Source organism: Nocardia sp. NPDC056611, from assembly GCF_042792755.1.
In the GTDB taxonomy this organism is placed as follows: domain Bacteria; phylum Actinomycetota; class Actinomycetes; order Mycobacteriales; family Mycobacteriaceae; genus Nocardia.
Genome location: NZ_JBHTVV010000002.1, coordinates 1,465,043 through 1,580,385, shown reverse-complemented (window position 1 = coordinate 1,580,385; position 115,343 = coordinate 1,465,043). Strand labels below are relative to the sequence as shown.

Annotated in this window: 84 protein-coding genes and 2 tRNA genes (1 of these 86 cut by a window edge); 41 read left to right on the top strand and 45 right to left on the bottom strand. The window is 68.3% G+C overall.

The window, feature by feature from the left end; translation table 11 throughout:
• The 3 genes from ACFRAQ_RS15950 to ACFRAQ_RS15940 all read left to right on the top strand — a co-directional run.
• Positions 1 to 23,605, top strand: partial view of a non-ribosomal peptide synthase/polyketide synthase gene (locus ACFRAQ_RS15950; protein WP_379099870.1) — the 3' portion only. 842 nt of this gene lie to the left of the window's left edge; the window shows 23,605 of its 24,447 coding nt (coding positions 843–24,447); its start codon lies beyond the left edge, outside the window; it ends in the stop codon at positions 23,603 to 23,605.
• 68 nt (positions 23,606 to 23,673) lie between these two features.
• On the top strand, positions 23,674 to 24,387 hold the full coding sequence (locus tag ACFRAQ_RS15945) for an FkbM family methyltransferase (protein ID WP_379099867.1): 714 nt from the start codon (positions 23,674 to 23,676) through the stop codon (positions 24,385 to 24,387).
• Between the two features lie 190 nt (positions 24,388 to 24,577).
• Positions 24,578 to 25,240, top strand: a complete 663-nt coding sequence (locus ACFRAQ_RS15940) for an IS5 family transposase (RefSeq protein ID WP_379099864.1) — start codon at positions 24,578 to 24,580, stop codon at positions 25,238 to 25,240.
• Positions 25,241 to 25,350: 110 nt separating this feature from the next.
• Here the strand turns inward: ACFRAQ_RS15940 and ACFRAQ_RS15935 are convergent, their stop codons facing one another.
• From ACFRAQ_RS15935 to ACFRAQ_RS15920, 4 genes are all read right to left on the bottom strand, one after another.
• Positions 25,351 to 27,447, bottom strand: coding sequence for an acyltransferase family protein (locus ACFRAQ_RS15935; protein ID WP_379099861.1), 2,097 nt, complete (start codon positions 27,445 to 27,447; stop codon positions 25,351 to 25,353).
• 306 nt (positions 27,448 to 27,753) lie between these two features.
• Positions 27,754 to 28,932 carry a cation:proton antiporter gene (locus ACFRAQ_RS15930; protein ID WP_379099857.1) on the bottom strand — a complete coding sequence of 393 codons (1,179 nt, stop codon included), beginning with the start codon at positions 28,930 to 28,932 and terminating at the stop codon, positions 27,754 to 27,756.
• A 6-nt stretch (positions 28,933 to 28,938) separates the two neighbouring features.
• Positions 28,939 to 29,421, bottom strand: a complete 483-nt coding sequence (locus ACFRAQ_RS15925) for a cation:proton antiporter regulatory subunit (RefSeq protein WP_379099854.1) — start codon at positions 29,419 to 29,421, stop codon at positions 28,939 to 28,941.
• A 168-nt stretch (positions 29,422 to 29,589) separates the two neighbouring features.
• Complete coding sequence (locus ACFRAQ_RS15920) at positions 29,590 to 30,375, bottom strand: FkbM family methyltransferase (protein WP_379099851.1); 786 nt, start codon at positions 30,373 to 30,375, stop codon at positions 29,590 to 29,592.
• A gap of 825 nt (positions 30,376 to 31,200) precedes the next feature.
• On the opposite strand from ACFRAQ_RS15920, the gene ACFRAQ_RS15915 reads away from it, so the two are divergent.
• The gene (locus ACFRAQ_RS15915) at positions 31,201 to 31,611 is read left to right on the top strand and encodes a hypothetical protein (RefSeq protein ID WP_379099848.1); all 411 of its coding nucleotides are present in this window, start codon (positions 31,201 to 31,203) and stop codon (positions 31,609 to 31,611) included.
• A gap of 1,326 nt (positions 31,612 to 32,937) precedes the next feature.
• On the opposite strand, the gene ACFRAQ_RS15910 is transcribed toward ACFRAQ_RS15915, so the two are convergent.
• The 3 genes from ACFRAQ_RS15910 to ACFRAQ_RS15900 form a co-directional block, all read right to left on the bottom strand.
• Positions 32,938 to 33,945: a pentapeptide repeat-containing protein gene (locus ACFRAQ_RS15910; RefSeq protein ID WP_379099845.1), complete on the bottom strand. Its 1,008-nt coding sequence runs from the start codon at positions 33,943 to 33,945 to the stop codon at positions 32,938 to 32,940.
• Between the two features lie 128 nt (positions 33,946 to 34,073).
• A complete protein-coding gene (locus tag ACFRAQ_RS15905) occupies positions 34,074 to 35,147 on the bottom strand; it encodes a dihydrodipicolinate reductase (RefSeq protein WP_379099842.1) in 1,074 nt (357 codons plus the stop codon).
• A 14-nt stretch (positions 35,148 to 35,161) separates the two neighbouring features.
• Positions 35,162 to 35,980, bottom strand: a complete 819-nt coding sequence (locus tag ACFRAQ_RS15900) for an SDR family oxidoreductase (RefSeq protein WP_379099839.1) — start codon at positions 35,978 to 35,980, stop codon at positions 35,162 to 35,164.
• A gap of 94 nt (positions 35,981 to 36,074) precedes the next feature.
• Between ACFRAQ_RS15900 and ACFRAQ_RS15895 the strand changes: the two genes are divergently transcribed.
• The 5 genes from ACFRAQ_RS15895 to ACFRAQ_RS15875 all read left to right on the top strand — a co-directional run bounded on the left by ACFRAQ_RS15895 (position 36,075) and on the right by ACFRAQ_RS15875 (position 41,592).
• Complete coding sequence (locus ACFRAQ_RS15895) at positions 36,075 to 36,653, top strand: TetR/AcrR family transcriptional regulator (RefSeq protein WP_379099836.1); 579 nt, start codon at positions 36,075 to 36,077, stop codon at positions 36,651 to 36,653.
• A 306-nt stretch (positions 36,654 to 36,959) separates the two neighbouring features.
• Positions 36,960 to 38,336, top strand: a complete 1,377-nt coding sequence (locus ACFRAQ_RS15890; protein WP_379099833.1) for an SPFH domain-containing protein — start codon at positions 36,960 to 36,962, stop codon at positions 38,334 to 38,336.
• An 86-nt stretch (positions 38,337 to 38,422) separates the two neighbouring features.
• Positions 38,423 to 40,228 carry a fatty acid--CoA ligase FadD11 gene (gene fadD11, locus ACFRAQ_RS15885; RefSeq protein ID WP_379099830.1) on the top strand — a complete coding sequence of 602 codons (1,806 nt, stop codon included), beginning with the start codon at positions 38,423 to 38,425 and terminating at the stop codon, positions 40,226 to 40,228.
• Positions 40,229 to 40,319: 91 nt separating this feature from the next.
• A complete protein-coding gene (locus ACFRAQ_RS15880) occupies positions 40,320 to 40,916 on the top strand; it encodes a TetR/AcrR family transcriptional regulator (RefSeq protein WP_379099827.1) in 597 nt (198 codons plus the stop codon).
• A 22-nt stretch (positions 40,917 to 40,938) separates the two neighbouring features.
• Complete coding sequence (locus ACFRAQ_RS15875; protein ID WP_379099824.1) at positions 40,939 to 41,592, top strand: enoyl-CoA hydratase-related protein; 654 nt, start codon at positions 40,939 to 40,941, stop codon at positions 41,590 to 41,592.
• Positions 41,593 to 41,599: 7 nt separating this feature from the next.
• Here the strand turns inward: ACFRAQ_RS15875 and ACFRAQ_RS15870 are convergent, their stop codons facing one another.
• From ACFRAQ_RS15870 to ACFRAQ_RS15825, 10 genes are all read right to left on the bottom strand, one after another.
• Positions 41,600 to 41,770, bottom strand: coding sequence for a hypothetical protein (locus ACFRAQ_RS15870; RefSeq protein ID WP_379099821.1), 171 nt, complete (start codon positions 41,768 to 41,770; stop codon positions 41,600 to 41,602).
• Positions 41,771 to 41,917: 147 nt separating this feature from the next.
• Positions 41,918 to 44,992, bottom strand: a complete 3,075-nt coding sequence (locus ACFRAQ_RS15865; RefSeq protein ID WP_379099817.1) for a crotonase/enoyl-CoA hydratase family protein — start codon at positions 44,990 to 44,992, stop codon at positions 41,918 to 41,920.
• A gap of 201 nt (positions 44,993 to 45,193) precedes the next feature.
• Positions 45,194 to 45,865: a sterol desaturase family protein gene (locus tag ACFRAQ_RS15860; protein WP_379099814.1), complete on the bottom strand. Its 672-nt coding sequence runs from the start codon at positions 45,863 to 45,865 to the stop codon at positions 45,194 to 45,196.
• A gap of 20 nt (positions 45,866 to 45,885) precedes the next feature.
• On the bottom strand, positions 45,886 to 46,620 hold the full coding sequence (locus ACFRAQ_RS15855) for a FadR/GntR family transcriptional regulator (RefSeq protein ID WP_379099811.1): 735 nt from the start codon (positions 46,618 to 46,620) through the stop codon (positions 45,886 to 45,888).
• Positions 46,621 to 46,705: 85 nt separating this feature from the next.
• The gene (locus ACFRAQ_RS15850) at positions 46,706 to 47,593 is read right to left on the bottom strand and encodes a GNAT family N-acetyltransferase (protein WP_379099809.1); all 888 of its coding nucleotides are present in this window, start codon (positions 47,591 to 47,593) and stop codon (positions 46,706 to 46,708) included.
• Between the two features lie 150 nt (positions 47,594 to 47,743).
• Positions 47,744 to 48,982: a cysteine--1-D-myo-inosityl 2-amino-2-deoxy-alpha-D-glucopyranoside ligase gene (mshC, locus tag ACFRAQ_RS15845; RefSeq protein ID WP_379099807.1), complete on the bottom strand. Its 1,239-nt coding sequence runs from the start codon at positions 48,980 to 48,982 to the stop codon at positions 47,744 to 47,746.
• 167 nt (positions 48,983 to 49,149) lie between these two features.
• Positions 49,150 to 49,947 (bottom strand): SCO1664 family protein, encoded by a 798-nt coding sequence (locus tag ACFRAQ_RS15840; RefSeq protein ID WP_379099804.1) that lies wholly within the window; start codon positions 49,945 to 49,947, stop codon positions 49,150 to 49,152.
• 4 nt (positions 49,948 to 49,951) lie between these two features.
• A complete protein-coding gene (locus ACFRAQ_RS15835) occupies positions 49,952 to 50,557 on the bottom strand; it encodes a DUF3090 domain-containing protein (protein WP_357098508.1) in 606 nt (201 codons plus the stop codon).
• Positions 50,558 to 50,577: 20 nt separating this feature from the next.
• The gene (locus tag ACFRAQ_RS15830; RefSeq protein WP_379099800.1) at positions 50,578 to 51,318 is read right to left on the bottom strand and encodes a histidine phosphatase family protein; all 741 of its coding nucleotides are present in this window, start codon (positions 51,316 to 51,318) and stop codon (positions 50,578 to 50,580) included.
• Positions 51,319 to 51,334: 16 nt separating this feature from the next.
• The gene (locus tag ACFRAQ_RS15825) at positions 51,335 to 52,285 is read right to left on the bottom strand and encodes an undecaprenyl-diphosphate phosphatase (protein WP_379099797.1); all 951 of its coding nucleotides are present in this window, start codon (positions 52,283 to 52,285) and stop codon (positions 51,335 to 51,337) included.
• A 263-nt stretch (positions 52,286 to 52,548) separates the two neighbouring features.
• Here ACFRAQ_RS15825 and ACFRAQ_RS15820 point away from each other — a divergent pair, with 263 nt between their 5' ends.
• From ACFRAQ_RS15820 to ACFRAQ_RS15805, 4 genes are read left to right on the top strand one after another with little or no spacing between them, the layout of a single operon-like run.
• Positions 52,549 to 53,508 (top strand): aldo/keto reductase, encoded by a 960-nt coding sequence (locus tag ACFRAQ_RS15820; RefSeq protein ID WP_379100282.1) that lies wholly within the window; start codon positions 52,549 to 52,551, stop codon positions 53,506 to 53,508.
• Positions 53,509 to 53,528: 20 nt separating this feature from the next.
• A complete protein-coding gene (locus tag ACFRAQ_RS15815; protein WP_379099794.1) occupies positions 53,529 to 54,563 on the top strand; it encodes a hemin ABC transporter substrate-binding protein in 1,035 nt (344 codons plus the stop codon).
• Positions 54,560 to 55,699 (top strand): FecCD family ABC transporter permease, encoded by a 1,140-nt coding sequence (locus ACFRAQ_RS15810; RefSeq protein WP_379099791.1) that lies wholly within the window; start codon positions 54,560 to 54,562, stop codon positions 55,697 to 55,699. The genes ACFRAQ_RS15815 and ACFRAQ_RS15810 overlap by 4 nt, the downstream gene beginning before the upstream one ends.
• On the top strand, positions 55,696 to 56,538 hold the full coding sequence (locus ACFRAQ_RS15805) for a heme ABC transporter ATP-binding protein (RefSeq protein ID WP_379099789.1): 843 nt from the start codon (positions 55,696 to 55,698) through the stop codon (positions 56,536 to 56,538). The genes ACFRAQ_RS15810 and ACFRAQ_RS15805 overlap by 4 nt, the downstream gene beginning before the upstream one ends.
• 16 nt (positions 56,539 to 56,554) lie before the next feature.
• Here the strand turns inward: ACFRAQ_RS15805 and ACFRAQ_RS15800 are convergent, their stop codons facing one another.
• The 4 genes from ACFRAQ_RS15800 to ACFRAQ_RS15785 all read right to left on the bottom strand — a co-directional run bounded on the left by ACFRAQ_RS15800 (position 56,555) and on the right by ACFRAQ_RS15785 (position 59,998).
• Complete coding sequence (locus tag ACFRAQ_RS15800; RefSeq protein WP_379099786.1) at positions 56,555 to 56,905, bottom strand: YrdB family protein; 351 nt, start codon at positions 56,903 to 56,905, stop codon at positions 56,555 to 56,557.
• Complete coding sequence (locus ACFRAQ_RS15795) at positions 56,902 to 59,052, bottom strand: MMPL family transporter (protein WP_379099783.1); 2,151 nt, start codon at positions 59,050 to 59,052, stop codon at positions 56,902 to 56,904. The genes ACFRAQ_RS15800 and ACFRAQ_RS15795 overlap by 4 nt, the downstream gene beginning before the upstream one ends.
• Positions 59,004 to 59,540 carry a hypothetical protein gene (locus ACFRAQ_RS15790; RefSeq protein WP_379099780.1) on the bottom strand — a complete coding sequence of 179 codons (537 nt, stop codon included), beginning with the start codon at positions 59,538 to 59,540 and terminating at the stop codon, positions 59,004 to 59,006. Before ACFRAQ_RS15790 ends, ACFRAQ_RS15795 begins: the two co-directional genes overlap by 49 nt.
• 101 nt (positions 59,541 to 59,641) lie before the next feature.
• Positions 59,642 to 59,998 carry a hypothetical protein gene (locus tag ACFRAQ_RS15785; RefSeq protein WP_379099777.1) on the bottom strand — a complete coding sequence of 119 codons (357 nt, stop codon included), beginning with the start codon at positions 59,996 to 59,998 and terminating at the stop codon, positions 59,642 to 59,644.
• Between the two features lie 217 nt (positions 59,999 to 60,215).
• On the opposite strand from ACFRAQ_RS15785, the gene ACFRAQ_RS15780 reads away from it, so the two are divergent.
• Genes ACFRAQ_RS15780 through ACFRAQ_RS15770 form a run of 3 tightly spaced genes read left to right on the top strand, consistent with a single transcriptional unit; the run spans position 60,216 to position 62,587 of the window.
• Complete coding sequence (locus tag ACFRAQ_RS15780; protein ID WP_379099774.1) at positions 60,216 to 61,223, top strand: hypothetical protein; 1,008 nt, start codon at positions 60,216 to 60,218, stop codon at positions 61,221 to 61,223.
• Positions 61,223 to 61,489 carry a DUF5703 family protein gene (locus tag ACFRAQ_RS15775; RefSeq protein WP_213555396.1) on the top strand — a complete coding sequence of 89 codons (267 nt, stop codon included), beginning with the start codon at positions 61,223 to 61,225 and terminating at the stop codon, positions 61,487 to 61,489. The genes ACFRAQ_RS15780 and ACFRAQ_RS15775 overlap by 1 nt, the downstream gene beginning before the upstream one ends.
• An 18-nt stretch (positions 61,490 to 61,507) precedes the next feature.
• Positions 61,508 to 62,587 carry a quinone-dependent dihydroorotate dehydrogenase gene (locus ACFRAQ_RS15770; protein ID WP_379100280.1) on the top strand — a complete coding sequence of 360 codons (1,080 nt, stop codon included), beginning with the start codon at positions 61,508 to 61,510 and terminating at the stop codon, positions 62,585 to 62,587.
• Between the two features lie 62 nt (positions 62,588 to 62,649).
• Here the strand turns inward: ACFRAQ_RS15770 and ACFRAQ_RS15765 are convergent, their stop codons facing one another.
• The 3 genes from ACFRAQ_RS15765 to ACFRAQ_RS15755 form a co-directional block, all read right to left on the bottom strand.
• Positions 62,650 to 63,054: a hypothetical protein gene (locus ACFRAQ_RS15765; protein WP_379099770.1), complete on the bottom strand. Its 405-nt coding sequence runs from the start codon at positions 63,052 to 63,054 to the stop codon at positions 62,650 to 62,652.
• A gap of 143 nt (positions 63,055 to 63,197) precedes the next feature.
• Positions 63,198 to 63,485 carry a hypothetical protein gene (locus ACFRAQ_RS15760; RefSeq protein ID WP_379099767.1) on the bottom strand — a complete coding sequence of 96 codons (288 nt, stop codon included), beginning with the start codon at positions 63,483 to 63,485 and terminating at the stop codon, positions 63,198 to 63,200.
• Entirely contained in the window at positions 63,482 to 63,772 is a 291-nt protein-coding gene (locus tag ACFRAQ_RS15755; protein ID WP_379099764.1) for a hypothetical protein, read from the bottom strand. Before ACFRAQ_RS15755 ends, ACFRAQ_RS15760 begins: the two co-directional genes overlap by 4 nt.
• 337 nt (positions 63,773 to 64,109) lie before the next feature.
• On the opposite strand from ACFRAQ_RS15755, the gene ACFRAQ_RS15750 reads away from it, so the two are divergent.
• Positions 64,110 to 65,606 (top strand): carbohydrate kinase family protein, encoded by a 1,497-nt coding sequence (locus ACFRAQ_RS15750; protein ID WP_379099761.1) that lies wholly within the window; start codon positions 64,110 to 64,112, stop codon positions 65,604 to 65,606.
• Here the strand turns inward: ACFRAQ_RS15750 and ACFRAQ_RS15745 are convergent.
• Positions 65,603 to 66,256, bottom strand: coding sequence for a GTP cyclohydrolase (locus ACFRAQ_RS15745; protein ID WP_379099758.1), 654 nt, complete (start codon positions 66,254 to 66,256; stop codon positions 65,603 to 65,605). The genes ACFRAQ_RS15750 and ACFRAQ_RS15745 overlap by 4 nt on opposite strands.
• A gap of 277 nt (positions 66,257 to 66,533) precedes the next feature.
• Between ACFRAQ_RS15745 and ACFRAQ_RS15740 the strand changes: the two genes are divergently transcribed.
• On the top strand, positions 66,534 to 67,406 hold the full coding sequence (locus tag ACFRAQ_RS15740) for a GTP cyclohydrolase II (protein WP_379099756.1): 873 nt from the start codon (positions 66,534 to 66,536) through the stop codon (positions 67,404 to 67,406).
• Between the two features lie 214 nt (positions 67,407 to 67,620).
• On the top strand, positions 67,621 to 69,450 hold the full coding sequence (locus tag ACFRAQ_RS15735; RefSeq protein WP_379099753.1) for an AMP-dependent synthetase/ligase: 1,830 nt from the start codon (positions 67,621 to 67,623) through the stop codon (positions 69,448 to 69,450).
• 106 nt (positions 69,451 to 69,556) lie between these two features.
• Here the strand turns inward: ACFRAQ_RS15735 and ACFRAQ_RS15730 are convergent, their stop codons facing one another.
• Complete coding sequence (locus tag ACFRAQ_RS15730; RefSeq protein ID WP_379099750.1) at positions 69,557 to 70,858, bottom strand: hypothetical protein; 1,302 nt, start codon at positions 70,856 to 70,858, stop codon at positions 69,557 to 69,559.
• A 131-nt stretch (positions 70,859 to 70,989) separates the two neighbouring features.
• On the opposite strand from ACFRAQ_RS15730, the gene ACFRAQ_RS15725 reads away from it, so the two are divergent.
• Positions 70,990 to 71,541, top strand: coding sequence for a TetR/AcrR family transcriptional regulator (locus ACFRAQ_RS15725; protein ID WP_379099747.1), 552 nt, complete (start codon positions 70,990 to 70,992; stop codon positions 71,539 to 71,541).
• A 152-nt stretch (positions 71,542 to 71,693) separates the two neighbouring features.
• On the opposite strand, the gene ACFRAQ_RS15720 is transcribed toward ACFRAQ_RS15725, so the two are convergent.
• The 3 genes from ACFRAQ_RS15720 to ACFRAQ_RS15710 form a co-directional block, all read right to left on the bottom strand.
• Positions 71,694 to 72,230, bottom strand: a complete 537-nt coding sequence (locus tag ACFRAQ_RS15720; protein ID WP_379099744.1) for a YbhB/YbcL family Raf kinase inhibitor-like protein — start codon at positions 72,228 to 72,230, stop codon at positions 71,694 to 71,696.
• 19 nt (positions 72,231 to 72,249) lie between these two features.
• Positions 72,250 to 73,599 carry a M20/M25/M40 family metallo-hydrolase gene (locus ACFRAQ_RS15715; RefSeq protein WP_379099741.1) on the bottom strand — a complete coding sequence of 450 codons (1,350 nt, stop codon included), beginning with the start codon at positions 73,597 to 73,599 and terminating at the stop codon, positions 72,250 to 72,252.
• Positions 73,600 to 73,718: 119 nt separating this feature from the next.
• Positions 73,719 to 74,936 (bottom strand): hypothetical protein, encoded by a 1,218-nt coding sequence (locus ACFRAQ_RS15710; RefSeq protein ID WP_379099738.1) that lies wholly within the window; start codon positions 74,934 to 74,936, stop codon positions 73,719 to 73,721.
• A gap of 180 nt (positions 74,937 to 75,116) precedes the next feature.
• Here ACFRAQ_RS15710 and ACFRAQ_RS15705 point away from each other — a divergent pair, with 180 nt between their 5' ends.
• A complete protein-coding gene (locus tag ACFRAQ_RS15705; RefSeq protein ID WP_379099735.1) occupies positions 75,117 to 76,199 on the top strand; it encodes a phospholipid scramblase-related protein in 1,083 nt (360 codons plus the stop codon).
• A 41-nt stretch (positions 76,200 to 76,240) separates the two neighbouring features.
• Here the strand turns inward: ACFRAQ_RS15705 and ACFRAQ_RS15700 are convergent, their stop codons facing one another.
• Positions 76,241 to 77,596 carry a zinc ribbon domain-containing protein gene (locus ACFRAQ_RS15700; RefSeq protein ID WP_379099732.1) on the bottom strand — a complete coding sequence of 452 codons (1,356 nt, stop codon included), beginning with the start codon at positions 77,594 to 77,596 and terminating at the stop codon, positions 76,241 to 76,243.
• A gap of 325 nt (positions 77,597 to 77,921) precedes the next feature.
• Here ACFRAQ_RS15700 and ACFRAQ_RS15695 point away from each other — a divergent pair, with 325 nt between their 5' ends.
• Together ACFRAQ_RS15695 and ACFRAQ_RS15690 are read left to right on the top strand one after the other, a co-directional pair.
• A complete protein-coding gene (locus ACFRAQ_RS15695) occupies positions 77,922 to 79,376 on the top strand; it encodes an FAD-dependent oxidoreductase (protein ID WP_379099731.1) in 1,455 nt (484 codons plus the stop codon).
• Positions 79,377 to 79,599: 223 nt separating this feature from the next.
• Positions 79,600 to 80,490: an NAD(P)-dependent oxidoreductase gene (locus ACFRAQ_RS15690; protein ID WP_379099729.1), complete on the top strand. Its 891-nt coding sequence runs from the start codon at positions 79,600 to 79,602 to the stop codon at positions 80,488 to 80,490.
• 45 nt (positions 80,491 to 80,535) lie between these two features.
• Here the strand turns inward: ACFRAQ_RS15690 and ACFRAQ_RS15685 are convergent, their stop codons facing one another.
• Entirely contained in the window at positions 80,536 to 81,612 is a 1,077-nt protein-coding gene (locus ACFRAQ_RS15685; protein ID WP_379099727.1) for a hypothetical protein, read from the bottom strand.
• Between the two features lie 5 nt (positions 81,613 to 81,617).
• Complete coding sequence (locus ACFRAQ_RS15680; protein WP_379099724.1) at positions 81,618 to 81,839, bottom strand: hypothetical protein; 222 nt, start codon at positions 81,837 to 81,839, stop codon at positions 81,618 to 81,620.
• Between the two features lie 302 nt (positions 81,840 to 82,141).
• Between ACFRAQ_RS15680 and ACFRAQ_RS15675 the strand changes: the two genes are divergently transcribed.
• Positions 82,142 to 83,272 (top strand): glycosyltransferase, encoded by a 1,131-nt coding sequence (locus ACFRAQ_RS15675; protein ID WP_379099722.1) that lies wholly within the window; start codon positions 82,142 to 82,144, stop codon positions 83,270 to 83,272.
• A 119-nt stretch (positions 83,273 to 83,391) separates the two neighbouring features.
• On the opposite strand, the gene ACFRAQ_RS15670 is transcribed toward ACFRAQ_RS15675, so the two are convergent.
• Positions 83,392 to 84,561, bottom strand: coding sequence for a hypothetical protein (locus ACFRAQ_RS15670; protein ID WP_379099719.1), 1,170 nt, complete (start codon positions 84,559 to 84,561; stop codon positions 83,392 to 83,394).
• 183 nt (positions 84,562 to 84,744) lie between these two features.
• On the opposite strand from ACFRAQ_RS15670, the gene ACFRAQ_RS15665 reads away from it, so the two are divergent.
• A complete protein-coding gene (locus ACFRAQ_RS15665) occupies positions 84,745 to 85,749 on the top strand; it encodes a zinc-binding dehydrogenase (protein ID WP_379099717.1) in 1,005 nt (334 codons plus the stop codon).
• Between the two features lie 132 nt (positions 85,750 to 85,881).
• Positions 85,882 to 86,877 (top strand): RNA polymerase subunit sigma-70, encoded by a 996-nt coding sequence (locus ACFRAQ_RS15660; RefSeq protein WP_379099715.1) that lies wholly within the window; start codon positions 85,882 to 85,884, stop codon positions 86,875 to 86,877.
• A 10-nt stretch (positions 86,878 to 86,887) separates the two neighbouring features.
• Here the strand turns inward: ACFRAQ_RS15660 and ACFRAQ_RS15655 are convergent, their stop codons facing one another.
• The gene (locus ACFRAQ_RS15655) at positions 86,888 to 87,862 is read right to left on the bottom strand and encodes an alpha/beta hydrolase (protein ID WP_379099712.1); all 975 of its coding nucleotides are present in this window, start codon (positions 87,860 to 87,862) and stop codon (positions 86,888 to 86,890) included.
• 165 nt (positions 87,863 to 88,027) lie between these two features.
• Positions 88,028 to 89,257, bottom strand: a complete 1,230-nt coding sequence (locus ACFRAQ_RS15650) for a lipase family protein (RefSeq protein ID WP_379099710.1) — start codon at positions 89,255 to 89,257, stop codon at positions 88,028 to 88,030.
• Between the two features lie 414 nt (positions 89,258 to 89,671).
• Here ACFRAQ_RS15650 and ACFRAQ_RS15645 point away from each other — a divergent pair, with 414 nt between their 5' ends.
• From ACFRAQ_RS15645 to ACFRAQ_RS15635, 3 genes are all read left to right on the top strand, one after another.
• Positions 89,672 to 89,809: a hypothetical protein gene (locus tag ACFRAQ_RS15645; RefSeq protein ID WP_379099708.1), complete on the top strand. Its 138-nt coding sequence runs from the start codon at positions 89,672 to 89,674 to the stop codon at positions 89,807 to 89,809.
• A 434-nt stretch (positions 89,810 to 90,243) separates the two neighbouring features.
• Positions 90,244 to 91,485: a glycosyltransferase family 4 protein gene (locus tag ACFRAQ_RS15640; protein ID WP_379099706.1), complete on the top strand. Its 1,242-nt coding sequence runs from the start codon at positions 90,244 to 90,246 to the stop codon at positions 91,483 to 91,485.
• Positions 91,482 to 93,581, top strand: a complete 2,100-nt coding sequence (locus ACFRAQ_RS15635) for a glycogen debranching N-terminal domain-containing protein (RefSeq protein ID WP_379099703.1) — start codon at positions 91,482 to 91,484, stop codon at positions 93,579 to 93,581. Before ACFRAQ_RS15640 ends, ACFRAQ_RS15635 begins: the two co-directional genes overlap by 4 nt.
• A 58-nt stretch (positions 93,582 to 93,639) precedes the next feature.
• Here the strand turns inward: ACFRAQ_RS15635 and ACFRAQ_RS15630 are convergent.
• Positions 93,640 to 93,724: transfer RNA gene (locus ACFRAQ_RS15630), tRNA-Leu, on the bottom strand.
• A gap of 139 nt (positions 93,725 to 93,863) precedes the next feature.
• Complete coding sequence (gene mihF / locus ACFRAQ_RS15625; protein WP_357081650.1) at positions 93,864 to 94,178, bottom strand: integration host factor, actinobacterial type; 315 nt, start codon at positions 94,176 to 94,178, stop codon at positions 93,864 to 93,866.
• A 274-nt stretch (positions 94,179 to 94,452) separates the two neighbouring features.
• On the opposite strand from mihF, the gene ACFRAQ_RS15620 reads away from it, so the two are divergent.
• From ACFRAQ_RS15620 to ACFRAQ_RS15610, 3 genes are all read left to right on the top strand, one after another.
• Positions 94,453 to 95,280, top strand: coding sequence for a tetratricopeptide repeat protein (locus ACFRAQ_RS15620; RefSeq protein WP_379099700.1), 828 nt, complete (start codon positions 94,453 to 94,455; stop codon positions 95,278 to 95,280).
• A 150-nt stretch (positions 95,281 to 95,430) separates the two neighbouring features.
• Entirely contained in the window at positions 95,431 to 95,739 is a 309-nt protein-coding gene (locus ACFRAQ_RS15615) for a hypothetical protein (RefSeq protein ID WP_379099697.1), read from the top strand.
• A gap of 94 nt (positions 95,740 to 95,833) precedes the next feature.
• Positions 95,834 to 95,921: transfer RNA gene (locus tag ACFRAQ_RS15610), tRNA-Leu, on the top strand.
• 159 nt (positions 95,922 to 96,080) lie between these two features.
• Here the strand turns inward: ACFRAQ_RS15610 and ACFRAQ_RS15605 are convergent.
• Positions 96,081 to 96,746: a DUF6891 domain-containing protein gene (locus ACFRAQ_RS15605; protein WP_379099694.1), complete on the bottom strand. Its 666-nt coding sequence runs from the start codon at positions 96,744 to 96,746 to the stop codon at positions 96,081 to 96,083.
• Between the two features lie 266 nt (positions 96,747 to 97,012).
• Here ACFRAQ_RS15605 and ACFRAQ_RS15600 point away from each other — a divergent pair, with 266 nt between their 5' ends.
• Entirely contained in the window at positions 97,013 to 97,423 is a 411-nt protein-coding gene (locus tag ACFRAQ_RS15600) for a hypothetical protein (RefSeq protein WP_379099691.1), read from the top strand.
• A 175-nt stretch (positions 97,424 to 97,598) separates the two neighbouring features.
• On the opposite strand, the gene ACFRAQ_RS15595 is transcribed toward ACFRAQ_RS15600, so the two are convergent.
• The gene (locus ACFRAQ_RS15595) at positions 97,599 to 97,844 is read right to left on the bottom strand and encodes a hypothetical protein (RefSeq protein WP_379099688.1); all 246 of its coding nucleotides are present in this window, start codon (positions 97,842 to 97,844) and stop codon (positions 97,599 to 97,601) included.
• 741 nt (positions 97,845 to 98,585) lie between these two features.
• Here ACFRAQ_RS15595 and ACFRAQ_RS15590 point away from each other — a divergent pair.
• Genes ACFRAQ_RS15590 through ACFRAQ_RS15575 form a run of 4 tightly spaced genes read left to right on the top strand, consistent with a single transcriptional unit; the run spans position 98,586 to position 103,609 of the window.
• Positions 98,586 to 99,635 (top strand): DUF2235 domain-containing protein, encoded by a 1,050-nt coding sequence (locus ACFRAQ_RS15590; protein WP_379099685.1) that lies wholly within the window; start codon positions 98,586 to 98,588, stop codon positions 99,633 to 99,635.
• A complete protein-coding gene (locus tag ACFRAQ_RS15585) occupies positions 99,614 to 101,494 on the top strand; it encodes a hypothetical protein (RefSeq protein WP_379099682.1) in 1,881 nt (626 codons plus the stop codon). The genes ACFRAQ_RS15590 and ACFRAQ_RS15585 overlap by 22 nt, the downstream gene beginning before the upstream one ends.
• A gap of 7 nt (positions 101,495 to 101,501) precedes the next feature.
• Positions 101,502 to 102,773 carry a hypothetical protein gene (locus tag ACFRAQ_RS15580; protein ID WP_379099680.1) on the top strand — a complete coding sequence of 424 codons (1,272 nt, stop codon included), beginning with the start codon at positions 101,502 to 101,504 and terminating at the stop codon, positions 102,771 to 102,773.
• Between the two features lie 5 nt (positions 102,774 to 102,778).
• Positions 102,779 to 103,609 carry a M12 family metallopeptidase gene (locus ACFRAQ_RS15575; protein WP_379099677.1) on the top strand — a complete coding sequence of 277 codons (831 nt, stop codon included), beginning with the start codon at positions 102,779 to 102,781 and terminating at the stop codon, positions 103,607 to 103,609.
• A gap of 79 nt (positions 103,610 to 103,688) precedes the next feature.
• On the opposite strand, the gene ACFRAQ_RS15570 is transcribed toward ACFRAQ_RS15575, so the two are convergent.
• The 4 genes from ACFRAQ_RS15570 to ACFRAQ_RS15555 are packed head-to-tail and all read right to left on the bottom strand — an operon-like array spanning position 103,689 to position 107,979.
• Positions 103,689 to 104,135, bottom strand: a complete 447-nt coding sequence (locus ACFRAQ_RS15570) for an SRPBCC family protein (RefSeq protein ID WP_379099674.1) — start codon at positions 104,133 to 104,135, stop codon at positions 103,689 to 103,691.
• Positions 104,136 to 104,169: 34 nt separating this feature from the next.
• A complete protein-coding gene (locus tag ACFRAQ_RS15565) occupies positions 104,170 to 107,013 on the bottom strand; it encodes a BTAD domain-containing putative transcriptional regulator (RefSeq protein ID WP_379099671.1) in 2,844 nt (947 codons plus the stop codon).
• Between the two features lie 32 nt (positions 107,014 to 107,045).
• A complete protein-coding gene (locus tag ACFRAQ_RS15560; RefSeq protein ID WP_379099668.1) occupies positions 107,046 to 107,402 on the bottom strand; it encodes a DUF1330 domain-containing protein in 357 nt (118 codons plus the stop codon).
• Between the two features lie 22 nt (positions 107,403 to 107,424).
• Positions 107,425 to 107,979 (bottom strand): TetR family transcriptional regulator, encoded by a 555-nt coding sequence (locus tag ACFRAQ_RS15555; protein WP_379099665.1) that lies wholly within the window; start codon positions 107,977 to 107,979, stop codon positions 107,425 to 107,427.
• A 68-nt stretch (positions 107,980 to 108,047) separates the two neighbouring features.
• Here ACFRAQ_RS15555 and ACFRAQ_RS15550 point away from each other — a divergent pair, with 68 nt between their 5' ends.
• From ACFRAQ_RS15550 to ACFRAQ_RS15535, 4 genes are read left to right on the top strand one after another with little or no spacing between them, the layout of a single operon-like run.
• Positions 108,048 to 108,986: a haloalkane dehalogenase gene (locus tag ACFRAQ_RS15550; RefSeq protein WP_379099662.1), complete on the top strand. Its 939-nt coding sequence runs from the start codon at positions 108,048 to 108,050 to the stop codon at positions 108,984 to 108,986.
• Positions 108,983 to 110,629, top strand: a complete 1,647-nt coding sequence (locus tag ACFRAQ_RS15545) for a sulfatase-like hydrolase/transferase (RefSeq protein WP_379099660.1) — start codon at positions 108,983 to 108,985, stop codon at positions 110,627 to 110,629. The genes ACFRAQ_RS15550 and ACFRAQ_RS15545 overlap by 4 nt, the downstream gene beginning before the upstream one ends.
• Positions 110,619 to 112,100, top strand: a complete 1,482-nt coding sequence (locus ACFRAQ_RS15540; protein ID WP_379099657.1) for a hypothetical protein — start codon at positions 110,619 to 110,621, stop codon at positions 112,098 to 112,100. The genes ACFRAQ_RS15545 and ACFRAQ_RS15540 overlap by 11 nt, the downstream gene beginning before the upstream one ends.
• A gap of 55 nt (positions 112,101 to 112,155) precedes the next feature.
• On the top strand, positions 112,156 to 113,451 hold the full coding sequence (locus ACFRAQ_RS15535; RefSeq protein WP_379099654.1) for a glycosyltransferase 87 family protein: 1,296 nt from the start codon (positions 112,156 to 112,158) through the stop codon (positions 113,449 to 113,451).
• Here the strand turns inward: ACFRAQ_RS15535 and ACFRAQ_RS15530 are convergent.
• Together ACFRAQ_RS15530 and ACFRAQ_RS15525 are read right to left on the bottom strand one after the other, a co-directional pair.
• Positions 113,439 to 114,173: a glutamine amidotransferase gene (locus ACFRAQ_RS15530; RefSeq protein WP_379099651.1), complete on the bottom strand. Its 735-nt coding sequence runs from the start codon at positions 114,171 to 114,173 to the stop codon at positions 113,439 to 113,441. The two genes, ACFRAQ_RS15535 and ACFRAQ_RS15530, sit on opposite strands and share 13 nt — an antisense overlap.
• A 131-nt stretch (positions 114,174 to 114,304) precedes the next feature.
• Positions 114,305 to 115,288 carry a polyprenyl synthetase family protein gene (locus ACFRAQ_RS15525; protein ID WP_379099648.1) on the bottom strand — a complete coding sequence of 328 codons (984 nt, stop codon included), beginning with the start codon at positions 115,286 to 115,288 and terminating at the stop codon, positions 114,305 to 114,307.
• Between the last annotated feature and the right edge of the window lie 55 nt (positions 115,289 to 115,343).

The window sequence follows — 115,343 nt, the reverse complement described above, 5'->3', positions numbered from 1 at the left end:
GCCGGTGAGCGGGCGCGTGACGAAGGGCTTGCGCAATGCTGCCGCGATGTTGGCGAACATGGTGCCGATCCGATTCACGATGGATAGAACGACCACCGTGGAGGAACTGGTCCGTGCATCGGTGTCCGAACTCGTCTCCGCGATGCGGCATCAGCTCTACCGGTTCGAGGACCTGCGCCGCGATTCGAATGCACTGGATGCGTCTGCGAACTCGTTCGGTCCGATCGTCAATATCCTCTTCTTCGACTCCGAAATTCGTCTCGGGTCTGCTGTCGGCCGCTATCGCGCGCTGACCTCGGGCACATTGGACGATCTCCAGCTGAATCTCTACCGTTCCGGGGTCGACGCGCCACTGTTGATCGAACTGCACGGCAACGCGAATCTCTATGGCCAGGATGAACTCTATGCGCACGCCCACCGATTCATCGCCTTCCTGCAACGACTGATCGAAGCGCCCGTCGACACAGCCCTGATCGCTGTTCCGCTCGTTGACCGTGCTGAAGAGGCGCAGATCGCCGGGGAGCTGGCCGGCCGCGACGGGGCAACGAGTACGGCAACGCTCGTGGATTTGCTGACGCGACAGGCCGATGCGACTCCATCGGCAGTTGCCGTCACATCGGAGGGGGGCCCCCTCCCCTATCGGGAGCTGGACGAGCGTTCCAATCGGTTCGCACGCACCCTAATCGCGCTCGGAGCGGGCCCGGACTCGCTGGTGGCGATCGCGATGCCACGGGATGCCGATCTCATCATCGTCACGCTGGCCGTGCTGAAGTCAGGCGCCGGATACCTGCCGCTGGATATCGCGCATCCGGCCGATCGGCTGGAATACGTGCTGAACGACGCCGATCCGATCGCCGTAGTCACGACCGGCGACATGCGCGAGCTTGTGCCCGGAGACCCGGGCCGCGTGGTGCTGTTCGACGAGGTCGCCGGCGACGAGGCTGCGACACCTGTCACCGACGCCGACCGGACCAGCCCGCTGCGCCCCGACAACATCGCCTACGTCATCTACACCTCGGGGTCGACCGGTCGGCCCAAGGGCGTGGCCATTGCCCATCGCGCCGTGGCGACGTACCTGGTGAACGCGTGCGCCGAGATCGGCGTGCAGCCCGGCGACGTGTGGATGTTGTTCCACTCCTTCGCGTTCGACTACTCGGTGTGGGAGATCTTCGGCGCGTTGGCCAGTGGTGGCTGCCTGGTAGTCGTGGACACCCCCACCACCCGGTCACCAGACGATGTCGTGCGCTTGGCGGCACGCGAGAAGGTGACCGTCTTCAACCAGACACCGTTCGCGTTCCAGCAGTTCGGTGCCGCGTACCGGCGGTACATAGATGCGGGTGAGCCTGACGGTGAGCTTTCGCTGCGACTGGTCATACTCTCGGGCGAACGACTCGATCCGGCTGTGCTGGCGGACTGGTATGAGCACAACCCGGAGCTCCCGGTGCTGGCGAACAGCTACGGCATCACCGAAACCACGGTGTTCGTGACCTATTTCGGCATGACACGGAGCATCGCGACGGCGGACGCCCCGAGTACGATCGGTCCGGCACTGCCTGGTCTGCGCACCTATGTTCTCGATGAACAATTGCGGCCGACGCCGTTGGGCGCCTGGGGCGAGATCTACGTTGCCGGAACGCAACTCGCCCGCGGTTATCTCAACCGCTCATCGCTGACTTCCGCCCGATTTGTTGCCAGCCCGTTCGGCCGACCAGGCGAGCGGCTCTATCGTAGCGGCGATGTGGCACGCTGGAATCACGAGGGTGAGCTGGAATACCGTGGCCGTGCCGATCAGCAGGTGCAACTGCGTGGGTTTCGCATAGAGTTGGATGAAATTCGCACCGCTTTGTCGACCCATAGCGCGGTCTCAGCAGCGGTTGTCATCGTCCATCGCCCTGGCACGGCGGCGGCCAAGGTCGTGGCCTATGTCGTGCCGACCGGTGAAGATGCCTGTACAGCCGACATTCTCCGCACGTATGTCGCGACGCTACTGCCGGAGTACATGGTGCCGGCCGTCGTCGTGGTGGTGCCCGAGCTGCCGCTGACGGTGAACGGCAAGGTGGACTATCGGGCGCTGCCGGAGCCGATCTTCGATTCGTCCGCAGCCTATGTGGCGCCGAGTTCGGCGGTCGAGGAGGCGATCGCGGCCATCTTCGCCGAGGTGCTGGACCTCGAGCGAATAGGCGTGCTGGACCACTTCTTCGAACTGGGCGGCAATTCGCTCACCGCGACCAATGCCGCCGCGAGAATCGCCGAGCTGACCGGATCCGCTGTGTCGGTCCGCGATCTGTTCAGCAAGCCGACCGTCGCCGAACTCGCCGCGTATATCGACATCGAACACCACCACAGAGCGCTCGTGCTGCGCGCGGAACCGCGCGTCGAGCCGATTCCGTTGTCGCCGGCGCAGAATCGGATGTGGCTGATCAATCAGGCCGACCCGGCCTCCACGGCATACAACATTCCGCTGGTGGTGCAGCTGACCGGACGACTCGATGTCACTGCGTTGCGCCTGGCTCTGATGGATGTGATCGATCGGCACGAATCCCTGCGGACCGTCTATCCGGACACGAAAGGGGAAGGGAGGCAAGTTGTTCTGGCACCCGGGCACGGTGTCGGCCTGATACCGGAGACGATCGATTGCGCCGACATCGCGCATCGCATCGGTGAGCTGACTTCGACCGGTTTCGACGTCCGAACAAGTCCACCGATCCGAGTCGCGCTGCTCGAGTCCAGCGAACGGCGTCGGCACGTGCTGGTCGTGGTTCTGCACCATATTTGCTGTGACGGTTCGTCGCTTCCACCGCTCGCGGTCGATATCGCGACGGCCTATGAAGCAAGGTCGCAGGGAAGAACCCCGGACTGGCAGCCCCTGACCGTGCAATACGCCGATTACAGCATCTGGCGCCACGAGATGCTCGGCGACGAGGACGATCCCGAGTCGTTGGCGGCACGCCAGTTGCGTTACTGGGTGACACAACTGGCGGGAATGCCGCCGTTGCTAGAGCTGCCCGCGGACCGTCCGCGTCCTGCTCGCCAATCCATGCGCGGCGACATCGCCGAGAGCGTGATCCCAGCCGAAACCTTTGCTGCGATCCAGTATCTGGCCCGCACGTCCGGCGTCACCACCTTCATGGTCATCCATGCCGCGCTGGCGGTGCTGCTGGCCCGGCTGTCGGGCTCGGGGGATATCACCATCGGGACACCGGTCGCGGGCCGAGGGGAGCGTGCGCTGGAACCGCTCGTCGGCATGTTCGTCAATACGGTGCCGCTACGTACCGAAGTGCGTTCCGATGAATCGCTCCTCGAGTTTCTGTGGCGGGTCAAGGACATCGATGTCGACGCGTTTGCCAACAGCGACCTTCCGTACGAACGGATTGTCGATGAAATAGATCCCAGGCGATCGGTCGCGCACGCACCGCTGTGCCAGGTGTACCTCGTTTTCGAGAACATGGACCGTCCACGGCTGGAGCTGCCCGAACTCACGGTCGAGATCCTGGATCCGGGGCCGCAACCGGCGAAGGTGGACGTTATCGTCACCGTCGCCGAAAACGCTTCTGCGGGAGGCGATGTCTCCCTCCGGATCAACTACGCCACAGATCTGTTCGATCGGGAGACGGTCGAGGAATGGGCCGTGCGGCTGAATCGGGTCCTCGATGCGGTGGTGTCGAGTCCCGACCTGCCGGTGGGTCGCGTGAATGTGCTGTCGGGGAGCGAGCAGGCCGGGTTGGTGCCCGCGTCGGGGGGCCGTGCCGTGGCGCCGCGGGTCTTGGCGGAGTTGTTGTCGGTCGCGGATCCCGATGCGGTGGCTGTGGTTTCGGGTGGGCACACGATGTCGTACGGTGAGCTCGATGAGCAGTCGAATCGTGTTGCCCGGCAATTGATCGCATGCGGTGTCGGCCCGGGCGACCAGGTCGCGTTGGCGATGGCCCGGTCGGTGGAGTTCGTGGTCGGGATGTGGGCGGTGACCAAGGCGGGCGCGGCGTTCGTGCCGGTGGATCCGCGCAATCCGGTCGACCGCGTCGCCCTCATGGTGGCCGATGCCGACGTGCGGGTGGGTCTCACCGTCGAGGTGTCACAGGACCTGCTGCCGGACTGGGTTCAGCGGCTGGTGCTCGATGCACCTGACGCACAGGCGCACATCGCGGCTCGGTCCTCGGCCGTGGTGACGGATGCAGACCGGCTGCGGTCCTGCCGTGTCTCGGACGTGGCCTATGTGCTCTACACCTCGGGGTCGACGGGGGCACCGAAGGGTGTCGCGGTCACGCACTCGGGACTGGCGAATTTCGCTGCCGAGCAGCGGCATCGCTATCGGGTCGACAGTTCGTCGCGGGTGTTGCAGTTGGCAGCACCGGGTTTCGACGCGGTTGTGCTGGAGTTGCTGATGGCTCATGCGAGCGGCGCGGCGTTGGTGGTATCGCCTCCCGAGGTGTTCGCGGGCCGTGAGTTGGCGGAATTGATCGGGAAGCAGCGGGTATCGCATGCCTTCCTGACCCCGAGTGTCCTGGCGACAATGTCGCCGGCCGGTCTGGATTCGCTGCGGGTGCTGGTCGCCGGTGGGGAGGCGGTGTCGGCGGAGACGGTCGCGGTATGGGCGCCGGGCCGACAGCTGTTCAACGGTTACGGACCCACCGAGACCACGATCATGGTGGCGATCAGCGACCCGCTGTGCGCCGGGGACCGCGTCACCCTCGGCGGCCCGATTCGTGGCGTCGAGGCCGTGGTACTGGACGCGGGCCTGCAGCCGGTGCCTGTCGGAGTATCGGGACAGCTGTATGTCTCCGGAGTGCAGCTGGCCCGCGGATACCTGAAGCGACCGGCCGCGACAGCCACCACCTTCGTGGCCGATCCGTACGGTCCCCCGGGCACCCGGATGTACCGCACCGGTGATCTGGTCCGGTGGACATCCGAGGAAACCCTCGAATATCTCGGTCGCGCCGACTTCCAGGTCAAGATCCGGGGACAGCGCATCGAACTCGGCGAGATCGAGGCCGTTCTCGCCGCGCACCCCGCCGTGGCAGCAGCGGTGACGGTGGGTGCGGCGACCGCCGGCGGGTCGCGACTGGTGGCCTACGTCGTGTCGGCCAACGGCGCCGTCGACACCGCGGATCTGCTCGGTTACGCCGAGCGGCGCCTGCCGTCCCACATGGTCCCGGACACGGTGATGGTGCTCGACACGCTGCCGTTGTCGGCAGTGGGCAAGATCGACCGTCTGGCGTTGCCCGAGCCGGTTTTCGCCACCGGCACAACCGAATACGTCGCACCGCGCGACGCGGCCGAGCAGCTGGTCGCCGATGTGTGTGCCGCCGTGCTGGGAATCGAACGGGTCGGTGTGTTCGACAGCTTCTTCGATCTGGGCGGCAACTCGCTGTCCGCGACCAGGGCGGCAGCGCAGCTGAGCGCCGCGTTCGACACCGATGTCTCGTTGCGCACGCTCTTCGAAGCGCCGACCGTCGCCGCGCTGGCGGAGAGCATTCGGACCAGCGACGCGGCCGGACGGGAACCGCTGGGCCCGCAAGAGCGCCCGGACCGGATCCCGCTCTCGCCCGCGCAGACGCGCATGTGGTTCCTCAATCAGTTCGATACCGCCTCGCCGATGTACAACGTTCCGATGGTCGTCCACATGTCGGGCAACCTCGACGTCGCCGCCATGCACGCGGCGATCGCCGATGTGATCGACCGGCACGAATCTCTGCGAACCATCTACCCGGACAGCGACAGTGGACCGCATCAGGTGATTGTGCCGGTGGCGACGGCACGGCCTTCGTTGGAGCCGGTGCCGGTTCCGGAAAGCGAGGTCGAGGCGCGCATCGGCGCGGAGGTGACCGCCGGGTTCGATGTCACCTCCGAGGTTCCGTTTCGGATGACCCTGCTGCGCAGTGCACCCGACGAGCACACTCTGATTCTCGTCGTCCACCACATCAGCTTCGACGGGTCGTCGCTGGCGCCGCTGGCCACAGACCTCGCGACCGCCTACCAGGCCCGCGTCGGACACCAGTGCCCGCAGTGGACGCCGTTGCCCGTGCAATACGCGGATTACGCTGTGTGGCAACAACACCTACTCGGTTCCGAAAATGACCCGAACAGCCTGACCGCCGCCCAGCTCGAGTATTGGCGCGCGACCCTCGCCGACCTGCCCGAGGTACTCGACCTGCCGGCCGATCGTCCACGACCGGCCAGACAGTCGTTCCGGGGTGCGGCCATATCGACGGTGGTTCCCGCAGACCTCCATCGTGATGTGATCGCGTTGGCCCGGCGACTCGACGCGACGGTCTTCATGGTGATGCATGCGGCGTACGCCACGCTGCTGGCGAGGCTTTCGGGAACCGGCGACATCGCGGTGGGCACACCGATCGCCGGCCGCGGCGAGCCCGGACTGGACAATCTGATCGGAATGTTCGTCAATACACTGGTATTGCGGACCCGCATCGACCCTGGCTCGTCGTTTCTGAACATTCTCGATCAGGTCCGGTCCGCCGATCTGGGCGCATTCGAGACCGCCGACATTCCGTTCGAACGGCTTGTCGAGGTGCTGAATCCGCCTCGCTCGACCGCACATTCGCCCTTGACTCAGGTTGGATTCTCGTTCCAGAACATCGAGATCCCGACCGTGGAGTTCGCGGACCTGACGGTTTCGGCCCGGATGGTCGATCCGAGCGTGGCCAAGTACGACCTGCATCTGAACCTTGTCGACTCACCGGCGTCGGATGGCGACCCGGGCGACATGGCGGTCGAATTCAGTTATGCGACAGATCTTTTCGACGAGGCGACGGTCGCCGCGATGTTCGACCGCTACCTGCAGTTGCTGCAGGCGATCGTGGCCGAGCCCACCTGTGTCGTGGGCGATATCGAGCTGCTGACCGCGAACGAGGCGCGCGAGCTGGCGGCGTGGTCGAGCGGTGAGTTGACGAGTCCCCCGTCCGAGACGATCGCGTCCCTGTTCGCCGCGCAGGCTGCCGCGAACCCGAACAGGATCGCGGTTGTCGACGCCGAGGGTGGCGGCCGGCTCGGTTACGGGGAATTCGCTGCGCGGGTGAATTCGCTGGCCCGGGTGCTGATCGGACGCGGAGTCGGCCCGGGAACCGTCGTCGCTGTCGCGATGCGCCGCTGTGTCGATCTGCTGACCACGCTGTACGCAATTCATGCGGCCGGCGCGGCCTACCTGCCGCTGGATCCGGATCATCCAGTCGACCGGGTGCGTGCGGTCGTCACCGACGCGAGACCGAGTGCCGTCATCACCCGGCCGGTCGACCGGGCGAATGTGCCCGAAAACGTACCGGTGTGGGCATTCGAGCAGCTCGATGGCGAGCGCGCGGATACGTCGACGCTGACAGACGCCGATCGGCCCCGGGCGCTGCGCCCGGATGATCTGGCGTATGTCATCTACACCTCCGGCTCGACCGGCGTGCCCAAGGGGGTGGCCGTACCGCATGCCGCGGTGGTCAACCAACTTCGCTGGCTGCGGGATCACTACGGGCTCGGGGCCGAGGACATCATGCTGTTGCGGACGCCGACCACATTCGATCTCTCGGTCTGGGAGCTGTTTTCCGCACTCACCTGCGGCGCGTCGGTGGTTGTCGCTGGTCGCGACGCGCACCTCGACCCCGGAACCGCAGCCGGGCTGCTCGCCGAACACCGCATTACGACCGTGGACTTCGTGCCGTCCTCGCTGTCGGCATTCCTCGATGCGGCCGGCGCGCGGAAGTTCCCTGATCTGCGGCGGGTGCTGTGCATCGGTGAGGCACTGCCGGCCGAGACCGTCCGTCGCTTCCGGCAACTCAGCCCAGCGCGCATCGACAACCTGTACGGGCCGACGGAGGCGGCGGTGAGCGTCACCGCTCACCGCATCGACGCGCTCGACGACGTCACCGTGCCTATCGGCATCCCCGAGGCGAATGTGGTTGTGCGCGTGCTCGATTCGCGACTGCGTCAGGTTCCTGTCGGGGTGACCGGAGAGCTGTACCTGGGTGGAATCCAGCCGGCTCGCGGCTATCACGAACGCCCTGGCCTGACGGCAGCGAACTTCATCGCCGACCCCTTCGGCAGCACAAGCGGTGCCCGGCTGTACCGCACGGGTGACCTGGTTCGCTGGGGCTCGGATGGCAACCTGCGTTATGTCGGCCGTGCCGACACCCAGGTGAAGGTGCGTGGTCTCCGCATCGAACTCGGTGACATCGAAGCCGCGTTGGTCGCGCACGAGCAGGTTGCCGCGGCCGTCGTGCAGATGCGCACCGAGCGCGGCGAACAGCGCCTGGTCGCGTACCTGGTTGCCGCGGAGGCACTGGACCTCCGGCAGGTCCGGGCGTTCCTGCTGCAGCGGCTGCCGGCATACATGGTGCCGTCCTCGATGGTCCGAATCGATGCTGTCCCGCTCACCGTCAATGGCAAGGTCGACTACCGGGCATTGCCGGCACCGGATGTGAGAGGCTACGAAGCGGGATACCGTGCGCCGCAAGGCCTCATCGAGCAGACCGTCGCCGGGGTAGTCGGCGAACTGCTCGACGTTCCAGAGGTCGGCGCGGACGACAACTTCTTCGACCTCGGCGGAAACTCGCTTCTCGCAACGCGTGCGCTGAGCCGGATAGGCGACATCGCAGGCGTCACCGTGCCGGTGCGGGCGATCTTCGAAGCACCCACTGTCGCAGAGCTGTCCGAACGAATCGGGCAGCTGCGCGCGGTGCCGAACCTGCCCGCGCCAACTCGCACCCCGCGCCCGGATCGTATCCCGCTGTCACTGGCACAGGCCCGGATGTGGTTCCTCAACCAGTTCGATCCGAGTTCGCCCGGATATGTTGTGCCGCTGGCGATGCGGCTCGACGGTAGCGTCGATCTCGATGCGCTCGCAGCGGCGGTCGGTGACGTCATCGAGCGGCACGAGAGTCTGCGCACCATGTATCCAGCGGTCGACGGCACGCCGACGCAGGTCGCGCTCGACGCGGCCGACGTCGTCGGAAACTGGGATCTCGGGCCGCAACCGGTCGGTGAGCACGAGTTGCCGGCCCGATTGACCGAGTTCTTCGGCACCGGATTCGATGTGTCGAAGGGCGTGCCGCTGCGCGTTGCCCTGTATCGACTGTCCGACGAGACCTGGGTGATCGCGCTGGCAGTCCACCACATCAGTTGCGACGGTTCGTCGGTTGCACCGCTGGCCGCCGACATCGTCACCGCCTACCGTGCACGGTCCGGCGGCAATCCGCCGGACTGGGCGCCGCTGTCCGTACAGTTCGCTGATTACGCCCTCTGGCAGCGCGAGGTGCTCGGCTCGGCGGAGGACCCGAACTCGTACCTGGCCCACGACCTCGCCTACTGGAGAGCACAACTCGCGGGTATCCCCGATGTGATCGAAGTGCCGACCGACCGGCCACGGCCGCTCGTGCAGACACAACGCGGCGCGGTCGTCCACGCCACGATCCCGAGCGAGCTGCACGCCCGGTTGGAGGCGCTGGCGCGGCGCGCCGGGGCGACGACATTCATGGTCGTGCACACCGCGTTGGCGGTGTTGCTGTCGAGACTTTCCGGCAGTGACGACATCACCATCGGTGTGCCACATGCCGGCCGCGGCCATCGATCGCTGGACAACCTGATCGGGATGTTCGTCAACACCCTGGTGATGCGCAGCCGGTGCAGGCGGGATCAATCGTTCACCAGTCTGCTGAACCAGGTGCGGCGCACGGCCACCGAGGCTTTCGACCATGCCACCGTCCCGTTCGAGCAGTTGGTGGAGGCACTGAACCCAGCGCGATCGACGTCGCATACGCCGTTGTTCCAGGTCATGCTCGCCTATCAGAACATGGCACAGGCGCGGGTCGAATTTCCGGGTCTCACCGTGGAGAGCCTCGATCCGGAGGACAGCGCCGCGATCTACGACCTGCTGCTGATGATCACGGAGGGACACGGCGCTCACCGTGAGCCGACCGGCATGACGTTGCGGCTGACGTATGCCACTGACCTTTTCGACGATGACTCAGCGCTGCGCTTCGCGGAACAATTCGTGCGTGTGCTCGACGCCGCCGCGACCGATGCCGACGCGGCGGTCGGCGGTATCGAGTTGCTCGATGCCGCGGAGCGCCACCTGGTGCTGCGGCGATGGAACGACACCGCCGGCCCCGCGGCGACCGGCCGGACGCTGGTCGACGCTGTCGACGAACAGGTCGCCCGAACCCCGGATGCTCCGGCGATCTGTCTTCCGGGCGGCATCAGGATGACCTACCGGGAGTTCGACACCCGCGTCAATCGCCTGGCCCGATGGCTCATCGCCCGTGGCGCCGGGCCGGAAGTTGTTGTCGCGGTGGGCATCCGGCGATCGATCGACCTCATTACCGCGCTGTACGCGGTAGTCAAGGCGGGCGCCGCGTTCCTGCCGATCGATCCGGATCATCCGACCGCCCGCATCGCTGATGTGCTGAACGCGGCGCAGCCGCTGCTGGTACTCACCACCTCAGCGGATGGCGACGCACTGCCGAGTGGGTTCGAGATCTCGTGCATCGATCGAGTCGACGTGGCCGGTCTTCCGGATGTCCCGATCACCGACGCCGAGCGTCGTACGCCGCTGCGGCCGGACAATGTCGCCTACATCCTGTTCACCTCCGGCTCCACGGGAGTCCCCAAGGGCGTCGCGCTGACCCACGCCGCGACCGTGAGCCAATTGGCATGGGCACAGCGGCAATGGCCGCACGACGCGTCCGACACCGTCCTGCACAAGACCCCGATCACCTTCGACATCGCCGTATGGGAGCTGTTCTGGCCGTTGCAGACCGGTGCGCAGATCGTGGTCGCCGAACCCGATGGACATCGCGATCCCGGATACATCGCAACCATCATTGCGAACCATCAGGTCAGCACCGTGCACTTCGTGCCATCGATGCTCGAGGTTCTCGTCGAAACAACCGCGGGTACCCCACTGCCGTCGATCCGACGGGTCTTCGTCGCCGGTGAGGCGCTGGCGCAGCGCATCGTCGACGCCGCCTCGCGGGTATTCGCGCATGCCGAGGTGGTGAACTGGTACGGCCCGGCCGAGGCGGAAGTCGTGACGGCTGCGCGTTGCCTGCCGGGGATAGCGAACCGTTCGATGGCCCCCCTCGGTACACCGGTGGCCGGCATGCGGGTCTACGTCCTGGACCCATGGCTGCGACCGGTGCCGATCGGTGTCGTCGGCGACCTCTACGTCTCGGGTGTCCAGCTGGCGCGCGGTTACCACGCCCGTCCCGACCTCACCTGCGGCGCCTTTGTCGCGCACCCCTTCGGCAGGCCCGGTGAGCGACTGTACCGCACCGGCGACCTCGTCCGATGGGTGAAAACCGGCGAGCTGGAATACCTGGGCCGCAGCGATCTCCAGGTCAAGGTCCGCGGCCAGCGGGTCGAGCCGGGTGACGTCGAAGCGGCGCTGTCCGCGCTCCCGGACGTCGCACGCGCTGTGGCCGTAGCCACGACGGATCGAATCGTCGCATACGTGACACTCGCTCCCGGTGCGCGCACCGATGGGCGCTCGATTCGCGACCGGCTCACCCACGCATTGCCGGCCTACCTGATTCCGGCCGCCGTTCAAGTCCTCGACGCGATCCCGTCGACACCGAACGGCAAGCTCGACCGAGCTGCCTTGCCGCAGCCGGTGTTCGACGACGCCGAGGAATTCGTGCCACCCCGCACCGAACGCGAAGCGGCCCTTGCGGCAATCGTCGCGGAGATCACCGATCGCGATCGGGTGACCGTGACGGCCAACCTCTTCGAGATCGGGGTCAACTCACTCTCGGCCGCCCGCATCGCAGCCCGGGCCACCGCGGAGCTCGGCATCGAGGTCGGCATTCGCGACATCTTCACCGAACCGACGATTGCCGGATTGGCCGAGCGCCTGCGCACGAGAGCCGGACACGCGGCGGTTCCGCTCACCGCCAGGCCGCGCCCGGCAGCGGTCCCGTTGGCGGCGGCACAACGGCGGATGTGGTTCCTCAATCAATTCGACACCGCCTCGGCGGCATACAACATCTGCTTTGCGGCCCGGCTGACAGGCCGGCTGGATCTCGAGGCGCTACAGGCGGCGCTACTCGACGTCGTGGAGCGGCACGAGCCACTGCGCACGGTGTATCCCGCCGTCGACGGCGAACCGTGCCAGGTAGTGCGTCAGGTCGCGGCCGCGGCCGCGGAGCTGACGCTGGATCCGGAGTCTGTCGCCGACGAGGCGGAGCTGGCCGACCGGATCCGGCAGGTCGTCGAAACAGGTTTCGATGTCGTGGATTCGGTGCCGGTGCGAGCACGGGTGTACCGCACAGGGAACGACGAGCATGTGATCGTGCTCGTGGTCCATCACATCGCGGCCGACGGTTCCTCGATGGCACCGCTGGGCCGCGATATCTTCGCCGCCTACGCCGCGCGTGTGAACGGCGAAGCACCGCAGTGGGAACCGCTCGAGGTCCAGTACGCGGACTACGCGCTGTGGCAGGCCGAAACGCTCGGTGCCGAGGGCGATCCGGAGTCGCCGATCGCGCGGCAGATCGCACATTGGAGCGAGGTCCTCGACGATGCTCCGGAGCTGCTGGACCTGCCGACGGACCGACCCCGGCCCGCCACCATGTCGATGGCCGGCGGCAGTGTTCGCTTCGCGCTCTCGGCGCGGCTGCACGACGAGATAGCGCGGCTGTCCCAACGCGAGGGTGTCACGGTGTTCGTCGTGCTGCATGCCGCACTGGCGATCCTGTTGGCGCGCACCGCGCACAGCGCGGACATCTCGATCGGTTCTCCGGTTGCCGGCCGAGGCAGCCGGGAACTGGACGATATGGTCGGCATGTTCGTCAACACCGTCGTGCTGCGCACGCGAGTCCGGGACGATCTGTCGTTCCGCGAACTCCTGGCCGAAGTACGCGACGTCGACCTGGAAGCGCTCGCTCACGCCGATGTGCCCTACGAGCGGCTCGTCGACATCCTCGACCGTGCCCGATCCACCGCGTACACACCGCTCTATCAAGTGATGTTCGGTCTGCAGAACATGCGTGCGGCCCGGTTCGAGCTCCCCGGCGTGGATGTCGAACTGCTCGACCCCGGTATCGCGCAGGCGAAAACCGATATCACCGTGCTGATGACCGAACGTGGCGACGGCGGTCGGCCGGCCGGAATCGACGGCGAGATCATCTACGCCACAGACCTTTTCGTGGCGTCCACGGCCGAATCGCTCGCGGCGCGATTCCTCCGGGTCCTGGAGTCGGTCGTGTCCGACCCGGCCCGGACGGTGGGCGGCATCGATCTGCTCGACACATCGGAGGCCGAGCGACTGGTCCCGGCGCGAGGTGGCGAGAGCCCGGCGCCGTGTCTGCTGCCCGATCTACTCGCCGCGGCGGTGGCAGCGGATCCGACCGCGACCGCCGTGATCGGCGAAACCGAAACCCTCACCTACGCCGAACTCGACCGCCGGTCCAATCAGCTCAGCGCACACCTGCTCGCCCGAGGAGCCGGGCCGGGCACGCTCACCGCACTGGCCGTGCCGCGTTCGGTCGACTACCACGTCGCCATGTGGGCGATCGCGAAGACCGGCGCCACGTTCGTACCGGTGGATCTGCGCTATCCCGCGGAGCGGATCGCGCACATGGTGAACGATTCCGGTGTCACCGCGGGGATCACGGTCGCGTCCGCGCGCGCGTCGCTTCCCGACGATGTCCGATGGCTGGTGCTCGACGAACCGGAAGCAGCCGCCGAGATCGCCGCGCAGACCGGCCGGGCCATCACGGATGCGGCTCGTGGCCGGGCCGTACGGATTCGGGAGGCCGCGTATGTGATCTACACGTCGGGGTCGACCGGAACACCGAAGGGTGTGGTGGTCAGCCACGAGGGGTTGGCAGGCTTCGCGGCCGAGCAGCGGGTCCGCTATCGGGTGGACGCCACATCGCGTGTCCTGCAAGTGGCGGCGCCTGCCTTCGACGCGGTGCTGCTCGAGGCGTTCATGGCGTGCGCGGCCGGCGCTTGCCTGGTCGTGTCGCCACCGGAGGTTTTCGGCGGCCCTGATCTGGCCGCACTGATCCGCACACATCAGGTGACCCACGCGTTCCTGACACCCAGTGTGCTGGCGACGATGTCGCCCGAGGACTTCGCATCGGTGCGGGAACTGGCGGTCGGCGGCGAGATGGTGTCCGCGGACCTGATCGCCACCTGGGCGCCGGGGCGGCAATTGCACAACATCTACGGTCCGACCGAGACGACGATCGTGGTCACGATCAGCGATCCGGTCCAGCCGTCCGACCCGATCACTATCGGTGGTCCGATCCGCGGCGTCGAGGCGGTGGTGCTGGACGCCCGGCTGCGTCCGATGCCCATCGGTGTGCCCGGGGAGTTGTACTTTTCCGGCGGTGCCTTGGCGCGTGGCTACCTGAACCGCCGCGCTACGACCGCCGGTGCGTTCGTGGCGAACCCCTACGGTGCGCCGGGATCGAGGATGTATCGCACCGGCGACATCGTCCGCTGGACCGCGAGTGGTGTGCTGGAGTACATCGGCCGCGTCGACTTCCAGGTCAAGATTCGTGGCCAGCGCATCGAACTCGGGGAGATCGATGCTGTGCTGCAGGCACACCCGCAGGTTGCCACCGCCGTCACCGTGAGCCGCTCGGGACCCGGCGGGCAGCCCGTGCTCGCCGCGTACGTCGTGGCCGAGCCCGCGGCGGCGGTTGAACCCGATGCCGTGCTCGACCACCTCGCTGCGGTGCTGCCCGCCCACATGGTGCCGTCGACGATCACCGTGCTCGACCACATGCCGCTCGCCTCGACGGGCAAGGTGGATCGAAAACTGTTGCCCGAACCAGTTTTCGATACCGGCGGCGACAAGGACGTGGTCGCGGCAAACGAGTTGGAGCGCACGATCGCCGCCGCTTTCGTGGATGTGCTCGGCGTCGCGTCGGTTGGTGTGACGACCTCGTTCTTCACGCTCGGCGGTGACTCCATCATGTCGATCCAGCTGGTCTCGCGGCTGAAGACGGCGGGTGTGGTCGTGACCGCGCGGGATGTCTTCGAGCACAAGACCGTTCGCGGGCTGGCGCAGGTGGCCGTGGCTGCGGACCGGGTGTTCCTCGCGGAGCTGCCGGGCGGTGGCGTGGGAGACATTCCCTTCACGCCGATCGTGTCCTGGTTCGTCGACCGGGTCGGGACAGCCGATCGGTTCGCACAGTCGATGCTGGTTCGTCTGCCGCGGGACGCGCGCGTCGACGAGGTGATCGCGACCGTGCGGGCAGTGCTCGAACAGCACGACATGTTGCGGTCGCGGATGCGCGAACAGTGCATGGATGCGCTACCCGCTCACGCCGCCGATGCGACCGGCGCGGTATTCGTGCGAACCTTCCGGGCGCACGAGGCGCCGGGTAGCGACGGTTTCACGGCTGTGGTGGAAGCGGCGCTGACCGAGGCGTCGGATCGTCTCGATCCCGCGGCGGGCCGGATGATGCAGGTCGCGTGCCTGCTTCCGGAATCGGGCGTCGAGGCCGATGCCCGGGCCCTCATCGTGATTCACCACCTGGCTGTCGACGGGGTGTCGTGGCGAATCCTGCTGCCCGACTTCGTCACCGCGTGGCAGCAGATCGGGCAGGGACGCACGGTCGAGTTGCCGGCACAGGGTACGTCGATGCGGCGATGGGCACACGCGCTGACCGCTGCCGCAGCCGGCCGGGGCAGCGAGTTCGAGCTGTGGCAGCGGATGAGTACCGCCGCCGATCCGCTGCTCGGGACGGCGGAATTCGATCCCGCCGTCGATACCCACGCGACGGTGCGGTACCTGACAGCGTCCATTCCGGCCGCGGTGACCTCGGCATTGCTGGACTCGATACCGACGGCCGTGCGCGGCAACGTCGACGACGCGTTGCTGGCCGGGCTGACCGTGGCCCTGACCCGTTGGCGCGCACGGCGCGGCCTTCCGCACCCGGGCATGAAAGTCCTGCTGGAAGGACACGGCCGTGAGGAGCAGATCGCCCCGGGAGCGGACGTGTCACGCACCGTCGGCTGGTTCACCAGCGCGTACCCCGTGGCCCTCGACCTGAGCGGAATCGACGACGCGGACCTGCGTTCGGCAGTGAAGTCCGTCAAGGACCAGCTGCGCGAGATACCCGACAAGGGCATCGGATACGGCTTGCTGCGCTATCTGAACACCGACACCACCGACGTGCTCGCGAAGGCGCCCCAGCCGCAGATCAGTTTCAACAATCTCGGCCGGGCCGGTGTGGATCTCACCGCCCTGTCGGATCTCGCGTGGGTCCCGACCGATGAGCAGTTCGACCGCCGATCCGCCTTCGATCCGGATATGCCCGCCGCAGCGGTGATCACGATCGACGTCGATATCGTGGACACCGACACCGGACCTGAACTGTCCGCGCATGTCGGCTACGCGTCCCGGCTGCTCGAGCACGACGATGTGGCCGAACTCGTCGCCGGATGGGTCGACGCCGTCACCGAGATCGCCACCCTCGCTCGCGCCGACGAGCGGTGGGGATTGTCCCGGGCCGACGTTCCGCTGGTCGACGTCACGCAGCTCGATCTGAACGGATTGGCAGACCGGTACGGTCCACTGAGCGACGTATGGTCATTGGCGCCGCTGCAGGAGGGTCTGCTGTTCCACGCCGAACTCGCGGCGGGCGAACTCGACGTGTACACCGCGCAGTCGGTCCTGACCCTTGCGGGCACGGTCGACGAGAACCGGCTCGAATGTGCTGTACGAGCGCTGCTCGAACGCTATCCCAACCTGCGGGCCGCCTTCACCCGGACCGTCGATGGCGTTCCGGCGCAGGTCGTTCCGGCAAGCACCACCGTGCCCTGGCGCAGGGTCGATCTCTCCGGCGACACCAGCGCAGTAGCGGCGCTGATCGAAGCCGAGCGGGCCGTCGTTTTCGATCCCGCCGACCCGCCGCTGCTGCGGTTCCTGCTGATCACCCTTGGACAGAACGAGTTCCGGCTGGTGCTGACGGCGCACCATCTGCTCCTGGACGGCTGGTCGCTGCCGCTGCTGTGGCGCGAGCTCATCGGTTTGTATGCTGTTGCCGCCCAGCCGGAGTCACTTCCGCCAGCGGCCTCGTATCGGCAGTACCTGGAATGGCTGGACCGACGCGATCGCGACGCAAGTATCGAGGTGTGGCGGGACGCGCTCCGGGATATCGGTGAACCGACGCTGGTCGCCGATCCACGCGCGCCGGCGACGGCGGACATTCCGATCGATGTGCCGATCGTTGTAGATCGTTCCGCTACAGCGGAATTGGTGACATTCGCGCGGGCGCGGGGCGTGACGATGGCGACGATCGTGCAGTTCGCCTGGGCCGTGGTGCTGGGCAACCTGCTCGGTGTCGAACGCGTGGCGTTCGGCAGCACAGTATCCGGCCGCCCCGCCGAATTGCCCGATGTCGAGTCGATGATCGGCCTGTTCATCAATACGATTCCGGTCGTCGCCGAGGTGCGGCGAGATCTGACCATCGAGGATGCGCTGCGTCGACTGCAAGCGGACAACACCCGTCTGCTCGACCACCACTACCTCGAACTGTCGCAGGTCATGGCGGCCACCGGTAACAGCCAATTGTTCGATACCCTGGTCGTCTTCGAGTCGTATCCGGTCGACAGCAGTGGCCTGGGCGATGTGGACATCGACGGAATGCGAGTGGTCTCGGCGGACGGCCGCGACGCGGCGCATTACCCCATCACCGTGCAAGCGCACCAAACCGACGAGTTGCACGTCCGAGTCCGCTACCAACGAGCCCGCGTCGACGAGGTGATGGCGGCCGGTCTCGCCGGCCGTCTGGAAACCGTGCTACGGACGCTGGCCGGCGATCCGGATACGGTGCTCGGTGCGATCGATCTGCTGACCGAGGACGAGCGGAGCACGCTGGTGCCCGCATCGGGCGGAGGGGCCGTGGCACCCAGCCTGATGCCGGAATTGCTGGTAGCGGGCGTGACGGTGAATCCCGAAGCGGCAGCGATAGTGTCCGGTCAGGACACGTTGTCCTACGCGGAGCTGGATGCCCGGTCCAACCAGCTGGCTCGGCAGTTGATCGCATGGGGCACAGGACCGGGTGATCGCGTCGCGCTGGCGATGCCGCGGTCGGTCGAATTCGTGATCGGCCTGTGGGCGGTGACCAAAGCGGGCGCGGCGTTCGTGCCCGTTGATACCCGGAATCCGGCCGAGCGCATCGCGCTCATGGTGGCGGATGCCGGCATTCAGCTGGCGGTCACGGTCGAAGAGACGCGAGATCTGTTGCCCGGCACGGTATTCCCGTTGGTACTGGACGATGCGGACATCGAGCGGTCGGTCATCGCGCAATCGCCCGCCCGCGTCACAGCTGGAGAACTCGTGCGGATGCCGCACATCCAGGATGTGGCATACGTTCTCTACACCTCGGGTTCGACCGGAATGCCGAAGGGTGTCGCCGTCACCCATGAGGGGCTCGCGAATTTCGCTGCCGCGCAGTGGGATCGGTTCGGTGTCGACACCGGATCGCGAGTGCTGCAGGTCGCTGCTCCCGGCTTCGATGCCATGGTCCTCGAGGTGCTGCTGGCTCACACCAGCGGTGCTGTCCTGGTGGCTGTGCCCCCAGCAGTGTTCGCTGGGCACGAGTTGATGGAACTGGTTCGCGCACAGCAGATCTCGCATGCCTTCCTCACTCCCAGCGTGTTGGCGACGATGTCGCCGGCCGGGATGGATTCGCTGCGGGTGCTGGTGGCGGGGGGCGAGGCGGTAACGCCGGAAACGGTCGAAATATGGGCGCCGGGCCGAACTCTGCTGAACGGTTACGGCCCGACCGAAACGACGATTCTCGCCGCCATCAGCGCTGCGCTGCACCCGGGTGACGCGGTGACCATCGGCGGGCCGATCCGTGGTGTCGAGGCTGTCGTGCTCGATGCGTGGTTGCGGCCGGTGCCCGTCGGGGTGGTGGGAGAGTTGTACCTCGCGGGGGTGCAATTGGCGCGTGGCTATGCGGGCCGAGCCTCGGCCACCGCGGGCGCGTTCGTGGCGAATCCGATCGGTGCGGCAGGTTCGCGCATGTACCGCACCGGCGACCTGGTTCGCTGGACATCGGAGCACACTCTGGAATATCTCGGACGCCGCGATTTCCAGGTCAAGATCCGTGGCCAGCGCATCGAACTCGGTGAAATCGAAACTGTTCTGGCCGGGTATCCCGGGATCTCCCAAGCGGTAGTTCTGCAGCGGAAGGATCACCGCGGCATCGACCGACTCGTCGGCTATCTCGTCACTGACGAGGAGCTGGATCCGGATGATGTTCGTGCCGCTACGCGGCTGCGGCTGCCCGCGCACATGGTGCCCGAGGCGTTCGCGGTGCTGTCCGAACTTCCTCTCACCGCGACTGGCAAACTCGACCGCTCGAAGCTTCCCACTCCGGAATTCGCGGTCGGCCGAGAACGGGTCGCTCCCCGCACCGACGCCGAACGACGTGTCGCCGCCGTGTTCGAGAACGTGCTGGGCGTCAACGGTGCCGGGGCGACGGACAGCTTCTTCGACCTGGGCGGCGATTCGCTGTCGGCCACTCGGGTGGCTGCACAGTTGAGTACGGCGGCAGGAGTGCGACTGGGGGTCCGCGACCTGTTCCAGGCGCCGGTGGTAGCCGAACTCGCCGCTCGGCTGGCGACTCTCGACCGCGACTCCCGGGTGCCGTTGACGGCGCGCCCCCGGCCTGCGCAGGTACTGCTGTCACCGGCGCAGCAGCGAATGTGGTTCCTCAATCAGTTCGACACCGCCGTCGGCAGGTACAACATCCCGCTGGTGATCCGGCTGCGCGGAGAACTCGACATCGATGCGCTCCGGCACGCGTGTGAACTGGTCGTCGAACGGCACGAATCGCTGCGTACGAAGTTCCCGATGGTCCATGGCCGGCCCTGTCAGGTTGCCGTCGCTGTCGATGAGGTCGTACCCGCGCTGATTCCGGTTCAGGTCGGCGAACATCAGGTGATGGATCGCGTGATCGCCGTGGTGTCGGCGGGTTTCGATGTGACGCAAGCGCCCCCGTTGCGGATGGAATTGCTCGCTGTCGACGACCAGGACCACGTTCTGGTCATCTGTGTGCACCATATCTGCACGGATGGCCAGTCGATCATCCCGCTTGCGCGGGATGTGGCGATGGCGTACGAGGCGAGCAGCCATGGGAAAGAGCCCACGTGGCCGGTACTTCCGGTCCAGTACGTCGACTATGCGCTGTGGCAGCACGAGATGCTCGGGTCGGCGGACGACCCGGACTCGGTCATCTCCCAGCAGTTGCGATTCTGGAAGGACACCCTTGCCGGGCTGCCCGAGCTGCTCGAGCTGCCGACCGACTTTCCACGGCCGCCGGTCGCGTCGATGGATGGGTGCGCGATCGAGTTCGAACTTTCCGCGGATCTGCACGAGCGAATCGCCGGCCTGGCACGCGAGGCGAACGCGACGGTCTTCATGGTCCTGCAGGCCGCGCTGGCCGTGCTGCTGTCGAGGCTGGCCGGCGTCGACGATATCGCGATCGGCGCCCCGATAGCCGGACGTGGCGAGCGTGACCTCGACGATCTGATCGGTATGTTCGTCAATACCCTTGTGCTGCGGTCACGGGTGTCGATGCGGCAGCCGTTCGCCGAACTGCTCGCCTCGACCCGTGAGACGGATCTGGCGGCGTTCGCGCATGCGGATGTGCCTTTCGAACAAGTCGTGGAAGCGCTGAATCCGCCCCGGTCGACCGCGCATCTTCCGCTGTATCAGGTAACGCTCGATGTCCAGAACCTGGGCAAGGCCGCATTGGAGCTGCCGGAGCTCGGTATCGAGCTGATGGAAAACGGTTTCGAACAGGCGCAGGCCGACCTGAATGTGAAGTTGGCCGAGCGATCAGGTCAGGGCGGCCGTCCAGACGGCATGGTGGGACGACTCACCTTCGCTACCGATCTCTTCGTGAACGAGACGATGACTCGGTTCGCGCACGCTTACATCCGGATTCTGGAGTACGTCACCGCGAATGCCGCGGTGCCTGTCGGCGATATCGACATCGTCGATCCGATGCAGCGGCGCGAATTGCTGGACGCGGCAGGGGAAGACGGCGCCGTGGTCGCAGATGTCACACTCGCAGACTTGTTCGCTGCCCGAGCCCTGGACCAACCGGATGCCGTCGCGGTCACCGATGGCGTCTCGCAGCTGACCTACGCGGAACTGGATCATCGGTCCGCCCAGGTCGCGGCCCGGCTGATCGAACAGGGTGTGGAGCCGGAATCGCTTGTGGCCGTCGCATTGCCGCGTTCGGTCGAACTGGTCGTGGGCCTGCTCGCAGTGATTCGGGCAGGCGCCGGGTATCTGCCACTCGACGTGGCGTATCCGTACGACCGATTGCGGTTCGTGCTCGATGACGCGCGTCCAGCGGTGGTGCTGACCTCCGTCGAAACGGCTACGGCCCTGCCTGAGTACGCGGCACCGATGGTGCTGGTCGAGGATTGTGCGGACGCAGCGGACACCGCCGACGCGGCGATGCCGAAGTTGCGGCGGGACAATGTCGCGTACGTGATCTACACCTCCGGATCGACGGGCCGTCCCAAGGGAGTGCCGATCAGTCACCGCGAAGCGGTCACGTTGTTCACCAGCACGGCCGAACGTTTCGATATCGGCCCAGACGACGTGTGGACGCTGTTCCATTCGTACGCCTTCGATTTCGCGGTATGGGAAATGTGGGGTGCGCTGCTGTCCGGTGGCAGGCTGGTTGTGGTCGACTACGACACATCCAGGTCGCCGAAGGAGTTCGTCGATCTCGTGGCGCGCGAGCGTGTGACGGTATTGAGCCAGACCCCGTCGGCGTTTTACGGATTCGCCGAAGCAGAGCGCGTATATCGCGAATCTGGTTACACCGCAGGTCAACTCGCTCTGCGTTACGTCGTATTCGGTGGCGAACCGCTGGATGTATCCCGCTTGACCAATTGGTTCGCGGATCACGATCGAAAATCACCGTGCTTGGTCAACATGTACGGGATCACCGAGACGACGGTGCACGTCACGTTCCGCACGATCGAGGGCATGGAGGTGGCCGGGATCGGATCACCGCTGCCAGGGTTGCGGGTGTATGTGCTCGACGACCGGTTGCGACCGGTGCCGATCGGCGTCGCCGGGGAGATCTATGTGGCCGGCGGGCAACTGTCGCGAGGCTACCTGCGCGCCCCGGCTTTGACCGCAGGACGATTCGTCGCGGATCCCTTCGACTCGCATGGTTCGCGGTTGTATCGATCCGGAGATCTCGGCCGGTGGAGCAAGTCCGCGCGCGGGCTCGAATTGACCTACACCGGTCGAGCGGATGCGCAGGTACAGCTGCGCGGTTACCGCATCGAACTGGGTGAGGTGGAATCCGCATTGCTCCGGCATCCGCATGTGGTACGCGCCGCCGCCGCGGTGCATCGCCATGTGCACGGCGTCGATCAGCTGATCGGCTACGTGGTGGGGGCCGACGGCCAGCAGATCGATCCGGGCGAGGTCCGGGAGGCTGCCGCCCGTGTACTGACCACGTACATGGTCCCCTCGGCGGTAATGGTGCTGCCAGGTCTGCCATTGACGGTCAATGGCAAACTCGATCGAAAGGCTCTGCCCGCTCCCGATTTCGATGCATCGGTGACCGAGTTCGTCACGCCGCGAACTCATTCCGAGAAGTTGATCGCCGACGTCTACGCACAGGTCCTGGGCCTGGAGCGGGTCGGGGTGTCGGATGGGTTCTTCGATCTGGGAGGCAATTCGCTGCTGGCCACGATGGCGGTGGCCGAGTTGAGCGCTCGTGGCGTGACGATCGCCTTGCCCTGGATGTTCGACGATGCGACACCGAAAGCGTTGGCGCGCAGGGCCGACGAAGCCGCGGGCGGCTCCGGTCTGGAGGTGTTGCTTCCGCTTCGTGCGAGCGGATCGAAGCCTGCGATATTCGCCGTACACCCCGCCGGCGGATTGGCGTGGTTCTACGGCGGCTTGGTCGAGCATGTGGACAAGGAACGACCGGTGTACGGCCTGCAGGATCCACATGTGGTCGCGGGCGAACCAGGCGCGAAATCGGTGGATGAGTTGGCAGAGCGGTATGCGGCCGAGATTCGCGGAGTGCAGCCGCACGGTCCGTATCACTTGCTCGGATGGTCGCTGGGTGGGCAAATCGCGCACGCGATCGCGGTCAGGTTGCAGCGCGACGGTGAACTCGTCGGCACCCTGACCCTGTTGGATTCCGCACCAGATATGTCCGCTGATTCGATGATCGCCGCGGGGGACGAGTCCGCACCAGGACACCTGATGGCGGACCTCCTCGGCGGCTGGCGGGAATTGTTCGACCTCGGCGATGTGGTACAGGCGCACAGCCATGAGCAAGCATGGGCGGTCATCCGCAGCCAAGTGGTCGGAACCGGGCTGTTCACCGCCGAACAGACGGATCGGGTGATGGAGAGTTTCGCTACCGCGAGTGACCTGGCAGCCGGTTACCGGCCCGCAGTTTTCGACGGAGATCTCCTCTTCTTCACTGCCGGCAAAGACCGCACGGAAGAGGACGCTCTCGTGCAGGCGTGGCGCCCGTACGTGAACGGCAAGATACACAACACGGTTGTCGACGCACGTCACCTCGAGTTCAGTCATTCGCACGCAATGGCCGTTGTCGGCTCGGTCCTGGAAAGGTTCGTGAACCTATGTTGACTAATCCTCAGCAGTTTCGACTCGACGATGACAGAACCGTGACCTGCACGAGTCCGGCCGAGGCGCGCATGTTGTGGCGCGAGACGATGGCGGCGGACGGCCTCTACCAGCACGCCGCTGCCCGCCTGCGGCCCGAGGAGATCGTCTTGGACATCGGCGCGAACATCGGACTCGCCACGATGATGTTCGCGGAGAAGTGCCCCGGAATCGGGGTCATCGCCGCCGAGCCGGTACCGATGATCTTTCACTGCCTCCAGCGCAACATGGCCGCTCATGTGCCGCACGGGGTGTCGTTGCAGGTTGCGGTCGGTGCCGTGCCCAGGACTTTGCCGTTCACCTGGTACCCGCAGGCGTCGGCCAATTCCAGTCTGTATGCCGACCGCGAACGAGACGATGAAAACACCAGGATATTTCTGCGCAACAGCGGCCTGGACGATGAATCAATCGGATACATCACTGCCGGGCTGCACGATGGCGAGCAGATCGACGTGGACGTGACCACGGTGTCGGCGGTGCTGGCCGAACACGCCCCCGACGCTCAGATCGGGCTGCTCAAAGTGGATGTGGAGCGGGCAGAATTGGACGTCTTGCGCGGCATTTCCGAAACGGATTGGCCCCGTATTCGTGCCGTCGTGGCCGAGGTACACGACACCGACGGCCGTTTGGCCCAGTTTTGCGAGTTGCTGAGCCGGCACGGACTGTCCCCGCACAACAGGCAAGACCCCTCCTTGGCCGGGACCGAACTGCACGAGGTCTACGCCGCCCGGCCCGCGGACTACTGACTCGATACAGACGCCGCCCGGCCGCGACCCGCTCGGCGACAAGGACGAGGTGGTGGACTGCGCGAGCTGGTCGCCGCCGAATCGGTACTGCGGGACCGTGAACCGGTCAGTGGTCGTCGTAGTGTCCGTCGTCCACGGGGACCAGTCGGTGCCGCCCGAGCCCCTCGCCGCCGGTGTACGGCGCGAACCCGTGGGCTGGGTCGTGTCTCCCAATGGGGTGAATCGATCGGCCCCATTGCTGGGGCCGATCGTGCATCATGGCCGCTGTGGCGACCGCGATCAGGCAGACGGTATGGAAACGCCACCGCCGCTATGCCGCCGACGGCACCTGGGATCGGGTACTGACTGCACTGCTGGCATCGGGCGGTCCCGAGGCGCGCTGACGACCAAGATTCATCTGGCCACCGATGGTGCCGGTCGCGGTCTGGCGGTGCTGCTGACGCCCGGTCAAACCAACGACTCCCCGCTGCTGCCACAGTTGCTGGATGCGGCGGTGGTGCCGCGGCTGGACGGCGGACCGCCACGCCGGAACCCGCAGGTTGCGATCGCCGACCGCGCCTACTCGGCTGCGTCGAATCGAACCCTGCTGCGGCGCAAGCAGATCCAGACCGTGATTCCGGAACACTCCGATCAGGTCGCTAACCGCAAACGCAAGGGCCGTGCTGGCGGCCGGGCACCGAACTTCGACCCTCAGCTCTACAAGCGGCGCAACGTCATCGAACGAGCTTTCAACAAGGCCAAGCACTGGCGAGCGGTCGCGACTCGCTACGACAAGCTCGCGACCACCTACCGTGCCGGATTCGTCCTGGCCATCGTCGTCGAATGGCTCAAATCATTGGGAGACAAGACCTAGGGGTTGAGCGCGCCCGGGCCTTCTTTGGGCCGCTCCCCTAGGCTCACGGGATCCTCTCAATACGTCACCGTGACGTATTGAGGTGGGCTGGCTGGGTGGTGGAAGGCCGGTCACCACCATCCCAGGATCGGCTGGAGTTCTCGGCCGAGCGCGGGGGCCAGAGACCTGGAATAGCTGGCGGTGAAGTGATGCTCGTCGTGGTAGATGAGGATGTTGCCCTCGACCACGGGGCAGATATCAGGTTCGCAGACAGCATCGGTGAGGTCGATCGGGAATACGTTGGGGTAGGCCGCCGCGGGCTCGAGAGCCGGGTCGACCGGATTGAGGGCATAGTCGCGTTTCATGCCGCAGCTGAGCCGGTCGCCACCTTTGCTCAAACAGTCGATCCCGCTGTAGCGAATACCATTGCGCCGCAACCACGGGGTGTCGCGGACGGCGATGACATTGAGATTGCGGGCGGACAGTTGGGTCCACACATCCAGGTAGTCCTGGGGCGTTTCGTCACCACCGTCGTCCACGGGCCGGGTGCCAGTGGTGAACACCCAGTCCGGGCGGTCGGCACCGAGACGGTCGATCACCTCACGGGACCAGTCTCGGCAGTCCGGATTGGGCTGGCCTTTGTACATGGGGTCCGCGGCGACGGTGAGCGGACAGCCCATCTTCAAGTAGACGACAATCCGGAAATCGTTCTCGGCGGCGAGAATCTGCAGAGCGGGCAGCCAGTGCTCGGCGTGTGAACTACCCACCACCGCCAGCGTGCGCTCCGCGGTGGTGTCTCCGTAGGTGCAAGTCACGACGTCGCGGGTGTTCCAGTCGGCGATACAGCCATCGAGGGTGGGCGGCGGCAATTCCGAGGGCGCTTCCAACACGGTGGGCCGCATCTTCGCGAGTGGTGCGGAGGCGCCGCTGACCAATGCCTCAGCGCCGGGGTAGATCGCAGGATCCAAGGCGAATGCGCTGACGGCCGATGTGGATTGGGTGCGTATGACGAAATGCCAGGCCGAGGTCACGCCGATCACTGATGCGCCGAGCACCGCGATCATCGACCATGCGGCCCGCCGATATCCGGTGGACAGGGCCGGGGGCCGTGTCCCCGAACGCAGCGGCTGCTCGATCCATCGGTGGGTCATCCAGGCGAGTACGAGCGAAGCGCCGATGATCAACACACCGTCGGTGAATCCCGCCCGCGGCCGGCCGGTTTCGACGAGAAGGAAGATCAGGAGCGGCCAATGCCACAGATACAGCGCGTAGGCCAGTTCTCCCAGCCGAACCGCCGGCGAAGTGCCGAGCAGCCTGTTGGGCAGGGGTCGCGACGCGGGATCGGTGTTGGCGCCGCTGGCGATCAACGCGATGGTCGCTCCGACCGGAAGCAAGGCGGCCGGGCCCGGGAACAGATCGGCGCCGTCGAGGACCACTCCACACGCCAGCACCCCGGCCACACCGGCTATCGCCAGTAGCCACCGCACCGGCCGCGGCGGCGAGATCATCGGGGCCACGATCACGCACGTCGCACCGGCCAGCAGCTCCCACAATCGCGCGAAACTGTCGTAGTAGTTCCAGCCCTGATGCGTGGCCGCACCGTGCGCGGCATAGGCGAAAGATGCCACGCCAACAGAGCTGATGACAGTCAGCAGCACGGGGCGCAGCAAACGGGCGGTGCTCGCGCGACGGGACAGCACCCAGGCGATGCCGGCCACGATGGTGATGGCGAGTAGGTAGTACTGGCCTTGCACCGACATCGACCACAAATGTTGCAGTGGACTCACGCTCGGGTCTGCGGCCAGGTAGTTCGACCACGACAGCGCCAACTGCCAATTCTGGTAGTAGAACATCGAAGCCGTCGTCTGGGTGGCGATGTCGGACCACCGCGTGTACGGGATGATGTAGAACGCCGCGACAACCACCGCGGCCAGCACCGCGACCATTGCCGGGACCAGTCGCGCGAGCGTACGTCGCACCATGGCGACCATGTCGACCGATCCGGTCGACTCGGCTCGGCGTATCAGCATCCCGGTGAAGAAGAAGCCCGACAGCGTCAGGAAGACATCGACGCCGCCGGACACGCGGCCCATCCAGATGTGGAACATCACGACCAGCGCGACAGCCAGTCCGCGTAATCCGTCCAGGTCCAGCCGGTACTGCGAGCCCACCGTTCGACGTGGCGCATCCTGGTTCTCCTCGCGGCGTACGCGAGTCGACAACCTCATCGGCTACCTCTGACAGCGAAGGTCCTGCAGTGCGCCGAGGGCGTCGGCTGATGCAGGGCGGGCGGAAAGTGGACAGCGGACTGTTTACCACGATCGGTAGCAGTGCAAACGAACGCACCCGTCACTCACACCACACTCACAGCTCCCGCCTCGGGCGTATTCCGGCGAACGGGTGGACCGTGCCACCAGGTCGCGGCGACGGGTGGGCCGAGCTCACTACTCCCCCGTGGGCTGAGCTCGACCCACTCTCACGCGCGCGGATCTGCGGGAAACACTCCAGCGGTGATCGCCGGTGCGAGCCCGTTGTCAGGCCGCGCGTACCCGTAGCCGATCGACGCTACGCAGAATCGGTTCGAGCCCGCGGGCGGCGACCGGACCGAGAATGGCCATCAACAGCACATAGGTCGTCGCCAGTGCCGCGAACTCCGGTGGTGCGGCGCCCGCGGCCACGGCGAGACCAGCGATGACGATGGAGAATTCACCGTGGGCCACGAGCGCGGATCCAGCGCGAGCACGTCCGTAGCGGGAAGCCCCGGCCCGCCCGGCAGCCCACCAGCCGGTGGCGATCTTGGTGGACGCCGTGACCACCGCCAGCAGCACTGCCCAGCCCAGCACCGGCGGAATGCTCGCCGGATCGGTACTCAGCCCGAACAGCACGAAGAACAACGCCGCGAACAGGTCCCGGATCGGTTCCAGGAGTTTGGTGGCGTTGTGGGCGGTGGAATCGGAGATGGCGATGCCGAGCAGGAACGCACCGACCGCCGCCGAAACCTGCAACGCGGAGGCGAATCCCGCGACCAGCAGCGCCGAGCCCAGCAACTTGAGCAGGAAGATCTCCCGATCACTGCTGTCGACGATCAGCGACACGTAGCGGCCGAAGCGCAAGGCTACGACGAGCACCAGGGTGACCGCGGCCAGCGCGATGCCGACCGTCTGCAATCCGGCCACGAAGCCCACCCCCGCCAGGACCGCGGTCAGCACCGGTAGGTAGCCGGCCATGACGAGGTCCTCGAACACGAGAATCGAAAGGATGGTGGGGGTTTCGCGGTTCCCGACTCGACCCAGGTCGTTGAGCACCTTCGCCACGATGCCCGAGGAGGAAATGTAGGTGACTCCGGCCATGGCGATGGCGCCGGTGACGCCCCAGCCCAGCAGCAACGCCACCGCGACGCCGGGGGTGACGTTGAGCACGATGTCGACCAGTCCCGCCGCCCACGAACTGCGCAGTCCGGTCACCAGTTCGGAGGCGGTGTACTCGAGACCGAGCAGCAACAACAGCAGGATGACACCGATCTCGCTGGCGAGTTCGATGAATTCGTCGACATGATGAAGTTCGATGAGACCGCCGGTGCCGAACACCAGACCGCCCACCAGGTAGAGCGGGATCGGCGACATACCGATCCGGCCGGCCAGGCGGCCCAGCAGGCCGAGTCCGAAGAAGACGGCACCGAGTTGAATCAGGGACAGGGCTGTTTGGTGTGCCATCAGTCCTCAGCCGTCCGTCAGGATCCGGCCGGCCGCGGTGAGTCCGTCGACCGTGCCGACCACCACGAGCATGTCTCCGGCGGTCAGCACGAAATCGGGGCCGGGAGAGGGCAGTACGTGCCCAGCGCGCATGACAGCGACGATGGACGTCGTCGTGCGAGTCCGCATCTGGGTATCACCGAGTAGACGTCCGTCATACGGGGATCCGGCACGTAAGGGCAGCTGCCGGGACGCCAGACCTGTCAATTCCCGATGTTCGTCGTCGAGCTGGGCCATCAGCTGCGGTGCCCCCAGGAGGTTGGCGAGCACCGCGGCCTCGGGGCCGCTCATCGGAATCTGTTCCGAGGCATCGGGATTGCCGATGCGGCCGATGAGCAGATCGATGGATCCGTCCTTGTGGTCGATCACGCCGACGCGGCGACGCGATCCGGACAGCCCGAACTCCTTCCGTATGCCGATGCCGGGCAAGGGAGTCACTTCAATATTCACAAATCGAACATAACGGACATCTACTCATCGGGTTCGGGGACCTCAGCACCCTTCCGCCGTCCCGATCGACAGTGGTCTGGACTCGTCGATGCTCAGGAAGATCCCTTGCAGAGCAAAGGGTTCCGAGTATGCGCGGCCAACGGCAGACCCGGACAGCTCGTCACTGCGTCACCAGATTGGTGGCCGAAAGGCGAAGACCTCGTAGAGCTCCGTTCCGCGCAGGAACGCGTCCTGACGCACCTCCGTAGCCAAACCCTGGGAGCGCAACAGCGCACAGAACTGTGCCAGGCGATCGCCACAGTCGTGGACTTCGGCGACGACGGTTCGCATCCGAGCCCAGTCCGATTCGGCTATGCCGCGGACGACATCCAGTTCCGCTCGCTCGACATCGATTTTGACCAAACCGATTTCGCCTGCCGGCGCCTGATCCGCCAGCAATGCCGACACGGTAGTAACCTCCACGTCGATCTGTTCCCCGTCCTGCAGGTCGTTGGTGACGAGAGCGATCGCCTTCTGATCGAGGCCGCAATTCTGCAGAAAGATCGTCGTCGACTGGTTCTCACACTGACGGTCCGCGTACAGGCTGTAGTTCGCTGACGCCCGTGGGTACCAGGTGAACTGTGCGGTGCCCTTCGCTGCGCCTACGCCGATTTCGAGCGCGATGCCGTCGGGAACGTGCGCAACCATGTTGCGGCGCAAGCACTCGAATGTCAGTGGAGCGGGCTCGACGGCGATGACGCGCACGCCGGGACAGGTATCGGCGAAGGCTATTGCGCTGAGACCGATGTTCGCGCCGATATCGAGCACGATGTCGTCCGGGTGCAGTTGGGCGGCCGCCCGTCGGTAGTACCCCTGCGTCGACATCTCGTCCCAGAGCATCCGGGCCTCGGCGGGGCTCGTGCAGGTCACCGATCTGCCGTCCGCGAGAGTGAGTCGTTTGAGGGAAGTCAGCATCGTCAAGCACCTTTCCGGAACAGGGCCGAGCGCGGCCGGCATCGTGGGGCGTATCAATTCGGGTGACGCGTATCGACGACGGTGCGGCAGATATAGCCGCTTGCGAAAACTATTGAGCCCATGGAAGAGTCGGTCGCCGCCCACCGCAGCGAGTTACCCGGCGGTCGCCACCCCGACCCCGGACCTTCGTCGTATCGAAGCTCGATGAGCCCGCTCGAACGGTGCCGCGCCGGGACCGCCTTCGGTCCCGTGCGCGATGGCACGTATCGGATCCACCGCCCCGATACACCGAACCACAACCAGATTTCGAATCGCCGGAACCCCGCAGCCCGGCGTCGACGGTCGTCGTACACCTAGCGGGTCACTCTAGCCCTCACGACGACTCGCGTCCTGTATTTACCGGAAAGGGTCGCATTAAATCTGAGCAAGTATGTCCGTTTGGTCTGGAATTCAGTCGCTCTGAACGGCACCGCCAGGCGGCCTGTGGCGCCGCAACAGCCTTGTTAGCGAACACTTTGCCACCGAATCGGTCTTGCTTCACTGTCGAGAGGATGTCGCGCTGACGCTCCGTGGATTCGCATCTGAGGCGGTGCGAACAGTGTCTGTGTGTCCCGCGAGATTTAGAGGATCCAGATCATGTCAAATTGCGAGACAGTTGCCACACGCTATGCCTATCATCTATCGGCGGCTGCTGGCCCGCCGCGTCGTGCCGCTGTACCGATCGAGTGTCTCGAGACTCTGCGGGCGCCTGTGAAGCCGGCGGCAGCCGCGCGAGGAGCCTCACGAGAATTCCGAGAAACATGTGAGCAGATTTGGGACGGATTGATGACTTCACCGGAAGTGGCCGAGCACCTCGCAACCCTGGTATCCGCCACAGGGATGGACGTGGAGTTGGGCGGAGTTGTCCGTATTCTCTCGTCGGCCCCTGCTGGTCGGACGACGACGCTGTCCGGCGACGAGCGCGAACAGCTTCTGATGGAGTGCCTCGAGAGTCTGACTCGGAGCACTCCCGCCGCTGTCGTGTTGCGCGGCGCCACAACAGCGTTCGTCGCGATTCCCTCGAGGCGACCGTTCCGCCTGATCGGCCGCCGGGCGACGAACGACGTCGGCGGGTCCTTGCCGGCGTTCGCCGCGCACGCCCGTCAGTTGATCAAGGTCAAAGTCGGCGCTCTGGGCGAGGTCACCGCCCGCCTGGTCAACCCTGGCAAGCCGAACAGGTCGAAACTGTCGCACTGACGTAGCACTCGGTCAGCGCCTGCCTGCGCCCCGGGCCGCAGGACCAATTCCATCGCCGTGCAGGGGATTTCACCCCGTCGCCCCGGGCGTGAACCGCACCGAGCCTCCGGGGGCCTCGTCGTTGACTGCTGCTTCAGGCAGTATCACTTGCGATGAGGCCTTCGCGGTGATCGAGAGATGTCGCGACCTGCCTGCGAGACCAGGTGCCGGGACAACGAACGCACCGACATTCGGCAGGGGTTCCCTGCCGAACGGAGTACTTTCGGCGGCCTACCGCGGAGAATGAAGACCTTCTCGAGTTCGGCGAAGGGCCGGTCGCCTCTTGCTCGGAGCTTGCCTTGGTGATCTCACGCAGTGCGTCATTCTCAGAATTGTCGATACCACTGCCCGGTCGTGATGATCTCTCTTCCCTCCAGGATCCGATCGCGGCCAACGGGACGCCAATACCGATCGGTCCCCACTCGCTGGGCACCACTACCACGAATGTGGCTATTTTGTAGCAATAGGATCGAAGCGCTGACCCTGCGTCGTATGCGATGCCAGCCCTCGGGTTCAACTGCGGAAATATCGCCTCATAGCGTCCATTTTGCCCGTTATGGGCCGGTCATTAAATGGACAAATCGGAATTTCCTTCGGTTAATGTTTAAAAATGAGGTCTCTAGAGGTAATCTGGCGAATGATCCGCAATCCCTCAATGCGGATCCCCGATTGAGGACGTGCCCACCCACGCCCCCAATGTTGCGCGGTGGTGCCGCCCGAGTCCAGTGGCACCACCGTCCGGGTTTCCGCCCGTGCGATACGAAGCGAACAGGAAGAGGAAATGGTCGATACGCCATCGATGGCGCCGTCCTACGCGGGCGCCGCCCGACAAGCCCTGCGTCGCCATCCACGAGTTTTATTTCGGCAAGTTCCCTTCCGTCACTCTTCCGAAACATCGAATCGCGAGTCGAGGAAGACAACACGATGACGTCGGGCAGCGTGACGTTCGGCAATGTTCAGGTCGTATGGAGCAGCGAGAGGTCTCTCTTCATAGCCTTCAGTGCGGACTTCCCGGGGCTGTACGCCAAAGACCGGTGGTCCGCCGTGCGTGCTCGCCGGCTCATGGAAGAGCGTGTACGAAGTCTTTTGATCGCCAACGAGCTGTGAGGTTCGAATGGCAACACGCAAAGTAATTGTTCCCTCGGCGGAGGTCAGTGGTTGGCGACTGCGGAACTTGTCGTCCTTTTTATTGTCATGTGGACGATCCTGTCATTCATTATCGGGTGGGCCTTGATGGGGCGCCGGCGCTGACTTCGACCCGAGGAGGAAAAGCGCAAGTCAGCGGAATCAGCACTGTTGGCTGTACTGGAAATTGGGCGCGGGGTCACTGGGCGGGGGTTTGTACCCCTCGGGCCACACCGTCTTGTCGTCGTAGGTCAGATGGTCGGTGCTCAGGAGCTGGTGGAGATCGGCATCCGCAAGGTTCGCTCCTTCCAGATGAGCGTAACCGAGGTCCGCCATGAAGAAATTGGCGCGCGAGAGGTTCGCGCCCCGCAACGACGTCGCGTGCAGATCTGCGTGCGCCAAGTCCGCACCTCTGCCGTCCAACGCCGATAGGTTCACACGGTCCAACCTCGAGTAGGACAGATTCGCAAATTCGAGGTTGGCGCCGGACAGATCTGCACCCTCCAGGTTTGCGAAGTCCACTCGCGCGCCCTGCAAGTTGGCGCCATCCAGTGTGGTCGCGCAGAGCTTGGACCATGTCAACCACGCATGCATGAAGACCGTATGGCTGAAACGCTTGCCGGACAGATCGATCATGACCAGGCAGGTCTTCCGGAGATCGAGCTGGTGGTCCCGGAACGGCGTGTACGTGTGACTGATGGCCGCTGCGGCGGCCCACAGGTCTGCCGGTGCCGGCTCCGCAACCGGAGAAGTGTCTACCGGCAGCTCGACATCCGGGCAATTGGTCAATTCTCGCGACCGCAGAAACGCGCCGAGTACCTCGACCACCGTTTGCGAGTCGGCCGCGGAATCTCGGGCAATGCGCTCCAACGCGTAGACCCCGCCTACTCGTACAGTCTGCTGGTCGGAACCCAGATGCTCGACGGACTTACCGAAACGATCAGTGACTTGCACTTGCTGAGACAGACCGTACTGGTGCCGCGTCTCGCGCAGATTCAGACCCGTGAAGACCAGGGCCCCGACCGCCGCCGACGCGGTGGTGATGGCTGCCAATGCGGTCCACAAGTCCTTGTTGGCCCAGCCGCGTACAGCACCCGCCGCAGTCCGCAGCGGCCGCTGTCCTCCCGGTGCTTTCGGTGCTTCTGACGACGTCGGCTCACTCGAGGTCACCACGGCATCATGACGCTGGACCTGAGCTAGCGAAGGGCACCACGCCGTATGTGACCAGCATCGACGCATTGTGCTGCGGCTGGGGCGAAGTGAGAGATCTCGCCCTGGCCGCAGCAGTTCTCGTCAGTTCAGCGGATGGTGCCGAAGCCGGGGATCAGTGGGAGGTCCAGGGGGGTGACCCAGCCCGGCGGGAGGGCGTTGACGGCGGGGACGGCGTTGAGGGCGCGCATGCCGGTGGACAGGCAGCCCGCTACCGCGGGGGTGCGGCCGGAGCCGTCGGTGAAGCGGAACGAGGTTTCCTGGGCGATCGAGGGGCTGCCGAAGATGTCGACGCGGTAGACATCGTCCTTGGTGCCGGCGGGCCAGTCGGGGGCGGCGTCGAGGCCGATGCGGTTGACGTGTTCGAGGGTGATGACCTCGCGGCCGTGGTAGACGCCGTTGATGGTGAAGCGGATGGCGGCGACGGTGCCTGCTTTGACGCCGCCCTTGGCGGAGGGACGGTCGGTCGGGGTGACCCACTTGTCCCAGGTGGTGGTGATGGCATCGAGTTCGATGCCCGCGGCCGCGGCGATCATGGGAACGGTTGCGCCCCACGCCATGATGAGCATGTCGGGGTGTTCGAGCAGGGCCTTGAATTCGGGCGGGTGGCCGATGCCCATCTCGAATTCGTAGTCGCCCTCGTAATCGGTGTAGTCGAGCAGTTCGGAGGCGCGCACCGACTGCACCTCGCCGCACAGGCCCATGAGGGTCAGCGGGAACAGGTCATTGGCGAAGCCGGGGTCGATGCCGGTGGTGAAGCATGACGCTCCCCCGGCCTGGCAGGCTTCGGTGATCGGGTCGCGCCACACGGCGGGCAGCTGCTTCATCTGCGGCCACACCCACGGGGTCATGGCGGTCGAGCAGACGTCGATGCCGGCGCGCAGGAACGCGCCGATGACGCGCATGTTCTCCTCGGCGAAGGCGGCGGTGGGCCCGTAGTGGACGACGGCGTCGGGGCGCAGCGCGATGAGTTCGTCGACCGAATCGGTGGCCAGGACACCGGTTTTCGCGGCCCCGCACAGGTCTCCGGCGTCGCGGCCGACCTTGTCGGGATTGCTGACGCCGACGCCGACGAGCTCGAAGGCGGGGTGGCGCACGATTTCGGCCAGCACCATGGAGCCGACGACGCCGGTCCCCCACAGCACGATGCGTTTGGTGGTCATGGTGACTCCTGGATTCATCGGTGGAATTCGCCGCAGTCGACGGTGAGCATCTGGCCGGTGACGGCGGTGGCGAGGTCGCTGGCCAGGAACAGGGCCGCGCGGGCGACCTCTTCGGGTCCGGCGAGGCGGCCCAGGTCGGTGGGCGCGGCCTTCTGCCGGTAGATGTCGTCGTGGGTGACCCCGGATTGGCTTGCCAGCCAGTCGAAGTAGGCCTTGTTGATGTCCTCGTACACATACGAGGGGGCGACGGAGTTGACGCGGATGCCGCGCGGTCCCAGTTCGGTGGCCAGCGAGGAGGCCAGGTGGGCGAGCGCGCCCTTGGACAGTTTGTAGCCGGAGTATTCGGGCTGCGAGCTGTAGGACACGCACGAGTTGAGCATGATGATCGACCCCCGGGACGCGGCGAGCGCGTCGGCGAACAGGGCCGAGAGTCGCAGCGGCGCGAACACATTGGTCTCGTTGGCGTCGCGCAGCGCTTCCACGTCGATCTGGGTGATCGGGTACATGGGCGGGATGGCGAAGGCGTTGTTGATCAGGCAGTCGACGCGGCCGGCCGCGGCGACCGCGCGTTCGGCGAGTGTGCGGCGCTGATCTTCCTCGGTGATGTCGGCGCGCACGACGTGGGCGGTGGCGCCGAGGGCACGGGCTTCGTCGGCGTATTCGTGCAGGCGTTTCTCGGTGCGTCCGGCCAGCACGAGGGTGGCGCCCATGTGGGCGGCTTCGATGGCCAGGGAGTGGCCCAGTCCGGGGCCGACGCCGGAGATGACGATGACCTTGCCGGCCAGCAGCGGTACCGGGCGATAGGTGTCGGGGATGTGCGGGGCGGCTGACACGACTCCTCCTCGAGTCCTCAGCCGTTACAGAGCGTAACGACTTAGTTGTGACAGACTGTAACGACTCGTGCCCGCAGCGACAAGGACGAAATCCGTGACCACACGCCACCGGCTCGGCCCGCACCGCGATCCGGCGGTGGACACCGCGGTCCTCGACGCCGCCCGCGCCCTGGTCGTCGAACAGGGTTACGCCGCAACCTCGATCGACGCCATCGCCGCCCGCGCCGGAGTGTCCCGACCGGCCATCTACCGCCGCTGGCCGTCCAAAGCGCACCTGATCGCGCAGGCGGTGTTCCCCGACGTCGGGTCCGCGGTGGTGGCGCCGGATCTGCTCGGGGAGATCCGCAAGGTCATCCGCGGCACCATCCAGCTGTTCGGGTCCGCCGAAACCCGCGCCGCCATGCCCGGTCTCATGGCCGAGATGCGGGAGGACTCCGGGCTCTACGAGAAGCTGTCGGCCCGCCTGGACTCCCCCACCCGCGACGAACTCGGCGACTACCTGCCCGGGCAGGACACCCGCCCGGGACTGGACCCGAACACGGTGCTCGACACCATCGCCGGAGCGGCCCTGTTCGCCATGTGCATCCGCGATATCGACGATCTCGACGGCTTCGCCGCCTCCCTCGAGGACCTACTCCTCTACGGCATCCTCGGTCGCCCCGCCGCCGGCTAGCCCCGGGGGGCGTGTTCAGGTCTCGGCGGGCCCGACGCCCGGACTGAGGTGAGCGCATCGAACAGCGGCCGGAATTCGACGACCACTCTCGGCGACCCGTGCCTTTCCGTCTCGGACAGTTCGATCATGTGGCCGGTTGGCGGTGCGGACCGGGATTCACCGGTGTGCATCCCGCGCCGGCGCGATCACGCCCACCCCGGCGACTCGGATCCTGCGCCACTCCCCCACGCCCGGACGTCGATCGCTGGCGGTTCGCGGCGCGAATATCGGTGGGCCGAACGGTCTTTCGCCGGTAGCCTGCCCGCCATGGCGGCGAAGAACAACAGCTATCTCGATCAGGTCGTGGCACAACAGGCCGAACTGGAGGAGGACCTGCGGCCCGCGTTCGCGCGGTCCGCGCCCGCACCCGCGGCGATGCCGATCCCGCCGGGCGCCCCGAGTCCGCGTGGCGCGCTGGCCAAACGGGCCGGGCGCGTGGGGTCGGCGCGGGAGAACACCCCGCAGGGTCCGGTGGAGGTGCGGGTCAGCGGCTGGTGGCGGTGGCGCACGGTGCTGGTGCCGCCCAACGCGTTCGTCGTGCACACCCGTCGCGGCGCGGCCGAACCCCTGCACATCGGTCTCGGTGTGTCGTTCCGGTTCGATCCCGCCAAGGACTCCTACCTGGTGGTGCCCGGCGCGATCCAGACCATCCTGATCAACGCCTACTGCATCTGCAGCGAACTGCAGGGCGTGCTGGTGCAGGGGTACGTGCAGTGGATCATCGACGATTTCGCCACCGCGTACCGCAAACTCGACTTCTCCGATCCGGAGGATCCGATGCGGCTGGTCAACGTGCAGCTGCGCGAACAGGCCGAGGCAGCGATCAAGGACAAGGTGTCCACGATGGCGGTGCGTGACGTGCTGTCGGACAAGCAGCCCATCATCGAGGAACTCACCGCACGACTGCGCACCGTCGCCGAGGGCGCGGGCGACGGTGCGCGCGGGCTGGGCCTGTCGATCGTGACCGTGCAGATCAAGGAGGCCGTCGTCTCCTCGAACACGTTGTGGGAGAACCTGCAGAAGCCCTACCGCAGCGAACAGAACCGGGTCGCGCGCCTGGCCGAACTCGACGCCCAGGAGGCGGTGTCGGTGCGTGAGGCCGCCGCCGGGCGCGCCGCCGAGCAGCGGCGCATCGAGAACGAACGGGAGCTGGCCGAACTGCGCGCCCGCAACGATGCCGCGTCCTTCGACCGCGAATCCGCTGAACGGCTGCGTCGCACCGAACGCGAGCACGAGGTGAACCGGGAGGTCGCCGACTTGGCTCAGCAGCAGGCGCTGCACACGCTGCGTCTGGAACGTGAGCAGCACGCCGAGAAGCTCGACAACGCCCGCCGCCAGGCCGAGCGGGTCGCGCTGCGTCAGGAAGCCGATCTGGCGTTGGCGCAGGCCAAAACTCGGGTCGCGCACGAGGCGGCGCTGCTGGAGTTGGATCGGCAGCGGGTCGGTGTCGACATTGCCAACAGCCGCAATGCCGCCACCATGCAGGCGGAGTTGATCGAGGCCCTGCCCGCGATCGTGGACAACCTGCCCACGCCGACGGAGTTGCGGACGGTGCAGATCGGCGGCGACACCACGGGATTGGCGAGCGTGGTGGCGCAGTTGTCGGACATCATCACCGCCATCCGCAAAACCGGACAATCCTGACGCGTCGGGTGTCGTCATTCGGGCCCGCCACGCCCCCGCGCCGTCATACCGTCTGAGAAGGCTTCGATGGTGGGAGTGGATCGAGAATGGTGATGAGCGAACCGAATACGACACCCGCAGTGTTCCAGGCGACCGCCGCGATCGACCCCGACGCGATCGCGGTCCGCTCGATCGGCGGCGCCGTGACCCTCACCTGGCGCGACTACGCCGCCCAGGTCCGCGAGATCGCCGCGGGCCTGGCCGCGCTGGGCGTGGGCCGCGGGGACACGGTGGCGTTCATGATGGCCAACCGCGTCGAGTTCTACCCCCTCGAGGTCGGCGCCCAGCACACCGGCGCCACCTCGTTCTCGGTGTACAACACCCTGTCCGCCGAGCAACTGCACTACGTGTTCAGCAACGCCGGCAACCGGGTCGTGGTGTGCGAAGCGCAGTACGTGGACCGGATCCGCGCGTGCGGGGTGTCCATGCAGACCATCGTGTGCGTGGACACCCCCGCGCCCGGCACGTTGAGCGTCGCGCAGCTCAAACAGCTGGGGCGCAGCGACTTCGACTTCGACGCCACCTGGCAGGCGGTGACCGGCGAGGACATCGTCACCCTCTGCTACACCTCCGGAACCACCGGCAACCCGAAAGGCGTGGAGATCTCCCACGCCAGTCTGGCGTTCGAATGCCGCGCCTACGCCTCGGTCATGCCGGTCGAGTTCGGCGACCGCATCACCTCGTTCCTGCCGACCGCGCACATGGCCGACCGCGTCACCGGCCTGTACCTGCACGAGTACTTCGGCACCCAGATCACCGTCGTCCCCGACCGCACCCAGCTCGGCGCCGCGCTCGCCGACGTGCACCCCACCATCTGGGGGGCGGTGCCGCGGGTGTGGGAGAAACTCAAAGCGGCCGTGGAGTATTCGGTCGCCGCCGAAACCGATCCCACCCGTCGGGCGGCGCTGGTGTGGGCGCTGGAGGTCGCCGCGCGCAAGGCCGCGGCCCAACTGGCCGGGCAGCCGCTCACTGACGGGCTGGCACAGGAATGGGCGCGCGCCGACGCGGCCGTGCTGGGGGCGTTGCGCGCGAAACTGGGCCTGGATCAACTCAAATGGGCGCTCTCGGGAGCCGCGCCGATCCCGGCGGAAACCCTCGGCTTCTTCTTCGGGCTCGGCATTCCGATCTCGGAAGTGTGGGGCATGTCGGAGTTGACCTGCATCGTCAGCGTCGCCCCGCCCGGGCAGGCGCGGCTGGGCACCGTGGGGCGGCTGCTGCCCGGGCTGGAGTCCAGGATCGCCGAGGACGGCGAGTTCCTGGTGCGGGGGCCGCTGGTCATGCGCGAATACCGCAAGGAACCGCAGAAGACCGCCGACACCCTCGACGCGGACGGGTGGCTGGCGACCGGTGACATCATCACCTGCGACGCCGACGGATATCTGCGGGTGGTGGACCGTAAGAAGGAACTCATCATCAACTCCGCCGGAAAGAACATGTCGCCGGCCAATATCGAGAACACCATCAAAGCCGCCGCCCCGCTCATCGGGGCGCTGGCCACCATCGGCGACAACCGCGCCTACAACACCGCCCTCATCGTCCTCGACGCCGAATCCGCGCCCCCGTACGCCGCCCAGCACGAGCTGCCCGACGCCTCGGCGGCGACACTGGCCGCCGACAAGACGGTGATCGCCGAGATCGCGCGCGGCATCGCAGCCGGGAACGCGAAACTCTCACGCGTGGAACAGATCAAGCGATTCACGATCCTGCCCACGTTCTGGGAGCCCGGCGGTGACGAGATCACCCTCACCATGAAGTTGCGGCGCCGACCGATCGCGGACAAGTACGCCGCTGATATCGACCGCATGTACGTGCCCGACCTGGCCGAAGGCGTCCACGAACCCGGTCCCGCCTGACCGCTTGCCGTGACACTCGGACCCCGGCGGTAGCGCGGGGGTCCGAATTCACCCCTTCATAACAGAGCAAGTGCTCTGTTATGGTCGGTGCATGCCCCGCCCCCGCACCCACGACCCCGATCGGGTGCTCGACGCCGCCGAAGCGCTCGCCGTGCGCTCCGGACCCGCCGCGGTCACCATCCGCGCCGTGGCCACCGCCACCGGCGTCTCCAACGGCGCGCTCTACCACACCTTCGGTTCCCGCGCGGAACTGCTGGGCCGCACCTGGATTCGCGCCGCCCACCGCTTCCTCGCCCTGCAAGCCGACCTGGTCGCCGCCGCCGGCGACGGCATCGACGCGGTCATCGCCGCCGCCGAAGCCCCCGCCGAATTCGCCGCCCGCCACCCGATGTCGACCCAACTGTTCTTCACCGTCCGCCGCGACGACCTCCTCGGCGACGACCTGCCCGACACCGTCCGCACCGAACTCGCAGCCACCCAGAAAACCCTGGTCGAGCTGATGAAAACCCTCGCCCACCGGCTGTGGCAGCGCCGCGACGCCCACGCCGTGGACACCCTCACCATCTGCCTGGTCGACCTGCCGACAGCGATCCTGCTCGACCGCGACCGGCTCGCCAATCCCGTAGCCCGACAGCAGTTGCGGGCCGCCGTCCGCGCGGTCCTCGACATCGGGCCCGCACCCGCCTGACCCACACCGCGAAGGAACCCCCATGCCCACCCTGAGCTACCGCGACAAGATCGCCGTCCTCGACCTCGGCGGCGACGAGAACCGCTTCTCACCCGAATTCCTGACCTCCGTCGGCGAACACCTCGACACCGTCATCGCCGACGGCGCCCACGCACTGGTCACCACCGCGTCGGGCAAGTTCTACTCCAACGGCCTCGACCTGGACTGGCTGTCGGCCCATGGCGAGCGGGCCGAATGGTATGTCGCGCAAGTCCAGTCACTGCTGGCGCGCGTGCTCACCTTCCCCATGCCCACCGCCGCCGCCCTGCCCGGACACGCCTTCGGCGCCGGCGCCATGCTCGCTCTGGCCCACGACTACCGGGTGATGCGCGCAGACCGCGGCTACTTCTGCTTCCCCGAAGCCGACATCCGCATCCCGTTCACCCGCGGCATGTCCGCGCTCATCCAAGCCAAACTCACCCCCCGATCGGCCATCGCGTCCATGACCACCGGACGCCGCTTCGGCGGCCCCGACGCTTTGGCCTACGACCTCGTCGACGCCACCGGCGACCTCGACACCCTCACCGACACCGCGCTGGCCCTGCTCGGCCCGATCGGCGCCAAAGACCAGGACACCCTCGGCGCGATCAAGGCCACCATGTTCGCCGACGCCGTCTCCGCCCTCCACAACGCCTGACACCGGGTCACCGGGTGCGGCGCACCGCGAACAACCACAGCCGCACCCGGTTGTCACACCCGATCGTGTCCGTCAACTCCACCAGGTGCCGCATCACCAGTGCGTAGGTGCGGGCAGGTTCGGTGTAGACAGCGTCCTTCCAGCCCGCCAGCCTGCTCCACCACGAACACCAGGGCATGATGGGCCAATTCCTGATCCTCGACTCCGGTCAGACCCCCGCCTCCACCCCGTCCCGATGAGCGAAATGCCCAGGGGTGCAGGCGGATCCGGACCGCACGGCGGTCACTGACCGCCGTGCGCCGAACCGCCCGCACCGGGGTCGGGGTCAGCGGCCCTGCCAGACCGGGGGACGCTTCTCCACGAACGCGCGCATCCCCTCACCGGCGTCCATCGACGACAGTGCCGCCGCGGCGACCTGACCCTGCTTGCCGAACGCCTCGGCGACCGACCAATCCGGGGCCTGCTCGATGATCTGCTTGCTCGCGTCGATACTCAACGGCGCGTTCACCGCCACCCGCGCCGCCAACTCCAGCGCGGCATCGAGGGCCTTGCCCGGTTCGGCGACCTGATTGATCAACCCGATCTCCGCCGCCCGGGCCGCGCTGATCGGGTCGCCGGTCAACGACAACTCCATCGCGATCGCGCGGGGTAGACGCTGCGACAGGCGCAGGACGCCGCCGCCGACAGCGACCAGGCCCCGCTTGACCTCCGGGATGCCGAAGGTCGAATCACTCGCGGCGACAATGAGATCGGCGGCCAACGCCAGTTCGCAGCCGCCCGCCAGCGCCGGGCCCTCCACCGCGGCGATGAGTGGTTTGCGTGGCGGTTGGGACACGATGCCCAGGATGCCGCGCTTCTCGGTGACCGGCACCTCACCGCGCGCGGCTGCCTTGAGATCCATGCCGGCACTGAAATAGCCGCCCGCACCGGTCAGAATCGCGATCCGCGCGTTCGGATCGGCTTCGTAGGCGTCGATCGCGCGCTCCAGACCCAGCGCCGCCGCCAGATTGATCGCGTTGCGGGCGTGGGGGCGATTGATGGTGATGATCATGATGTGGCCGCGGCGCTCGATCAGCACCGGCGCGGGCGGCGGAGGCGGCAACGGCACCCGCGCCACACCCGCGGTACTCGACACCGGCTCCGCGTCCGATTCCCCCGCGCTCGATTCCTCAGCGGCTGAACCCGACTCGGGACGATGCGCGGCCGCCGGGGTGATCGTGTCACCGGCCACGGTCACCGGCAGACCCAGCCAGTCGTCCTCGGCCAACGCGGTCACCAACGCGGAATCGGTGGAACGCACCAGCGCTCGATCACCGGCGGGGGTCAGCAGGCTCACGATCGCGGCCTCGGGGAGACCGTCTCGACCGTAGGGCAGGGTGTAGGCCTCCACCACGGCCTCGCCGTCATAACCGGTGCGTGCCGGGCGGGCCGGGGGATGCTCGATCACCGGAGTCAGATGCCGGTAGGGCTGTGCGGGCGGGGTCGCCGAATACACGCCCATCGCGTGCTTGGTCAGATACCAGCCCAGAGACGTGGCCAGACCGAAGGATTCGGGTTCGGCGCGCAACCGTCCCACCAGCGACGCCACCGCGTGCCCGCCGTAATTGTTGCCCGGACCGCCGCCGAAGGTCAGCCCACCGGTCACCGACAGCGGCCGCTTCGGGTCGTCGACCGGCAAACCCAGCTCGCGCGCGGCGATCTGCACCGCCACCGGGAAACACGCGTACAGGTCCACCGGGCCCAGATCGTCGGCCGTGATCCCGGCATGCTCGAATACCGCCGCACCCAGCGCCCCGATCGCCGGAGACGCCGCCAATTCGGCACGCTCGCTGACGAACCACTCATCGGTGCCCGACGCGCCCGCGTGCAGGAACACCCACTTGTCCTGCGGGATACCGGCCGCCTCGGCTGCGGCGGCGGAGGCCACGATGATGCCCGAGGCCATATCCACCGTCAGATTCGCGCACTCGAGCTTCGTGTACGGGGCCGAGATCATCCGATTGGCGTCGGTCACCGCCGCGATCTCGGTGGCGGTGAACTCCTGGGGCTGCCACGCCTGCGGATTGGCCGCCGCCACCGCCGAGAACCGCGACCACAACTCCGCCACCGCGGCCGCGTGCTCGGCGGGCGTGCGACCCAACCGGTGCCGGTTGGCCGACTCGAGCAGCGCGTACATATTGATCGGGGCCTGCAACCCGGCTGCCGACTCCGCGGCGTTGTTGGCCGCCTTGTCGATCCCCACCGTCCGCGTCGGCGACACCGAGACGTCCTGCACCGGCCAGGCCACCTCGACCCCGGCGCGCTGTGCCGCCGCCTGTGTGGCCCCGGCCTCCGCGCCGGTCACCAGCACCAGGTCGTAGTCGCCCGCCGCGATCGCCGCGGCCGCCTCGTTGATCACCAACTGGCCGCCGTCGCCACCGAACGGACTCGACTGCACCGTGTCCACCCCGTCCGCGCCGACCGCGGCCGCCACCAGCGCCCCCAGATCCCGGTACTGCCACGACGTCGGCGACACCGCGAACACCGCGTCCGCGCGCGCCAGCAACCCGTCCCCGACCCCGGTGTCGGCGGCCGCGGCCCGCAACGCCCGCACCGCCAACTGCGACGGATCGGCATAGGACGCGTCGGGGGTGCGCTGCACGATCTGGCCCACACCCACCAGCACCGGCGTCGTCGGAGCCAATACGACCCCGGAAGCCCGGTGCCGCACCGCCTTCCGCTCCGCCCGCCCCGACGCCGGCGCGGTCGCCGCCAGCACCGCGGGCAACCGCGCCAGGGAATCGGTCAACGCGTCACCGAGCGCGCGGGCCACCGTGGCACCGAGCGGGCCCTCGATCGGCTGCCCCGACAACCCCGCGTCGATGTACACGCTCGACCCGGAACCGTTGGGCACCACCGTGATCCACAAACCCAGGCCCAAACCCTGTGGGCCGTGCCCGCGCAACCCGAGCCGCGAGTCGCTCACCTCGGTCACCAGCCACTGCACATCGGCCGGAATGCCCATGAACTTGGCCACCTGCGTGTACTCCACGCCCATGGCCGCCGGCCCCGGCGCCTGCCCACGCCAGCCCGCGTGGAAGCTCACCCACTCCGGAAGCCGCTGCAACTGCGCCAGATACGCCAGCGTCGCCGCCGCGCCGGTCTCGAGATCGCGATGCGCGTGCGCGGTGCGCGGATAGTCCGACAGGCCCTCGGGCAGGGTGTGCTCGACCGGCGTGGCCTCCACGGGCACCCCCTGGCCGGTCACGCCCGCGATGAACTCCCGCACGATCCGCGGATCGCGGCGCACCGTGTCCAGTAGCTGGCCCCCGGCACGCACCTGCCGGCGCAGCGACGCGCCCTTACCCAGCCCCTGCTCCAGCACCGCACGCACACGATCGAAACCCGGCACCGTACTCACGGCCCACCTCCTCGCTGAGGGTCCACACCATCCGGCCCTCACGGTATCGGCCGTTCACCTGCCACGGGAAGAGTCGGCGCAACTTCGCACCCCACGAGATGTCGGGCGCGAATGCCGGTTCACAATTTGGGTGCCGCCCCGGGCCTGGCCATCGGGGGCGGCGCCACGACTGATGCTCGTGGTTCGCCGCCCGTGCGCGCGTCAGTAGCCGTGCAGATGGCGGGCGGTGGGTGAGGTCGCGACGGTGGCCGGGTCGGGGGCGGTGCCGAACAGGCGGTCGGCGGTGTTGGCGGTGGTCACGGTGAACCAGTAGTGCTCGTTCTTGTAGTGGTGATGGCGGTGGTGACGCCAGACCGACCGGTAGGCAGCGTGTTTGGGCTTGTAGTCGGTGTGGATGAGGTAATGGGTCCACTCATAGATCAGTCCGACCACGGTGATGGTGAGCACGAACGTCAGACCCGCCTCGACCCGGGGGAACACCAGCAGGGCCACCGCGACGACAGCGGCGATGACCGCCGCGAGCGAACGGGTCGGGATGAAGATGAGCGGGATCGCGCGAGGATCGGCGTGATGCTTGCGGTGTTCGCGGGCCAGTTCGCTGTCGAGGGTGAGCCGGCCCAGCGCGCGCGGCCGCCAGTGCAGGATCGTCACGTGGATCACCCACTCGTACACCGGGAACAGCGCCACGATCGCCAGCGGGATGATCGCGTCGACGAGGTGCCAGTCGCTCAGCAGAATTCGCGTCGTCAGGGCGGCCACCAGGGTGACCCCGATCATCCACGGCGAGGGGTGGCGGGCGAATTCGCGGGCCGCCGCGGACAAGGTGAGGTCGCGGCGCAGTGCGTGCCCGGCAGTGGTCTTGGGATCGGTCATGGTCATACCTCGTGTTCGGGTCACGCCTGGTCGAGAGCGTGCAGCAGGGTGGTGGTCGCGGGGGTGAGCAGGGCGCGCGCCCGGTCGGCGGCGCGCTGCGGCTCGCCCGCGCCGATGGCGGCGGCCAGATCGCGGTAGGCGTCGATATTGCCCACCTCGGCCGACATCACCGGGGCCAGCGCCGCCAGCGCGGGCTCGTAGGCCGCGCGCAGCATGGAATACATGAGCCGGAACGCGATCGAATCCGCCAGATCCAGGATGTGATCCCAGAACTCCAGCGCGACGAGCTGCTGGTCGAGCGGGTCAGCGGATGCGGCCAGCCGTTCGGTCGTCGCGTCCAGCGCGCGCAACGCCTCGGTGACGTCGCGGCGGTCGGGTCGCGCGCCCACCCGCGCGGCCGCCAGCTCGGCGATCTTGGGCCCATTGTGCAGGCGGGCCTCGAGCACACTGCGCGCCACGGCCACATCGATGGTCGCGCCCCGCAGCAGCAGCCGGGGCAGCACCTCGAGTCCGGCGCTGCGCCGGTAGTCCAGGACCGTGGTCGCCTCGCCCTGGCGCACCGAGACCAGTCCGGCCGCCGAGAGTCGTTGCAGCGCTTCGCGCACCGCCGGTCGTGACACGCCCAGCGCTTCGGCCAGCTGCCGTTCGCTGGGCAGCGTGCTGCCGGCCGCCAGTTCGCCACTGAGCACTTCGGCGGTGATCTGTTCGAACACATCACCGGCGACGGAGCGTTTCACCACGGGGGTCCATGCCATGCCGATCAGTGTGCGCCGTCGCGGACTGGTGGTCAAGTGGTAAGACCAGTTGCCTCGTGCGGGGTTCAGCAGACCCCCATGCGGTTCACAACTCGCGGGCGAACCAGACCTGATCCAACATCCGGATCCCATCGACCATCACCAGGTCCGAATACCCGGCCGCCGCGGTGAACACATCCGGCACGATCCGCGTCATCCGGAAGCCGCACCGCTGGTAGAAGCGCAGATTCCCGGCATCGGCGGTCGCGGTCGCCACCTCGAGCCGCCGCACCCCCGCCGCCGTCGCGGCCGCCACCACGGTGTCGATCAGCCGCCGCCCCACCCCGGCCCCGCGCAACGGGCGCACCACCGCGGTATTGACGATCTCCCACGTCGACTCGTCCGCCTCCGGCGCCGCCTGGATATGGCCGACCACCTCCCCGGACGCGTCGCGCGCCACCCACACCCGCCCGCGCCCGATATACCCGGCCAGCAGCGGCTCGGAATCCTCGGCCATCCGGAACGACCACGCGATCTCGTCGCGATCACCGGTGAACTCCTCGATCCGCACCGCGTCCGCATCGGAGTCGGGCGGCACCACGATCAGCATCCAGCCCTCGGGGTCCAGCACCGCGAACGCGCCCGCCGCCACCCAATACGGATTGTCCGGAATCACCTCGGCCACACCATGATCGGCCAGCCGTTCGCGCAACGCCTCGAACCCGCCGCGCAGATACAGCACCACCGCGTCCTCGGGGTCCACCGGCGGCGGGGCGGGCGCGTCGTCACGGCGCACCAACTCGAGCTGGGCGCGCGGGCCCGGCAACCCGAACACGAACCCGCTGTAGCCCGCGTGATCGGAGAACGCGAAAAGCTGTGTCAGACCGACGATCTCCCGATAGAACGCCGCGCACTCGTCGAGCCGGGCCGTCGCCCGCGCGAACCGCGCCGCACCCACCGCCAACCCGTCCACACCGGACTCCGCCGCACCCACCGAACAGCCCTCCTCACGACCGACGACACACCGCTCCCCAGGATGCGCCGTCCACCACCGCCCGGTCGACTCATTAACGCGCCCACCGCACACAAGAACGCGCGAGCCCGGACATCCGGGCTCGCGCGTCGGTCGGTCGCGGCAGCGCCGCTACAGGGCGATACCCAGCAGCGCGTCGACGGTGTCGGTGATCAACGCCGGAGCTGTCGTGTCGGGGCCGCCGTAGGCCAGCGCCTGCTGCGCCCACGCGTCCAGCGCCGCCAGCGCCTTGGGAGTGTCCAGGTCATCGGCCAGGTGGCGACGCACCCGCGCCACCGTGTCGGTCGCATCCGGAGCCGAGTCCAGCGCCACCGCCGAACGCCACCGCTCCAGCCGCGAAACCGCTTCGGCCAGCACCGCATCCGACCACTCGCGGTCGCTGCGGTAGTGCCCGGAGAACACGCCCAGCCGGATCGCGCCCGGATCGGTGCCCGCCGCGCGCAGCTTCGACACGAACACCAGATTGCCGCGCGACTTCGACATCTTCTCGCCGTCGAGCCCGATCAGGCCCGCGTGCACGTAATGCCGGGCGAAGCGACGGCCCTTCACCAGCGCCTCGGCGTGCGCGGCGGAGTACTCGTGGTGCGGGTAGATCAGGTCGCTGCCGCCGCCCTGCACATCGAACTCGCTGCCGAGACGGTTGACCGCGATCGCCGCACACTCGATGTGCCAGCCCGGACGGCCCGCCCCGAACGGCGCCGGCCACGACGGCTCACCCGGCCGCTCGGCCCGCCACAGCAGCGCGTCGATCGGATCACGCTTGCCCGGCCGCTGCGGATCCCCGCCGCGCTCGGCGAACAACCGGTCCATCGTCTCGCGGTCATACCCCGACTCGTAGCCGAACTGCTCGGTCGCGTCGTGGCGGAAGTAGATGTCGGGATACTGCGGGTCGTCGACCACGTACGCCGCGCCCGAGGCCAGCAGCTTGTCGACCAGCTCCACGACCTCCTGCACCGACTCGATCGCGCCGATGTAGTCGCGCGGCGGGATCACCCGCAACGCCGCCATGTCCTCGCGGAACAGGTTGATCTCGCGGGTGCCCAGCTCACGCCAGTCGATGCCGTCGCGTTCGGCCCGCTCGAACAGCGGGTCATCGACATCGGTGGTGTTCTGCACGTAGTGCACCTCGTGGCCGGCGTCGCGCCACAACCGGTTGACCAGGTCGAAGGTCAGGTAGGTGGCGGCGTGGCCGAGGTGGGTGGCGTCGTAGGGGGTGATGCCGCAGACGTACATCGTCGCGGTCGCGCCGGGGGTTACCGGGCGCACCTGCTTGTCGGCGGTGTCGAACAAACGCAACGCTGGTCCGGATCCGGGGACGGTCGGGACAGCGGTATCGGACCAGGACTGCATGATTCGAGGTTATCCCTGGGATCGGGCCGCGACGTCGCCGCCCCCGCGCCGGTGTGCCCCACGACACGCGCCCGACCGGGCCGACCTGCACCCTAGTCGCCGACCCGGCGGTGTCAATGATTGCAATCAGCGCGACGAGAACGCCGGAGGGTCCGCGACGCAGCGGGTCAGAACGCGGGCCAGGGAATCGGCCGCTGACTGGCCGGCAACGGCATCACCGGCTCGTCCAGCAACGCCCGCCCCCGCGCCTCGAGCGCGTCGATCTCGGCGTCGGTGATCAACTCCGCCAGCCGCTCACCCAGCTCCCCGGGCAGCGCCTTCACCAAAACCGTGATGTCGGTGAGCAATTCGTCGGCCACCGGCTCACCGGCCCACCCCCACAACACCGTGCGCAACTTCGGCTCGGTATGCAGGCAGATCCCGTGATCCACCCCGTACACGCGCCCGTCCAGACCCAACAGGGCGTGCCCGCCCTTGCGGTCGGCATTGTTGATCAGCACATCGAGCACCGCCATCCGCTGCAGCCGCGCGTCGTCGGCGTGCACCAGCGACACCGGATGCCCGCCCGGATCCAGCGCCCGCAACACCTCCCGATACCCGTCGGGGATCGCGCCCACCGGGCACAGATCCACCAGACCCGGGCTCGGCTCGTCCTCGGCGGTGTCGATCCAGCGCTGCACCATGCCGGGCCCGAAAGGCCCCTCCCGTAACACCGTTTCCGGGATCACGCCCCACCCCAGCGCCTGCGACACCAGATACGAGGCCACCTCCCGCCCGGCCAGGGTGCCGTCGGGGAAGTCCCACAACGGCCGCTCCCCACGCTCGGGCTTGTACACCACCCGCTGCCCGCCGCCACCCGCCTCGCACACCAGGGTGACGTTGCTGGCGGTGGTGACCTGACCGATCACCGTCAACTCGGCGGTCAGCCACGACCGGTCCGCCGCGGGGCTGTCAGAGGCCGACACCGGATCAGTCCTCGGAATCGTCGGAGTCGTCGTCGGCTTCGGTGGCGCCGAAGATGTCGCCGCGCTTGTAGCCGTTGGTGCGCACACACATGTGCCCGGCCGTGGACAGCGGCTCCCCGCACAGCGGGCACGGCGGGCGGCCCGCCGCGATCACCCGCGCCGACCGCAACGCGAACTCCCGCGCCTGCACCGGGGTCAGGAACACCCGCACCGCGTCGGGTCCCTCCTCGGTGTCGTCGAGAACCACCGATTCGTCGACCTCGGTCTCGGTGATCGCCAACAGCTCCACCACTACCGCGCCCGCGTCGGCGTCCCAGCCCAAACCCATGGTGCCGACCCGGAATTCGGCGTCGATCGGCGTCACCAGCGGCGCGGTGTCGGCCACGTCGGCGGCCTGCGGGGGCACCGAGGTCCCGAAGCGCCGTTGCACCTCGTCGAGCAGCAGACCCATCCGATCGGCCAGCACCTTCACCTGCTGCTTCTCGAGCAGCACGCTGATCACCCGCGGCTCCTGCACCGCCTGCAGGTAGAACGCGCGGTCGCCCGGCTCGCCGACGGTGCCGGCGACGAAACGATCGGGGGTGCGGAAGATATGGATTGCCCGGCCCATTGCACCTCCATTCGGTTCACTCACACTGATGAATCGGGGCGTTCGCCAGCCCCATTATCCGTACTGTCGGTGGTACCCGTTTCTCCGCCGGGAACCGGCCCCGAGCGCGATTCGCCGCCTGTTCGCGGTGAAATCGCCGCCAACCCGGACAGATCGGTACCCGTGTCATTGACTCGCCACACATAGGGGGCGTTCGGGGTGTAGCGGACGACGCTGATCGACGCCGGTTCCACCACGATCCGCTGGAAGCCGTCGAGGTGAAGGCCGAACGCGTCGGCCAGTACCGACTTGATGACATCGCCGTGCGTGCACGCAATCCACAACACATCGCTACCATGCCGCTCGGCGAACTGCCGATCCCGTTCGCGCACAGCGGACACGGCACGGAACTGCACCTCCGCCAGCGACTCACCCGAGGGGAACCGCGCCGCCGACGCCTGCCGCTGCACCACCTTCCACAACGGCTCGGTGACCAGGTCGGCCAGGGCCTTGCCCGTCCAGTCGCCGTAGTCGACCTCGAGCAGCCGCTCATCCGGGTCGGCCTCGAGGCCCAGCTTGTCGGCGAGGGGGGCGACGGTGCGCTGGCAGCGCAGCAGCGGCGAGCACACGATGTGCTCGATCGGCAGCGATCCCAGCCGCTGAACCAGGCTCGCGGCCTGCTCACGGCCACGGTCGGTCAGATCGACGCCGGCGCTGCGCCCGGCCAGGGTGCGGGCAATGTTCGACGTGGACACGCCGTGCCGCAACAGGATCACCGTCACCGGGACAGCCTACCGACTAGGTGGCCGACACGACGCCGGTCGCGAGCAGCGCGATCACCGTCAACCCCAGCACGATGCGGTAGCCCACGAACCAGTCCAGCGAATGCCGCGCCACGAACTTCAACAGCCACGCCACCGACGCGTAACCGACCGCGAACGACAGCACCGTGGCCACCAGCAGCTGCGGGCCCGACGCGTTGAGGCCCTCACCAGCGGGTTCGAAGGCATCGGGGAGGCTGAACAGGCCCGAGGCCAGCACCGCGGGAATGGCCAGCAGGAACGAGAACCGCACCGCCGCCTCACGAGTCAGGCCGCAGAACAGGCCCGCCGAGCTCGTCGCGCCCGAACGCGACACGCCCGGGATGAGGGCCAGGCACTGGGCCAGGCCCATGATCAGGCCGTCGCGGGTGGTGAGCAGTTCGATCGGTCGGCGCGCCCGCCCGTAGGTCTTGCCCGAGTAGTACTCCGCCGCCGCGATCACCAGCGCGAACACGATCAGCATGATCGAGATCAGCCACAGATTCCGTGCGCCGGTACGGATCTGGTCCTTGAACAGCAGACCCAGCACCCCGATCGGGATGGTGGCGATGATCACATACCAGCCGACGCGGTAGTCCAGTTCGCGCTGGGTGTCGGGATCGGGGCCGTAGGCGAAGGAGCCGTCGTCGGTCAGCACCGGCAGCTGGGTGGTGGCGCGCTCGTGCAGCGGCACCGAATCGCGTTGGCGCCCAGCGACCTTCATCCACACCGTGGTGCACCAGGCCACCAGGATCCGCCAGATGTCCTTGGCGAAATACACCAGCACCGCCGCTTCGGTGCCCAGCTGGGTGACCGCGGTGAACGACGCGCCCGCGTCATCGCCGAAGAACACCGCCGAGACGATCCGCAGATGCGCCGAAGAAGAGATCGGCAGAAATTCCGTCAGCCCCTGCACCAGGCCCAGCACCAGTGCCTGCACCCACGTCATCGACTCGCCCACGCAGCCTCCAGTCCCGAATCATCAGCTCCCGGTGAGCATTTCGACGCCCCGGGCCGCCACCGGCGCGGCGTTCGCGCCCCGCCGCAACGCTGCGACCCTACCGGGCCGTGATGGCGGGCCCGATACCCCCGGGTGAAATCGGGTTCCGGCTCGCGCGCGCCGCAATTCGCCGCGCTCGGCGCGGGCCGTAGCCGGGCGCGGGCCGCCGGTGCGCCTAGGCTGACGGCTGTGACGAAAGGGCAAGCGCGGTGATGCAACAACGGACGGTCGGCCGCAGCGGACTGCGGGTGTCGAGGCTCGGGCTGGCCACCCACACCTGGGGCAGGGAGACCGACGCCGAGGACGCCGCGGCCCAGCTGCTGGCGTTCGTCGAAGCCGGCGGCAATCTCGTCGACACCTCCCCGGCCTACGGTGACGGCGCCGCCCAGCACATCCTCGGCGAGATGATCGCCGAAGTCGGCCGCGAGGACCTGGTGCTGTCCGGAAGTGCCGGGTACACACCGATACTCAGCGACGCCGCCGCCGACGCGCCCGCCGCGGTGCGCTGGACCGTGGACGCTTCCCGGCGCACCATGCGCCGCCAGCTCGACCACACTCTCACCCAGCTCGGCACCGACCACCTCGACCTGTGGACCGTCGCCGCCTGGGATCCGCACACCCCGCTCGAGGAGATCGCCGACACCTTGTCGTGGGCGGTGCGCTCGGGCCGCGTGCGCTACGCCGGAGCGCGCGGCTACGACGGCTGGCAGCTGGCCACCCTCGCCGCCGCCGCGCCGCTGACCGCCGCGAAGACCCCCTACTCGCTGCTGGCGCGCGGCGTGGAACACGAATTCGTGCCCGCCGCACAGCATCACGGCATCGGCGTCATCGCCACCGCGCCGCTGGCCGGGGGGATCCTCACCGGCAAATACCGCGACGGGGTGCCCGCCGATTCGCGCGGCGCCGACGAGTCGACCGCCGCCGAGATCACCGCGCATCTCGACGACCGGGCGGTGCGGGTGGTCGACGCGGTCGTCACCGCCGCCGATGGGCTGGGGACCTCGCCGCTGGCGGTGGCGCTGGCCTGGATCCGCGATCAGCCCGCGGTCGCCTCGATGCTGGTCGGAGCCCGCGATATCGGGCAGCTCACCGGCATCCTGGCCGCCGAGACCCTCGAACTTCCCCGCGCCATCGCCGCGGCCCTCGGAGACGTGAGCGCACGCACAGAATGAGCCAGGCTAGCCTTGCCTGCATGAGGTGTCTCGTGAATGCCCACACCGCCGCCCGCACGCTGGTGATCCTGCTGCTCGGTGTCGGTCTCGTCGCCGGGGTCACCGCCTGCGGCTCGGGCACCACGAACACCGGCGGCCGCGGACCGGTCACCGCCGAGATCGGCGACCTCGACCCCGTCACGCTGGGCCCCGAACCGGTTGCCACGCTGCCGGTCACGGTCACCTCCTTCGACGGCACCCCGGTCACCGTCACCGACACCTCCCGCATCATCGCCGCCGACCGCTACGGCACCCTCGCCCAGACCGTCGTCGCCCTCGGACTGCGCTCGAAACTGATCGGGCGCTCCAACTCCGCGGCGTTCCCCGCCGTGCGCGAGCTGCCCACCGTGTCCTCGGGCAGCGGCACCCTGAGCGTGGAAGCCGTTGCGGCACTGCGGCCCACGGTGTTCCTCACCGACACCACCACCGTCACCCCCGCCCTGCGTGACCAGCTGCGCGCCCTGGGCATCACCGTCGTCTACTTCGACACCGAACGCACCATCGCCGGAGTCGTCCCCCAGATCGAGGCCGTCGGCGCCGCGCTCGGCGTGCCCGACGCGGGCAAGGCGCTGGGGCAGCGCACCCGCACCGAGATCGACGCCGCCATCGCCTCGGTGCCGCACCAGGACGCCAAACCCAAGATCGCGTTCCTGTACCTGCGCAGCGCCGCCATCACCATGATCGCCGGACCCGGCTCGGGCGCCGACTCGCTGATCACCGCCATCGGCGGCATCGACGCCGGAACCGCGTCGGGCATCACCAAGGACTTCCTGCCCATCACCAGCGAGGCCATGATCGCCGCCGCCCCCGACGCGCTGCTGCTGATGAGCGACGGTCTGGCGTCGGTCGGCGGGGTCGACGGCCTCGAGAAGGTCCCCGGCATCGCCCAGACCCCCGCCGGGCGCGACCGCCGCGTCATCGACATGTCCGATGCCGTCCTGCTGTCCTTCGGCCCCAACACCGGCCGCGTGCTGACGGCCCTGGTGAAGGCCATCTACAGCCCCGCCGCCGCATGAGCGAGCGCCCCGGAGCGGCCGACAACCACGGCCCTCACCCGGAGTCGGCGACCGCGCAGGAGCCGGCGACCACGGCCGCGGTGCTGCCCGGCGCTCGCCGCACGTGGTCGCGCAACACGGTGATCTTCGCCGGTGCGCTGGCCGTGCTGGTGGTGCTGGCGCTGATCTCCGCGGCCATCGGCCAGGTGCCGACCAGCCCCGCCGAGGTCGCGGGCGCGTTCCTGCACCGCATCGGCCTGGACTGGGGTCCCATGCCCGCCCACCCGGCCGGGTACGTGACCCTGTGGGAGGTGCGGTTCCCGCGCGTCGTGCTCGGCATGCTGGTCGGCGCGGCCCTGGCCACCGCCGGCGCCCTGTTGCAGGGCGTGTTCGCCAATCCACTCGCCGAACCCGGCGTGATCGGCGTGTCCGCCGGCGCCGCGGTCGGCGCGGGCACCGTCATCGTGGCCGGGGGCGCGTTCGTGGCCGCCTGGTCGGTCGCGGCGGGCGCGTTCGCCGCCGGACTGGCCACGACGCTGCTGGTGTATCTGCTGGCCCGCTCCAACGGCCGCACCGAAGTGGTGACCCTGGTGCTGACCGGTGTCGCCATCAATGCCTTCGCCGGCGGCCTGATCTCGTTCCTGCTGTTCTCCGCTTCGCCCGCGGCGCGCGACCAGATCGTGTTCTGGCAGATGGGCAGCCTCAACGGCGCCACCTGGCAGTCGGTGAACGTGGTGTGGCCGCTGACGTTGCTCGGCCTGGCCGCCGCGATCTGGATGGCCCCGCGCCTGGACCTGCTCGCCCTGGGCGAGTCCGCGGCCCGGCATCTGGGCGTGGACGTGGAACGGTTGCGGCGCAACGTGATCGTCGTGGTCGCGGTGCTCGCGACGGCCGGTGTCGCGTTCACCGGCATCATCTTGTTCGTCGGGTTGATCGTGCCGCACCTGGTGCGCATGCTGGTCGGGCCCGGCCACCGGGTGCTGATCCCGCTGTCGGCCATCGTCGGCGCGGTCGTGCTGGTGGCCGCCGACATCGGCGCCCGCGCCCTGGTCCACAACGCGGACCTGCCGCTGGGCATGATCACCTCACTGGTCGGCGGGCCGTTCTTCTTCTGGCTGCTGCGCCGCACCCGCTCACGATCGGGAGGCTGGGCATGAGCGGCCTACGAGAGCTCACCACGATCTTCGGGCGCACCCCCGCCCTGCCGGAGACACCCGAACCGGGTGCGGCGACGCTGCGCGCCCGCCAGGTCAGCGCCAAACGCGGCGACCGGACCGTGCTCGACGGCATCGATTTCGATGTCGTCGCCGGGCAGATCGTGGCTTTGGTCGGTCCGAACGGTGCGGGCAAGTCGACGCTGCTGGCCGCGCTGGCCGGGGAGCTCGAATTGAGTGGCGGCAGCGTCGAACTCGACGGGCACGCCCTCACGCACTGGACGCACCTGGACATGGCCCGCCGCCGTGCGGTGCTGCCCCAGTCGCACACCGTCGGATTCCCGTTCAGCGCTCGCGAAGTCGTCGCCATGGGTCGGTCCCCGTGGGCGCGGACCGCGCGTCAGGAGCATGACGAGCAGGTCATCGCCGCGGCCATGGCGGCCACCGACGTCGAACGTTTCGCCGCGCGCCCGTTCCCGGCGCTGTCCGGCGGTGAACGCGCCCGCGTCGCCCTGGCGCGCGTCCTGGCCCAGGACACCGCGACGCTGCTGCTCGACGAACCCACCGCGGCACTCGATCTCGGCCATCAGGAACAGGTCCTGCGCCTGGCCCGCGATCGGGCCACCGCGGGCGCGGCGGTCGTGGTCGTGCTGCACGACCTCGGTGTCGCCGCCGCCTACGCCGACCGCGTCGCCGTGCTCGATGCCGGTCGCATCGCCGCCGACGGCCCGCCACGGCAGATCCTCACCGCCGAACTGCTCACCCGCGTCTACCAGCATCCGGTCGACGTGTTCGACCACCCGGTCACCGGCGCCCAACTGGTGCTGCCCGTCCGGGGCTGAGCACCCGAGGGCGGGGTCAGAGCTGCTGCTGACCCCACACCAGCCGCAGGACGCCGTTGGCCAGCCAGATCGCGAAGAACACGATCCCGGCCACCGGTGTCCACGCCAGGCCCAGCAGCACCGCCGCCGCACCGAACCACACGATTTCCAGGGCGATCCGCCGCCACCCGGTCTGCGGGAACCGCGCGTCCTTGGCCGCGCCGAACAGCGCCCACACCACGATGAACACCGCCGGAACCGCCAGCCCCGCGACGATGCGCACCGCCGGTGGCGCGGACACGGTGAACCCCCACCACGCCCCCGCGGCGAGCACTCCCAGTTCCAGTAGGAACATCACCAGCAGGTTCGCGCCCTTGAGCACGTTCATCGCCAGACCAACCTCAACACCGCAGGAGTCAACAGCATGCGAATCACGGTGGCGTCCAACACCAATGCCGCGATCATGCCGTAGGCAATGTATTTCATCAGCACCAGATCCGAGAACCCGAACGCACCGGTCACCACGATCAGGATCGCGGCCGCCGAGGTGATCACGCCGCCGGTGTGGGCGATGCCGTAGCGGATCGCCTCGGGCGCATCGGCGCCGGCGGCGCGTGCCTCGGCCATGCGGGATTGCAGGAACACCTCGTAGTCGGTCGACAGGCCGAACAGCACGGTCACGATCAGCACCAGCACCGCGAACATCAGGGGGCCGGGGGTGAAGTCGAACAGTCCCGCGCCGTGCCCTTCGACGAAGATCCAGGTCAGCACGCCCAGCGTCGCACCCAGGCTGAGCGCGCTCATCACCACCGCCTTGATCGCCAGCACCAGCGACCGGAACGCCGCGTACATCAACGCGATGGCCGCGGCGACCAGGATCAGCACCAGCAGCGGCAGGCCCTTGATCAGCCCCTGGATGCTGTCGCGTTCCAGCGCGGGCACGCCCGCCACCATCACCACGACCCCGTCGGGAGCCGGGATCGAGCGCAGTGCCGCGATCACCGAGTCGGCGTCGCGTTTGTCGGACAGGCCGCTGGCCAGCACCGTCACCTGATCCTTGGTCGGCGCGGCCGGATCGAACGGACCCGTCATCCGCGGACCGACCAGCTGGTTGGCCTCGTAGCGGAGATCGGAGAGCTGCTGCGGATTCGCGCCCACCACCACCAGCTTCAGCGGCTCGGTGCGGAAATGCGGGAACAGCCGGTCGAAGTCCTGCTGCGCCACCCGCGCCGGATTGTCCGCGGCCAGATACCGCTCACTCAACCCACCGAACTCGATATTGCGGAACGGCAGGATCAACGCCAGCAGCATCAACACCACCGGCACGATCACCAGCCACGGCTTGCGCATCGCGAAAACCGCCAGCCGCGAGAAGAATCCGCGGTCGATCTGCTCGGCGGTGCGGATGCTGGCCAGCCGATGCCAGCCCCACAGATCGATGCGCGGCCCCACGATCGACAACACCGCCGGCAGCGCCGTCACCGACAGCACCGCCGCCAAGAGGACCGAGGAGATACCGCCCAACGGCACCGATCGCAGCACCCCGTTCGGGTAGATGAACAACGCCCCCAGGCTCACCGCGATGATCGCCGCCGAGAACAACACCGTGCGCCCGGCCGTGGCGATGGTCCGCGCGGTCGCCTCCTCCACGCTGCGTCCCGCCGCCAGCTCCTCGCGGAACCGGGTCACCGCGAACAACCCGTAGTCGATGGCCAGGCCCAGGCTCACCAGTGTCACCACCGCCGAGGCGAACACATTGACCTGCAGATGATTGGTGAGCAGCCGCATGATGCCCTGGCTGCCCAGGATCGTCATGCCGCCGATCAGCACCGGCAGCAGCGCCCCCACCACTCCGCCGAACACGAAATACAGCAGGATCGCCACCAGCGGCAGCGCGATCAGCTCCGCACGTTCGATGTCGCGCTGCATGCCGGTGTTGATGCCCTCCACCACCGGCTGCAGACCGGCCAGCTGCACCGTGGTGCCGCCCGGCCCGGAACCGGTTGTCCCGGCACGGAATTCGCTCTCGAGGGCCAGATAGTTGTCGACGGTGTCGGTGCCGCCGTCACCCCGCAACCCGATACTGGCGAAGGCGTGGGTGCGTGAGGCGTCGGCGAACTGTCCCATCAGCGCGCCGTCCCAATACGAGTCGATCTTGAGGATGCGGTCGGCGTGCTCGGTGCGCAACCGCGTCAACTCCGCGGCCACCGCCGAGCGCACCGGCTCGTCGTCGACGGTCATCCCCGCCGGGGCGGTGTAGATCGCGATCAGGTCGGCGTCGGTGTCGCGGCCGAAGGTGGAGTCGGCCAGCTTCGACGCCGCCACCGACTGACTGGATTCGTCGAACCAGCCCTCCTGGGTCAGATGATCGCCCAGGTCGCGCCCGTAGAACCCGGACACCAGCACGGCCAGGCCGAACACGGCGAACACCAGGAACCGGAAGCGGTGGATCAGACGCCCCCACCGCAGGGATCCGGCCTCGAGCATCAGCCGCAGGCCGCGGTCTTGTAGTCGGCCGACCGCAGGATCCCGCACAGATCCGTGCGCGAGATCTTCCAATGCCCGTCCTTGGCCACGAAATGCACGACCGTGGTGCGCACGTTCGTGCCGGTGCCGTCCTTGTCCAGGCTCAGCGTCGCGGTCAGGGTGCCGTCATGGTTGTCGAACACCGGGTCCTTGACCCCGTACACCGCGCGCGGATTGTCGGCCAGCGCCTTGTACATGTCGGGGATCGCGTCCTTGAACGCCTCGCCGTCCTCGATCAGCGCGGTGCGCTCGCTGTCGGGCAGGTTCGGGTCCAGCGCCCGCTTGATCTGCGAGTCCAGCTCCGCGGCGCTCGGGATCCCGGGCCGGTTGGCGCTGCTCTGCGCGGCGGCGGCCTGCGAGGACGAACTCAACGCCGCATACGCCGAGGACCGCGCCTGGGCGACCTTCGATTCGTCGTCGGAGCCGCCGCACGCGGCGAGCGATGCGCCCAGCACGGTCAGCAGCAGCGCGGTGGCGGCCGGTCGTCGAAGTCGCATCAACATCCTCGGGAGTTCGAACTGCGGTTGTGTGCCGCTAGTTTGGCACGCCCCGCGCCCGGAAGTGATCTCTGTGTCACAGACAGCGCCGCCCGCGGGCGTCAGCGGCCCTCGATCACCGCGCCCAACCGGCCCAGCAGCGCGCGCACCGTGGTCGCCTCGCGCGGCTGGGCGGCCGGGACCGGCACGGCCTGCGGGATCAGGTCGCGCACCAGGGCCACCACGCTGCGTTCGTCGTCGAGATCGATGTCGGTGACCGGGGCCACCGCGATCGCCTCGACGTCCTCCGGCGCCGGAACCGCGGTGGTCACGCCCCGGCGGTAGATCTCCACGGTGAGGGTGGATCGATGGGTTCGGAAGGCGAAGGACCGCCCGTCCCCGGCGACGCCGAAGCCGTGCGCGTAGCGCCCGACGGTCACGTCCTCGACGGTGAACCCCGCGCTCTGGTCGGCAACCAACAGATCTCCCTGATACAGACCGCTTTTGCACTCCACGGTAACCGCATGCCCCGACAGCGCCACCGAATCCCCATGTCACATCATGCAAGTCGGCGCCGGATGCCCGCGCGAGATCGGCACGCGGACCCCCGGTCACACGGTTGGAACCCGGGACATGGTCAGATTAGAGAGCACGCATGATTTCGTCGGTCAGTTCGGTCAGTAAGGAGTTCGCTGCATGCGCCGTCGCGGCTGGATCGGTTCAGCCCTCGCGGGTGTGACCGTGGTGACCCTGCTGACCGGATGTTCGGACCAGCCGGACAACGCGAACAACGCCACCCGCGACCCGGCCACCCCGGCCGCCGCGCCCACCGCCGCCGCGGCCCCCGCCGGGCAGGTGACCGCGAGCGCGCCCATCGCGCTGCTGCTCGACGAACCGGCCACCGGCATCCTGGCCGCGGTCGTGGACTCCGGCACCACCGTGAACCTGATCGACAAGGGCGTCACCCGCCCGGTCGCCCTGCCCGGCAAGGCCGCCGCGCTGGTCGCGGGCAAGCCCGGCGAGGTGCTGATCGCGGTGCCCGGCAAGATCGTTCGCGTCGACGTCGCCAGCGGCGCGCTCACCACCGTCGCCGTCGACGGCGACCTGCACTCGGTGGGCCTGCGCCCCGACGGGTCGCTGGTGGCGGGGCTGGCCGACGGCCGGGTGCTGCTGCTCGACGCGGACGGCACTGTGCGCCACACCATTACGGGCCTGTCGGCCGCCGACGCGATCGACACCGGCGACGGCTCGGTCGTCGTGGTGGACCGCCGCCAGTCCGCGATCGTGGAGCTCGACCTCGATGCCCACAAGCTCGGCCTGGCCCTGCGCGCCGGTGACGGGGTGACCAACATGATCGGCGACCACTTCGGCCGACGCCTGGTCACCGACACCGCCGGAGCCGAACTGCTGGTCTACACCACCGATCCCTTGGTCCTGCACCAGCGTTTCCCGGTAGGCTCTTCGCCCTACGCACTCGCCTACGATCAGCGGTCGGAGACCGTGTGGGTGACGCTGACAGGCAGCAACGAAGTCGTCGGCTACGAGCTGTCGACGGGTATACCGGTAGAGGTGGGGCGTTACCCGACGGTGCGCCAGCCCAACTCGGTGACCGTCGATGCCCGCACCGGTGACCTGTTCGTGGGATCCGCGACCGGCGACGGTCTGCAGCGGATCGGCGCGGACCAGCGGAAGAGAGGGCAGTGATGGCTCGGGCCTCACGATCGGCGCACCAATCGCGCACATTACCGGAAGGCTGGGAGGAATCCAGCGACGAATGGGAGTACGTGCCCCTGCGGCTGCCACCCGGCATCACCAGGGTCACCGCCACCATGCGACTGTCCATTCACGCCGAATTCGGTGGCTGGGAACTCTCGCGGGTGCGCGCCTACACCGACGGCAGCCGCCGCGTGTTACTGCGCCGCCGCAAGACCACTCCCCTGCTATCCCCGACACCCGAGGCGGTGATGTAACCCCCTATGTATGAGCGCCTGTACGCCCTGCTGCTGAAGCTGATGTTCCTGCTCCCGCCGGAACGCATCCACCATCTGGCCTTCGCCGCGATGAAACTGGCGACCCGGTTCACCCCGGGCCGCGCCCTCACCGGCAAGGTCCTGGTGGCCGACGATCCGATCCTGCGCACCCGCGTGTTCGGCGTGGACTTCCCCGCGCCGCTGGGTCTGGCCGCCGGCTTCGACAAGAACGCCGACGGCGTCGACGCGTGGGGCCCGCTCGGTTTCGGCTACGCCGAGATCGGCACCGTCACCGCCCAGGCCCAGCCCGGCAATCCCGCGCCGCGGCTGTTCCGCCTGCCCGCGGACCGGGCGCTCATCAACCGCATGGGGTTCAACAACTTCGGCGCCGCCGCCGCGGCCGAGCATCTCGCGCACCGGCTGCCCGGCGGCGTCCCCATCGGCGCCAATATCGGCAAGACCAAGGTCGTCGAACCCGAGGACGCCGCCACCGATTACGCGATCTCGGCGAAACTGCTGGGCCCGCTGGCCGACTTCATGGTCGTCAACGTCAGCTCCCCCAACACTCCGGGCCTGCGTGACCTGCAGGCCGTCGCCTCGCTGCGCCCGATCCTGCAGGCCGTGCTCGACTCGGTGTCGGTCCCGGTGCTGGTCAAGATCGCCCCCGACCTGTCCGACGACGATATCGACGCCGTCGCCGACCTCGCCGTCGAACTCGGCCTGGCGGGCATCGTCGCCACCAACACCACCATCCGCCGCGACGGCCTGGCCACCCCCGCCGCCGCCGTCGACCCCATCGGCGCCGGTGGCCTGTCCGGACCCCCGGTGGCCGACCGCTCCCTCGAGGTCCTGCGCCGCCTCTACGCCCGAGTCGGCGACAAACTGGCCCTCATCTCCGTCGGCGGCATCGAAACCCCCGACCAGGCCTGGTCGCGCATCCTCGCCGGCGCATCCCTCCTGCAGGGCTACACCGGCTTCATCTACGGCGGCCCCCTCTGGGCCAAACACATCCACCGCGGCCTCGCCGCCAAACTCCGCGAACACGGCTACACCAGCCTCTCCGAAGCGGTCGGCGCCGAACACCGCGCCCGCGCCTGACCCGTTCGCGGGCAACACCTTTCGATTCGCCCGGAAGACCGCACGGCCGGTTGGTCGTGCGGTCAGCCCCACAGATGCCGGGAACGGGCCCCCGTCGACGCCGGCCCGTGCGCGGCGGGGCCCCCGCCCGACAGCATCGCCGCCGGCGACTCGGGCTCCTCGTCGAGCAGTTCCCGGTGCAGACGTTCGGCCAATCGCTGTGCCAGCAGAATCACCGCGCGCTCGACCCCGATCCCCAGCCGGGTGGCCAGATCGGCGGCCCACCGGTGCGCGGACTCGTCGTAGACGACCTCCGGATCGGAGAGCACCTCGTCGAGCTCCATCCCCGCCCGGGCCTGATCGTGGGTGAGGTGCTGTGCCGGAAGCCAACTCAACCGCCACACCACCTCACCGCGGCGGTACTCGCGCAGCGCGTATTCAGGGCTGATGTCACTGGTCATCGCCCGCGTCGTGATATCGATCGTCATCAGGACCTCCCAAGGCCATCGGCGCACGCCACGGGATCTCCGTCCGTCCACCGTCTTCGGCCCGCCGCGACCGGTCGCCGCCGCGGGCCCTGCCATCCCCTCATCGACTCTGCCCCACCCCTCGGATCGGATCGGTCGGTACGTCAAGCCGTCCGGCGCCGCAGCAGCAGAAACACCGCCTGCTCCAACGGAATCCCCACTTCGCCGGCCGCGGCGACCATCCGCCCCTGCGCGGCCTCCCCACACGGATACGGGTCGACGGCCACCACCTCGGCCAGCACCATCGCCGCCAGGGCCTGCGCACGGGTCAGCAATCGATCCGGCATCCAGCTGCACCGCCACGCCAGCGTCCAGCGGTCGGCCACCCGCACCGCGCTCTCCTCGGTCAGATCGCTGGTCATCGCCCAGTCGTCGGTGGTGTAGATGGTCATGACTCTCCCCGTTCCCTGCGACGCTCGCGCAAGACGATGCGGGCATCCTCGACATCGATGCCCAGGGCGGCGCCGAGGGCGCACACGCGCATCCAGGCCGGGCCGCTGCCACTCGATTCCCGGCGCAGGAGCTCGGTCAGTTCCATGGCCGCCAGCGCTTGCTCCCGCGTCAGCAGCGGCGACTGCCGCCAGCTGAGCCGCCAGGCCGGTTCGGGGTGGCGGGGCAGCCGTTCGGCGCACTCGCCGGTGACGCTGCTGGTGATCGAGCTGGCACTCGGGTAAATCATGATGGCCTCCGATGAGACGAGGAGGCGTCACCGCCGGATCGAGTGTGACGCGGAGCTGGGCCGAGGCGACGTGGACGGGCGAATTCGCCTATCGCACCGGGATGTTCGCCCCGAGATCGGTATCGGCCGCACCACACGCGCGGGGCGCGCGCCGCTGGATCCGCCGGATCGTGTGTAGTCCGGTCATCGGGAACCTCCCGGAACATCTGGTCGGGCGGCGCTCATTTGCCAATTCCAGGATGGCATTTGGCACTTCCGAATCGCAGTTTGACGCTGTCACAATTGGATTGCCGTTTCCGCCGACGTTCAAACGTGGACGGTCTTATGGTTGGGGCGAATGATGATGCAGCCGAACCTGGGAAGCAGTGGCGCCGACACGGCCGCGCAGGACAACGACGTGCGCGCCGTGCGTGACACCCTGCTGCAACTGCGCAAGCGCTGGGCCATGGGCGGCGACCGCGACCGCTCGGTCGACCTCGGCGCGCTGCTCGGCCTGGTCATCGTCCGCAGGGTCGCTCACCTCACCGGCCGCGACCCGAAAGCGGCGCTCCCCGAAGCGTTGCGCTACATCGCGGGCACCCTCGACATGGCCGACCGCCTGATCGTCGATGCGGAACTGAACCTGTCCATGCTGGCCGATCAGCTGCCGCCATCGATCGCCGACGAGCTCTACGGCCCCGAGCTGGGGCAACGCCGAGACAGTCTCGCGCTGCACTGGGTGACGCTGCACGAACATCTGGGCGTGCCGGTCGCTCAGGTGCCGCGCAATAATCGCGCCTTGCGCGGTCGGCGGGAAGAGGACGCGTTCACCGCGCTGGCACGGGGGCTCACCCTCGAGTCCGTTGCCGCCCAGGGCCTTCCCGGCGCGACGACACGGCCGAGCGCCGTGGTGATCGGCGACGCCGCGTGGGACCGCATCTGCACCGTCGATGTCCTGCCGCGGGCCGGGGACTCGCTGTACGGGGAATTCTCCGAGCACGCCGGAGGCAAAGGACTGAACCGGGCAGTCGCTCTGGCCAGGCTCGGGGTGGACGCGCGTCTGTTCGCGGCCGTCGGCGACGACGACAAAGCCGGACTGATCGTCGACTATCTCCGCGCGCGCGGTGTCGATACGAGCCTGTTGCGTGCGCGGCGCGGACCCACCCCGACCGCGGCGGTGACCGTCGCCCGCGACGGCGGGAACTACTCGGTGGCGGGCAAGGACGACCGGATCCGCTTCGACGCCAGGGATATCGCCGACATCCCGATCACGCGGGCGCTCGTCCACGCCGACGCCGTGCTGCTGACCTTCGAGCAGAATGTCGAGGTGCTCGCGGCGGTGGCGGACGCGATCGCCGACCGGGAGTCGCGGCCGTGGCTGTTCGTCAGCGCCACTCCGCCGCCGAAACGATTCCCCGCGCAGTTGCCCGGCTATCTCCGGACGGTCGACTACCTGATCGCCTCGGTCGGTGAACTGGCCGCGCTGCGTCCGGGGGCCGAAACCGCCGATATCGCAGCGCAATTGGTGCAGCACGGAGTCGGGTCGGTCGTGGTCCTGCACGGTGACAGCTGCGCGATGTACTCGGCCGGGGACCCGGGCGCGGAGCCGGTGTGGGCCGACATCCAAACCGACCGGCCGGGCGCGCCCGGAGCCTCGTCGGCGTTCGCTTCCGCGTTCATCGCCCGATTGATGACCCAACCCCGGCCCGCCGACCCCGACCGCCGCCGGCAGGCCGGGCACGCCAACCTGGTGTGGGCCGCCGCGGCGATCCCCGCGCGCGCCAGCAAGGAGACGAGCATCCCCGACTCCATGCCCACCCGCGAGGCGATCGACGCGACCCTGGACGCGTTCTAGAGGTCGGGCGACCACGGTGGGTCGGCGGTCGGAATCCAGTGCCCGTGGCGGCGTTTGGCCTGCTGGTAGTCGGCTTCCCGGCGAGTCCGCGGCGGGGTGCGCAGCGGGATGACGGTGGCGTGGATCTCGGCGTCGCGCACGGCCTGCAGTTTGTGCGGATTATTGGTCATCAACCGCACCGCGGTCAGCCCGAGTGCGACCAGCGCCTGCGCGGCGTGGGTGTAGTCGCGCTTGTCCTCGCTGTAGCCCAACGTCCGATAGCTGTCGTAGGTGTCGAGGCGGTTGCGCTCACTGATCTCGTAGCCGCGCGCCTTCGCCAGCAGCCCGTACCCGCGGCCTTCCTGCTCGAGGTAGACCAGGATGCCCGATCCGGCGGCCTGGATCAGGTCGAGGGAGCGTTCGAGTTGGGGTCCGCAGTCGCAGTCCTGGAACGACAGCGATTCACCGTAGAGGCACTGCGAGTGGATGCGGACCAGGCAGTCGTCGTCGATGGATCCGAAGGCCAGAATGTGCCCGGTTTCCGCGTCGGTGGGCAGGTCGGTGACGCGGACGCGGAGCTCTTGGCCCTTGCGGGAGATCCAGTGGCTGGCGTGGTCGAGGCTGGCCCATATCGCTTGTCGGCTAACGTCTTTCGCCGGCCGAGAACCCATCAGTGAATGGTATGTCCCGATGCCGTCCTGATTGTCCGGATCGCTGAACAGGGCATAACGGCGCGCGCCGGAATCGGTGGCCGATGATTCTCTCCGGATGCGCTCCGTGATCGCCAGGAAAGGGTAGGCTTCGGCACCGTCTGCGTGTGCCGCCTGGCAACTCCGCAGCAACGGTCGGATCGCTGCCGCTGCGCACCTTCCTGACCGGCGGTTACCACACACCAACGGACACTGTCGGGCGGCGGATCGCGGGCCCGCGGGGATACGAGGCGGTCACGTGAGCGTTGCGGACGAGTCGATTGCTGTTGCGGGTCTGGTGAATTCACAGAAACTCGCCTGCACCAGTCATCTACTCACCCGCAAGGGTGCCGAGATCCGTGTGCGAGTCCACTCGATACCTGGACGCGACGGCGGCCAGGCCCTCATCTTCGGCGATATCGACCGCTTCCGGGCCCCGCTGGTGCGCATCCACTCCCGTTGCCTCTACGGCGACGCCCTGCACTCCGACGACTGCGACTGCGGCCCCGAACTCGACCAGGCCATGGACATGATCCAGCGCGCCGACGCCGGCGTGCTGCTCTACCTCGAACAGGAAGGCCGAGGCGCGGGCCTCGAAGTCAAAGCGAAAGGCCTGCGCGTCACACAAACCGAGGGACGCAACACCTTCGACGCCTATCGGACCCTCGGCTTCGAGCCCGACTCTCGCGAGTTCGACACCGCCGCCCGCTTCCTCACCGAACAGCTCGGCCTGCACTCGGTCAGCCTGCTGACCAACAACCCCGACAAGGTGCACGCCCTGCAACGAGGCGACATCACCGTCACCCCGGTGCCCCTGATCACCGAACCCCGCAGCCACTGGGCGCGGGAGTACATGGAAGCCAAGCGAATCCACCGCGGGCATCGCCTGCCTCCCTACTCGTTGCGCCGAATCGGCCGAAGGATGGAACAGACCTGCTTCGCCCTCGGCGTGGTGGCCACCACCGCCGCGATCTACTGGGCCCCCCGCGAACTCGCGGTCCTCGCCTTCATGGCCCTGGCCGCGACCGCCGTCGCCTGGCACCCCGCCCGCACCTCGGTGCGCCTCCGCCTGCGGGCCTGGCGTCGTCAACTCGCCCAACGCCCGCGGCACGACCCCACCTCCGCCGTCTGAACCGTCACCGATGCTCAATTGATAATTCCGGCCACCCCGTTGACCGCTGTAGCACGCGACACAGTCGCGAAAGTCTGGTTACGATGAGTGAGCCGCGCCACAGGTGACGCGTGGCCATCGCGTGACGGGTTGGTCGTGGTCTCGGACTTCGAAGGTTCGCGCTGATGGGCGCGCGGGTGGACGGCGAAGCGAGAGGCTATCGGGAAAAGGGCTTATGACGACTGACATCGGGTATGCGCACGCATCGGGCAAGACCGTCCACACGATTCCGGAGGCGTTCCAGGAAACCTTGACGCTGCGGCCGGGGCAGGTGGCATTGCGGACCGTGGGGGGCACACGGCAGTTCACCTGGCGCGAGTACGGGGAGCGGGTGCGCGCGATCGCCGCCGGGCTGGCGGCGCTCAGGGTGGGGCGCGGGGACGCGGTGGGCATCATGCTCACCAACCGGCCCGAGTTCAATCTGGTCGACACCGCGGCGCTGCACCTGGGTGCGACGCCGTTCTCGATCTACAACACCAGCTCCCCCGAACAGATCGCGCACCTGTTCACCAATGCCGAGAACCGGGTGGTCATCACCGAACCCGCGTTCCTGGACGTGGTCCGCGGCGCCGGCGTGGAGATGGAACACATTGTGCTGGTCGAGGGTTCGGCCGCGGGCACGCTGACGCTGGCCGAGGTGGAGGCCGCCCCGCAACCCGACTTCGACTTCGACGCCGCCTGGCGGGCCGTGCAGCCCGACGACGTGGCGACGCTGATCTACACCTCCGGCACCACCGGCCCGTCCAAGGGCGTGGAGCTGACCCACCGCAATGTGGTCGCCCAGATCGTGGGACTGGTCGAGGGCCCGCTGACCGTCGGCCTCGACGACCGCTCGGTGTCCTATCTGCCCGCCGCCCATGTGGCCGACCGGATCTCGGGACACTGCGCCAACCTGTTCACCGGCGTCCAGATGACGTGCGTGCCCGACCCGCGCGAGATCGCCGCCGCCCTGCCCGACGCCCGCCCGACCGCGTTCTTCGGCGTGCCGCGCGTGTGGCAGAAGATCAAGGCCGGTATCGACGCCAAACTGGCCACCGAGGCCAGCCCCGTGAAGAAGGCCCTCGCGAACTGGGCGCTGGGCGTCGGCGCCCAGGCCGCGCGCGCCGATCTGGCCGGCACCGGCCGCGGCACCCTGCTGGATGTGCAGCACAAGCTGGCCGACGCGCTGGTGCTGTCGAAGCTGCGCCACGCCCTGGGCTTCGACGAGCTGCGCGTGGCCGCCTCCGGCGCGGCCGCCATCCCGCCGGAGACCCTGGAATACCTTCTCGGCCTGGGCTTCACGGTGACCGAGGTGTGGGGCATGTCCGAGACCAGCGGTGTCGGCACCTACACCCCGCTGGCCAAGCCGAAGCCGGGCACCGTCGGCATCCCGCTGCGCGGGGTCGAGGTGCGGCTGGCCGAGGACGGGGAGCTGCTGCTGCGCGGCGGCATCGTCACCCACGGCTACCGCAAGATGCCCGACAAGACCGCCGAGGCCATCGACGCCGACGGCTGGCTGCACACCGGCGACGTCGCCACCATCGACGGTGAGGGCTACATCTCCATCGTCGACCGCAAGAAGGAACTCATCATCACCGAGGCGGGTAAGAACCTGTCTCCCACCAATATCGAGAACACCGTGAAGGCGGCGTCCTCGCTGGTCGGTCAGGTGGTGGCGATCGGCGACGCCAAGCCCTACATCTCCGCGCTGATCGTGCTCGACCCCGATATCGCGGTGGTGCGGGCCAAGGCGCTGGGCATGCCCGACGCCGACCTGAAAACCCTTGCTGCGCACCCGGAGATCATCACCGAGATCAAGGCCGCCATCTCGGCCGCCAACGCCAAACTGAACCGGGTCGAGTCGATCAAGCGGTTCACCATCCTGGATCAGGGCTGGGAGCCCGGCGGTGACGAGCTCACCCCGACCCTCAAGCTCAAGCGCAATCCGATCGCGGCCAAGTACGCCACCGAGATCGCCGCGCTGTACCTGACCCCCGCCCCCGAGGGTGTCATCAACCTGAGCTGATCCCGGGGCGCTGCACCCCCGGAATCGATGTGGGCCCGGACGTGATGTCCGGGCCCACAGCCGTTCTCAGCCCCGCACCGCCCTTCTCGACCCCACACGGCCACGCTCAACCGCGCACGGCAACCCGGGTGACGCGCGCGAGCCGATCGCTCATCGCCTCGGCCACCCGGCCCATGCGGGTGTGACTGTGCTCGGCGGTGTCGTACTCCACCTGCACCGTCAACCGCCCGCCGACGGTGAAGATCGTCATCTTCGGCGGCATGCCCGCCGCCATCGCGAACACCTCGTCGCGCACGAACTCCAGCCCGGCGGGCATCGGATGCGCGGGCAACCGGCCCATATTCGACAATGCGATCGCCGGCGGCTGCGACAGCATCGCGGCCACGTGCGGCGCGAGCGGGCGCTGCGCGGCGCGCAGGAACAACGCCGGGAACCGGCTCTCGCGCAGCGCCCGCATGCCGGCGTCGACGACCGCGCCCACCGCCAGCGGATCGGCGTCGCGATCGAACAGCGCCGGAGTCCCCGCGCCCGAGGCGCAATTGAGGACCGTCGACACCGGCACCGGTGGCGACAGATCCGGCCGCAGATCCGCGGCATGCCCGCACATCAACGGAATCGGCCCGTCCCCGGCGAGTTCTCCGCGCACCGCCGCCAGCGCCGCCCCGGCCAGCACACTGTTGACCGAGATCCCCCGCCCCCGAGCCACGTCGACCAGTTCCGCGGTCTGGCCTGGCGACAACTCGATGCGCCGCAACGCCAATCGCCCTCCGGCATCGCCGACCCCGTCCCCGTCGTGGGGCATCGTGCGCGGCGCATCCGCCGGTGCGGCCGCGGCGATCTCCTCGCCGAGGTGCGCCAGGAACCCGTCGACTTCCGCCTCACCGACGACCGCGGCCAGCAGCTCGTCGACCCCGCCGATCAGCGCGTCGTCCGAATCGTGCAGCGGCGGTTCGAGACCCGCCGCGTGCGCGGCATAGCGCCGCCACATCTCCTCGAGCAGCGCGAATGCCGAACGCCCGTCGCTGATCCCGTGATGGATGACCAGCACGATCCGGCTCTCGCGCACCCCGCGCAGCAGCACCGCCCGGAACAGTCCCGCCCCCCAGTCCTGCGGACTGTTCACCAACTCCCAGTACTCGTCCACGCCGCCCTCGCGCACGGTCAGCGTCGGCATCACCGGATCCCCGGCCACGAACCGCGCGACCCCGTCGACGGTGACCACGCGACTGCGCAGCAGCACATGCCCGGCGGCGAGTTCGCCCAGCACCCGCCGCAGGATGCGTTCGTCGACCTCGCCGCGCACGGCCGAGCCGATGAACAGCGGCATCCCGCCGACGGGCACGCTGCCCAGCCGGGCGTCCGCGGCGAAATATCCGGATTCGAAGGGAGACAACGGTCGTGCGGTCATATCGGACTCGTCTTCCGTGCGATGGGATCGTGCCATCACCGACCATACACACGTTTCATACGTCTGTTCAAAACAAATGTTTGAAACATGCGTTACAAACAACCGTTCACCCCGCTGTTAGGCTGACCCGCGTGGGAACCCGAGAAGACCTGCTGGCCGCCGCCAAGCACTGCCTGGCCGAACGCGGCTACGCCCGCACCACCGTGCGCGACATCGTCGCCGCGTCCGGGGCCAACCTGGCCGCCATCAACTACCACTTCGGCACCCGTGATCGGCTGCTCAACCAGGCCATGCTCGAGGCGACCGCGGCGGCGGTGTCGCACATCCTCGACTCCCTGCCCGCCGACGGCGCCGGAGACCCCGCCGCGCGCCTGAACACCTTCTGGCAGCGGCTGATCGACTCCTTCACCGGCGACCGGGTGATCTGGGCCGCCAATGTCGAATCCATGGCCCAGGCCATGCACTCCCCCAGCCTGCGCACGGAAATCGGTGCCGCGCAGGAACAAGCGCGCGCGGGCCTGTCACAGGACCTGGGCGGCGGCGACCCCGCGGTCGGCGCGGTGCTGCAAACCCTCATCGCGGGCCTGCTGGTCCAGTACCTCATCGACCCCGAGCACGCGCCCGCGGCGCAGGACCTCGCGGCGGGATTGCGCGGTCTGGCCGAGCAGTCGGCCGCCGATTAGCACGCGATCACGACCTGGTCGCCGATCACCAGTCCTCGCCCGGGGTTTCGATCGCGGCACAACCGATGCGATCAGCATGCCGGGACGCCCCCGGGACATGACTGTGGCCCCGAGCGAATCGCCCGGGGCCACAGTCGGTTCGGCGTGAACGACTACTTCTGCTCGTGCGTTCCGATCAGGGTGGCGCGCCCGATCGCGTTCATGAACAAGTTGAACCCCAGGTAGGCGGGCGAGGCGTTCTCATCGACCTCGAGCCGCTCCACCCCGACCGCGTGCACCACGACGAAATACCGGTGCGGACCGTGTCCGGCGGGCGGGAACGCGCCGGTGTACTCGTGCAGGCCCGCGTCGTTGCGCAGGTGCAGGGCCCCGGCCGGCAGCGAACCGCCCTTACTGGCCTGCCCCGTCTCGAGGCTGGTGGTGGTGGCCGGCACATTCGCCAGCACCCAGTGCCAGAATCCGGAGGCGGTCGGCGCGTCCGGGTCGTACATGGTGACGGTGAAACTCTTGGTCTCGGCGGGGAATCCGGACCAGCTCAGCTGCGGGGAGATGTCGGATCCACCCGCACCGGCCAGCGCGCTGACCTGATCCAGCGCCAGCGGCTTGCCCTCACTGATATCGGTGGAGGTCAGGGTGAATTCCGGCAGCTGCGGCAGCGCGGCGTACGGGTCGTACGAATAGTCGGGCACGAGCAGTCCTTTCGAATCGTCAGCTGTGCAACAGGAAGTGTTCCAGCACGCGGGCGCCGAACTCGAGCGACTCCACCGGAACCCGCTCGTCGACCCCGTGGAACAGCGCCGAGAAGTCCAGGTCGGGCGGCAGCCGCAGCGGCGCGAACCCGAAGCAGCGAATCCCGAGCTTGGCGAAGGCCTTCGCGTCGGTGCCGCCCGAGAGCATGTAGGGCACGGTGCGCCCGGCCGGATCGTGGGCCAGGATGGCGTCGTTCATGGCGTCGACCAGATGTCCGTCGAAGGTGGTCTCGTAGGAGTCGAGCTTGGTGATCCACTCCCGCTCCACATCCGGGCCGATGAGCGCGTCCACCTCCCGCTCGAACTCGGCCTGACGTCCCGGCACCACCCGGCAGTCGACGACGGCCTCGGCGGTCTGAGGAATCACATTGGCCTTGTACCCGGCGCGCAGCATGGTCGGGTTGGCGGTGTCGCGCAGCGTCGCGCCGATGATCCGCGAGATGGTGCCCAGCTTGGCCAGCTGATCCTCGATACCCGGTGCGGCGGGATCGAATTCGAGCCCCGACTCCTCCGACACCGCGGCCAGGAACTCGGCCACCGAATCCGACACCACCAGCGGGAAGGTGTGAGTGCCCAACCGGGCCACCGCCTGCGCCAGGATCGTCACCGCGTTGTCGTCGTGCAGGAACGAGCCGTGCCCCGCGCGCGCCTTGGCGCGCAACCGCATCCAGCCCAGCCCCTTCTCCGCCGTCTCGACCAGGTACAGCCGCCGCTCACCGCCGTCGGGCCGTGGCACGGTCAGCGAGAACCCGCCGACCTCCCCAACCGCCTCGGTGACTCCCTCGAACAGGTCGGGCCGATTCTCGACCAGCCACTGGCAGCCCCAGCGGCCGCCGTTCTCCTCGTCGGCCACGAACGCCCACACGATGTCGCGCGGCGGTACGGTGCCTTCGATCTTGAACTGGCGGGCCACGGCCAGCATCATGCCGACCATGTCCTTCATGTCGATGGCCCCGCGCCCCCACACGTAGCCGTCGCGGACCGCGCCGGAGAACGGGTGCACACTCCAGTCGGCGGCCTCGGCGGGCACCACGTCCAGGTGCCCGTGCATCATCAGCGCACCGCGCGAGGAGTCCGCGCCCTTCAGGCGCGCGAACACATTGCCACGGCCCGGCGCGCCGGACTCGACGTACTCGGTCTCATACCCGGCGGCCTCGAGTTGCTCGGCCACCCACTGCGCGCATTCGCGCTCGCCCTTGGTGGTCTCCAGTTCGCCGGTATTGGAGGTATCGAACTGGATCAGCCTGCTGACCAGGTTCACCACTTCCGACACGGCACGGGGGGTGTGGGTTTCGGCGGTTTCGGGCACGTCACTTTCCTACCACCTCCGCGCGCCCGGGTGTCGGCCCGCCGCCCTCGGCATCGCGGCGCGCCGCAGGTCGCGCCGCCACGGCCGGTTGAAATCAGTGATCGCGCAAGGATTCCGGGTCAGCGCAGCACCCGGATCGTGGTGGTGAGGGTGGCGAGCGTCGAATCCAGGCGCTGGTCGGCGATACGGCGTTCGAGAACATCGAGGTCCAGCCGGGTCGCGGTGGCCCACAGTTCCCCGATGCGCGACTGCACATCGACATCGGTGGCGGCCAGCACCCACAGCAGCGGCGGCCACAACCGTGCGGCCTGGGCCAGGGCGGGCAGGGTGAGCAGGGTGGCCGCGTCGAGGCGGGCCAGCCGCATCCCGGCGCGGCGGCGCACCTCGTCGGGGGTGCGCGCCAGCGGTTCCAGCAGCCCGCGCCACACCCCGACATCGCTGCTGCCGTCGACGGCGTCGACCAGAGCGTCGGCGATCTCGGGCAGTACCGGATTCAGCGCCAGCCGGGTCAGCGCATGCGGGCTGAGCCTGCCCACGAAACGCAGCATGTCCTCGGTGGCGTCGGCGGCGATGAAGGTGGTCAGCAGATCGGCCACCGCGGAGGGCGGGGCCACCTCGAAGAGGACGTCGCCGACCGCGGCGATCACATCGGGCGCGCAACGCGCGAACACCGACAGCGCCTCGAGCCGTAACTCCTTGGAGCCGTTGATGACCGTGCCCAGCATCCGCGGCAGCCGCCGGCCCTCGCCGGTGAGCAGCCGGCGCATCACCGCGCTGATCGCTTCGGAGGAATAGGCGTAGGCGGCCGAACGGATCAGGCCCTCGTCATCGGGCACGCCCTGCTCGACCGCGCTGATCAATTCCGGTGTCGCGTAGGCCAGGAACGGTCCGGCGGTGATGTAGTCGCGGCGCGCGAGCAGTTCGTTGAGAATCGCCACCACCGGGGCAGGCGGGGCGTCGTCGGTGAGCTGGCCGACGGTGCGCGGATCCAGATACGGGCCGCAGTCCGCGGCATAGCCGACATCCAGGCGCAGCAGGGCCTCGACCGCCTTGGCCGGATACTTCACGCCGATCGCCCCGGCCGCGCGGCCGGTCATCGACGGCGGCACCAGCCGCTGCACGATGGGCAGCGAGATCGCCAGCGGAATGATCGGGACCAGCGTGGCCATGCGCTCGAAGACCGGGGTGTGCTGGTCGAAAAGGCGGGCCGCCATGCGCTGCTGGAGCTCGTGCAGCCGGTGCGGGCCGAGGTGTTCGAGGTGGGCGAGCCGTTCCACCGGCACGTGCAGGGTCCGGGCCAGTAGGACGAGCTGGGCTCGCGTCACCAGGTCGGTCATAATCGCGTCCGCTCCGTGTCCGCCTGGCAACCCGCGAATTCGACTGTGGCGGACATGTTTTCCCCGTTTCCTCGAGCGCGTGGACCCGGCTTCCCGATGTCGACCGCCCATCATAGAGGTGACTACCCGGCAAAAAGTGCAAAAAGTGCAGACTCCCTGTACGACGTTAGGATTCGGGTCATGAGTCAACCCGCGGGGTGGTACCCCGAGCGTCCCGGATCCCCAGTTCTGCGCTGGTGGGACGGCAGCCAATGGACCAATCACACGCAGCCCCAACAGCAACCCGCCCCGGCCCAGCAACCCGGTCGGCCGCAGCCGCAACAGCAGCACGCCCAGCAGCAGTACGCTCCCCAGCATCACCAGCCGGGCTCCGGTCAGCAGCAATACGCGCAACAGGGCACGGGTTCGCAGCATTTCGCGCAGCAGAGCGCACCGCAGCAGCAGTACGCCCAGCAGAGCGCGCCGCACCAGCAGTTCGCGCAGCAAGGCGCGCCCCAACAGCCCCACGCCCAGCAGGGGTACGCCCCGCAGCAGCCCCAGCAGTTCGCACCCCGCAGTGAGGCCAGCCCCTGGGAGATCGAGGTCGGCAGCGCGAACAACCCCGGCGACATCCAGCGTCAGGTGCAGCAGCAGGCCGGAGTCGCGCCGGCCCAGAACGGCGGCGGGACCGTGTTCACCGAGCCCGTGCTCGTGGTGAACCAGAAGGTCAAGTTGATCGAAATGGTCAACGAGTACAGCGTGTTCGACCAGCACGGCCGCCAGATCGGCGCGGTCGCCGAGGTCGGGCAGTCGGCGCTGAAGAAGGCCGTGCGGTTCCTGTCCAGCTACGACCAGTTCATGACCCACAAGCTGGAGATCCGCGACGCCCACGGCCAGTGCCTGATGCGGATCACCCGGCCCGCCAAGGTGTTCAAGTCGAAGTTCCTGCTCGAGCACGGCAATGGCGCGCCGATCGGTGAGATCATCCAGGAGAACATGATCGGCAAGATCAACTTCGCCTTCATGGTCAACGGCCAGCAGATCGGCGGCATCCGCGCCGAGAACTGGCGGGCCTGGAACTTCGCCATCCACGACCACACCGGTCAGGAGGTCGCCCGCATCACCAAGACGTGGGAGGGCCTGCTCAAGACCATGTTCACCTCCGCCGACAACTACGTCGTGCAGATCCACCGCCAGCTTCCCCAGCCGCTGCTGGCGATGGTCGTCGCGTCCGGACTGGCCATCGACACCGCCCTCAAGCAGGATCAGCGCGGCTGGAACTGACCGCGTAAGCCCACGGTAGTCGGCCACCACCACAGTGGGTCTTACGACCGAGATATGTGGTGGTGGTCGGGTTCGTTGCTGGACACCTGCAGTATCCGATCCTTGGAAGCTGGGTTCCTAGGCTGCGGTTGACTCCACCGGGGCGGAGAAGCGGTACTGCGACCGCGTCGAGTGGGACGCTCCCGCAGCCGGGCCGGATCACACCGCCAGCGCGCGGTGAATTCCCGATCCAACTGCGCAAGTACCCGATCCCTGGGCCACATCAACCAGCCACCCTCGACCCTGGAACGTCCGAGGACATTGCGGGCGGCATTGATATCGGCCAGGAGTTTCTTTCCACAGAATCGGCATACGAACCGCCGTTGTGAGGTCCGGTTGCGGGCATCAACATAATTGCAGCCCGAACAGGCGCGTGAGCTGTAGGCAGGATTGATCTCAGAGACGGTTATCCCAGCCGCCTCTTTCAGCGACGCGAGTTTTGCGGTCACCGCCGCCCGTCCTGCACGAGCGACGATCCGGTTCATCCGCTTGCTCAACCCGCCGCCCCGAAAATCCAGGTTCTCAACCACTATCTCGCGAACCTCTTGTGCGGCAATCTGGTTCAGTAGGCGGCCGACCTCATTGCGGACATAGCCGCGGATTCGGGCATTCAGCGCCCGATATCGTCTCGTCGCCCCTGGTTTGAGGCCTTGCCGCTGCAGTGCGGCCGCCAACGCGGTCAATTCGCGATCGCGGGTGAGTAGCCAATTATGTAGGCGTTGACCAAGGATCTGACCGGAGCTGGTTGTGAACATGCTCGCCACGCCCCAGTCCACCCCCACTGAAGCGCCTTTCTCCCGTACCCGCGCGGACTGCGATTTCTTCACCAACGCGAAGGACACGCCACCGTCGTCGGCGACAGTGACCTGGCAGAAATTGCGGACTTGCCCGGGCGCCTCATTGAAATAGTCGTAGCCGTGCAACGGAATCCGAACCGGGCGACCCGGGGTCATGGTCGAGATCCGGACCCAATATTCGGCGTGTACGCCAGCCCCGACCTCCACCTGCGCGATTGGGCCGTTCATTGCCATTGTCCGCACTCGGCTCAGGTTTGGAAACGGGTGACGCCACAACCATGCGCGGATCAATTCTCGGCACTTTCGCAAGGCCTCCGGTGTTGCCTCGGTCCCGGTTTTGGCGTCAAGCACCAGGCGGTCACACCACCACGCCTGTTCGAGTGCGGCGTTGACTTGGTTGACAACTGACTTCCACTGCCGTGCGGACAGATACGACGGCAACTCCTTCGCTTCCGCGCCGCCCAGCCATTCCAAGGCCAGCTTCCCGGCCTGCAACTTTCGCACCTGCAGGTACTGCACATGAACCAGGCCCCGCCGCCACGACGGCAGCAGCTCGGCCACAGCGTTTAGCTTGCGCTGGTTGGCCGTGCTGGGCAACTGAAAAGCGCGGATCATCTCAGGTGGTCTCCGACTCTAGATGCTTCCGATCCTTGTTCTTGACGCAGTCGCTCGCACGTTCGAGCCTAGACAAGGCTTTTGCGACACGGAACCTGAAACAATCGACACACCACAACGATTCAGCAGTTCGAGCCGCCAGAAGTCGCCGGTTGCCGTAGATCCCGGCTGTGCCTCACGGCGGCTGGTCCGGTGAGTGAGACAGCCATTTACGGTAGGCGGAGCGGGCTGGTTCCGTTCGCGGTAGACGAGACGGAAGGACGGTGCGGTCGTGGGCGACGCGGGAATGTCGTGGGATGTCGAGACCGATGTGGTGGTCGTGGGCTTCGGCGGGGCCGGGTGTGCGGCCGCCATCAGCGCCCACGACGCCGGGGCCCGAGTGCTGGTGCTGGACAAGGAGTCCGGCGGCCGCGCCGGCGGCAGCACCCGGGTCTCGGGCGCGGTGTGGTTCGACAACCAGGACCCCGAGCGGGCCGCTGTCTACCTGCGCAGTCTCAGCGCCGGTCGGCCGATCCCCGAACCGGTGATCGAGGTGTGGGCGCGCGAGACCGCCCGCAACAGCGCCTGGATGGAAAGCCTCGGCATCCCGATCGGTCTGGCGGTCGCGCCGCCCGCGGAGTTCCCCGACCTCGAGGGCAGCGACGTCATGCGCGGCTGGATCGGCGTCGAGGGCCGCATGGGCGACGGACTGCTGTGGGCGGCGCTGTCCGACGCGGTCCGCGCCCGCGGCATCGAGGTCCGGCTGGGCGCCCCGGCCCGCGAGCTCGTCACCGACGATGGCACCGTCCTCGGCGTGCTCGCCGAAACCGCCGACGGCAGCCCGCTGCGGATCCGGGCCGCGCGCGGAGTCGTCCTGGCCACCGGCGGTTTCGAGGCCGACCCCGACATGGTCCGCGACCACCTGCGCCTGACCGACCCGGTCGTGTGGGGCACGCCCGCCGCCACCGGCGACGGCCTGCGCATGGCCGTCAAGGCCGGAGCCGACCTGTGGCACATGTCCAACATGATGACCCTGCCGGGCCTGCGCGCCCCCGGCTACGAAGCCGGCTTCTACACCGCCTTCCCCGCCACCAACGCCTTCGTCTATCTCGGCTTCGACGGTCGCCGCCTGGTCAACGAACGCGTCGCCCTGGGCCACGGCCACGCCCGCATCAACGGCAGCTACCAGCTGTTCCCCACCACCCCGATGCACATCGTCTTCGACGAGTCCGCGCGCCGCGCAGGCCCGATCGTTCCCGGGCGCGAACGCCTCGCCGTCGGCTGGGCCAGCCTCATCGAAGGCTACGAGTGGAGTGCCGACAACAGCGCCGAGATCGGCAAGGGCTGGATCCACCGCGCCGACACCGTCGAGGAATTGGCCGAGCTGATCCATGTCGACCCGGAGGTCCTGCGCGCCACCCTGGACCGCTACAACGCGGCCTGCGCGGCCGGATCCGACGACCAGTTCGGCCGCCCCGCACAGACTCTGGCCCCGATCTCGGAGCCGCCCTATTACGCCTTCACCAGCGCCCCCATCCTGGCCTGGAGCAATGGCGGCCCCCGCCGCAACGAGCACGCCGAAGTCCTCGACCCCTTCGGCGCGACCATCCCCGGCCTCTACGCCGCGGGCAATGTCAGCTCCACCTACTCCTGGTGCAAGGACGGCGGCTTCCACATCGCCGACGCCCTCGCATTCGGTCGCGTCGCCGGATCCCGGGCCGCTGCCCGCACCACCGACGGGCAGTAGGCCACGCCGCGATCGCCTCGCCCGCACGGAATTCGGCGACTACGCCGATGTCTGCACTCGATGCAAACGTGCGTGTAATGCCGTAAATGGCTGCGAGCTGGACACATACCTTCCGGTCAGTGTCTGAGGAATTAGTGCGTACTTGTCGCCCGGCCCGAAGCCCGGCAACCTCGATACAGCGCGCACCGAAAGTCCTCGACCTGCCAGAAGGAGTTGTCCCGCAATGACGAACACCCAGACCAGCCCGGTCACCGTACTGGGGCTCGGCGCGATGGGCCGCGCGCTGGCCACTCGACTCGTGAATATCGGAACCCCGGTCACGGTGTGGAACCGGACGCCGGGCCGGGACGCCGACGTGGTCGCGGTGGGTGCGGTGGCGGCCGCGACCGCCGGCGCCGCCGTGCGCGACGGCGAACTGATCATCACGGTCCTGCTCGACCACGCCTCGGTGCACGAGACCCTCGATCCCATCGCCGCCGACCTGACCGGCAAGCAGTGGCTCAATCTGACCAGCACCACACCCGAGCAGTCCCGTGAGCTGGCCGCGTGGGCGGCCACGCACGGGATCGATTTCCTCGACGGCGGCATCATGGCGGTCCCCGACATGATCGGCGGCCCCGGTGCGAGCATCCTCTACAGCGGGTCGGCCACGGTCTTCGAGATATGGCGCCCAGCCCTCGAATCGCTGGGCGCCGCCGACTATCTCGGAGCCGACCCGGGCATGGCCGCACTGTGGGACTTCGCGCTGCTGACCGCCATGTACACCATGTTCGGCGGCTTCTTCCAGGGTGCGGCGCTGGTCGGTTCGGCCGGAGTGACGGCCTCGGAGTTCGCGACCCGCGCTGCCGGATGGCTGACCGCCATGACCACCACCCTGCCCGCCTACGCGAAGATCATCGACGGCGGCGACTACACCGCCGACGTCTTCCAGGACCTGGTGTTCACCAAATCCGCCCTCGATGCCGTGCGTGGCGCGGCGGCCGACGCCGGAGTCACCGACGAACCCCTCAGCGGACTGGCCGCCCTCGTGGATCGCCAGATCGACGCGGGCCACGGCAAGGCGGCGTTCGAGCGGACCATCGAGGAACTGCGGGGCGCACCCGCACGGCGATAACCGTTGGTGCGGTCCGGAATCCCGGCCCGCACCAACCCCGGTGCGTTACTCCTTCGACTGCGCGGTGAGCGCAGTCAACTCCTCGCCCAGCCCCAGTTCGGCGACCTGCTCCAGCGTTGCCGGATCCAATAGCGCGATCACCGCGGCGAATTCGCTGGTCACCGCAGGTTCGGTGTGGTTGGCCAGGGCCAGCAGACCCCGCCACACCGCGGGATCGGTGGACCCGTCGACCGCGTCGGTGAGCGCGGCGAGGGTCTCGGGTTCGGCCACAATGGGATTGGCGGCCAGCCGATCCAGGGCCTCCGGGCTCAGCCCGGCGACGAAACGCAGCGTCTCCCGGACGGCTTCCGCGGCGAGGAAGGTGCGAACCAGATCGGCGATCTGCTCGGGCGAACCCTGATCGAACAGGATGTCGCCGATCGCCGGGATCACATCGTCGTCGCAGCGCGCGAATACCGACAGCGCGGCCAGCCGCAGCTCCTCGGACCCGGAAAGGATGGTGTCCACCAGTTTCGGGATGCGCTTGCCCTCACCGGACAGCAGGTGGCGCAGGATGACGCTGATGTTCTCCCCGGAGTACGCGAACGACGCCGACCGGATCATGCCCTCGTCGTCGTGCACATCGCGTTCGACCGCCTGCACCAATGCCGGTGTGGCATAGGCCAGGAACGGGCCCGCGGTGACGTAGTCCCGCAGGCGCAGCAGCTCGTTGATGATGGCCATGACCGGTCCCGGCGGAGCGATGTCGGCCAGCTGGCCCACGGCGTGCGGGTCCATGTAGGGCGCGGCCTGGGCGGCGTAACCGGGATCGAACAGGACGATGGCCTCGGCGGACTTCTTCGGGTGATCCACCCCGATGGCGCCGGCCGCGCGCCCGGCCATCACCGGCGGCACCAGGCGCTGCACCAGTGGGATCGAGATGCTGAACGGAATGATCGGCACCAGCAACGACAGCCTGGAGAAGATCGCGTTGTGTTCGGCGAACATCACCTTCGCCATGCGTTCTTGCAGTTCGTGCAAGTTGGCGGCGCCCAGCTTCTCGAGGTGGGTCAGCTTCTCCTCGGGCACGTGCAGCGTCCGCGACAGCAGGGTGATCTGCGCGCGGGTCACCAGATCGCTCATCGCCCCTACCCGAGCTTATTGCCGAACATGATCTTCTTGGCCGCGGTGCGCAACGGCCACGGCAGCGCGCCGACGGTCTTGTCGACGGCCTCCACCATGGCGAGGTTCTCGGTGCGCTGCGCCTGCTGGAAGACCGCCAGCAGATCGGCCGTCTCGGCCTCGTTCAGCAGGTCGAGCGCGGGCAGCGGCCCGCCCAGTTCCCGCTCCAGTTCGGCTCTGGCGCTCATTGATTCATCCCCATCCCCCGGAATGACTCGAATCACCCCGATCGTTCGTACCCCAATCTCTACCAAGATCGATGGCACTGCGCCAGACCTGCGGGGGAATCCGCGCACGCCAATTGAGGTCGACTGCATGCAGTTCGGTGGGATGCGGGTCCGCACGCGGTGTGGAATGCACCGTGCGAGACCCGGTCCGGGCGGACGCACGATGCCGACCACGCCCGGTTGTCCGGGTCTTTCGCGGGTGTTCACGTGATGTTGGCGTCGGAGGTGCCGAAGGGAACCCGGTACCCTGCACGATCGGCCTCGTGCGCATCGTTCAGCTGGCGAACTTCTACGGTCCGCGCTCGGGTGGGTTGCGAACCGCACTGCATCACCTCGGCGCGGGCTACGCCGCCGCCGGACACGAGGTGGTGCTGGTGGTGCCCGGCACCCGGCGCGCCGAGGAGGTGCTCGCCACCGGAGTCCTGCGAATCACCCTGCCCGCACCGGAGATTCCGTGGACCGGAGGCTACCGCGCGGCAGATCCGCGCCGCGTCGCCGACACCCTCACCGGATTGCGGCCCGACGTGCTGGAAGTGTCGGACCGGTTGACGCTGCGCGGGTTCGGCCGCTGGGCGCGCCGCCGCGATATCGCGGGCGTCATGATCTCCCACGAGCGCCTCGACCGTCTGCTGGGCCAGGTGCTGCCCGGCCCGCTGGCCCGCCGTGCCGCCGACGCCGCCAACCGGCGCACCGCGCAGACCTACGACGTCGTCGTCTGCACGACCGAGTTCGCCCGCGAGGAGTTCCAGCGCATCGACGCCGCCAATGTCGAACTGGTCCCGCTCGGCGTGGACCTGGACATGTTCCGGCCCGATCGCCACGATCACCGCCTGCGCACCGACCTCGGCGCGGACGGTTACCCGTTGCTGGTCCACTGCGGCCGTCTCTCGGTCGAGAAGCGCGTCGACCGCAGCATCGCCGCGGTCGGGGCACTGCGCCGCGGCGGCCTGGACGCGCGCCTGGTGGTGGCCGGCGACGGGCCGCGCCGCGAGGCCCTGGAACGCCGCGCCCGCATGATCCCGCCGCTGCCCGACGGCCGGCCCACCGTCCACTTCACCGGATTCATCGACGACCGAACCACGCTGGCGACCCTGCTGGCCACCGCGGACATCTCCCTGGCCCCGGGCCCGCACGAGACCTTCGGCCTGGCCGCGCTCGAGGCCCTCGCCGCGGGGACCCCGGTGGTGGCGAGCCGCTCCTCGGCGCTGGCCGACATCGTGACCGCCGAAGCGGGCGCGGTCGCCGCCGACCACCCGCGTGCCTTCGCCACCGCCGTCACCGACGTCCTGGCCCGTCCCCGCGCCGAGCGTCGCCGCGCAGCCCGCAGCCGCGCCGAGCAATTCACCTGGCCCGCGGCGGTTTCCGGAATGCTCGACCTGCTGGGTCCGAGCTGACCGTGTCCTCCGGCTAGCCGGCCCGGCGGACCGATCCGGGCCCGGCGTGATCCGTCAGCTCAGTGGACCGATCCGGACTGGCTGTCGGGCAGGTCGAGCGAGGCGAGGTGTCGGACCGATCAGTCGCGGGTCGGGTCCGGTTGCCACGGCAGGTACTCCCGTCCGTCGGCCGCGGCCGCGTTCTTCGACGAATTCAGCTGATACGGCGTGATTCCGCCGGGCTGCCACGGCCCCGCCGAGCCCGCCGCCACCGCCGACCCGTCCTTGGCGACCAGGCCGATCTCCTCGCGCACCACCAGAATCGGGCGATCGGCGAGGCTGAACCAGTCCAGGTCGAGGAAGTCATGGCTGCCGCGGGTGAGCGCGCCCCGGCGCATGGCGTCACCGAGCCGGGTGGCCATGCCCGAGGTGCTCAGGTGCCCGGCGTCGGCCTCGAACAGGCCCGCGCCCGCCCGCAGGTAGCCGGTCTCGAACAGCGAGATCACCATGGCCAGCAGGCTGAAGGCGCGCGGATCGTCATTGGCGCGGGCCATGAACGCGAACACCTCGATCTCGTTCTCGAGGGTGGTGCCGTACCCGGCGAGCACGTGCACCCAGTCGTGCTGGGCCAGCAGCGGCGGCGCGGACCCGGGCAGACCGGGGGTGACGAAGCCGCGGTCCCGGTAGAAATCGGCCACACCGCGCCCCAGGGTCCAGACCGGCAGCTCCCACAACTCGGCCCAGCGCCCCGCCAGGCCCGCGTCATCGGTGACCGCGCTCCACGAACTGTCCAGTCCGGCGGTGTGCAGGGCATCCAACCGCAGCGTGTCCGTATTGCCCAGGTACCCATTGCGGGTGAAATCGACCGCGGCCAGATCCACCGCGCCCTCGGCATAGCGCTGGGCCACCGCGATCATGTCGTCGTCGACGCCGAGCGCGTCGGCGTACTCCCGCAACTGGTTTCCGGTCGCCGCGGGCAGCGGCCGCACGACCAGCGCCGACAGCAGCATGGTCTGCACGATCCGCTCCCGGAAGACCCGATTGCGCCGCGCCATCCCCGCCGCGAACTCCGCCGCTCCGATCGGCGTCACCTCGGCCAACTCCACCGGATGCCCCGTCATCGACAGGAACAGCGCCGGAATCAGCAACTCCTGCAGGGGCGTGAGCCCTCGATCGCAGGTCGCCGCACTCACCACGCCCCGCGCCAGGAACCGCACCTCGGCGGCATCCGGCGGCGTGAGCAGCACCTCTTCCATCTCCCACAGCCTCCACAGCATCAGGGGACCGAACGGCCCGCGACCCATTGTCATCGCGAAAAACTGGGTTGTCATCGCGAAAAACCGCGCGTGCGTGCTCATTTCACTCTCGGCGTAGCTCTCGGCGGGAGCACCCGGCCGCACCCGGCCGATTCCTTTGGTCCACGCCCGAGGTCTATCCGAACAACCGGATGCTCCCAATGCGGGAGCCGTCGAGAACCTTGGAAGGCCCCAGCGATGACCACTCCCGGCACGATGCGCGCGCTGCGCCAGCACTCCCTGCACGGCCCGCAGGACATGTCCCTGATCACCGACGCGCCGGTACCGCGACCGGGGCCGGGCGAGGTGCTCATCCGTGTCGCGGCCGCCGGTATCAACTTCGCGGATCTGTCGAAATCGCACGGAACGTTCCGCGACGGTCCGGAGCCGCCCTACATCGCGGGCTTCGAAGCAGCCGGAGAGGTCGTCGCACTGGGCGATTCGGTTACCGGTCTCGCACCGGGCGCACAGATGGTCGGGGTCGGTGACGGCGCGTTCGCCGGCTACATGTTGCTGCCCGCTGCCGCGGCAATACCGGTCCCCGACGGCTGGACCTGCCGACAAGCACTCGGCCTCGCGGTGAACATGCCGACCGCGCTCGCCGCCCTGAAACTCGGCGGCCTCGCCGCCGGACAGACCGTGCTGATCCACGCCGCCGCGGGCGCGACCGGACAGGCCGCGACGATCCTGGCCAAGCATCACGGCGCGACGGTCATCGGCACGGCCTCACCGCGCAAGTACGACACCGTGCTCGGGTTGGGTGCGGATCACGTACTCGATTCGCACGCAACCGATCTGGCTGTCCAGGTGAGGCAGCTGACCGGAGACGCGGGTGTGGATCTGGTGCTGGAGTCCGCGGGCGGACCCATCTTCGAGCACAGCCTGGCCGCGGCCAAGCGGGTCACCGGCCGCGTGGTGGTCTTCGGCCTGGCGGGCGGGGAAGCGCCGCTCACCAACTGGGACTTGGTCTACAGGCATCAGATCCAGCTGATCGGACTCAATATCGGCATCCTGATCCACGCGGCCCCGCAGCTGTTCGGCGAAATCATGGGCGAACTGTTCGCGCTCATCGCCACCGGGGTGCTGGGACCGGGTGCGAGCACCGCCTACGACCTGGCCGACGGTCCTCAGGCGCTCGCCGACCTGGAAGCCCGGGCCACCGTCGGCAAGCTGGCCCTGCTCCCCCATCCGGATACCCTCTGACCAGGCGTTCGATTCCTTTGCCGCGCCCTCATGGTCGTTATGGGTGAGGTCCCCGCCGGCGGGACCCGACCCGTGTGAGGAGCAGCCCATGACCGATCGAACGGCGACACCCGCGAGCCCTACACTCACGACATGACGGCGCAGCTGCGGCAGGCGGCCGATCGGGACCGCTTCGCCGCCGACACCGAGCGGTTCCGCCGCGAGCTGCTGGCCCACTGCTACCGCCTGGTCGGGTCCGCGCATGACGCCGAGGACCTGGTGCAGGACACCTACCTGCGGGCCTGGCGCGCATACCCGTCCTTCGAGGGCCGCGCCTCGTTCCGCACCTGGCTCTACACCATCGCCACCAATGTCTGCCTGACCACCTTGCGGCAACGCAGGATCCGAGTCCTGCCCTCGGGACTGGACGGCCCGGCCTCCGGTCCCGAACACGGGTCGAATCCGGTTGCTCCGGGCGAGGTCTCGTGGCTGGAGCCGTTTCCCGACGAATGGATCGCCTCGGACGCCGACGATCCGGCAGCGGTCGTCGTGGCCCGGGAGTCGCTGCGGCTGGCCCTCATCGCGAGTGTGCAGCACCTGCCCGCCCGCCAACGCGCGATCCTGCTGCTGCGCGATGTGCTGGCGTTCTCCGCGGTGGAGACCGCCGACATCCTCGGCACCACGACCGCCGCGGTCAAGAGCGGTCTGCAACGGGCCCGTGCCCGCCTGCGCGAACTCGAACCCGAGCCGGCGGAACTGCTCGAACCCGGCGATCCGCGGTCCCGCGCGCTGCTCGACGGCTACATCGCGGCCTTCGAAAGCGCCGACGCGCACCTGTTCGAACAGGTCCTGCGCGCCGACGCCACCTTGGAGGCGACCCCGTTCCGTGACTGGCAGGCGGGGCTGGCGAACTGTGTTCGAATGCTCGACTCGCAGGTCCTGAACGCGCCCGGCGAGTGGCGGCTCGCCGCCACCACCGCCAACGGCCAACCCGCCGCGCTGCTCTACCGACGCGATCCGGAGGGAACTCTCCGGGCGGGCGGGGTGGTCGTGCTGTCACCCACCGCTTCCGGCGTCTCCCGCGTGGTCGCGTTCCACGACCCGACGCTGGTAGCGCTGTTCGGCTGCGCGGACCGTCTCCCCGATTGACCGCACGGCGCTATTCCGCGAGCGCCGCCTCCAGCAGCGGCCACGAATCATGCAGATCCTGCTGCCAATACGGCCAGGAATGCGTGCCGCGCGGGTGGAAGACGAAGGTCGCCGGAATATCGATCTCGGCGAGCCGCCGCTGGAACGACTCGGTGCACCCGCGCACCAGAAACTCCAGCACCGCACCGAAAGTCACCGCCTGCGGCATCAGCGGGTCGGTCAGCGATTCCGGCCCCGGCGTCCCGCTACCGGTCGACACGTACACCGCTTTACCGCGCAACGCGGCAGCGTTGGTGAGCGGATCGTGGGCGGCCCAGTCGGGGTCGCTGTCGGGCCCCCACATGTTCTCCGGATTGCCGCCGACCCAGCTCACCGAATTCCGGATGGCGAGTTTGGCATTGGTGCTCATGGTGTCCAGGCAGCCGCTGAACGCCGCGAATCCGCGATACAGCGCCGGATAACGGGTGGTGAGCGCCGCCGCCGAGAGCGCGCCCATCGACAGCCCCGCGATCGCGTTGCTCCCGCTGCCGTGGAACCGTTGATCGATCAATGGCGGCAGTTCCTCGGTCAGGAACGTCTCCCACATCTGCACCCCGCCGAGTACGGGATCGGGCCGCTCCCAATCGGAGTAGAAACTCCCTTTACCGCCCACCGGCAGCACCACATTGACCCGTTTGTCGGCGAAGAACGACACGATATCGGTCTTCTGCGTCCAATTCGTCTCCATCGCACCGGAATCGACACCGTCGAGCAGGTAATACGAGGGTCGCGGCTGATCATCGGCGGGATGCAGCACGTCCACGGTCACCGCGCGGTCCATGGCCGCGGAGTACACCGAGATCCTGGTGCGCGAGGGACCGGCGTCGGTGGCGCTCAGAATGGTCGATTCCCAGGCCGGTTCGGCGTGGGCCGCACCGATGCCGGAGATCAGAATTGCGACGAGGGTGATGACCGCGGCCGCGGCGGCACGAAAATCGGCATTCATCGATGTCCATTCATCAGGTGCGGCATTGAATCGGAAACGATGGGAGCGCCCGGGGCGGGCTACTCGAATGCTAAGTGAAACGTAGGTGATCCAGCGGTAGCGACGCCGCGCCGATCTCGCCGGCTGTCGGACGGAGCACGAATCACCGCTCCCCTGCATCGTTTCTCAATGGCCCGGCCCGGTGCATCCCTGCGGCACCAGCTCTCCGGTGAGCAACTGGTCGACCCAATCCGTGGTCAACGGAATCGAGAGCGCGCCCGCGACGAAGTGCTCACCGGGAAACGGTTGCAACCGAACCCGCGCGCCGCGCCCGCACCAGTCGTCGAAAAGCTCCTTCGCTCCCGCGTAGGGCACGAAGATCTCGTTGACGCCGTGGAACAGGTAGACCGGCGCGGCAGGCGCTATTCCGCCGGGCCGGTTCTCATTCAGAATCTGTTGCACCATGGGCAGTTTCAGCGGATCCGGGACCACGGTCAGGTCCTCGACCCGCAGCGGCGCGATGATCCCGAGCACGGTCTCCTGCGAAATGCAGATGTCGCGGAACAGGTGGGCGACCCGCCAGCCGTTGTCGTTCAGAAGGCTCAGCAGTTCGGGGTATTCCCGGGCCAGCCCGAGCGCGGCCGCCAGCATCACCCCCGTACCCCAGTTGCCGTTCATGACCGGCATCAGCATGTCGTAATCCGCGGGTGCGCCGCCGATGATGGTGCCCGCCAATCGAATCTCGGGCGCGTAGCTCGACGCGAGCTGCGCGGCCCAGCTGGTCGCGATGGAGCCGCCGGAGTAGCCCGTCATCACCACCGGCGTGTTCGGGGTGAGCTCGAGCGACGTCGAGTGGGTCACCGCGCGAATGGAATCGAGCACCGCGTGCCCACCCATCAGCCCGGCCGCATACGCCTGCTTCGGCCCCTGATGATCGGGAACAACCACGGCGAAATGCTTGGCCAGCAGCAGCGAGATGGCGATGACGTCGGCGGACGCGCCCTTCTTCAGCTCCGTCGACGGCGCGCACGAATACCCCATCGACGAGATCGGAATGTTGTAGGAGACCAGTGGTCTGGGCCCTGGCCCGGGCCAGGCGGTGTGCGGCATCAGCAGGGTCGTGGTGATGGCGACCGGACGATCGTGGGAGTCGGTGGACCGCACGAGCAGCTCGTAGGCGTCGGCGGCGAACATGCCTCCGGTCGGGCGCGCGCTCAGCACGGTGCCCGGCGACGTGTTCTCGAAGCCGGGCTGGGGCGTGAAGAACGGGTCGGTCGGCGGCGTCGGCAGGACGCTCGCGAGCTCATGGCTCGGGCTGATCAGCTCCGAGAAGGGATCGGCGTGCGCCTGTAACGGCAGCAGGGTCGCAACCAGCGCTACCAGTGTCAGAATCCGTCTCGACCGGCGAGTAGCCACGGCCAGAAATCCTCACACGGAAATGGCCCGGACCACCGGATTTGGCTCGGTGCGGCGGGTCCCGCGTGGGTCGGAATCCCGGAACCGCACCGCGACCGGCGGGTTCTGGCACTCCGACCCCATGAAGTGGTCAATCGTCCTGGTGGCGGTGGATCCGCGCCTTCGCCCCCGCACCCGGCGGCGTGCCGGCCCTCGGCTCGATCCCCGCCGCCGACGTCCGAGACCCCGCGGCCTGGTCGACCACGGACAGCACTCACGCGACCACGGTCCCGGTCCACTCCGAAACCCCGTACGGCGCACGGGCGGAACTGATTTCGGCCGGCACGGGCGACCGCACCGTTGTCCTCGGGTGGGCTGTCGGTGGCGCGCACAGCAATCCGCGCATGAGGGTCTGGAGCGGCGACGCCCACGGCCTTGGCCGAACACGGGCAGGCCTTCGAGATGTTCGGCGGCCCGCACGTCATCGCCGTCAGCGCCGCGGCCGCGCTCAGAGGCACCGACGTGCTGGTGGGCGGCTCGGAGGGCCCGACCGGCCGGTCCGGTATCGCCTAGTTGGATCTGGGTCGACGGCGCGAACTGCAGCGTCACGCTGGCGATCCCACTGTGTGACCCAGTTGTAGGTCTTCTCGAATTGCGCTGACTGGCAACAGTTCTCACACCCCGCACCCGTCGATGAGGCGCGTATGACCACCCTGCCGGCGGGCCTGCTGGTGGCCGGAACCGACGCCGAACACGCCAGGCTATGGCTGCGCACCCCGATGAAAACGCCGCCGACCTGGGCGAATAATTGCCGACCTGGGCGAATAATTAAGGGTTCAAATATGTTTCATTGTCGGCGGGCCGCTCAGAATACTCGTAAGTCCGGTTGACAGAACATTGGCGTAACTTTTGAATTGCGACACTCTGAACTTCTTGCCGACCAGCGGAGTTCGTGGCACCGTATACGACGGTTTGACTCAGTTCAACTCACAACGAGGAGTTTGGAAATGAGGAACAACCTTTCTTACGATGCGCCGCTCGGGAACGCTTTCGACTTTCTGCAGGTTCAGACCGAAAATTCCGCCGTACACGGTGCGAAAAATTCGCGGAACCGATCTCTGCATATCGTTCTGGTCGCTCCCCCGTATTTCGACATTCCGCCGGTCGGCTACGGCGGCATCGAGGCGGTCGTAGCGAGCCTGGCCGACGAGCTGGTCGATCAGGGCCACCGCGTCACCCTGCTCGGCGCGGGCCGGGCCGGGACGAAGGCGGACTTCGTCCGGGTCTGGGACGACGTCCAGACCAAGCGCTTGGGTGAGCCGTACCCGGAGATCGTCAACGCCATGAAGGCCTGGCAGATCATCGAGTCGCTGCACGCGTCGGACCCGATCGACATCATCCACGACCACACCTTCGCCGGTCCGGGGAACGCGCCCGCGTACAAGATGCTCGGCATCCCCACCGTCGTCACCGTGCACGGCCCGGTCGACGCCCAGATGGACGAGTACTACCGATCCCTGGACCGCTGCGTGAAGCTGGTGGCGATCAGCGACCGGCAACGTGAGCTGGCGCCGGACCTGAACTGGATCGGCCGCGTGCACAATGCGATTCGCCCCTCGGAGTGGCCGTTCCGCACCGAGAAGCTCGACTACGCGCTGTTCCTGGGCCGCTATGCCCCCTACAAGGGTCCGCACCTGGCGCTCGAGGCGGCGCACGCCGCGGGTGTGCGGCTGGTGCTGGCGGGCAAGTTGAACGAGCCGCCCGAGCACGAGTTCTTCGACGAGTACATCACGCCGCGGCTCACCGAGTCCGACGATGTCTTCGGCGAGGCGGACGCCGCCGCGAAACGCCAGCTGCTGGCCGGGGCGCGCTGCCTTTTGTTCCCGATTCGGTGGGAAGAACCCTTCGGGATTGTCATGATCGAAGCCATGGTCTGTGGCACCCCGGTGATCGCACTGCGCGGCGGCGCGGTGGAAGAGGTCGTCGAACACGGCGTGACCGGATTCGTTCTCGACGATCCGGACGAACTGCCCGGCGCGATCGCGCGCGCCCACGAGATCGATCCGTACGCCTGCCGGGAACGGGTCGAAAGACTGTTCTCCACCGGGCTGTTCGCGCAAGGCTACGAAGCGGCCTACCGCAAGGCGATCGAACTGGCGAAGTCCCGCACGATCGCCGGCTCGGTCCGGGTGCGGCTGCCCGGTGACTCGCGGATCCTCAGCACCCAGGTGCCGGGTGGTCGCGGGTGAGTGTTTTCAATGCCGGTCCGCCGGTGCTCATCGAGGGTGGCGCGGGCGTCGTCACCCTCGTCGAGGCCGGCACCTTCAGCCTGTCCGACCAGCTCGGCGATATCCACCCGGGCACCGCGCACGGCTTGTACTACCGGGACACCCGCATCCTCACCCGCTGGGAGCTGCGCGTGGACGGTCTTCCACCGGAACAGCTTTCGGTGGTCGTGCGCGAGCCGTTCCGGGCCCGATTCGTGGCGCGCAAACCGCCACCGCACGGTGTGGCCGATGCGACGGTGCTGATCCAGCGCCGTCGCATCGTCGGCGAGGGCATGCAGGAGATCATCAGCGTGCTCAACCTCGGTGACGAGGACACCGCGCTGACGATCGTCCTCGACGCCGAGGCCGATTTCGCCGACCTGTTCGCGGTCAAGGAGGGCCGCGTCGGCGGTGGCGGCGGTGAAACCACGGCCACCGACCACGCCCTGCGCATCACCGACCGCGGTCAGCAGGGCCGCGGGGTGGTCATCACCGCCACCGAGGAGCCCGAGATCCAATCCGGGTCGATGACCTGGCGGATCCTGATCCCCGCGCACAGCAACTGGCAGACGGTGGTGCGCTGCCAGCCCATCGACGACCATCGGGCCGTCCCGATGAACTTCGACGACGGCGACGAGGACGGTCCCGAAGACAAGATCCGCCGCTGGCGCGCCAGCACCACCACGCTCACCGCCAGCGGCGCGGGCCTCAACACCATCCTGCAGCGCACCGAGACCGACCTGGGCGCGCTGCGCCTGGACGACCCCGCCGACGGCACCTCCTACGTGGCCGCCGGCGCGCCCTGGTTCATGGCGCTGTTCGGCCGCGACAGCCTGCTCACCTCCTGGATGGCGCTGCTGCTGGATTCGGACCTGGCCGTGGGCACGCTGCGCCAGCTGGCGAAACTGCAAGGCACCGAGACCAATCCGATCACCGAGGAGGAACCCGGCCGCATCATGCACGAGCGGCGGCACGGGCCCGGCAGTGATCGGGTGCTCGGCGGCACCGTCTACTACGGCACCGCCGACGCCAGCCCGCTGTTCGTGATGCTGCTGGCCGAATGCCATCGCTGGGGCGTCGGCGACGCGGCCGTGCGCGAACTGATCCCGGCCGCCGACGCGGCGCTGGGGTGGATCGACACCGACGCCGACCTCGACGGCGACGGTTTCGTCGAGTACCGGCGCAAGACCGACCGCGGTCTGGCCAACCAGGGGTGGAAGGACAGCTGGGACGCCATCAGCTTCGCCGACGGCCGTCTCGCCGACCCGCCCATCGCGCTGTGCGAGGTGCAGGGCTACGTCTACGCCGCCCGCATCGGCCGCGCGGAACTGGCCGACGAGACCGGCGACCACCCCCTCGCCGAACGACTGCGCGCCCAGGCCGCCGACCTGAAAGCCCGGTTCGACGAAGCCTTCTGGATGCCGAAGAGCGGCTGCTACGCGATGGCCCTCGACGGCGCGAAGCAGCCGGTCGACGTCGGATCCAGCAACCCCGGCCACTGCCTGTGGACCGGCATCGTGCCCGACGAGCGCGCCGCCGAACTGATCGAGCGGCTCGGCGCGGCCGACCTGAACAGCGGATTCGGTTTGCGCACTTTGTCTTCCACCGCGCGCCGGTTCAACCCCATGGGCTACCACACCGGTTCGGTGTGGCCGCACGACACGGCCATCGCGGTGGCCGGTCTCATGCGCTACGGCCACATCCCCGGCGCCCTCGAACTGAGCGTGAAACTGGCGAGCGGGCTGCTCGAGGCCATCCAGGAGTTCGGCGCCCGCCCGCCGGAGCTGTTCTGCGGCTTCGCGCGCGACGAATTCCGTTCCCCGGTGCCCTATCCCACCTCGTGCTCGCCGCAGGCGTGGGCGAGCGCGGCGCCGCTGCTGCTCATGCGATCGTTCCTGGGCCTCGCGCCCGACGTCCCGAACCGCAACCTGACCATCGCGCCCCGCCTGCCCGACCGCGCGGGCACGATCCGGCTGACGGATCTGCGGCTGGGACCGGCCACGATCACCATCGAGGCCTGCGGCATGGACGCGCGGGTCGAGGGCCTGCCGCCGGACTGGCAGCTGAACCGGAAGTAGCACCGGCGAATAGCAGAAGGCGGTCCCGGCTCTGAGCCGGGACCGCCTTCTCGTGCTGTGTCCGGAGGGGGACTTGAACCCCCACGCCCTAATACGGGCACTAGCACCTCAAGCTAGCGCGTCTGCCATTCCGCCACCCGGACCGGTGGTGCTCAGCAAGGTTATCGGATCGGGCCGCGCGGACCAAATCGGTCGATGTAGTGCGTGTTTGCCGAGCGAGCGGAGGCGGTGGGAGTGGTTGCCGCCGGGCCGGATGCCGGCCCGGCAGGCCACCCCCCGATCTCAAGCCTTCAGCGCCTCCAGCAGCGCGGCGCGCTGCCGGGAGCCCAGGCCGCCGATGCGGCGGTCGGCGGGGATCTCGGCCTCGTCCATGAGCTTGGCCGCCTTGACGGGGCCGATACCCGGCAGCGCCTTGATGACCGCCGCCACCTTCGTCTTCTTGACCAAGTCTTCCGCGTCGGCGCGCTTGAGCACCTCGGCGAGACTGACTGACCCCTTCTTGACCTGCGCGATGAGTTCCGAGCGGGCCTTACGAACCGCCGCGGCCTTCGCCAGCGCCTCGGAGCGTTGTTCGGGGGTCATGGTGGGCAGAGCCATATGTCCTTACCTTTCACTCGTTCGCTGGTATTTCGCCGACGATTCAACAGGACAGTGGGCCCTCCGCAAGTACGACACACCGCGTGGACGTGGCCGACACGTCGACCGACCGGCGAAATTTGGACACGGGAGGCCCGTCTCGAGCCTCCCACGACACCGGTCGACTGACCAGAAGTTTGCTGGCAGACGTAGCTGGCAAATACCCGACCCCGCGCCGGGCATCGGTACTACGGTGGGCGCGAACATCACCGGGCACCGGCGAAGGGCGGGGCAGATGCAGGGGTCGTATCCGTACGCCGAACCGCCCACGACCGTGCCGTCGCTGGCCGATCGATACGCCAGCGCGGACCCCGTGACCTGGAACGGAGCGCAGGTCTACCCCCTGCACTCGGAGACTCTCGGGGACTCCCCCGCCACCGTCCGGCTGACCCTGCGCACGGCCGTCGCGCGGGCGGGAGTGCGCAGCCTCGGGATCGGGCTGGCGGTGGACCGGGGGAATGTGTTGCTGGGCGGCCGTCAGATCAGGGGGGTTGACGTCTGGAGTGACGCGATGGACGGCGGGATCGACCTCGAGGTGTGCCCCACCGACACCGACGCCGCGATCACCGTGACCCCCGTCTGGGTCGACGACAGCGGTGCGACCGTCTCCTGGGTCGGCAATTACGGGATGCTCATCACCCGCGAACCAGCCATGACCGTCCTGCACTGCTCGACCGGCGTCGGACCGCCCGATTTCGGAGAACTCGTCGTCGAGCTCGCCACTACCAGGAGGCCGCCGCGCCCCGACCTGCCCGCCGAGGCCGGCCGCTACCAGAACGCGCTCTACGAGCTGGGTGTCGGGATGCAGAGCCGCGGCGACGAGGAGCAGGCCTGCCAGCTATGGGCGCAGGCAGCCGAATTCGGGCATGTGGGCGCGGCCTACGACCTGGGTGTGGTCCGCTACCGCCGCGGCGACTACCCCGAGGCCGAACAGTGGTGGCGCTTGGCCGCCACCCACGGTGACTCGCGCGCGATGGCAGGCCTGGCCGAGTTGCTCAGTCGCCGCCGCGGCCCCGGTGAGGCGCAGGCCTGGCGCACGGCCGGCGCCACCGACTACCGCTGAGAAACCTCGGCGCGTGCTGTGACGCAATTCACGCGACCCGGAGTTGAATCTCCGGGTCCGCCCCCGATTGCGGGGCGGTCGCGCCCATCTACAGTGGCGGTCGATCGCGCGGCCGCCTCGGCCCCGCGCCCGACCCACGAGGAACGCATGATGAACACCGCGCGATGGACGGCCGTGGCGGCCGCCGCACTGGCCGTAACCCTGCTCTCGGGTTGCTCGGATGTCGAGAAGGCGCTCAACCAGGGCGGCGACACCAAGTGCAGCGACTACCTGATCCAGAACGCCGACACCCAGCGCATCACCATCACCAAGTTCATCAAGCAGCAGGGCAGCACCCAGAACGAACCCTCCGGCACCCAGGTCGACCTCTCCATGGCGGCAGTCCAGAGCCTCTGCCAAATCCAGGCCAACAAGGACACCCCCATCAAGAACGCCAACCTCCTCGGCATCCTCCACTAGCCCCAATCCCTCCCCCGCGCACCCCATTTCGCCTGGCCCAGCCCCGATTTCCGTTTCCGCCAACCCCTCCGCTAATCTTGTCCCGCACCACCGAGTCCGGGTGGCGGAATGGCAGACGCGCTAGCTTGAGGTGCTAGTGCCCGTATTAGGGCGTGGGGGTTCAAGTCCCCCTCCGGACACCACGAACACCCGAATGCTGTGCACCACACAGCATTCGGGTGTTTCTTGTTTCAGCCGTCGCGCTTGCCGGAAGTCGGGTCGCGGGCAGGGCGGTGGCGATCCGTCGCCGGGATCGCTTGCCGGCCAGGAGAAGTCAGCAGTTCGATGTTGGCACCCGGGCGTTACGCCTCGATCGGGGCATACCAGTCGGCGTTCTCGAGTAGCACCCTCGTGCCCAGGTCGCGGTCCCATTCCGGCTCGATGCCGTGGCGCCGGAAGATCGGAAACACCACGTCGTCGAGCAGCCGGGTCACATCGGCCGTGTAGAGGTCTGCCTTCGCGTCGTCGCTGAGCGCGTCGTAGGCGGCCTCGTCGAAGTCCTCGGGCGGGAACGCGCCGTAGCCGATGTACGTCGCGCCGTCCTCGAGGAGACGGCTGGTGTCCTGCTGATGGAAGTAGACGTAGCCGTTCCAGTGCCGGCTGTCGTCGCGTTCGTCCCAGATCTCGCCGGACGCGCAGGTGCCGCAGCAGGAGAAGTCCGCTCGCGCGACCACACCGTTGGCATTGAGCTCCTCGAACGCGGCGATCGTGCGAGAGGTGTACGCGCCGATCTCCGCCTGCTGGAGCAGCCGCGCGGCACGCAGCGCGGCGAAAGCGGCCTCGAGCTGCTCGTCGGTGAGGTCGTAGTCCTCGCCGTAGCTGTCCACGAAATCGTCGGCGTCACCTCGGCCGGTGATCAGCCGATCCCAGATCTGCCGGGCCAGCTCTGCGCGATCGGCCTCATCGAGCGGCAGGTCGGGCAGTGTGGCGTAGGGCGGCAACGTGTTCGGGTTCGACAACGCGCTCACAGCGTAACCTCCAGGCAACGAGCGAAACCGTGCGAATCACCCGCGCTGGCGATGCTAGCTTCCGTCGATCCATATCACCCATGGGCGTCGGACTGTCCGGTGCCGGCATCGCCTGCGAACTGTGCACTGCGCCCGCCCGGTGAAGCCGCTTGCACGGTCGAGGATTTCGACCAGCCCTTTCACTCCCGCACCGCCACGAAGGTCTGGACACAACGCCCTCCGCATAGGTTATGGTTAGCCTAACCTGACCTGAAGGAGATCTGCTCATGATTCGCAAGTTCGTCGTCGCCTCGATGCTGTCCGCCAGCTTGTTGGCGCCGGCCGTCGCCGTGGTCGCGACCGCTCCGGCCGCCGTGGCCGCTCCGGCCACGCCGTCCGCGGGTGAGCTGCAGGGCAAGCTGCAGGCGGCGCTGAACGGGTCGGCCGCCGAGCTGGAGTCCGGCGACGCGAGCCAGATCGGCAACGTGAATCAGGTGATTCAGCGGATTCCGGGGTACAGCTGGGACGTGTCGGGGCCGATCTCGGTCGACGGTGACGTCCTGTCCGCCACGCTGAACAGCCGGCTGGGATCCTATTCCTTCCCGTTCTCGGTGACCTGGAAGAACGTCGGCGGTACCTGGAAGCTGTCGCGCGAGAGCGAGGAAATGCTCGCGAGCTACGCGAACATGGCCTGGTGATGGCGCACAGCCTCTACTGAGGAAAGGCAAGAACCGGTACGCGCGTGGTCGCGTTCGGGTTTCAGACCTGGGGACGGCGAACATTGCGGGCGCTCATCGATTCTCGCCATGCCGTCGTCCTCTCGGTCACCCCATCCGGCCGGCGAATCGTCGGACAAGGCAGTCGGTTGACGCCTCATACCCGAGCGCGCATGCGGTGCCGCCCTCCGGTCGCGGCCCCGGTGTCGCGCATGACGGGCAACTCGATCGTGTGTTCGTCGAGCGCGCGATGCAGTCGCGCGAGAAATTCGTCCAAACTGCCATACCGGCACCGGATCTCGCTCAGCAGGTTCATGGTCACGTCCATCACCGGGCTCACTTCCCACCAGTGCCAGTTCGCGCCGACCTGCGCATCCTGGCAATCTGAACCGACAAGCGGCATGGTAATCAGTCAGCAAACCGATAGGCCCAGTTTGCCTATGACAAATTGCGCCATTCTCATCCTCAGCTAACACCCTGCGGGGACAAAGTCGAGGTAGTCCAGCGTCGAGAAGCCACCGGCGGCAGTGGCCCGAAACCTCGCGCTCACCGCTTCTCCACGAGTGATGCCGACGTCGCGGCCGCGCGGAAAGCCGCTGCGGCGCAGCGGCTTTCTCGGTCGGGGCGGCGGTCAGGCGGGTGGGGTGGTGGTGTTGCGGGCGAGGTCGGAGAGTTCGGCGAGGAAGTCCTCGGTGGGGACCGGTTTGCCTTCCTTGCCGATGGGTGAGGGGTCGAGGGGGACGAGGAGGTCGTCGGTCGGTGAGTGGAGCCAGAGGGGACGTCGGCGGGCGGCTCGGGCAGATGCAACGGCATGACGGACTCCTCAGCAGTGGACGGCATCCGGTCCCACGGTGGAAAGGGTCTTTGGTCCCGAATCGCACACGCCAACCCGTGAAATTGGTTGGCTTGCCACGGAACTCGCGATCGAGAACGGGGCGGTCTCGTCGCTTCCGGGCGCCTGATCGCGGACGCCGGGAAATTAGGCAAGCGTACGGTCGAAGCCGACGTCGGCGCAGGATTTGTCCAGCCGGTAAGAAATCGCTGACCTGGGGTACCAGAATTCGGTAGTTGACGTCTCCGTTTACCGAAATTCGAGTACAGCACTACTCGATACTTGGCGATTGTCCGGCGCGACACTCGATGGGTGTTTACAGGATCAGCGGCGAAGAACATCGTCATCTGTCTCGACGGGACGGGCAATCAACTGCGGGCCACCGGCAGCACCAATGTCGTCCGCCTTTTCGAGATGCTCGATCTGAGCGATTCCACCGAACAGATCGCGTTCTACGATCCGGGCGTCGGCACCTTCAGCGCCCGCGGCGCGTGGTCGCCGCCGGCGCGCTGGGTGTCGCGCGTGCTGGGGCTGGCCGTGGGCAGCGGTCTGCGCTCGAATCTCGCAGAGGCCTATACCTATCTGATCGAACACTGGCGGCCGGGCGACCGGGTGTTCGTCTTCGGTTTCAGCCGCGGCGCCTACACCGCGCGGGCCCTGGCGGGGCTGCTGCACGAGCCCGGGCTGCTGCGGCCGGGCAGCGAGAATCTCGTCCAATATGTCGTGAGCGCGTACACCCGCAAGACGACGGATTGGCCGGAACTGCGCCGCTATGCCCGCGCGTTCTGTTCGAAGACCCCGGAGGGCGAATTCTCGATTCCCATCGAGTATCTGGGGGTGTGGGACACGGTGAAGGCGGCCGGGTTGTTCCGCTGGGATCTGAAATGGCCGTTCACCCGTCAGATACCGAATGTCGAACGCGTCCGGCACGCCGTTTCCATCGACGAGAAGCGCCGCCCGTACGAGCAATACCTGGTCGTCCCGAAGGGCGCGCGGCCCGTCCTCACGGAGGCGTGGTTCGCCGGTGTCCATTCCGATGTCGGCGGCACCTTCGAGGACGATCCGCGCCTGGCCGAAGTCGCGCTGAAGTGGATAGCCGACGGCGCGATCGAGGCGGGCCTGAACGTGAAGCCCAAGGCCTACCGCGACGTCTGCGCCCTGACCGAGAACCACGCGAGCGGCCGGGTGCACCGCATGGGCTGGATCTGGGCACTGCTCACCTACCGGCACCGCCGCATCCCCGCGGATGCCCTGCTGCACGCGAGCGTGCGGACCCGGTGCGAGACGGATACGAACTACGGCAAGCGAATCCCGCGAGCGGTCCGGTGGGAGGACGAGCAATGGACGAAACCACACCTGTAGTCGCCTACAGCATGGGCGGCATCTGCCCGCCCGCCCGCCGCCGACTGCGGACGTTCGCCTTCGACCCCATGTCGACGCGCCTGACCGGACGCTTCCTCACCCTGGACATCCCGTTCGAGAAGTTCAAGGGCCCCGGCCCGGACGGCGGACTCGTGCAGGTCGTCGACTACGACGCCAGCCGCGAGAAGTGGTACGCCCCGATCGACCTCGACGACCCGTATCTGCTGGCGCAGGACGGAATTCGCCCGACCGAGAGCGATCCCCGCGCCCATCAGCAGGTCGTCTACGCCGTCGCGATGAGCGTCCTGGAACGCTTCGAGCGTTTCATGGGCCGCCGTTTCCGCTGGCATCGTGAGCAGGTCCTGCGCCTGGTTCCGCACGCCTTCGAGGGCCAGAACGCCTACTTCGATCCGAAGCGCCGCGCGGTCCTGTTCGGCTACTACCGGGCCGACGCCGAGAACCCGGGCGCGAATCTGCCCAGCCAGATCATCTTCACCTGCCTGTCGAGCGATATCGTCGCCCACGAGGTGACCCATGCGATCGTGCACCGAATCCGCCGCCTCTACAGCGAATCCACGCACCGGGACGTCTTCGCCTGGCACGAGGCCGTCGCCGATCTGATGGCGTTGTTCCAGCATTTCACCCACCGCGACGTCGTGGTCGACGCCATCACGAAGACCTCGGGCGAGCTCGGCAAGAGCGGCGGACTCCTGGATCTGGCACGCGAATTCGGCGAATCCACCGGCCGTGGCGCGGCCCTGCGCTCGGCGATCCGCAGCCCGGACCGCACCCCCAATCAGTTTCTGGCCGCGCAAGAGCCGCACGAACTGGGCGCGTGCTTCGTGGCCGCGGTCTTCGACGCCTACCTCGACTCCTATCAGAGCGCCATCGCGGACCTGCTGCGTATCGCGACCGGCGGGACCGGCGTGCTGCCGCCCGGCCACCTGCACCCGGATCTGGTGTCCCGCATCGCCGACGAGGCGGTCAAGACCGCGGACCGCTTGCTCGGAATGGTGGTGCGCGCCTTCGACTATCTGCCGGTGGTGGATGTCCGCTTCGGTGATGTGGTGCGCGCGATCGTCACCGCCGACCGCGGCCTCTACCCCGAGGACCGCCGGCATCTGCGCGCCACCCTGGTCGAGGCGCTGCGCCGGCGGGGCATCTGGCCGACCAGCGTCGCCTCGCTGACCGATGAGGCGCTGGTCTGGCATCAGCCCGACACCGGCCTGAACCTCAGCCGCGGCAAGCACGCGGTGGACCTGTCCAAGGTCATCCTGTCGGCCTCCCGTGACCTCGACCCGGGCGGCGCCGCGGGCGAATTGCGCACGCCTCCGGCCCCCGACGGCAATGGCAGTCCCCGCGTCCTGGAGCTCCCGACGACGAGTTCGGTCTTCCGTGAGGTCGCCATCGGCATCACCGCCTGGGCCCGCGTGAACGCCCTGCAACTGGGGCTCGATCCGAAGCTGCCGATCGGCTGCGACGGCATCCACGTGTCCTACCGGCAGGCGGGCGACCGGCTGCCACGCCCCGAACTGGCCATCCAGCTGCTGCAACGCCGCACCGACCTCGAGGACCCGAAACAGTACAAGCCGCCGGCGATCCGCGCGGGCACCGCCCTGGTCGTCCGGGCGGACGGCAGCGTCGAATACATCATCGCGAAGCCACTACCACTCAGCGATCCGACCGTGGCCACCGATGACAACGCCAGAGAGTTCCATGAAGCCGGGAAGCAACGGCTCGCCGAAATGACCCAATGGTTCGAGTCCCTGGAGGCCGCGGACCCGTTGAGCGCGTTCACGGCCGAGCACGCGATCCACCGTCTCGGCTTCGCCACGATCCATTCCGATACCGGGGAGTAGGTGCGAGATGGCCACCCGGACAATGATTTCGGTCCGCATGTACAACGTCGGCTTCGGCGACGCGTTCACGGTGACCGTCCGCCGCGGCGACGAGACCTGGCGGATGCTGGTCGACTGCGGCGTCCACAGTCAGGGCCGGGCCCGCCCGATCCGCGAGTCGGTGCGCGCCATCATCGCCGATCTCACCGAGGCCGCGCCCGATCACCGGCCGCACCTCGATGTCGTGGTCGCCACCCACCACCACGCCGACCACATCGCCGGATTCGCCTGCGAGGAATGGGAACAGGTGCTGGTGGACGAGGTGTGGGTGCCGTTCGTCGAGGACCCCGACGACGCGGACGCGCGCCGCATTCGTGGCGGTCAGGCCGAGGCCGCCAACGGCCTGCTGGCGCTGAGCGAGCGGCGCGTCGCCGAACTCGACGGCCGCCTGCCCGCCGGTGTCGAACAGGCCCGGATGTTCGCGCTCAACGCGCAGGGCAATGCCGCCGCGACCGATCGTCTGCTGGGTCGCAATCAGCGCGGGTTCGCCGCCCCGCACCGGGTTCGGTTCCTGCCCAGCCGGGCCGAGGCCGAGAACCGGATCGCGGTGGACCGTGTCGGCGTGGTCGCCCACATTCTCGGGCCGTCCCGCGACATCAAATTCCTCAAGCGCATGGATCCGCCCGCCCAGCAGTCGTGGCCGCTGGTCCGCGCGGGCGCGGGCGCCGACTCCGCCGGGCGGCTCACGCCGCTGTTCCACGCGCGGTACATCACCTCCGGTCAGCTGCCGGGCCGGCTTCCGGAGGCGAAAACGGATCTGGCGCTGGAGAATCTGGTGCACGATGACGACCGATTGCTGCGCGCCGCGGCGATTCTGGAGAACGCCGTGAACAACACCAGTGTCTTCTTCGTCCTCGATGTGTCCGGAACGCGGCTGCTGTTCCCCGGGGACGCGCAGCAGGGCGCGTGGGAGTACGTGTTCTCCGACGCCCGCAATGTCGACCTGCTGACCGACCTGGCGCTGTACAAGGTCGGCCATCACGGATCGCACAATGCCACTCCTCGCCGATTCGTCGAAAAGGACTGGCAGACATCGGGATACGCGATGGTCCCGTTCGGGCCGGTGCGGCGATGGGTGAAGACCATACCCAAGAAGTCGCTGGTCGAGTCGCTCGAACAGCACCATCACACGGTGGTCCGCGCGGACCAGCCGCCCGAGGCCGTACCCGGTCACCTGGCCGTGCACGGCGACCTCTGGACCGAGGTCACCCTCACCGCAACGAATCACCATCAGGAGTGAAAGACATGTCCACCGGAGACGCCATCATCGTGTGCACGCCGCGCAGCCTGCCCGGCGACACCCTGTTCGCGGCCGCCAAGACGGCCGTGGAGATCAATCCCGCGAACCGCCCGTACCTGCGTCCGGTCACCGGATTGGTCGCCCCGGGCACGGTGAACAAGGCGTTCATCTCCGCCCTGACCACCAAGTACTGGCGCAGCGGCGGCGTCCACCTCGCCGTCCGGTTCCTCGACACCAACGACGCCGACCTCAAGAAGCGCATCGTCAGTCACATGAACGCGTGGTCGCCGGGCGCGAACATCAAGTTCTCCGAAAGCCGCAGCAAGGACGCGGAAGTGCGGATCGCGCGCACCCCCGGCGACGGCTACTGGTCGTATCTGGGCACCGATATCCTGCACATCGCCGCCGACCAGCCGACCATGAACCTGGACTCCTTCTCGATGGACACTCCCGAGAGCGAGTACAAGCGGGTCGTGCGCCATGAGACCGGCCACACCCTGGGCTTCCCGCACGAGCACATGCGCCGCGAGGTCGTCGAGAACATCGACCCCAAGAAGGCGATCCGGTACTTCCAGGAGACCGACGGCTGGAGCCCGGACACCACCCGCGCCCAGGTGCTGACGCCGCTCGAGGACGTCAGCCTCATCGCCACGCCGACCGACACCGTGTCGATCATGTGCTACCAGCTGCCGGGCTCGATCATGCGCGACGGCAAGCCCGTCCCCGGCGGGCTGGACATCGACGCCCAGGACCGCAAGTTCGCTCAGACGCTCTACCCGGCGACCCTGGTGGGCACACCCCACCCGGCCGCGAAGGCCACCGCGCACGCCCGGTGACCGCTTCGATACGAGGGGACGGCCGAAGCCGTTGCATCGCAACGGCTTCGGCCGATCGAAGTCGGTGACTAACGGCGCGTCACGCACCCGTGCGCTCGATCAGCGTCCGCAGTGCGGCGATATCGCGATCGAGATTGCGTCGCAGCATGCGGGCCAGTAGCGCGCCGAACGGTCGCTGCATGCCGTGCGGAGTGACCCGCAGTTCCAAGCGAATCCGGGATCGGTCGGTGCCGATCGGGGTCACGGCGCGCGTGCCCTCGGCATCGGCGCCCGAGGTGGTGCGCCAGGTCATACGGGTGCCGGGGTCGACCGTGAGGACTTCGCCGCCATTGCGCCAGGTGCGTCCGGCGAATCGGAGTTCCTCGGTGGTGCGGGTGCCGGGTGAGGCGAGGCCGGGCGGGTTCGCGGCCATGGCGACGACGCCGGTGCGCCAGGCGGTGTCGTTGGCGTAGTCGGCCAGGATCGCCCAGACTTTCGAGGCCGGGCAATCGACGGTGGTCTCGGTGGACAAGTCGAAGGTGGTCACCGGTTCACCGTCGCCGAAGGGTGTTTCAAATCCGCTACAACGGCTGGCCGGCGGCGTCGTGGACGAGATCGACCATGTCCGTCCAGCTCATCCGCTTCCCGGCCTGTTCGGCGGCAGCCGCGTCCGCATCGGGCAGCAGCCGATTCATCCGCTCGATCAAGGCCGGATGGGCGAACTGCGCGTAGCGGCGCGGGTCGGCTCCGACACGCTCGGAGTGGTGCAGCGCGGCCGCCCGCAGCTGAAGTGCCGCTCGGGGTTCGGAGGTCAGCATGAGCGCGTGCGCCGCCGCGTAGATCGCGCCGAGGGCGTCGGAGATGTTCGACTGTTCGGCGAACACGCCCAAGGCCCGGTCGAGCGCGGTCAGTGCCTCCACGGCGGCGTCCCTGTCGTCACCCGGGGAGAGCACCGACCAGGCGACCACCACATCGGCCATGCCCTGGCACCAGAGGTGACCGCAGTCGGCGCTGAGCTCCCTCGCATTGCGCAGCCATCGGAGGGCCTCGGTTCCGTCGCCCTCCAGCAGCAGGGTGATGCCGTGGCCGAACTGCGCGCACCCGCGGATCCAATCGGGGGTGGGCAGGCGGTCGACCTCCGCGATCAGGCGGTCGACGGCCTCCCGGGTGGATTTCGCGTCACCGAGCGCGGTCAGCGCCAACGCGCGAAACATCAACGCGTGCAACACCAGATCGCGCTCGGACTCCGGGACGGTCAGGAGATCCAGGGCGGTGTCCGCGTGCGCGAGTGCTTCGGCGGGATCCCCGGCGTGGAAGGAGACGATGGACAGTGCCGCCAGCCCGCGCGCCCGATCCGTGCTGTCCGCCGGTACGGCACGGTCCAGTGCGGTCCGCAGCAGACGGCGACCGTCCGCCAGCACCCCGAGGGTCGTCCACGCGAATTGCAGAGCGGCCGCCGTCCTCAGCGCGCGCACGGGATCGTGATCGAGGTCGTGGTCGATGCCGGTGCGAATGTTGGGCAGCTCCCCCGCCAAGGCGCGGTAGGCGGGCCCGGCCCCATGCCCGGTCAGCAGAGCGGTCCGCGCTGTCACGAAATCGTGCACCCACGCGGCGTGTGCGGCGCGACTGGCCTGCGGATCGGGATCGATGCCGCGGCAGTGGCGGCGAATGGTCTCGAGCATCCGATAGCGGGTCGGACCGGTGGTGGTGTCCGCGCTGATGACCGACCGATCCAGCAGCGACGCCAAGGTGGCGAGCACCGCGGTTCCGGCCGCCACGGGCCGGACCGCCTCGGCGGCCTGCCACGTGAATCCGCCCTCGAACGGCCACAACCGCAACAACATCGCGCGATCCGCGTCCGTCAGATGCTCGACGCTCCATCCGATGGCGGCCTCGAGTCCCGCGTGCGGTGACAGCGACCCCCGTGGCGTCGGTCCGAGCACGTCGAGCCGATCGCGAATGTGGGAGGCGATGTCGCGCAGCCCGAACGCACGCTCCCGCGCCGCCGCCAATTCGATCGCCAACGGCAGCCCGTCGAGGGCCGCGCAGATATCTCGCGCGAACACCCGATCGTCCTCGGCCGGTTGCCAATTCGGCCGGCCGGCCCGCACCCGATCGATCAGCAGCCGTACCGCGCTGCCATCGGTGCCGTCCGGGCCGGTCACGGGCAGGGGCTCGACCGTGAGCACATGCTCGCCGTCGATACCCAAGGGCTGGCGGCTGGTCGCGAGAATCCGCAATCCAGGACAGCCGGCGAGCAGCGGCACGCTCAGCTCGGCGACGGGCTCGATCAGATGCTCGCAGTTGTCGAGCACCAGCAGCCCCGGCCGTACCGCGAGCGCGCGCCGCACCAGAGCGGCGGGGTCACCGCTGTGGTGGATGAGCCCGAGGGTGGACGCGACCGCCAGGGCGACCGCATCGCCGCGGCGGACATCCCCCAGCCGCACAATCCAGCGGTCGACCGTATCCTCCCGCGCCGCACAGTATTCGACCGCCAGCCTGGTCTTGCCGACCCCGGCGGGCCCTACGAGGCTGACCATCCGCTGCTCCGCCATCAGCTCGGTCAGCAGCCGTAGTTCCCGGTCACGACCGACAAACGAGGTGAGCAGCCGCGAAACAGGCTGTGGCACAGCGCGAACCGCGCCGTCGGCCGGTGGTCGAGGACGGGCCGTGGCCAGCAGTCCGGGATCGTGCTCGAGCAGGCGCTGTTCGAGCAGGCGCAGCGCGGGTCCGGGCTCGACGCCGAGCTCCTCGACCAGCAGTTCCCGCACCCGCCGCAGCTCGGCCAGCGCCTGTGTCTGCCGCCCGCCGCGATACAGCCCCAGTGCCAGCAGCTCCCAGCGCCGCTCCCGGAACGGGGCCTGTGCCACCGCCTCGCTCAATGCCGCGACCGCCGCCGCGGTTTGCCCGCAGGCCAGTCGCGCCGCCTGCAACTCTTCGACCGCGACATCGCGCAGTTCGGCCAGCCGGGTCCGTTCGGCGGGCAACGCGGGCGTGTGATCCAGCTCCGGCCACGGTTCCCCGCGCCACAGCGCCAGCCCATCCGCCAGGAGCCGCTCCGCGCTCGCCGCCTCACCGGCCGCCAGCGCCCGTACTCCCGCGGTGACCGATGCCGCGAAGCGCCCACTGTCGGACCACTCCGGCGGAATCTCCAGCCGATACCCGGATATGCTGCGCTGCAAGAGATCCCGGTCGGTCGGGCCGAACGCCGACCGTAGCCGCGAAGCCACCACTCGCAGCGTGCCGCCCACCTGCTGCGGCCGATCGGCGCCCCAGATCAGCTCACCGAGCGCCTCGTCGGAAATCGCGGAGCCGAGCGTGGTCGACAGGGCTGCGAGGAACCGCCGGGGAACGGGCCCGCCGATGTCGACGAGCCGACCGTCCACCTCGACCTCGATCGGGCCGAGCACCCGGAGGAACAGCACCCGGAAAGCTTAGTCGCGCCCCGGGGACCTGGTCACGGGGTCGGGAGCGGCCGGCACGCGATCAAGGTCGTGTAGTCGATGCCGGACTCCCGATGCTGGTGGATCTGCTCGTATTCGGGTGCCGTCACCATGTCCAGAAACGCTTGGCGACTGGGGTATTCGACGAGGGCGACGTAGTCCCAGTCCTCGTCGCCGATCAGCGTCTGCTGGGGTTCGCCGTGCCAGAGCAGGCGGCCCCGCTGCTTCTCGACCATGGCCAGCACGGCCGCCCCGTAGCTCGCGTATTCGGCGCGATCCCGGAATTTGATGAGGTTGAGCATTGCGATCGGCCCCTCGCCGGCGGTTTCGGCGAAGCGGGTGAACTGATCGGTGTCGGGCACGATGGCCATGGGGATGTTCCTATTCGGCGGCTCAGGTGAGCATGCGGGTCAGGACCGCGGTCACGGCCGCGCGGGCGGCGTCGACCGGGAGGGCTTGATGGCGGCGCAGGACGTCCCAGGTCTCCCAGGAACACATGGCGAAGACGGCCTCGCGGGAGGCCGGTTCGAGCGCGTCGAGTTCGGGCAGATTGGTGCGCAGATGGGCGCGTAGCGCCGCGCGGCTCTCGTTCAAACATTCCGAGAGGACCACGGATTCGTGTTCGCGCAGCAGCGCGGCTCGGCGGGTGTTGGTGACGTTCTCGAACAGGTCCGAGCGCAGGGCCACGAGGGTGTCCATGCGTTGGTTCAGGTCGCCGGTCACCGGTTCCAGGAGCGCGATCCAATGCCGGGCGATCTGGGTCTGCGCCGCGTCGAGATACAGCGTCTCCAGGTCCTGGAAGTGGTGGTACACCGACCGCGTGGCGACGCCCGCCCGCTCGGCGACCGCCTGCGCGGTCGGTTGCAGGTTGCCCTCGTCGATGAGCGCCAGGGCGGCCTCCAGGACCGCCTGGCGGTTCTTCGCCGCTCGTGCTGTACGTCCGTCCATCACGGTCAACCCTACAGAGGAAAATTGATTGTTGCACTCCACGTGCAAATAGTTTTAGGGTCGGCAGCATGCACGCACTGCGGACACCGGACGACCGGTTCGCCGATCTGCCGGACTTCGACTTCGAACCCCACTACACCGACGTCGTCGCCGGAGACGGGAGCGCGACCCGGCTGCGACTGCACTACCTCGACGAGGGCCCCCGCGACGGGGACGTCGTCCTGCTGCTACACGGCGAACCGTCCTGGAGCTTCCTGTACCGGACCATGATCCCCGTGCTGGTGAAGGCCGGATTGCGCTGCATCGCACCGGATCTCATCGGCTTCGGCCGCAGCGACAAACCCGCCGATCGCGCCGACTACACCTACGCCCGCCACGTCGAGTGGATGCGTGAGGCCCTGTTCGACCAGCTGAACCTGACCGGCATCACGCTGGTCTGTCAGGACTGGGGCGGTCTGATCGGCCTGCGGCTGGTCGCCGAACACCCCGGCCGGTTCGCTCGCGTGGTGGTCGCCAACACCGGATTGCCCACCGGCGACGCGAAACTCACCGACGCGTTCGCCGCCTGGCAGCGGTTCTCCCAGGAGACGCCGACCTTCCCCGTCGGCGGCATCATCGCGGGCGGCTGCCGCACCACCCTGTCCCCCGAGGTGGTGGCCGCCTACGACGCGCCCTTCCCGGACGAGACCTTCAAGGCGGGTGCGCGAGCGTTCCCGCTCCTGGTCCCCACCCGCCCCGACGATCCGGCCGCACCGGCCAACCGGGCGGCGTGGGAACAGCTGGCGCGGTTCGAGAAGCCGGTACTGACCGCCTTCTCCGACAGCGACCCGATCACCGCGGGCGGTCACCGGCCCTTCCAGGAGAAGGTGCCCGGCGCCGCCGGTCAGGCCCACACCACCATCACCGACGCCGGTCACTTCCTCCAGGAGGACCGCGGTCCCGAACTCGCCGCCGTGGTGAGCGCGTTCATCGCCGCCACCGGCACCACCACAGGAGCAATCGAATGATCAGCAGGAGAGGGTTTTTCGGCACCAGCGCGATGGCCGGCGCCACCGCGGCCGCGGTCACGGCAGCGGGCCCGGCCGCCGCGGAACCCGACCGCCGGGACAACGACCCGGGCAAACCGAACATCCTGGTCGTCATCGTCGACGAGATGCGGGCCCCGATCTGGTTCCCCGAGCAGTCCGTCCTCGACACGATCCTGCCGAATATCGCCGCGCTGCGGAACAAGTCGGTCTCCTTCGAACAGCATTACACCGCCGCCAACGACTGCACCCCCTCGCGCGGCGCCCTGGTGACGGGCCTGTACGCCCACCAGACCGGCTGCCTGTCGACCTCCCAGTCGGAGCTGGCGGCGGGCTTCCCCACCTGGGGTTCGATGCTGCGCGGACAGGGCTACCGCACCGCCTGGTGGGGCAAATGGCATCTGGGCCACTACGCCGACACCACCCCGGGCGGCCTGGAACGCTACGGCTTCGACGGCGGCACCTACCCCTCCCCCAACGGCGCGCCCGAACAGGGCCTGCAGATGGACGGCCGCATCGTCGACGAATTCGTCCAGTGGCTCGACACCGATGCGGCGCACGGCCCGTGGTGCACGACGGTGTCGCTGGTCAACCCGCACGACATCCAATGGTGGCCGCGCTGGACGCGACGCACCCTGGCCAACAACAACATTCCGCGCTGGATCAACGACCTGCCCGGCAATTTCGAGACCCTCGATCAGCTCTCCCGGAAGCCGCGGCTGCAGATGGCGCTGGTCGAGGTGTCGGCGGCGACCTTCGGCCTGGCTCCCTACGGAACGCCCGGCGCCGACCAGGAGTGGATCGACCTGCGCAATCTCTACCTGTGGTTCCAGCAGCAGGTGGACATCCAGATCGGCCGCGTCATCGCCGCGGTCGAGTCCCGGCCCGAGGTCGCCGCGAACACGGTCGTGGTCTTCACCTCCGACCACGGCGACTACGCGGGCTCCCACGGCCTGCACGGCAAGGGCGGCGGCGCGTATGACGAGGCCCTGCGGGTACCGCTCTACATCCACGACCCGCGCGGTCTGCTCACCCCGTCCCCCGGCGTGCGCGACCAGCTCACCTCCAGCGTCGACCTGGCCGCCCTGCTGCTGACCATCGGCACCGGCGGCGCCGGCTGGCGCTCCGACGACCGCTACGCGCACCTGGCCGGGCGGCACGACATCGCCGCGGTGGCCCGCGACCCGCGCGCCCCCGGACGGCCGTGGATCCTGCACACTACCGACGAGCACTCCATCGAGGAGGCCGCGGTCCGATTCAACGGTGACGCACCGGGACACGTGATCGCGCTGCGCACCGCCGACGCCAAATTCGTCCGCTACTCGCACTGGGCCGCGGGCACGTCACGCATCGACACGGCGCAGCAGGAGGAGTACGAGCTCTACGACTACTCCACCCCCGACGGCCGGCTCGAACTCGACAACACCGCGGCCATCGGCGGCGCCTTGCGCGACACCATGAGCCGGCTTCACGACGAGGCCGTGCGGATCGAGCTGCAGCAGCCGCTACCCTCCTACCTGCAACAGGCCCAGCAGGACGGATGGAACGATTACTTCACCCAGACCGCGAAACCCTTCGGGGAGCAGCTCGCCGACTTCCTCCGGGACGGCATCGGTGCGAAATAGCTCCCGCGGCGGCGTCATCGGCGCCGCCGCCACCGTGTTCGCCGCGGTCGCTGGAACCGCGGCCGCGCTGCCCATCCCGGCCGTGCCCGGCGCACCACCGGCATTCCTCGGCAATCCGGCCGTCGCGCAACCGATCACCGGTCTGCCGCCGGTTCCGCAGCACCCCTACCTCGCGCCCAACGGCAGCTCCGGCATCCACGACGACGGCTGGATGAGCAACACCACCACCCGCCCCGGACCACTCGGCCACGATATTCGCGTGGTGTCGGCGGTCATCGGCGGCGAGTGCGGATCGCTCACCTTCGACCACGCCGGACGGATCATCACGACCTGCATCGGGCCGTCGCCCGCGCTGTATCTGCTCGACCCGGTCACCCTGAACGTGCTGGGCCGCAGCGCACTTCCCGGCGATCCGGGCGCCTTCCTGCGGCCGGGCGCGTTCGGCAACTTCACCGGCGGCGCGTACTTCTACCTCGACGACCAGGATCGCGCCGTGGTCGCCTCCCGCGACGGCCACATCCGCGTCTTCGCGGTGAACAGCGCCGGAGACGGTTTCACCGTCGTGCACGACCACGACCTGACCGGACTGCTGCGGCCCGGCGAGACGTTCAACTCGGCGCTGCCCGACAGCAATGGGCTGCTGTGGCTCGTCGCCCGCACCGACGGCGTGGTCGGCACCCTGGACCTGAACACCGGTGCGGCACAGGTCATCCGGCTCGGTGACGGCGCGAACGGTGAGATCGAGAACTCGTTCGCGGTGGGCAACGACGGCGACGTCTACATCGCCACCAACCGCGAACTGTTCCGCTTCGACGCGGGACCCGACGGTGCGCCCGCCATCACCTGGCGCACCACCTACGCCAATAGCGGACAGCGTAAACCGGGCCAGGTCGACGACGGCACCGGCACCACACCGACCATCCTGCCGGGCGGCTACGTCGCCATCACCGACAACGCCGATCCGATGAACGTCGTCGTCTACCGCACCGCACCCGGCGCGGCACAGCGGCAGGTGTGCGCCGTCCCCGTGTTCGGCGCGGGGGCCGGTGACACCGAGAATTCGTTGATCAGCGCGGGCAATTCACTGGTCGTCGAGAACAACTACGGGTACACCGGTCCCGAGGCCACCCTGCTCGGAAAGACCACCACCCCGGGTTTCGCCCGCATCGACATCGACCCCGACGGCGCGGGCTGCCACCAGGTCTGGGCCAACACCACCGAGGCCGCCCCCACGGTCGTCCCCAAGCTCTCGCTGGCGACCGGCCTGATCTACAGCTACACCAAGGGCTCCGAACCCAGCGATCCCTGGTATCTCACCGCGCTGGACTTCCGCACCGGGGCCACCGTCTGGAAGCACCTCGCCGGCACCGGTCCCGGCTTCAACAACAACTACGCCGGAATCAGTATCGGCCCTGATGGCACCGCCTATCTGGGGGTCATCCCGGGGTTGATCGCCCTGCGCGACAACTGAATCGCCACTACGGTGGTTCGGGCACACGCCAGCCCGAACCACCGTGGGAGTCCGCATGCCCGTTCCGACCAGGGGCGACGCGGCCTCCGTGAATCCCGCCGCACCACCGGGACGGTCGATACCGGCGCCCATGGTGTGGCTGATCGGAACGCTCGGCGTCCTGGCCGCCAGCTGGTACCTGCGCCAAGCGCTGCTGCCGCCGCGCGCGATGTTCCCGCTGGACGATCTCGATGTCTACCGGGTCGCGGCCGACCGTGTGGTGCACGGGGTTTCGGTCTACGACAGTCCCTTGCGCGGGCACACACGCGGCGAATGGGAATTCGTCTACACGCCGTTCGCGGCTCTGCTGTTCGTGCCGCTGGTGGTGCTGCACGGTGCGTCGCTCACCGTGGCCGGTGCGCTCGGCAACATCGCACTGCTGGCCGGATCGGCGTGGGCCGCCTTGTCGCTGCTGGGTTTCCGGCGCGACCGGCGGCTGCTGATCGTCGTCCCCGCCGCCACCGCGGTGCTGCTGTGGTGTGAGCCGACCCGCCAAACCATCGGCCTCGGCCAGGTCAATCTGCTGCTCCTGCTGCTGGTCCTGGCCGATATGACCATGCCCGACTCGTCCCGCTGGAAAGGCGCGCTGATCGGCGTCGCCGCCGGAATCAAACTGACGCCCGCCTTCTTCATCCTCTACCTGCTGGTGACCGGTCGCTTCCGCGCGGCCGCCGCCGCGGCGGGCGCCTGCGCTGCCACCCTGGTGATCGGTCTGGCCGTCATGCCGAAGGACTCCCTCACCTTCTGGAGCGGCGCCTTCGCCGACCCGGCCCGTGTCGGCGTGCCCGGCAACCCCGACAACGAATCCCTGCGCGGCCTGCTCGCCCGCTCCCTCGGCTCCGGCGGCCTCGCCCAATTGCTCTGGCCCGCGGCCGCCCTCGCCACCGCCCTGGCCTGTCTCGTCGTGGCCCGCCGCCTCTCCGCGACCGGCCGGGAACTCGCCGCCCTGACTCTGTGCGGCATGACGGCCGCCGCCATCTCCCCCTACACCTGGATTCACCACTGGGTCTGGCTCGCACCGCTACTGATCTGCGCGGCCGACCTCACTCTCCTGCGCCACCGTTCGGTTCTGGCGGCCGCGGCCCTGATCGCGGTATTCCTCCTCTGCTCGGGCGGCATCTTCCCTTTCCTCGGCCTGCCCTCCGAAAGCGTTCTCCGCCTTGCCGATCCGGGCCCGTTCGCCATCGTCGCCCACAACGCCTACATCTGGCTCACCTGGACGCTCCTGGCCGCCGCCGCGATCGCGACCCGCCGCCGCGTATCACCGCGCCTGGCCACGAGCTCGGCGCTGATCGATGCTCACTCCCGGTAGCGGGCGACGAAGCGGCGCAGGATCTCCTGGGGCACGGTGATGTGCTCGCGGTGGCCGAGTTCGGTGAGGTAGTCGGCCTCGGCGGGGTCGAAATAGCCGTCGTGGCGATAGATTTCGATGCGCAGGGCCAGGCCTCGGCCGTCGAGTTCGGGGTGAAACTGGGTGGCGTAGACGTGCTCGCCGACGCGGACCGCTTGGACCGGGCAGCCGGAGGAGTGGGCCAGCAGCGTCGCGCCGGGCGGGACGTCCTGGCAGGACTCCTTGTGGCCGACGAAGGCGCGGAAGGCGTCCGGGAGGCCGTGGAGCAGCGGGTCGGCGGCGGCGTCGCCGGTCAGTTCGATGGTGGTCGCTCCCGGCGGTTCGGAGTAGCGCTCGGTACCCACGGTCCCGCCCAGGGCTTCGGCCAGCACGCCCAGGCCGTAGCAGGCGCCCAGGTAGGGGAAGTCCCGGCGGACCACCTCGATGAGCAGCTTCCTCAGTTCGGGTTCGAAGGCGCGCTGGTAGTCGTATTTGCGGTCTTCGGGGTAGCTGATATTGCTGGGCCCGCCGCCGACGATGACAGCCCAATAGTCGTCGAGGTCGAGATCGGGCATGCCGCGATTCATCTCGACCCGTGTCACCTCCTCCGGTGCGAGACCGCCCGCGTCGAGGATCGCTTCATACTCCTGGTCGGAGGCCGCTTGCTCGGGTCGCAGCTGCAACAGCAGACAAGGCTTCGCCATCACCACATTGTCGATGGCTCTGGTACAGTCGGCGTACCTCATCAGATATTTCTCAAAAAACAAAGTACGTGTAACCGCCGGTTACACGTACTTTGTTTTTCTGGCCCTGCCCGCACGGCCGTACCCCGCGATCAGCGATCGCGATGAGCGACCAGCTGAGCCAAGGCGCTCAGATCGTCCGACACCAGATCATCGGGCAACGCCGCGAAAGCCGCTTCCAACGCCGTCGACGCCCGCCGCAACGTGCGCTGCTTGCCACCCGCCCGCTCGACCAGCTCCGCGGCCCGCGCCGCGCGCGCCGTGGTCAGCGGGTGCCGGGTGCGGTAGAGCCGAGCCAGCTCGCGACCCGCGGCCGTGCCCGATTCCAGTGCGCACACCACCGGGAACGACTGCTTGCGATGGATGAGATCGCTGTGCGCGGGTTTCCCGGTGACCTCCGGATCACCCCAGATGTCGATGAAGTCGTCGACCAGCTGGAACACCAGGCCCAGTTCCGCGCCGAAGGTGTGCATCGCCGACACCACGCGCTCGTCGGCCCCGGCGCACAGTGCGCCCAGCGCGCAGGCGCAGCCGAGCAACGCGCCGGTCTTGCCCGCGGCCATGCCCAGGTACTCGTCGACGGTGACGGCGGCCCGGGTCTCGAAGTCGCAGTCCGCGTACTGCCCGTGGCACAGGTCGACCGTGGCCCGGGTCAACCGGATGACCGCCTCGGCGGTGACCGTCTCCGGCACGCCGTCGCACAGCGCGCCGAGCGCCACCGCCTGAAGCGCGTCGCCGAGCAGGGTCGCGGTGGTCTCACCCCACACCCGCCACACCGTGGGCCGGCCGTGGCGGAAGGCGTCGCAGTCCATCACGTCGTCGTGTACCAGCGAGAAGTTGTGCAGCAGTTCGACGGCCGCCGCCGCGTGGACCGACGTGCCCGGATCCCCGCCGCACGCGGTCGCGGCCGCGAAGGTGAGCGCCGGGCGCAGCGCCTTGCCCTGCACGCCGGTGACGGCCGCTCCCTCAAAATCGCACCAGCCGAAGTGGTACCCGGCCATCAGGTCCAGCGGCTCGGTCAGGCCACTGACCGCGCTCCGCAACACCGGGTCGATGGCCGCTCTGGCCTCGCTCAATTGTCTACGGGCTCTTCCCTCCGCGGTCGCGTCGAGTGGGCGCGTTATGGATTCG

What these genes read in the sequence shown, in the direction of transcription:
- ACFRAQ_RS15745 (WP_379099758.1), bottom strand. Translation starts at nt 66,256, where the DNA reads ATGGGTTCTCGGCCGGCGAAAGACGTTAGCCGACAAGCGATATGGGCC.
- ACFRAQ_RS15890 (WP_379099833.1), top strand. Translation starts at nt 36,960, where the DNA reads ATGGCGGCGAAGAACAACAGCTATCTCGATCAGGTCGTGGCACAACAG.
- ACFRAQ_RS15585 (WP_379099682.1), top strand. Translation starts at nt 99,614, where the DNA reads ATGGACGAAACCACACCTGTAGTCGCCTACAGCATGGGCGGCATCTGC.
- ACFRAQ_RS15855 (WP_379099811.1), bottom strand. Translation starts at nt 46,620, where the DNA reads ATGGCATGGACCCCCGTGGTGAAACGCTCCGTCGCCGGTGATGTGTTC.
- ACFRAQ_RS15765 (WP_379099770.1), bottom strand. Translation starts at nt 63,054, where the DNA reads ATGACGATCGATATCACGACGCGGGCGATGACCAGTGACATCAGCCCT.
- ACFRAQ_RS15575 (WP_379099677.1), top strand. Translation starts at nt 102,779, where the DNA reads ATGTCCACCGGAGACGCCATCATCGTGTGCACGCCGCGCAGCCTGCCC.
- ACFRAQ_RS15640 (WP_379099706.1), top strand. Translation starts at nt 90,244, where the DNA reads ATGAGGAACAACCTTTCTTACGATGCGCCGCTCGGGAACGCTTTCGAC.
- ACFRAQ_RS15710 (WP_379099738.1), bottom strand. Translation starts at nt 74,936, where the DNA reads ATGACCGACCTGGTGACGCGAGCCCAGCTCGTCCTACTGGCCCGGACC.
- ACFRAQ_RS15810 (WP_379099791.1), top strand. Translation starts at nt 54,560, where the DNA reads ATGAGCGAGCGCCCCGGAGCGGCCGACAACCACGGCCCTCACCCGGAG.
- ACFRAQ_RS15820 (WP_379100282.1), top strand. Translation starts at nt 52,549, where the DNA reads ATGCAACAACGGACGGTCGGCCGCAGCGGACTGCGGGTGTCGAGGCTC.
- ACFRAQ_RS15945 (WP_379099867.1), top strand. Translation starts at nt 23,674, where the DNA reads ATGTTGTGGCGCGAGACGATGGCGGCGGACGGCCTCTACCAGCACGCC.
- ACFRAQ_RS15655 (WP_379099712.1), bottom strand. Translation starts at nt 87,862, where the DNA reads ATGAATGCCGATTTTCGTGCCGCCGCGGCCGCGGTCATCACCCTCGTC.
- ACFRAQ_RS15665 (WP_379099717.1), top strand. Translation starts at nt 84,745, where the DNA reads ATGACCACTCCCGGCACGATGCGCGCGCTGCGCCAGCACTCCCTGCAC.
- ACFRAQ_RS15905 (WP_379099842.1), bottom strand. Translation starts at nt 35,147, where the DNA reads ATGACCACCAAACGCATCGTGCTGTGGGGGACCGGCGTCGTCGGCTCC.
- ACFRAQ_RS15815 (WP_379099794.1), top strand. Translation starts at nt 53,529, where the DNA reads ATGAGGTGTCTCGTGAATGCCCACACCGCCGCCCGCACGCTGGTGATC.
- ACFRAQ_RS15680 (WP_379099724.1), bottom strand. Translation starts at nt 81,839, where the DNA reads ATGAGCGCCAGAGCCGAACTGGAGCGGGAACTGGGCGGGCCGCTGCCC.
- ACFRAQ_RS15860 (WP_379099814.1), bottom strand. Translation starts at nt 45,865, where the DNA reads ATGACCGATCCCAAGACCACTGCCGGGCACGCACTGCGCCGCGACCTC.
- ACFRAQ_RS15660 (WP_379099715.1), top strand. Translation starts at nt 85,882, where the DNA reads ATGACGGCGCAGCTGCGGCAGGCGGCCGATCGGGACCGCTTCGCCGCC.
- ACFRAQ_RS15760 (WP_379099767.1), bottom strand. Translation starts at nt 63,485, where the DNA reads ATGACCATCTACACCACCGACGACTGGGCGATGACCAGCGATCTGACC.
- ACFRAQ_RS15690 (WP_379099729.1), top strand. Translation starts at nt 79,600, where the DNA reads ATGACGAACACCCAGACCAGCCCGGTCACCGTACTGGGGCTCGGCGCG.
- ACFRAQ_RS15805 (WP_379099789.1), top strand. Translation starts at nt 55,696, where the DNA reads ATGAGCGGCCTACGAGAGCTCACCACGATCTTCGGGCGCACCCCCGCC.
- ACFRAQ_RS15920 (WP_379099851.1), bottom strand. Translation starts at nt 30,375, where the DNA reads ATGCTGACTTCCCTCAAACGACTCACTCTCGCGGACGGCAGATCGGTG.
- ACFRAQ_RS15780 (WP_379099774.1), top strand. Translation starts at nt 60,216, where the DNA reads ATGCGCCGTCGCGGCTGGATCGGTTCAGCCCTCGCGGGTGTGACCGTG.
- ACFRAQ_RS15835 (WP_357098508.1), bottom strand. Translation starts at nt 50,557, where the DNA reads ATGGGCCGGGCAATCCATATCTTCCGCACCCCCGATCGTTTCGTCGCC.
- ACFRAQ_RS15775 (WP_213555396.1), top strand. Translation starts at nt 61,223, where the DNA reads ATGGCTCGGGCCTCACGATCGGCGCACCAATCGCGCACATTACCGGAA.
- ACFRAQ_RS15800 (WP_379099786.1), bottom strand. Translation starts at nt 56,905, where the DNA reads ATGAACGTGCTCAAGGGCGCGAACCTGCTGGTGATGTTCCTACTGGAA.
- ACFRAQ_RS15735 (WP_379099753.1), top strand. Translation starts at nt 67,621, where the DNA reads ATGACGACTGACATCGGGTATGCGCACGCATCGGGCAAGACCGTCCAC.
- ACFRAQ_RS15930 (WP_379099857.1), bottom strand. Translation starts at nt 28,932, where the DNA reads ATGGCACACCAAACAGCCCTGTCCCTGATTCAACTCGGTGCCGTCTTC.
- ACFRAQ_RS15790 (WP_379099780.1), bottom strand. Translation starts at nt 59,540, where the DNA reads ATGCGACTTCGACGACCGGCCGCCACCGCGCTGCTGCTGACCGTGCTG.
- ACFRAQ_RS15595 (WP_379099688.1), bottom strand. Translation starts at nt 97,844, where the DNA reads ATGCCGCTTGTCGGTTCAGATTGCCAGGATGCGCAGGTCGGCGCGAAC.
- ACFRAQ_RS15750 (WP_379099761.1), top strand. Translation starts at nt 64,110, where the DNA reads ATGATGATGCAGCCGAACCTGGGAAGCAGTGGCGCCGACACGGCCGCG.
- ACFRAQ_RS15935 (WP_379099861.1), bottom strand. Translation starts at nt 27,447, where the DNA reads ATGAGGTTGTCGACTCGCGTACGCCGCGAGGAGAACCAGGATGCGCCA.
- ACFRAQ_RS15580 (WP_379099680.1), top strand. Translation starts at nt 101,502, where the DNA reads ATGGCCACCCGGACAATGATTTCGGTCCGCATGTACAACGTCGGCTTC.
- ACFRAQ_RS15600 (WP_379099691.1), top strand. Translation starts at nt 97,013, where the DNA reads ATGATTCGCAAGTTCGTCGTCGCCTCGATGCTGTCCGCCAGCTTGTTG.
- mshC (WP_379099807.1), bottom strand. Translation starts at nt 48,982, where the DNA reads ATGCAGTCCTGGTCCGATACCGCTGTCCCGACCGTCCCCGGATCCGGA.
- ACFRAQ_RS15535 (WP_379099654.1), top strand. Translation starts at nt 112,156, where the DNA reads ATGCCCGTTCCGACCAGGGGCGACGCGGCCTCCGTGAATCCCGCCGCA.
- ACFRAQ_RS15530 (WP_379099651.1), bottom strand. Translation starts at nt 114,173, where the DNA reads ATGGCGAAGCCTTGTCTGCTGTTGCAGCTGCGACCCGAGCAAGCGGCC.
- ACFRAQ_RS15755 (WP_379099764.1), bottom strand. Translation starts at nt 63,772, where the DNA reads ATGATTTACCCGAGTGCCAGCTCGATCACCAGCAGCGTCACCGGCGAG.
- ACFRAQ_RS15555 (WP_379099665.1), bottom strand. Translation starts at nt 107,979, where the DNA reads ATGGACGGACGTACAGCACGAGCGGCGAAGAACCGCCAGGCGGTCCTG.
- ACFRAQ_RS15730 (WP_379099750.1), bottom strand. Translation starts at nt 70,858, where the DNA reads ATGACCGCACGACCGTTGTCTCCCTTCGAATCCGGATATTTCGCCGCG.
- mihF (WP_357081650.1), bottom strand. Translation starts at nt 94,178, where the DNA reads ATGGCTCTGCCCACCATGACCCCCGAACAACGCTCCGAGGCGCTGGCG.
- ACFRAQ_RS15880 (WP_379099827.1), top strand. Translation starts at nt 40,320, where the DNA reads ATGCCCCGCCCCCGCACCCACGACCCCGATCGGGTGCTCGACGCCGCC.
- fadD11 (WP_379099830.1), top strand. Translation starts at nt 38,423, where the DNA reads ATGGTGATGAGCGAACCGAATACGACACCCGCAGTGTTCCAGGCGACC.
- ACFRAQ_RS15875 (WP_379099824.1), top strand. Translation starts at nt 40,939, where the DNA reads ATGCCCACCCTGAGCTACCGCGACAAGATCGCCGTCCTCGACCTCGGC.
- ACFRAQ_RS15550 (WP_379099662.1), top strand. Translation starts at nt 108,048, where the DNA reads ATGCACGCACTGCGGACACCGGACGACCGGTTCGCCGATCTGCCGGAC.
- ACFRAQ_RS15825 (WP_379099797.1), bottom strand. Translation starts at nt 52,285, where the DNA reads ATGACGTGGGTGCAGGCACTGGTGCTGGGCCTGGTGCAGGGGCTGACG.
- ACFRAQ_RS15670 (WP_379099719.1), bottom strand. Translation starts at nt 84,561, where the DNA reads ATGACAATGGGTCGCGGGCCGTTCGGTCCCCTGATGCTGTGGAGGCTG.
- ACFRAQ_RS15705 (WP_379099735.1), top strand. Translation starts at nt 75,117, where the DNA reads ATGAGTCAACCCGCGGGGTGGTACCCCGAGCGTCCCGGATCCCCAGTT.
- ACFRAQ_RS15620 (WP_379099700.1), top strand. Translation starts at nt 94,453, where the DNA reads ATGCAGGGGTCGTATCCGTACGCCGAACCGCCCACGACCGTGCCGTCG.
- ACFRAQ_RS15560 (WP_379099668.1), bottom strand. Translation starts at nt 107,402, where the DNA reads ATGGCCATCGTGCCCGACACCGATCAGTTCACCCGCTTCGCCGAAACC.
- ACFRAQ_RS15615 (WP_379099697.1), top strand. Translation starts at nt 95,431, where the DNA reads ATGAACACCGCGCGATGGACGGCCGTGGCGGCCGCCGCACTGGCCGTA.
- ACFRAQ_RS15685 (WP_379099727.1), bottom strand. Translation starts at nt 81,612, where the DNA reads ATGAGCGATCTGGTGACCCGCGCGCAGATCACCCTGCTGTCGCGGACG.
- ACFRAQ_RS15870 (WP_379099821.1), bottom strand. Translation starts at nt 41,770, where the DNA reads ATGCCCTGGTGTTCGTGGTGGAGCAGGCTGGCGGGCTGGAAGGACGCT.
- ACFRAQ_RS15915 (WP_379099848.1), top strand. Translation starts at nt 31,201, where the DNA reads ATGACTTCACCGGAAGTGGCCGAGCACCTCGCAACCCTGGTATCCGCC.
- ACFRAQ_RS15545 (WP_379099660.1), top strand. Translation starts at nt 108,983, where the DNA reads ATGATCAGCAGGAGAGGGTTTTTCGGCACCAGCGCGATGGCCGGCGCC.